The following is a 111,304-nucleotide window of genomic DNA, read 5'->3' as shown; positions in this document are numbered from 1 at the left end:
CGACGGCAGCGACCCGCAGCTGTGGGCCCGTTCGGTCACCGAGTGGGACCGGCGCAACCACCCCTACCCGGCGGCGTACTCCCGGCTGCGCCAGGCCGAGGCGCTGCTGGCCCGGCGCAGCCGGGTGGCGACCGCAGGCAAGCTGCTGCGCGAGGCGTACCAGGTGGCGCAGGGGCTGGGCGCGGTGCCGCTGACCTCGGAGATCAAGACGCTGGCCACCCGGGCCCGGGTGTCGTTGGAGCAGCCGGAGCAGCAGCGCGGCGGGCGGGACGCGGTGCAGGCCGCGCCGGCCGACGACGAGCTGGCGGTGCTCACCGCCCGGGAGCGGGAGGTGCTCGCCGCCGTGGCGGAGGGACTGACCAACAAGGAGATCGGTCAGCGGCTCTTCATCAGCGAGCGGACCATCGGGGTGCACGTGTCGCACATCTTCGACAAGCTCCAGGTCCGCACCCGGGTACAGGCCAGCGCCATCCAGCTACGTAGCCGGCGCGGTTGAGGCCGGGCGCGCCCGTATACGTCGTTCTACTGATCCGGCGCACAGGTGTCGGCTGAAAGGCTGTGCCCTGTCGCCGGTGGTGCCGAGGTGCCGTGGACCTTTGTGGAGGAGAGATGACCGAACCGGTCTGGGGGCCCGTGCATCGGGACATCGTCGATCTGCTCGCCGATCACCCCGCTGACGTGCCGGCGGTGGTCGACCACCTCACCAAGCTGCAGGACCTCCTGGTGCGGCTGCCACCGCTGGAGGAGAGCTGCCCGCTGGCCGACTTCAACAAGCTCTACCTGACCATCACCTCCAGCGTGCTGGACGGGCTCTACGACGACCGCTTCGTCGACCCGGTCTTCCTCTCCCGGCTCGACGTGGAGTTCGCCGCCCGCTACTTCGACGCGATGCGGCTCTGGACCGACTCGAGCCCGGGCACCCCGAAGGCCTGGTCCTGCCTCTTCGAGCGGATGCGCGGCCCGGACGCGCGTCCGCTGCCCTCGGCCGCCGCCGGGGTGAACGCACACATCAACTTCGACCTGCCGTTCGCGTTGGTCACCACGTTCGACCACCTGGAGTCCGAGCCGGTCGACGGCAGCGACCAGCACCGCGACTACCTCGAGATCAACAACATCTTCGCGGACAAGATCCCCGGGCTGCGCCGGGGCTACCTGGAGCGGTGGCAGCTGCTCATCGACATGCTCAACGGCGACATCGACGACTGGTACCAGGGGGAGCTGGTCGAGTACACCCGCGATGTCGCCTGGCGTAACGCGCAGAAGATCTGGCGGTGCCGGCACGACCCGGCCGCCCATGAGTGCGAGCGTACCCGGCTGGACGACAACGCCGCGGCGCTCGGCCGGCTGCTGCTGTCGCCCCTCGGGGCGTTCCTGCAGTAGCCGGGACGGGGGGTCCCCGCGTTCCGTCCGGGGGGCGGAACGCGGGGACGCGTCCATCGCGGGACCCGATCGCCGGTCGACGGTTAGGGCCTCGGCGCAGGTCGGCCGGCTCCGGGGGGTGTCGGCCGACCCGTACCGGGTACGTGCGCGCCATGACCGTCCTGGCCCGGCGGCGGCCCGCCGCCCGTCCTCGTCCCGCCCACCCCGGCCCGGCGCGGCCACGCGGCGCGGCACCCCGGCCCACCTGCCCCGGCGGCGCGAGGTGAACCTCGCCCGGGCGGTACGCCGGTGACCGGCTCCGGCCGGCGCTTCCCGTTCCGCTTCGACCATCGGTTGCGTCCCGCGCTGGCGCTGATCGGCGTCCACCCGGGGACGGCCTGGGTCGAGCTGGACGACGAGTGGCTGCTCGTCCGGTTCGGGCCGTGGCGGCTGCGGACCACCCGGGGCAACGTGGCCGGGGTCGAGCGCGGTGGCCCGTACCGCTGGTGGCGGGTGATCGGGCCGCACCTGTCGCTCGCCGACCGCGGCGCGACCTTCGGGACCAGCACGGCCGGCGGGGTCTGTGTGCGGTTCGGTACTCCGGTGCCCGCGCTGGCGCCCGGGCCGTGGCTGCGCCACCCGGCGGTGACGGTGACCGTCGTCGACCCGGAGGCGCTGGTCCGGGCGCTGACCGGCCCGGTCACGCACTGACCGGTTGTCCCGGCTTCGTCGGTTCCGTCGGGCGGCACCGGGACGACCGCCTACCGTCGGGTCAGGAACGGTGAAGCGGGAACGGGGACATGGCTGACGAGCACGGGGGACAACCGGGTCGTGCGCGCCGGCGGCGGCAGCGCCCGTCCGGGCCGGATCCCGCCCTGCGCGCCGCCCGCGACCCCAGCCACCCCGAACCCACCGGTCGCCGGGTCACCATCCCCGAGCGCGTGCCGAGCCCGGTGACGCCGGCGCCGCCGCCCGGACCGCTGCGCCGGTGGCTCTTCCAGCACCGGGTGTCGGCGGTCGGCCCGGAGGCCGCGGAGGGGCAGACCCCGTCGCACCCCTGGTGGCAGGTGATGTGCCTGACCGGCGTCGACTACTTCTCGACCCTCTCCTACCTGCCCGCCATCGCGGCCGTGGCAGCCGGCGCGCTCTCCCCGGTGGCGACCCTGCTGATCGTCGCGCTGACCCTGGGCGGGATGCTGCCGATGTACCGGCGGGTGGCCCGGGAGAGCCCGCACGGGCAGGGCTCGGTGGCGATGCTGGAACGGCTGCTGCCGTTCTGGCGGGGCAAGCTCTTCGTGCTGATCCTGCTCGGCTTCGTGGCCACCTCGTGGATCATCACGATCACGCTCTCCTCGGCGGACGCCACCGTGCACCTGCTCGAGAACCCGTACCTGCCGGAGGGGTTGAACAACCAGGGCAGCGCGGTCGCGGTCACCGTGGTGTTGCTGCTGATCCTCGGCGGGGTGTTCCTGCTTGGGTTCCGTGAGGCGGTCGCGGTGGCCATCCCGCTGGTCGCCGTCTTCCTGGTGTTGAACGCGGTGATCGTCGCGGTGGCGGTGGGCCGGATCGCGGACGATCCGGCGCTGCTGTCGAACTGGACCGAGGCGCTGACCAGGTTCAGCGGCCCGGTCGACCTCACCGTCACGGCGGTGCTGGCCTTCCCGCTGCTGGTGCTGGGGCTCTCCGGGTTCGAGACCGGGGTGAGCATGATGCCGCTGGTTTCCACGACCGGCCCCGACAAGGCTGCCAGACTCACCGCCCGGATCGGCAACACGCGCAAGCTGCTCACCACCGCCGCGGTGATCATGTCGGTCTACCTGCTGCTGAGCACCTTCGTCACGACCGTGCTCATCCCCGCCGAGGAGTTCCAGCCCGGTGGCGCGGCCAACGGGCGCGCGCTGGCCTTCCTCGCGCACACCGAACTCGGCGAGGGCTTCGGCACCGTCTACGACCTCAGCAGTGTGCTGATCCTCTGGTTCGCCGGCGCCTCCGCGATGGCCGGCCTGATCAACATCGTCCCCCGCTACCTTCCGTCGTACGGCATGGCGCCGGAGTGGGGGCGGGCGGTGCGCCCGGTCGTGCTGGTCTACACCCTGGTCAGCGTCGTGATCACGCTCGCGTTCCGGGCCGACGTCAACGCGCAGGCCGGGGCGTACGCCACCGGGATCCTGGCGATGATGGTCTCCGGCGCGGTCGCGGTGACCATCTCGGCGGCCCGCCACCAGCACCGGGCCGCCGCCACCGGGTTCACCGTGCTCACCCTGGTGCTGCTGTACGCGCTGGGCGACAACATCATCGAGCACCCGGACGGCATCACCATCTCCGGCCTGTTCATCCTCGGCATCATCGTCGTATCGCTGGTTTCCCGGGTCTCCCGGACCACCGAGCTGCGGGCGGAGCGGATCGAGTTCGACGAGCCGGCCCGCCGGTTCATCGCCGAGTCACTGGCGCACGACGGCCGGCTGCACCTGATCGCCAACAAGCGCGACAGCGGGGCGGTCAAGGAGTACACCGTCAAGGAGCGGGCCCAGCGCGGGATGAACCCGGTCCCCGGTGCGGCGGACGTGCTCTTCCTCGAGGTCGACGTGATCGACCCGTCGGGGTTCAGTCAGGTGCTGCGGGTGCACGGGGTGGAGGTCGGCGGTTTCCGGGTGCTGCGCGCCAGCAGCCCGGCGGTCCCGAACGCCATCGCGGCGATCCTGCTGGCGCTGCGCAACGTCACCGGCGTGCGCCCGCACTGTCACTTCGAATGGTCCGAGGGCAGCCCCATCGCGCATCTGCTGCGCTACCTGATCCTCGGGCGGGGCGACACCCCGCCGGTGGTCCGCGAGATCATCCGGCGCAGCGAGCCCGACCCGACCCGCCGCCCCGGCATCCACGTCGGCGGCTGAACGCCGGTCCCGCGCACGCCCGCCGTTTCCGTCCGTGCGGCGGGCCACCTCCGTGGGGCAGGCCCAGTTGAAGATGAATGGCACGACTATTCACGTTCACGGCTTACTGTCCGTATTGCGCCCCTATCGTGACCTTTGGTGGCCGACGACCCGTCGCCCACCCCGCGCCCGGATCGGCGCGGTCCTGGCACACGGGCGTAGGAGAGGCAGGAGACGATGTCGACGTACCGAGGAGGCCGACGGGCGGGACCCAGGCGACGATCCCGGTGGTTCCTGGCTGGTGGACTGTTGGCGGGCAGCCTGGTCGTCGGCGCGGCGGGCGCGACCGGCGTGGCCGCGACTGCCGCCGACCGCCAGTTGCCCTTCCTGGACCTCAGCCGGCCGGCCAGCGTGCAGCAGGGTGACGACGCGGGCCACGAGCAGCGCGACGGCGCCGAGGCGGCGGGCCGCGAGCCGGCCGGTGACGGCGCCGGCCGCCCGGACGGCCGAAACGGGGACGGCCGGGACGGCCGCATGGGGGACGGCCGCATGGGGGACGGCCGGGACGGGGACGGCCGCGACGGGGACGGCCGGCAGCCGAGCGCCGACGGACCGGGGACCGGACGCCACGAGGTGGTCTCGGTGCCCTGCGACTCGGCCAAGCTGGTAGCGGCGCTGGTGCGGGCCAACGCCGAGGGCGGCGCCGCCCTGCGGCTCGCGCCGAAGTGCAGGTACACGCTGACCCAGGCGTTCCACCAGGCCGACGAGTACGACGGCGGGATCCGCGACGCCCGGGAGGCGGCCGACGCCGCCGAGACCCCGGGCGACGCCGAGGCGCCGCCGCACAAGCCGGAGGACGACAAGGCGGGCCTGCCGGTGATCTACCACGCGATCACCATCGACGGCGCGGGTGCCACCATCGCCCGGCACGTGCACGCCGAGGACTTCCGCTTCTTCACCGTCCGCGACGGCGGCGAGCTGACGCTGCGCGACGTCACGCTGCACAACGGGCGCTCGGCCATCGAGGGTGGCGCCATCCACGTCGTGCACGGCGCGACGGCCGTCGTCGAGCACACCACCGTCACCCAGAGCACCTCGCTGTCGAAGGAGGGCGGCGGAGGCGGCATCTTCAACGACGGCAACATGGTGGTCAGCGACAGCACCTTCGTCGGCAACAGTGCGGCCGGCGCCGCGGGCAAGGGCGGGGGCCTGCTCAACGGCGGCGTGCTGACGCTGCGCAACTCGCAGTTCCACCACAACAGCGCCAACGCGTACGGCGGTGGGCTCGGCAACTACCGTGGCGCGGCCGAGGTCGAGACCAGCACCTTCGCGCAGAACAGCGCGACCCAGGGCGGCGGCCTGGCCAGCTTCTCGGCCCGGACCAAGGTCTACGACACGAAGGTGCTCGGCAACACCGCCCAGATCGGCGGCGGGCTCGCCAACTCCGACGCGGTGCTCGTCCTGCGCAAGATGACGATCCGGGACAACACCTCGACGGTCAACGGCGGCGGCATCTCCACCGTGAAGGGTCTGCTCCCGCTCGACGACAGCGTGGTGGCCGGGAACACGACGCACGGCGCCGGCGGCGGCATCTACGCCGACAAGTCCAACCTGCTCGTGCGCGGCAGCGACGTGACCGGCAACGACGCGGCCGGCGCCGCGTCGAAGGGCGGCGGCATCCACGCCACCGCCGGCCAGGTCTCCGTCTACACCAGCAAGATCGTGCACAACAGCTCCACGCTGGCGCCGGGCGGCCTCTTCGCCCAGCACGCCCGCGTCCGGATCGACGACGAGAGCGTCACCGTCGAGAACGAGCCCACCAACTGTGCGGGCAACACACCCCCGATCGCGCACTGCTTCCGCTGACGCGGTACGCGTCCCGGCCGACCCGCCGGCGGTGATCTCCTGAGATCGCCGCCGGCGGGTCGGTCTCGTCGGTCAGCCGAGGGCGCGCAGCCGCCCGGCGAGATCGCTGGCGAAGAAGTCGAGGAAGCCGTCCGGGTCCGGGCCGGCGTTCTGCAGCACGATGTGGTCGAAGCCGGCCGCGACGTAGCTGCGGACCTTCGCCACGTGCGGCTCCGGGTCCGGGCCGACCGAGAAGAGCTGCCGGATGTGCTTCTCCTCCACGTAGGAGCTGGCCGCGTCGAAGTTCACCGGGTTGGGCAGCTCGCTCATCACCTTCCAGCCGGTGACCAGCCAGCGGCTGGTCTGCAGGACCGCCTGGACCGCCTGTCGCTCGTCGGTGGCCCACGCGATCGGCGCCTCGGCGTAGCGTGGACCCTGCCCGCCGGCGGCCCGGTACCGCTCGACGATCGCGGGCTCCGGCTCGGTGGCGAAGAGCCCGTCGCCGAGTTCCGCCGCCAGGGTCGCCGACTCGTGCCCGCTGGCCGCGACCGCGATCACCGGCAGCGTCTCCGGCAGGTCGAAGACCCGGGCGTCCTCCAGTTGCAGGTGCCGGCCCTCGTACGACTGGTAGCCGCCCTGCCAGAGCAGTCTGATGATCTCCAGCCCCTCGCGCAGCCGTTCGTGCCGGCCCCGGACACTGGGAAATCCCTGCCCCACCACGTGCTCGTTGAGGCGTTCGCCCGCGCCGATGCCGAGGGTGAACCGTCCGTCGGAGATCAGGGCCACGGTCGCCGCGGCCTGCGCGATGATCGCCGGGTGGTAGCGGACGGTGGGGCAGGTGACCCCGGTGGCCAGGCCGATCGTGCTGGTCTGCGCCGCGATCGAGCCGAGCAGGCTCCAGGTGAACGCGGAGTGCCCCTGCGTGTCGAGCCAGGGGTGGTAGTGGTCGCTCATCTCCACGAAGTCGAAGCCGACCTGCTCCGCGCGGACGGCCTGCCGGATGATCTCCTTCGGCCCGAAGCCCTCCGTGGCCAGCTTGTAGCCGATCTGCATGCGCTGACTCCCTCTCCCGTACCGACGCCGGCGCAGCAGCCCTTCCCGGCACCCACCCCGACAAACGCCGCTCACCCGACGAGCCCAGCCTCCTAGGACGCCTGCGGGTTGTGATCCGGTCACTGGACAGGCGGCGGCCGCCATCGGGCGGCCCGGGCCGGGCGGTCCGGGACGGGCGGTCCGGCCCGGGCGGTCGATCGGGGACGCGGGTCGGCCCGCGCCCCGGGGGTTGGGCGCGGGCCGACGCGGGATGGTCCTACTTGGAGGGCTGGGGGAGCTCGCAGTCGATCTTCGGGTTGGCCCCGATGTAGTTCAGCGGACCGGCGACGATGGTGACGAGGATGGTGCCGGCCTCCGCGCAGTTGGTGTCGTCGCCGCTGTAGTAGCCGCGCTGACCGGCGGCGATGGCACCGATGATCAGCCAGATCACGACGATGACTCCGAGTATCGAGGTGCCGCGCATGGGTTGCCTCCTGAGGTGTGGTGGGTTCGAGGTGCAGGCGATGTACCCAATCGCGTCGAACGGCTAACGGCGACCACGATCGACCACCCGGGGTCGGCCGTCCGGATGGCCACCTTCGATCCGGTGGTACGGCGAGGATCGTCCGGGCGTACCGGGTCGCGCCCGCCGACTATCGGATCGAGGACCGACCCGGCCACCGGCCGCCGTCGCGGACGTAGAACTGGCCTCACGGCACCCGCCGAGGAGGATTCATGGACGTCCGGACACCGCAGCTCTACATCGACGGTCCCGCGGACCTGGCCGCGGCGGCCCGCGCGCTGGCTGGTGGCGCGGTCGTCGCGGCGGCCTTCGCGAACTTCTACGTCATCGTCACCCGCCCCGACGCGGACACCGTGCGGAAGGTCAACCTGGCCAAGGGCCGGCCGGTGGACCAGGTAGGCAGCATCACCGCCCCGGCGCACCGGATCCCGGACATGTTCGACTGGTCCCGGATCTCCCCCCGACTGCCCGAGCGGCGGGTACGACAGCTGATGGACGCCCTCTACGGCGCCGGTCCCTTCGGCTTCCGGGGCCCGGCCGCCGACCGGCTGCCCGACCACCTCACCCAGCACGACCGGGGCGTCCGCACCACCCAGGTGATCGCCCCCGGAGCGGCCTGCCCGTCGAACGCCTTCTTCGAGCGGGCGGTGGCCGAGACGGGGGTGGACCACCTCTACATCACCTCGGCGAACCGCTCCCGGCACCTGACCGGGGCGGCCGAGGAGCCGGCGCACTGGAAGGTGGGCCCGCTCGCCGCCGATTTCACCCACCTGCCCGACCTGGTCGTGCTCGCCCACCGCGACGAGGCGGCCGCCCGCGCCGCGTACCCGGCCTACCTGCCGACCTCGGTGACGCTGCTCTCGTTCCACCTGCCGGAGGGGGAGTGGGAGGAGCCGCCGGTGCTCATCGTGGACCGGCACGGCTCGCTGCACGTCGACGAGGTACGCCGGGCCGCCGCGCCGCTCGGGCTCCAGGTGCGTCTGGGCGCCGGCGCCGGCGAGCGGCTGCGCGTGCGGGGGTACGCCGGGGCGCTGGTGTGAGCGGTTACCGGATCGGCCTGGTGGTACCCAGCTCGAACACCACCATGGAGACCGAGATCCCGGCGATGCTGCGCCGGCGCGAGGCGGTCGATCCCGGCGTCACCTTCACCACCCACGCCAGCCGGGTGCGGCTGCACCACGTGACGGCGACGGAGCTGGCCCGGATGAACCGGACCAGCGGTCGCTGCGCCGAGGAGCTGGCCGACGCCCGGTGCGACGTGCTCGCGTACGCCTGCCTGGTGGCGGTGATGGCGGACGGCGCCGGGGCGCATGACCGGGCCGAGCGGCGGCTGGCTCGGGCGGCCGGTCGGGCCGGGCACCCGATGCCCGTGGTGACCAGCGCCGGCGCGCTGGTGGCCGGGCTGCGGGCGTTGGGCGCGCGGCGGATCGCCATGATCGCGCCGTACCTGCCGCCGCTGACCGCCACCGTCGTCGGCTACCTCGCCGGGTACGGGATCGAGGTGACCCGGGCGGTGAGCCTCGCCGAGCCGGACAACGTGGCGGTGGGCCGGATCCCGGCGCAGCGGCTGGTGGCCCTGGCCGACGGGCTCGACCTGACCGACGTGGACGCGATCGTGCTCTCCGCCTGCGTCCAGATGCCGTCGCTGGCGGCGGTGCCGCAGGTGGAGGCGCGCCTCGGCCGGCCGGTGCTGACCGCGGCCACTGCCACGGTGCACCAGCTGCTCACCGGCCTCGGGCTCGCGCCGTACGTGCCGGACGCCGGACGGTTGCTGGCCGGCCCGCGCTGACCATGCGGGTCTCCCGCAGGCGCGGTACGCGTGCGCGGGCCGCTCGCGCGTGCGGTCAGTGCGGCGGGGCGGGCGCCTCGGGCGGGCGGCCCCAGCTGCGCCGGGCGTCGGCGACCGCCACTCCGGCCAGCACCAGCATGGCGCCGAGCGCGCTGAACACCGGTCGCAGGAACATCACGCCCGGGGAGATGGTGAGCAGGGCCAGCAGCCCGCCGGGGCGGGAGACCGAGACCCGGCTGAACACCTCGTACTCGAACGCGGCCCGGCCGATCAGAAAGAGCGCCGGGCCGCCGAGGATGACCGCCACCCAGGCCGGTGGCGTACGCCCGGTCGACTCGTGCAGGATCAGGTCGAAGCCGGCGGCCGTGGTGACCACCCCGGCGACCATCACCAGGTGGGTGAAGGGTGCGGTGTTCAGGAACGCGCTCGGCGCCCGGGAGGTGGCGATGGCCTTCGGCAGCAGCTCGCCGGACTTGTGCACGTAGATCCGCCAGAGCAGCAGGGTGGTGGCGAAGGCGATCACGAACGAGGCGATGTTCTCCAGCTCGGAGTGCGCCAGGCTGAACATGGTGCCGATGGTCAGGATGGCGTCGCCCAGGGCGATGATGAAGAACTGCTGGTAGCGCTCGGAGAGGTGTTCGGCGGTGACGTTGCGCTGCGCGGTGGGCACCACGCCGAGCCCGGGCACCGGGTAGGCGAGCCGGAAACCGGTGTAGTCGATGGCGAGCGCGAACGCCCACCAGGCCACCCTGGCATTGTCGGAGACGTAGGCGCCGATGATCCAGGGCACCGCCGAGACGGCGAACCAGATGAAGATCCGGGCGGCCCGGCGTTGGGTCTGCGGCTCGTGTCGCACCGTGGGCATCAGGAAGAGCCCTCGGCCGAGGTGGATCACCACGTAGGTGCCGGCGAAGACCAGGCCGCGCGCGCCGAAGGCCTCCGGGATCGCGGTGGTCATCAGCAGCGCGCCGACCATCACCGCCATGATCAGCAGCTTGATCTCGGTACGTTCCGGGTTGTACATGTCGGTGACCAGGGTGGTGATGGCCCAGGTCCACCAGAGGGCGGCGAGCAGGATGAGCGCCTGCGCGGCCTTGTACCAGTCGAGTCCCTCGACCAGGCCGCGGGAGATGAGCGCGAGCGCGACCACGTAGACCAGGTCGAAGAAGAGTTCGAGCAGGGTCACCCGGCGGGGGGCGTCCGGGTCGCGGATCGGCGCGCGGTGCCGCTGCGGGGCCGGTTCCGGCGTGGCGGTCGGCACGGGCTGCTCCCGGGTACCAGGTCGGCTCGGCGGGCCTTGGGCCTCTTTACCGACCGACGGTAGCGAGAGCGGCAGTGAGCCGTGCCGGATATGCCGGTTTGCCGATGACCCGGCGCGGTGCCGGAGAAATCGGCCGCGCCCGATGGTCCGGGTCGTCGCGCGGGCGTCGACGGCGCGGCCGACTCCGTGCCGCCGTCGCGGGCACGCCGCGGTGGCGGCACGGAGTCGTGTCGGGTCAGGCCTGGTCCGGGCCGCCCGCCGTCGGCAGCGCCGCGACCACCTCGTCCGGGGCGCCGGCGAGCACCTTGGCCTGCTGCGGCCAGGTGGCCAGACCGGGCGCGGCCCGCAGACCGGCACCGCGGATGAGTTCGCGCAGGCCGGCCTCGTCCAGCTCGGCCAGCTGCCGGTAGGTCCGCACCCCGGCTTCCTGCAACGCCGCGGCCATCTTCGGCCCGACGCCCTGGATCCGGCGGAAGTCGTCGACCTCCACGGCGGCCGCCGCGACCGGGCGTACCGGCGGGGTGGCGACCGCCGGCCGCGGTGCCGGTGCGGCCGGCTCCGGGTCGCCGGCGGCCTCGTCCGTGCCGCCGGCGGGCTCCGCCGCGGCCGCGACCGGCTCGTCCCCCGGGCTGGCCGGCACCGGAGTCTCGGCCGCGACGGGCTCCTCGACCGCGCTGACCGGCGCCGGAATGTCGGCCGCGACCGGCTCGTCCGCCGGGCTGGCCGGCGCCGGAGCGTCGGCGGCGACCGGCTCGGCCACCTCGGTGGACGCGGCGACCGGCTCGGCCGGCTGCTCCACGGCGGGCGCGGGCTGCGTCGCGCCGGTGGGCCCGGTCGACGGCTCGTCGGAGGCGGCCGGCGCGTCCGGGGTGGTCCGCTCGGCCACCGGCACGGGTCGCGGCGCGATCACCGGGGTCGGCTCCGGGTCGCCGGTGAGGGCCATGTCGGCCGGGTCGACGTCGGACGCCGGGCCGTCGTGCGCCGGGCTCACCACGGCGGACTCGGTGATCGTGTCCACCGGGGCCGGCGGGTCGGCGACCGCGCTCGGCGCCGGATCGACCGTCGCCGGCGCCTGCCCCGGGTCGCTGACGGCCGCCGGCTCCGGCGACGCCAGCACAGCGGTCCCGGCCACCGGATCACCGTCCGTGATGGACGAACCGCGCGTCCGTGCGTCCTGCCGGCCGCGCAGCAGCCAGCCGGCCGCCAGGCCCAGCAGCAGGGCCAGTACCACTATCAAGAAGTGCCCGAAGGACCACGCCACGGCAGACCTCCCTCTCACCTCGTCGGAAAAGTCATGAGAAAAACCCGCCGCAGCTTCGCATATGCGCGACCGGTTCGACAGGCAGGATCCACCTTGTGCCACCCAGGTGGGACGGGAGGCACCGGCGGTGCGCGACAAGCGACGGAGGGTGGCGATGGCACGCCGGCGAGCGGACACGCCGACGACCCCGGCGCCCGTCGGGCGCCGGGGTCGGACGGCCGGGGTCAGTCCTCCTCGCCCCGGTAGGTGTAGAAGTCGTCGACGAACTTGCGCCGCAGCGGCGGTACCCGGCTGGTGACGCCGAAGTAGCCGCGTGCGCCGAGCAGCGCGAGCCGGCCGACGACCGGCTTGTACATCCGGTCGTCGCCGTTGGTGCCGCTGCGGTTCAGCGAGTCCGCGACCCGGGCGAAGCCGTAGGGCACCATCACCGCCTCGTAGTCCGCGACGGCCTGGAGCAGGGTCTTGTCGCCGGCCGCGGCGAGCCGAACCTGCCGGCAGAGCAGGGCGGCGTCGCGCAGCGCCGTGTTCGCGCCCACCCCGCGACCCGGTGTCATGGTGTGGATGGCGTCGCCGAGCAGGGTGACCGTGCTGCTCTTCCAGGGCGGCACCGGCTCGGAGGTGCTGACCCGGATCGGCAGCGCGCTGGCCGGGTCGCTGCGGGCCAGCAGCTCGCGCAGGTGCGGATGCCAGTTGGTGGTGAGTTCCAGTGCGAGCTGCACCAGCTCCTCGCCCCGGCGCTGCATCACGTCGGGCGGAAACCGGCGGGCGGTGCTCCAGATGATCAGGTTGATGTTGTCGCGGGTCGGGTCGTGGGCGAGCCCGGGCCACCGGTCGAGCAGGGCGGCGTCGGCCTCGCCGACCCCCGGCTTGAGCCGACCGTCACCGTCCCACTTGAACTCCATCACGTGCAGCACGCCCATCATTCCGCCGACGCCGAAGATCAGCGAGATGCCGCGTTGGAGCCGCTCCGGCAGGAGCGCGCGGGTCTGCGCGGTGAGCGGGATCCGGGTGGCGATGTTGATCGTGCCCGCGTCCCGGGTGACCGCGTGCGGCAGGTACTGACGGCGGACCGCCGAGTGCGTGCCGTCGGCGGCGACCAGCAGGTCGCCGGTGGTGCTGCTGCCGTCGGCGAAGTACGCGGTGACCGTGCCGTCGTCGTGCTGCTCGTAACGGGTGAAGGTCTTGCCGAAGTGGACCACGTCCTCCATGCCGGTGAGCAGGACCTGGCGCAGGGTCATCCGGGCCACCGAGCGCTCGGTGTCGACCGGGTGGGTGTCCGGGCGCAGCTCGAACGACGCGGTCTGCCGCATCCGCTGGGTGATGACGTTGAACCAGCGGGGCGAGCGGGCGCAGGTGGCGAGATAGACGTCGAAGAGCTCCGGCGGCAGGCACTCGCGCAGCGCCCGGCTGCCGGTCGGGCCGATGCCGACCCGGTAACCGAGCAACCCGTCGACGCGGGTGTCGTACCGCTCGTAGACGGCGACGCTGATCCCGGCCCGGCGCAGTCCGTGCGCCAGGCACATCCCGCCGGTGCCGGCGCCGATGACGATGACGTGCGGGGGTCTGGCGGACATGGCGTTTCCTCAGCCCGCGGCGCGGGGCGCGGGCAGGGGCAGGGCGTCCCAGCGGTAGAAGCAGCCGGCGATCGCGTCCCGCGGTGAGCGCCAGGTCGGCAGGTAGGGCGAGGTGTGCGCGGAGAGTCGCTCGTTGACCTGCTGGTAGAGCGGATGGTTGCGCGCCTCGGCCAGCGCCTCCGGGTCGATCTCGGCGGTCTCCATCAGATGGATGCACACGTCGTGCAGGCAGTACAGCGACCGGTGGGTCACCCCGGTCAGGCCGGGCAGTTCGGTCGAGTCGGACTCGGCGAAGATCTGGGCCACTCGGCCCTCCGCGCCAGGGACGATCCTGCTGACGATCAGTAGACGGCTCATCGGACCCCTTCCGCCGGTGGTACCTCTGTGGGACCACGGGACTGCTGTGCGGCCCACCGTGCCCGCCCGGCTGTCACCTCCCCGTCACGCGTTGCGTCGCGACGGTGACGCCGGTCGAGCCGGGCCGGTCGGGGCGCGGCCGGGATGCCCGGGGGAGCGGCGTGGGGTGCCGGCGCTGTCGCGGCTGGCCCGCCGGATCGGGGCGAGGGTCTCGTCGAGCAGCGCGCACATCGCCGGGGAGGGCTCCAGCCGCAGCTCGCGCAGGAGCAGGTCGCGGTAGACGTAGAAGGCGTGCACCGCCTCGAAGGCGTTGCCCTCGGCCAGATGGATGCGGACCACCAACCGGTGCGGTGTCTCGCGCAGCGGTTCGGCGGCCATCGCCTCCAGCGCGGCCTCCAGCGCCTCGCCGTGCCGGCCCGCCGCCAGGTGCTGGCCGGCCACCTGTTCCAGCATGTGCAGACGCAGTTGGCGCAGCCGCTCCCGGTCCAGCAGGACCCAGTCGTCGTACCAGCCGGGGAGCAGGTCGTGCCGGCCGGCGGCGAGCGCGCCGGCCGCCGTCCGCGGGTCGTCGCCGTCGCGTACCCGGGCGGCCGTGCCGACCAGTTCGTCCACGTCGAGCCAGACCGCCGGGTCGAGACGGACGGTGTCGGTGCTGACGGCGAGGGGGCAGCACGGGTCCTGCCGCAGCCGCCAGAGGGCGGTACGCAGTGACGACAGCGCCCGCTCCTCCGGCGCCTCGGGCCAGAGCAGCCCGGCCAGTTGGCTGCGGGTGGCACCGGGGCGCAGCCCGATCAGCGCGATCACCCGTTGCAGCCCGCGGGGCACCTCGACGGGGGCCTCGCCGTGCAGCAACTGGAAGCCGCCGAGCAGGCGTAGTGACACCTCGGTGCCGGGTCGGCGCCCGGACGTCGGCATGGACGGATCAGCGGCCACGCAGCACCCCCTGTGGAACGCTTGTCCCGACTGTCTGCTGTGTCCCCGGCGCGGCTGTTCGCGACGTCGGCGTCGCCGTCGCCGCTACGCCGAAGGCGCGGCGCCGCGCCCGGGCCGCCGGGCTGACCGTGATGAAGATTATCAATAACGGTCACTCTGGGTCAACGCAGTTGCGTCCCCGATGACTTCTGCAAGGCAACCGTGAGAACGCCTCTGAACTGCTCATATTTGCCGATGGGACGATCCGCCGGTCAGCTGACGCATAGCCCGCGCACAGCTTGCGTCAACGCAGCGTCACCGATCAGCGTCGTCGGTGGATCGCCCCTGGTGACGCCGCCGTGACGAGCGGCGCGCATCGTGGCGGGCAGTCGTCCGGCTCGTGCGGCACCGTCTCTCGGCGCCGCACGCCGTGGGGGGAGGCCCGTCCATGGACCGATCGCTCATCGTCGCGAAGGTGGTCCCGAGCGCCGAGGCTCGGGTCGCCGAGATCTTCGCCGACTCCGACGCCACCGAGCTGCCGCAGCTGGCCGGGGTCCGGCACCGGTCGCTGTACCGGCTGCACGACCTGTACGTGCACCTGCTGGAGACCGAACTGCCGGGGGAGGGGGCGGTGGAGGCCGCGCGCAGTCACCCGGAGTTCGAGCGGATCAGTGCCCGACTGCGGCCGTACATCTCGCCGTACTCCCCGGACTGGCGTTCGCCGCGCGACGCCATGGCCCGCTGCTTCTACCGCTTCGACGCCTCCGCGCCGGTCGGGCGGCGGTCGTGACCGCCACCGCACCGCGCGAGGAGCAGCTCTGGTCCCGCTGCGCCGGCTGCGCCACCCTGCTGTACCGCAAGCGACTGCGGCGCAACCTGGACGTCTGCCCCGAGTGCGGGGTGCACGCCCGGCTCGGGGCGCCCGACCGGGTACGGCAGCTGGTCGACCCGGGATCGTTCCAACCGCTGCCCGACCGGCTCGCCGACCTGGACCCGATCGACTTCGTCGACGTGCTGCCGTATCCGCACCGGCTCACCGCGGCCCGGGCCGGCACCGGCCTGACCGAGGCGGTGCTCTGCGGCACCGCGGCCATGGGCGGGCACCCGGCGGTCCTCGCGGTGATGGACTTCCGCTTCCTCGGCGGCAGCCTGGGCTGCGCGGTCGGCGAGCTGATCACCCGGGCCGCCGAGCGCGCCCTGGACGACCGGGTGCCGCTGGTCCTGGTCACCGCCTCCGGCGGCGCCCGGATGCAGGAGGGTGCGCTGTCGCTGATGCAGATGGCCACGGTCAGTCAGGCCATCGCCGCGTTGCGCGAGGCGGGACTGCTCACCGTCAGCGTCCTCACCGATCCCACGTACGGCGGGGTCGCCGCCTCGTTCGCCACCAACACCGACGTGGTGGTGGCCGAGAGCGGTGCCCGGATGGGCTTCGCCGGCCCCCGGGTGATCCGGCAGGTCACCGGCCGGGCCCTGCCGGAGGGCTTTCAGACCGCGGACTTCCTGCTCCGGCACGGCCAGGTCGACATGGTGGTGCCCCGGCGCTCCCTGCGCGGGCGGCTGGTCGCCCTGCTGGCGGCGGCCCAGGGCGGGCGGCGACCGGTGGCCCGCCCCGCGGTGCCCCGCCAGCAGCCGGCGCCGCCGGCCGGCGTCGGCACCGTCGCGCAGAACCCGGTCGACGGCCCGACCAGCGAGCCCGGCTCGACCGACGCCGATCCCTGGGCGACGGTACGCCTGGCCCGGCACCCGGGTCGACCGACCACCCTCGACTACCTGGAGCACGCCTTCGACGGCTTCGTCGAGCTGCACGGCGACCGGCTCGGCGGCGACTGCCCGGCCGTGGTCGGCGGCGTGGCTCGCCTCGACGGCCGGTCGGTCATGGTGATCGGCCACCAGAAGGGGCACACCACCGCCGAGCTGGTCGCCCGCAACTTCGGCATGGCCAGCCCGGCCGGGCACCGCAAGGCGCTGCGGTTGGCGCGGCTGGCCGCCCGCCTCGGCCTGCCGGTGATCACCCTGGTGGACACCCCGGGTGCCGACCCCGGCGTCGGCGCCGAGGAGCAGGGGCAGGCGGCGGCCATCGCGGAGAACATCCTCGCCCTCACCGTGCTCCCCACCCCGGTCCTCGCGGTGATCACCGGTGAGGGAGGCAGCGGCGGGGCACTGGCCCTGGCGGTGGCCGACCGGGTGCTGATGCTCGAGCACGCCGTCTACTCGGTGATCAGCCCGGAGGGCTGCGCGGCGATCCTCTGGCCGGACCGCTCAGCGGCCCCCCAGGCGGCCCGCGCGCTGCGGCTGACCGCGCCGGACCTGCACCGCCTCGGTGTGGTGGACGACATCGTGCCGGAGCCGCCGGGTGCCGCCCACGCCGACCCGGAGGCGGTGGCACGGACGCTGCGTGACGCGGTGCTCGGTGCGCTGCTGCCGCTGCTCGACGTGCCAGCGGCGACCCTGGTGCGCCGCCGCCGCCAACGCTTCCGGCGCTTCGGCGCGGCCCGCGCCGGCCTCCGGGCGGGTGCCCGGTGAGCGCCGGCGCGGCCCGGCCCCCGACGGCGCCGGCGGCAATCGAGCGCGCCGGCGACGCGGCCGACGGGACGGACGCGGTGCTGGCCGGACTGCGCCGGCACGCCCAGCACCTGGTGGCCGAGCTGGCCGGCCCGGTCCGGCGGGTGCGGCTGCGCAGCGGCGAGACCGTGCTGGAGGTGGAGTGGCACGGCAGTGCCGCCCCGAGCGGTGCCACCGCCGAGGAACCGCCGCCGGAGTCCCGGCCCGCCCCCGCGGCCGGCGCCGACGGCCCGGAGCCGGAGACTCGCCCGGTGGTCCGGTCACCGATCGTCGGCACGTTCTACCGCGCGCCGGAGCCGGGGGCCGCGCCGTTCGTGGCCGTCGGCGACGTGCTCCGGCCGGGCCAGGTGGTCGGGATCGTCGAGGCGATGAAGCTGATGAACGAGGTCACCACCGACCGGGGCGGCCGGGTGGCCGCGGTGCTGGCCGATGACGGCCAGCCCGTGGAGTACGACCAGCCGCTGGTCGCGCTGGAACCGGCCTGAGGTGGTGCGGGATGTTCGAGAAGGTGTTGATCGCCAACCGGGGTGAGATCGCGCTGCGGGTGCTGCGCGCCTGCCGCGAGCTCGGAGTCCGTACCGCGGTGGTCTACTCCGCGGCGGACGCCGACTCGGCCGCGGTCCGCCTCGCCGACCAGGCCGTCCGGATCGGACCGGCGGCCAGCCGCCGCAGCTACCTCAACGCCGCCGCGATCGTCGAGGCGGCCCGGCAGGTCGGCGCCCAGGCGGTGCACCCGGGCTACGGGTTCCTCTCCGAGGACGCCGACTTCGCCGAGATCTGCGCCGAGAACGGACTGACCTTCATCGGCCCGCCGCCGTCGGTGATGGCCGCGCTGGCCGACAAGTCCTCCGCCCGGGCCCTGATGCGCCGGGCCGGCCTGCCGCTGCCGGCGGGCAGCGTGGAGCCGGTGCCCACGGCGGCCGCGGCGGCCGAGGTGGCCGCGGAGATCGGCTACCCGGTGATCGTGAAGGCGGCGGCCGGGGGCGGTGGCCGGGGCATGACCGTGGTCTGGTCCGCGGCGGAGCTGCCCCGGGCGTACGCGAAGACCCGGGCGGCCGCGCAGGCCGTGTTCGGTGACGACCGGGTCTACGTCGAGCGCTACCTGACCGAGGCCCGGCACGTCGAGGTGCAGGTGCTCTGCGACGGGCACGGCAACGGGGTGCACCTGGGCACCCGGGACTGCTCGGTGCAGCGGCGGCACCAGAAGCTCATCGAGGAGGCGCCCGCCCCGGCGCTACCCGCCGGCGTCCTCGACTCGATCGCCGAGACCGCGCTGCGCGGCGCGCTGGAGGTCGGCTTCACCGGCGCCGGCACGCTGGAGTTCCTGGTCGACGCCGAGGAGCGGTTCCACTTCCTGGAGATCAACTGCCGGATCCAGGTGGAGCACCCGGTCACCGAGATGATCACCGGAATCGACCTGGTGCACGAGCAGCTGCACATCGCCGCCGGGGTGCCGCTGCGCTGGCGGCAGGACGAGATCCGGCTGCACGGGGTAGCGGTGGAGTGCCGGGTCAACGTGGAGGATCCGGAGCGCGGCTTCGCGCCCACCCCGGGTCGGTTGGAGCGGTTCCTGCCGCCCGGTGGCCCGTTCACCCGGGTGGACACGCACGGCCGGCCTGGGTACGTGGTGGGCCCGCACTACGACTCGCTGCTGGCCAAGGTGGCCGTCTGGGCGCCGGACCGCGAGCTGGCGCTGAACCGGCTGGAACGCGCGCTCGACGAGTTCGACGTGGCCGGGCCGGGCGTGCGGACCACCATTCCGTTCGTCCGGCGGGTGCTCGACGACGCCGGGTTCCGCAAGGGCCGCTACACCACCGGGCTGGTCGACCGGCTGCTCGCCGCCGGCGAGCACACCGCGACCACGAGCCGGGCCGGCGCGCCGGCCGCGACCACGAGCGACACCGGCGAGCACACCGCGACGGTCCACCCCACCGTCGCGCCTGCACCACCGCCGGCCCCGCCGGTGACCGCCACCCGTCCGCCGGCCACGGCCGGATCGTCCGCACGAAACAGGAGGACCCGATGACCGTCACCCAAGGCCAACCGCTGACCGCCGAGATCACCGACATCCTGGTGGCGCACTGCGGGTTGGACGCCGAGGCCGCCGCCCGCGCGCCGGCCGCCTCCCTGGAGGAACTCGGCCTGGACTCCCTCGCGCTGCTCGAACTCTCCGCGGTCGTCGCCGACCGGTGGCGGGTGCAGATCCCCGAGCAGGCCGCGCAGCTGAGCATCCCGGCCGTGGCCAACCTGGTCGCCCGGCGCTCGGCGCAACCGGGGCACACCGAGAACAGCATCGTGATCGCCGCGCCGCTGCCGCTGGTCTGGGAGATCACCAACGACGTGCCGAACTGGACCGAGCTGTTCACGGAGTACGCCGTGGTGGAGATCCTGCATCGGGCCGGGAACACGGTGCGCTTCCGGCTCACCATGCACCCGGACGAGAACGGGGTGTCCTGGAGCTGGGTGAGCGAACGCGTCGCCGACCCGATCGCCCGGCAGGTGCACGCACACCGGGTGGAGACCGGGCCGTTCGAGTACATGCGGATCCACTGGCGCTACACCGAGGAGCCCGAGGGCACCCGGATGACCTGGGTGCAGGACTTCGCGATGAAGCCGACCGCGCCGGTGGACAACGTCGGGATGACCGAGCGGATCAACGCCAACAGTGCGGTGCAGCTCGCGGTGATCAAGGAGCGGATCGAACGCCGGGTGCAGACCGGCGAGGCCGTGCCGGTCGGCGGGGCGACGGGAGCCGGCGATGAGTGAGCAGACCCTGCCCCTGATCGCCGCCCGGGACGTGCCGGCGGACCGGCGGCGCGGCGGCGAGCTGCGGGTGCTGCTCGGCCCGCGCACCGTCGGCAGCACCTCCGGTTTCATGGGGGTGGCCGCGTTGCAGCCGGGGGAGCGGATCGCCGAGCACTACCACCCCTACAGCGAGGAGTTCCTCTACGTGGCCCGGGGTGAGATCACCGTGGACCTGGACGACCGGCCGGTGCCGCTGGCCGCCGGGGAGGCGCTCTTCGTGCCGATCAACGTGCGGCACCGGCTGCGCAACACCGGCGACGAGCCGGCCGAGGTGGTCTTCCATCTCGGACCTCTCGCGCCCCGGCCGGACCTGGGCCACGTCGACACCGAGCTGGTCGAGCGGGGCGCGTCGTGACCGGGCGCCGCACGGTGGTGACCGGGATCGGCGTGGTCGCCCCGGGCGGCGCCACCCGGGACCGGTTCTGGAAGTCGATCACCGAGGGGCGGACGGCGACGCGGCGGATCACCTTCTTCGACCCGTCGCCGTTCCGGTCCCGGATCGCCGCGGAGTGCGACTTCGACCCGGTCGCCGCCGGGATCACCGAGGTTGAGCTGCGGCGCTCCGACCGCTACGTGCAGTTCGCGCTGGCCTGCGCCGACGAGGCGATCGCCGACGCCGGCCTGGTGCTCACCGACGCCGAGCGGGACCGCGCCGGGGTGGTGCTCGGCACCGCGGTCGGCGGCACCATGGCGCTGGAGCAGCAGTACGTCGCGGTCAGCGACGCCGGCCGCCGGTGGCTGGTCGACCCGGCCCGCGGCGGGCCCTACCTCTACCAGGCGTTGGTGCCCAGCAGCCTCGCCGCCGACGTGGCCTGCCGGCACGGCCTGCACGGCCCGGCTCAGGTGGTCTCCACCGGCTGCACCTCCGGGATCGACGCGATCGGGTACGCCCACCAGCTGATCGCCGACGGCGAGGCGGACGTGGTGCTCGCCGGCGCGGCGGACTCGCCGATCTCGCCGGTCACCGTCGCCTCGTTCGACGCGATCAAGGCGACCAGCCCGGACAACGACGACCCCGCGCACGCCTCCCGCCCGTTCGACGCCGACCGGCACGGCTTCGTGCTCGCCGAGGGCGCGGCGGTGCTGGTGCTGGAGGAGGCCGAGCGCGCCCGGCGGCGCGGCGCGCACATCTACTGCGAGGTCGCCGGGTACGCCAGCCACAGCAACGGCTACCACATGACCGGGCTGCGACCGGACGGGGTGGAGATGGCACTGGCCATCTCCGCGACGCTGCGGCAGGCCCGGCTCGCCCCGGAACAGGTCTCCTACATCAGCGCGCACGGCTCCGGCACCCGCCAGAACGACCGGCACGAGACCGCCGCGTTCAAACGGGCGCTCGGCGACGCGGCGTACCGGGTGCCGGTCAGCTCGATCAAGTCGATGGTCGGGCACTCGCTCGGCGCGATCGGCTCGATCGAGATGGCCGCCTGCGCGCTGGCCATCGAGTTCGGGGTGGTGCCGCCGACCGCCAACTGGAGCACCCGGGATCCGGAGTGCGACCTGGACTACGTGCCGAACGAGGCGCGGGAGCTGCCGGTCGACGTCGCCCTCTCGGTGGGCAGCGGGTTCGGCGGCTTCCAGTCCGCGATGATCTTCCGCCGGCTGCCCGGGGCGGTGGCCGCGTGACCGCCCGAGCGGTGGTCACCGGGATCGGGGTGGTCGCACCGAGCGGCATCGGCGCGGCGGCGCACTGGCGTACGGTGCTCGCCGGCACCCGGCGCACCGGGCCGATCACGCTGTTCGACCCGGCCGGCTACCCGACCCGGTTCGGCGGCGAGGTGACCGGGTTCGAGGCCACCGGATACGCGGCGAGCCGCCAACTCGTGCAGACCGACCGGTGGACGCACCTCGGGTTCGCCGCCACCCGGCTGGCGCTGGCCGACGCCGGACTGCCCGAGCAGGCCCCCGACCCGTACGGCTACGCGGTCACCCTGGCCAGTTCCTCCGGCGGCAACCTGTTCGGCCAGCGGGAGCTGCAACGGCTCTGGGGTGGCCCGTCGCGCACCGTCGGGGCGTACCAGTCGATCGCCTGGTTCTACGCGGCCAGCGTCGGCCAGCTCTCCATCCACCACCAGTTCAAGGGGCCGTGCGGGGTGCTGGTCAGCGAGGCGGCCGGCGGACTGGACAGCCTGGCGCACGCGGTCCGCTCGGTGCGCCGGGGCACCCCGGTGGTGATCGCCGGGGCGACCGAGTGCCCGCTGAGCCCGTACGCCCTGGCCTGCCAGCTGAGCTCCGGCCTGCTCAGCGACGTCGCGGACCCGGAGCGGGCGTACCGGCCGTTCGACGCCGGGGCGAGCGGCTACCTGCCGGCCGAGGGCGGGGCGGTCTTCGTGGTGGAGGAGCTGGGGCACGCGCTGGCCCGTGGCGCGCGGGTCTACGGCGAGCTGACCGGTTGGGGTGCGACCCACGACGCGGCGCACACCGGCCCGCAGACCGCCGGCGACCCGATCCAGTACGCCCGGGCGATGCGGCTGGCCCTGGACCGGGCCGGCGTCGGCGCGGACACGGTGGACCTGGTGCTGCCCGACGCGCTGGGCGTGCCCCGCTACGACCGTACCGAGGCCACCGCGCTGCGGTCGGTCTTCGGCGACCGGCCGCCCCCGGTGAGCACCGCGAAGCCACTCACCGGCCGCGCCCACCAGGGCGGCGCCGCGCTGGACGTGGCCACCGCGCTGCTCGCCTTCCGGCACGACACGCTGCCCGCCTCGGCGGGCCCGGACGAGGTGGCCGACGGCTGCGAGCTGGACTTCCTGCGCGAGCACCGACGGCCGCGCAGCCGGGTCGCGCTGGTCTGCGCCCGGGGTTTCGACGGCTTCAACAGCGCGCTGGTGCTGCGCGGGGCGGCACCGTCGAGGGAGGACGAAGATGGCTGACGAACAGCGGGCCCGGGTGGTGTTCCTGGTACGGGTGCCGGCGGAGCGCACCGCCGCGTTCCTGGCGGCGTACGAGGCGATCCGGCATCAGGTGGCCGGCGGGGTGCCGGGGCACCTGGTGGACCAGGTGTGCCGCTCGTCGGCCGACCCGGAGCAGTGGTTGATCACCAGCGAGTGGGCGAGGCTGGCCGACTTCGAGGCCTGGGAGCGCAGCCCGGAGCACCGCGAGCTGGTCCGGCCGATGCGGGAGTGCTTCACCGACGCCCGGTCGCTTCGCTTCCACATCCACGCCCAGACCCCGGCGTTGGCCTGACCGGGCGGTCTCGGGGGTGGGCGCGACTCAGCGGCTCAGGGCGACCTCGGCCAGGTAGACGCAGGTGCGTCCCTCGTGTGAGGAGTAGTAGCTGACCCACAGCAGGTCGTCGTGCCAGACCAGACCGGGGTAGCTGGTGTCGCCACCGGACGGCAGGGCGACCAGTTCGGTCAGCTCGCCCCGCTCGGCGTCGACGGCGCAGATCGCGGTGCGTACCGGGTCGTCGAGCAGTCGTACCCCGGCGAGCAGCCGGCCGTCCGGCAGCCGGAGCAGGGCCGGCCCTCCCACCTGGACGCCCAGGTCGGTCCACTCCCAGTCGCGGTACGGGGGGCGGGCCCGGCCGAGCTGGGCGGTGGCGGTCTCCCGGTCCCGGCGCAGCAGGCAGGTGGCGGTGCCGTCCGGGTCGAAGACCAGCCCCGACTCGTTCGGGTAGCCGCCGGCGAACAGGGTCGGCGCCACCGGGTGCAGGTCGAGGCCGTCGCCGCTGCGGTAGAGCCGGACGAAGCGCGGCTCTCGGGTGGCGTAGCCGACGCCGTACATGGCGCCGTCGTGCCAGGCCGCGCGCCACACCCAGACGTCCGGCTCACCGACCGGCGTCGGATCGCCCCAGCCGCGCCCGTCCCGGGAGAGCCAGGCGACGCTCCGGAACTTCTTGGTGGCCTCGCCGGTCGCGGCGGCGGCGAGCAGTTGCAGCCGACCGTCGGGGCGCGACACGAAGCGCGGGTCGCGCAGGTCGGTGTCGTCGCGGCGCAGCACCGCCGCGGAGCTCCAGGACCGGCCGTCCGGGGAGCTGAGCACCCGGATCACCCCGTCGCCGGAGACGTGCGTGCTGCCCTCGCGGAACGCGCAGAACCACCCGCCCTCGTGCCGGACCAGGTCGGTGAAGGCGTTGTGCGGCGCGCTGTCGCCGATCCGGCGCACCGCCGTGACCTGGACGTCGGTGCTGCGGCCGATCGGTGACAAGGTCATGCGCGGCGGCCTCCTGGGGCGTCCGGTCCGGCCGATCACGCTACGGCGCGCGACCGTACGCCCGGGCGGCCCCGCGGCGAACGGCCGGCGAACATCCGGGAACCGCCCGCCGGGAAGGTCACGGCGGGCGACCTCCCGACGCCGGCCGCGCGCCCGTCGGTGCTCCGCTGTGCCTGAGGACGCCGGCGGAGGCCGTCGAGGCGGCGCTGTCGGATTGACGTCCGCCGACGTCCGGCGCGCCGGCCCAGGTCGATCTGGCCCGCCCGCGACGATGCGGAGGACCGGGGACGAGGTCGGGGATGCCGCCGTCCTTGCTGAGCGCGTTCCTGCAGAGCCTGGCCACGAAGCTGGTCGAGGTGGTCTTCGGCAGGATCGTCGAGCGGATCGCCCCCCGGGTGCTGCGGACCGTGCCGCACCAGGCCCCACCGAACTGCCCGCGCTGCGGCGGCTACGGCGTGGCCCGCTGGGCCCCCGCCGGGGTGCGAGCCGTCTTCCTGCTGTCGCTGTTCGCCTTCGCGCTGGGCTTCACGTTCGCCTTCCTCGGCGTGCCCGTCGCCGTGCTCACCGTCGCGGTGTCGGTCGCGCAGGACGGGTTCGTCGGCCTGCTGCGTGGGCTGGTCGGCGTGCTCGGCCTGCTGGTCCCGGCGAGCGTCATGATGGCCGGCGCGGTCGGGCTCGCCTGGTACCACAGCTACCCACCGAAGTGGTGCGCCCGGTGCCAGGCCCGCTGGCCGCGCCAGGACCGCGCCGCCTACCTGCGGGCCGCCGGGGCGCTGCTGTTCCGGTGCGGCTGCGGTCAGCGGCTGCGGGTCCCCGCCACCGCCCGTGGCACGCGGATCCGCTGCCCCCGCTGCCGGGTGGAGGGCGACCTTCCGGCTCCCGACTCCCGAGGTCGATCCGGACGTCCCGGCTGACCGGCGTGCGGTCGGCCGCCGGGCTGCACGCTCGGCCGGGCCCGGTCAGTCCGCCTGCGCCGTGCCCTGCGCCCGGTAGGCGGTGGCGAGTCGTTTCGGGGCGCGGTCGTACCAGGCCTCGACCATCAGCTCGGTCAGCTCGGCCAGCTCGATGCGTTCCAGCCGGACCAGCACCGCGGGATAGCCGTCGAAGTGCGGGGTGGTGAAGTAGACCTCGGGGTCGTCGGCGAGCAGCGCCTCCTTGGCGCCCACGTCGGGCACGCGGGCGCCGAGGATCGGCCCGTCCGGGGCCGCGTCACCGAGGGCGGCCAGGTCGGCCTTGCGCAGCGGGCGCTCCCAGACGAACGGCTTGCCCCGCACCCGCCAGGCCGGCAGCCCGTCGTACGACCCGTGCTCGGTCGTCTCCGGCAGGGTCGCGGCGATTCGTCGCACGTCCTCCCAGCTGGCCATCGCCTCAGGTTACGGCCTCAAGGCGTCAGCGGGACGCCGTCCACTCGGCGAGCACCTGGCCCAGGGCGTGCCGCGCCTCGGCCGTCCGCGCCGGGTCGGCGTTGTCCAGGTTGATCAGCGCCTTCCACAGCGCCCAGCCCCGACCGCGCGCCCAGGTCGCCGCGTCGACGGCGAGCGCGTCCCGGAACGCCGCCCGGCTCTCGTCGTCCAGCAGCGTCCAGGAGATGACCACGTCGCAGGCGGGGTCGCCGACCCCGCAGCAGCCGAAGTCGATCACCGAGGCGAGCCGCCCGTCGCGCACCAGCAGGTTGCCGTACGCGACGTCGCCGTGGAACCAGACCGGCGGCCCGGCCCAGGTCGCGTCGAGGGCGTCGGCCCAGATCGCGTTGACCGTGTCGACCGGGATCCGCCCACCCAGCCGGTCGATCGCCCGCCGGGTGTCCTCGTCGTACGTGCTCAGCGGGGCGCCCCGCCAGGCGCTGTGCGCGCCGGCCACCGGCCCGCCACTGGGCTCGACCCGCTGGAGCGCGGCGAGGAAGCCGGCCAGGGTGGTGGCGAACTCGGTCAGGTCGGCGATCCGGTCCCGCCGGGCGGTGCGCCCGTCGATCCACCGGTAGACCGACCACGGGTAGGGATAGTCCGCAGCCGGCTCGCCCTGAGCCAGCGGGGTGGGCACGTCGAGCGGCAGCCGCGGCCCGAGCACCGGCAGCCACCGCTGCTCCTTGGCCACCTGGAGCGCGTACCCCTCGTCGCTGGGCAGCCGCACGGTCATCGCGTCACCCAGGTGGAAGGTGCGGTTGTCCCAGCCGCCCTCCTCGACCGGGCGCACCGGCAGGTCGGCCCAGCGGGGGAACTGCGCGGCGACGAGCCGGCGTACCAGCGACACGTCGATGCGGTCGCGCAGTGCGACACGAGTGGGCGGTGCCGTCCGGTCCTGGTCCATCCGTCCGAGGCTGGTTGGCCGGCGCCATCCACGCAACCCGTTTCCGCCACCGGGCCGCGGTCCCGACACCGCAACCGCGGACGTTGCCCGTGGTGGGGCGGCGTGGGAAGGATGGCGGGTGTGGACGTCGAGCAGCGGGCTGAGCCGAACGTGACCGACCTGCCGGCCGACGCGCCGCCGGCCTGCCTGGCCGACTACGCCGAGCGGGCCCGGGCGGTGCTCCCGCCGGACGTCTGGGACTACATCGAGGGTGGCAGCGGCGCCGAGATCACCCTGGGCGCCAACCGCGCCGCCCTGGACCGGGTGGCGGTACTGCCCCGGGTGCTGCGCGGGGTGGAGGTTCCGGACCTGACCGCCCGGCTGCTCGGCCACCGGTACGCGATGCCGGTCGGGGTGGCGCCGATGGCCTACCAGCGGCTGGTGCATCCCGACGGGGAGCTGGCGTTGGCCGCCGCAGCTGGCGCGGCGGGCGTGCCGTACCTGGCCAGCACGCTGGGCAGCACCCCGATCGAGGAGGTGGCGGCGACCGGAGCCCCGGTCTGGTTCCAGCTCTACTGGCTGCGCGACAAGGCGCTCGTGCTGGACCTGCTGGCCCGGGTGCGGGACGCCGGCTGCCAGGCGTTGGTGGTGACCGTGGACGTGCCGGTGCTGGGCCGGCGCTTGCGGGACCTGCGCAACGCGTTCCGGCTCCCGGCGCAGGTGGCCGCCGCGAACCTGCCCAACGGGCGGGACGACCTGGCGCACGGCGGCACCCCCGGGGTGTCCCAGCTGCGGGCCCGCTCCGGTGCGGCCTTCGCCCCGGCGCTGGGCTGGGCCGACCTCGCCTGGCTGCGGGAGCGGATCGACCTGCCGCTGGTGGTGAAGGGTGTGCTCGACCCGCGGGACGCGCAGGACGCCGTACGGGTCGGCGCGGACGCGGTGGTGGTCTCCAACCATGGCGGCCGTCAGCTCGACGGCGCGCCGGCCAGCGTCACCATGCTGCCCGAGGTCGTCGACGCGGTCGGAGACCGGTGCGAGGTGCTGCTGGACAGCGGCGTGCGTGGCGGCACCGACGTCCTGCGGGCGCTGGCGCTCGGCGCCGCGGGCGTGCTGGTCGGCCGGCCGCTGCTCTGGGCGCTCGCCGCCGGCGGTCGGCCCGCCGCCGAGACCGCGCTGGACCTGCTCGCCACCGAGCTGCGCGACGCGCTGGCCCTGGCCGGCTGTCCCGATCCCGCGGCCGCCCAACAGTTGCGCACCGTCGCGTCGGGCTGACCGGACCGGTCGCCGCCAGGACGGGTTGACACATCGCGTTCACCGGGTGGCAAAGCGCGACCGCCGCCGTTTCGGCGTCCTGGATGGACGGTCATAATGGGGCCCATGGTTGCCTGGGAGTACGCCTTGCTGGTCCGCCGCTATCAGGGGCAGGGTCGCAATTTCCACGTCTCGTTCGTCTGGTACGCCCCCGACGGGTCCCGTAAGGACATCACCGCGTACGGCGACACCGCGATCGCCCACCTCAACCGGGTCGGCCGGGACGGCTGGGAACTGGTCTCCGCCGCCGAGGACGTCAACAACGTGCAGGGCAGCACCGAGGTGCACCGCTACCACCTGAAGCGCCCGATCGCCTGAGCCGGCCACTCAGCCGCCCGCCTCCGGTGGCCCAGCCGGCACAACCGGTTGCCCCGACGCGCGGACCGGTCGCCCGGGCCGCGACGCGGTAACCCCCCGGCTCACCACCGGTCGGCTGCCGTTCACGCCACCGTATTGCTAGCGTTGCCTCCCGCCGCGCGCGTCCAGTGGCGGCGGGAGGAGGAGCAGCGGTGGGTGAGCCCGCGGCCGGGCGCCGGTACGTGGTCGGGGTGGACTTCGGCACGCTCTCCGGCCGGGCCGTGGTGGTCGACGTGGCCGATGGCGCCGAACTGGGCGCGGCGGTGCACCCCTACCGGCACGGGGTGATCACCGGCCGGCTGCCCGACGGCACGCCGCTGCCCCCGGAGTGGGCCCTGCAGGACCCGGCGGACCATCGCGAGGTGCTGCGGGTGGCCGTTCCCGCGGCGCTGCGGGCCGCCGGCGTACGCCCGCAGGACGCGTTGGGCATCGGCGTCGACGCCACCTCCTGCACCGTGCTGCCCACCCTGGCCGACGGCACCCCGCTCTGTGAGCTGCCCGGGTTGCGCGGGCGGCCGCACGCCTACCCGAAGCTGTGGAAGCATCACGCGGCGCAGCGGCAGGCGGACCGGATCAACGCCCTCGCCGCCGAGCGCGGCGAGAACTGGCTGGCCCGCTACGGCGGGCGGGTCTCCGCCGAGTGGCAGCTGGCCAAGGCGTTGGAGCTGCTGGAGGAGGACCCGGAGCTCTTCGACCGGGCGCAGCGCTGGATCGAGACGACCGACTGGATCGTCTGGCAGCTCTGCGGCCGGGAGACCCGCAACGTCTCCGCCGCCGGCTACAAGGGACTGCGCCAGGACGGCCGGTACCCGTCCGCGGACTTCCTCCGCGCGCTGCACCCACGGCTGGACGGGCTGCTGGACCGGGTCGACGGGCCGCTCGCCCCGCTGGGCGCCCGGGCCGGTGGGCTCACCGCCGAGGCGGCCCGGTGGACCGGCCTGCCGCCGGGCATCCCGGTCGCGGTCGGCGCGATCGACGCGCACGTCACCGCGGCGGCGGCCCGCTCGGTCGCGCCGGGCCGGATGCTCGCGGTGCTCGGCACGTCCACCTGTCTGATCATGAACGCGGAGCGGTACCACGAGGTGCCTGGGGTCTGCGGCGCCGTCGAGGGCGGCGTCACCGCGGGCAGCTGGGGCTACGAGGCCGGGCAGAGCGGGGTGGGGGACATCTTCGCCTGGTACGTGACGCACGCGCTGCCCGCCGGGTACGCCGTCGAGGCGCAGCGCCGTGGCGAGAGCCCGTACCAGTTGCTCGACCGGCTCGCCGCCGACCAGCCGGTGGGCGGGCACGGGTTGCTCGCCCTGGACTGGCAGAGCGGCAACCGCTCGGTGCTGATGGACCACGAGCTGAGCGGGATGCTGCTCGGGCTGACCCTGGCCACCCGCCCGGAGGAGATCTGGCGGGCGCTGCTGGAGGCCACCGCCTTCGGCGCGCGGACCGTGGTCGAGGCGTTCACCGCGGCCGGGGTCGAGGTCGACGAGCTGACCGCCGCCGGTGGCCTCACCGGTAACCGGCTGCTGCTGCGGATCTACGCGGACGTGCTGAACCGCCCGCTGCACGTGCTCGACTCGGCGCACCCGGCGGCGCTCGGCGCGGCGATCCACGCGGCGGCGGCCGCCGGGGCATACCCGGACGTGCCGGCGGCCTCGGCCGCGATGGGCGCCCACCGGCGCGAGACCTGGCACCCCGACCCGGCTCGGGCCGCCGCCTACGACGAGCTGTACGCCGAGTACCGCCGGCTGCACGATCACTTCGGCCGCGGCGGCAGCGACGTCCTGCACCGCCTGCGCGCCCTCCGCAACCGCGCCCTAACCCCCTAACCAGCCCCCGTCCCCCCGTCCCCCCGGGCCCCCCGTGCCCCCCGGCGATCATGCAGTTGTGGTGGGGGACGCACTCCGCGAAGCGGGACCATCCGGGCACCACAACTGCATGATCAACAAGCCGGGGGCGGGGCGGGGGTCAGGTGAGGTCGACGGTGGGGTAGAGGGGGAAGCCGGTCAGCAGCTCGCTGGCCTGGCGGCTGACCTTGTCGGCGATGGCCGGGTCGAGCACGTACTTGGCCTTCGAGGCGGTGCCGTCGGCGTTGGCGCCCGGCTTCGTCTGGCTGAGCACGGTGTGGATCAGCTCGGCGGTCTGGTCCATCTCGGCGGCGCCGAGCCCCCGGGTGGTCAGCGCGGGGGTGCCGATCCGGATGCCGGAGGTGTACCAGGCGCCGTTCGGGTCGTGCGGCACCGAGTTGCGGTTGGTGACGATGCCCGCGTCGAGCAGCGCCTGCTCCGCCTGCCGGCCGGTCAACTCGTACGAGGTGACGTCGATGATCGCCAGGTGGTTGTCGGTGCCGCCGGTGACCAGGTTGGCGCCGCGGCTCAGCAGCCCCTCGGCGAGCGCCTGGGCGTTCGCCACGATCCGCTGGGCGTAGTCGGCGAAGTCCGGGCGGCGGGCCTCGGCGAGCGCGACGGCCTTCGCGGCCATCACGTGCGGCAGCGGGCCGCCGAGCACCATCGGGCAGCCCCGGTCGACCTGGTCGGCCAGCTCCGGCTGGCAGAGCACCATGCCGCCGCGCGGGCCGCGCAGCGACTTGTGGGTGGTGGTGGTGACGATGTGGGCGTGCGGCACCGGGTCGAAGTCGCCGGTGAAGACCTTGCCGGCGACCAGCCCGGCGAAGTGCGCCATGTCTACCATGAAGGTGGCGCCCACCGAGTCGGCGATCTCCCGCAGGATCCGGAAGTTGACCTTCCGCGGGTAGGCCGAGTAGCCACCGACCAGGATCAGCGGCTTGAACTCCCGGGCGATCTCCGCGACCTTGTCGTAGTCGATCAACCCGGTCGCCGGATCGGTGCCGTAGCTGCGCTGGTCGAACATCTTGCCGGAGATGTTCGGGCGGAAACCGTGGGTGAGGTGCCCGCCGGCGTCGAGCGACATGCCGAGCATCCGCTGGTTGCCCAGCTCCCGGCGCAGCGCGAACCAGTCCGCCTCGGTGAGGTCGTTGACCTGGCGGACCTGGGCCTTCTTCAGCGCCGGCGACTCCACCCGGTCGGCCAGCACGGCCCAGAACGCGACCAGGTTGGCGTCGATGCCGGAGTGCGGCTGCACGTACGCGTGCGCGGCGCCGAACAGCTCCCGGGCGTGCTCGGCGGCGAGCGCCTCGACCGTGTCGACGTTCTGGCAGCCGGCGTAGAAGCGGCGGCCCACGGTGCCCTCGGCGTACTTGTCGCTGAACCAGTTGCCCATGGCCAGCAGGGTGGCGGGGGAGGCGTAGTTCTCGCTGGCGATCAGCTTCAGCGACTCGCGCTGGTCACCCAGCTCGGCGGTGATCGCGTCGGCCACCCGGGGCTCGACGGCACGGATCACCTCGAGCGCGCTGCGGAAGGCGGTGGATTCGGCGTTCGGCGACGGCATGCGACCTCCAACTGGCGTACGGAAGGCCCAGGCGCTCGGCATGCGTCCTCATGACGGGGCCGCTCCCCGATGGTTCCCCATCCCCACGCGCCAGTCACGGCCCGCGCCGATCCTACCGGGTCGGCCGGGGCCGGCCAGGCCGACCTCGGCCGCGAGTCGGTCGCGGCCCGGGTGGTTGGGCGCACCGTGGCGGGGCACCCCTATCCGGACGGCCGTGATCGGTGCGGACACGGCCGGTACCCGCGGGAAGGAGCACGACCATGACCACACCGAGCAGCGACCGGCCGCTCGCCGTGGTGACCGGGGCGTCCAGTGGCATCGGGTACGAACTGGCCGTCCAGTTCGCCGAGCACGGTTTCGACCTGGTCATCGCCGCCGAGGACGACGGCATCGAGGCGGCCGCGGCGCGGCTGCGGCGCGACGGCGGCCCTCGGGTCCAGCCGGTCCGCGTCGACCTCGCCCGGCACGAGGGGGTGGAGGAGTTGGCCGCGGCGGTGGCGGCGACCGGCCGCCCGGTGGCCGCGCTGGCGCTCAACGCCGGCCGGGGCGCCGGGGGCGCCTTCGTCGGCGGCACCGACCTGGCCGACGAGTTGAACATCGTCGACCTGAACGTGCGCTCGACGGTGCACCTCGCCAAGCGGATCCTGCCCGGCATGGTGCAGCGGCGGGCCGGGCGGGTGCTGCTCACCTCCTCGATCGCCTCGACGATGCCGGGGCCGTTCCAGGCGGTCTACAACGCGTCGAAGTCGTTCGTGCAGTCCTTTGCCGAGGCCTTGCGCAACGAGCTGAAGGAGACCGGGGTCACGGTGACCTCCCTGATGCCCGGCCCGACCGACACCGAGTTCTTCGACCGGGCCCAGATGCAGGACACCCGGATCGGCTCCGGCCGCAAGGACGATCCGCGGACGGTGGCCGAGCAGGGCTTCACGGCGTTGATGAAGGGCGATCAGACGGTGACCGCCGGCTCGCTGATGAACAAGGTGCAGACCGCGGTCGGCAAGATCGTTCCGGACAAGCTCAAGTCCGAGCAGCACCGGAAGATGGCCGAGCCCGGCTCCGCCGACTGAACCTTCGGCACACGAGAGACGGGCCCGGCGATGCCGGGCCCGTCCACGTCTTCGGGGCTGATCAGGCGGTGACCGCGTCCACCGACTTCTTGATTGCCTTCGGGTCGGTGGGCTTGCGCGGCGCGTCGGCCCGCAGCGCGATCATCCGCTCGCCGATCTCCTGGAGCTGCTTGCGGCCGAGCGCCTCACGCACCTTGGGGAACCACTCCTGCTCCTCCTCCTCGACGTGGTGCAGGACGTTCTCGATCAGCACCGTGGTCTTGGCGTTGAAGTGCTCGTCCTCCGCCGTCATGGCGTGCAGCTCGGCGCAGAGCACGTCCGCCACGTGGTGCTCCTCGTACGACTCGAGGATGTCGTCCTCCAGGTCGGGCAGGAGCTTGCGGACCTCCGGGTACATCACCTCGTTCTCCAGGTAGGTGTGCACCGTGAGCGCCTCCACGATCTGCCCCACCAGCTTGCCCCGCTGGCTTGCCGGGCCCTCCTCGGCATCCTGGAAGGCCTTGAACAGGCGGCGCATCTCCTTGTGGTCCTCTTTCAGCAGGACGATGGCATCAGTGGACACCGGCGGACCTCCTCGAATGTGTCAGGTGATCGTCCGGTACCCCGGGACTGAACTGCGGAAACAACCGTCCCTCGAACGGGGTGGGGCCCGGCGCCTGCGCGCCGGGCCCCACCGTCATCCGTGCGATGTGGTCACTTCACCACGTTGTACGCGCTGACCATGCCCGCGCCGTAGAACGAGTTGCGCTTGCCCCCCGTGCAGGTGGCCGGGAAGCCGGGCCGCGGCTCCCAGACGCCCTGCTCGCACGGCAGCGCCTCCGCCGTCCGCTCGAGGAAGGAGGCCAGCTGCCCCGGCGTCATGCCCGGGTGGGCCGACAGGGCCAGGGCCGCGACGCCGGTGGCGTGCGGGCTGGCCATCGAGGTGCCCTGCTTCCAACCCCAGCCGTTGGTCCGCGTCGCCGTGTTGAAGGTGGTCGACAGGATCTGGTCGGTCGTGGTCGGGCTGACGCCCCCGGTACGGAAGCGGCTGTCACCACCGGGAGCGGTGACGTCCACGACACCGAGGCCGTAGGAGGAGTAGTAGCTCTTCTTCCCGGTCGGTGCGACCGCCGAGACGGTCAGCACACCCGGCGACTCGGCCGGCAGGTCGACGCAGGCGTTGTTGATCTCCCGAACCTCGGGGGTGCCGTTGTTCGGGCTGCCCGCGTCGATGAACTTGTGGGCCAGGTCGACGTTGGAGTTGCCGGCGGACGCGATGTTCAGCACGCCCTTGCTCTGCGAGTACCGGATGGCCCGCTGCACGGCCTGCCACACCGGGCGCTGACGCGCGTCGTTGCGGCAGTTGAACTCCCACGGGTCGATGAAGTAGCTGTTGTTCGTCACCTGCATGCCGTGCTCGGCGGCCCAGACGAAGCCGCAGACCGCCGCCTCCGGGAAGATGTAGCCGCCGTCGTTGACCACCTTGACGGCGGCCACCTTGACGCCCGGGGCGACGCCGGTCACGCCGACGCCGTTGACGGCGGCGGCGATGGTGCCGGCCACGTGGGTGCCGTGGTCGGAGGTGGTCGGGTTCCAGGCCGCCTCGGTGGTGTCGGCGACCCCGCCGACGCAGGACGTGCTCTTGTCCTTGGCGATCTGGCTCGCCAGGTCGGGGTGGGTGCTGGAGATGCCGCTGTCCAGCACGCCCACCACCACGTCGGGGCTGCCGGCGTTGATGGCGTGCGCCTGCGGAACACCGATCATCGGCATGTCCCACTGCTGGCTGAAGAGGGGTTCCCCGGTCGGGTCCGCGGTGACGTTCGTGGCGTCGGCCGCGGCGACCTGCACGGTCTCGCCCTCGTCGAGCGCAGTGCCCAGGCCGGTGGTGGCGGCGACCGACTCGACCCCGGCGCCGGCCACCGCGGTGGTGAAGGCGGGGTTCGTGGAGCGGACGACGAGCACGCCGATCTGGTCGTAGCTCGCCACCACCGTGCCGTCGGCGGCGGCCACCCGAGCCACCGCCCGCTCCGTCCCGGCGCCCTGCGGCGCCAGGACCAGGAAGGTGTTCTCCGCGCCGGCGGCCGACGCCGCCGGCGCCACCCCCGCGGTCACGGCGAGACCGATGCCGAGCGTCAGTGCGGACGCGGCGGCGAGTGTCTTGCGACGGATCAACTTCACACAGACTCCCAGGGGCCGTTCGCCGCCGGTGCCGCGCCCCAGCGGTGCGGCACCGGCGGGAGGCGGACGGGATGCCGCCTCCGGTGAAACAGCGTCGGAGGGTCAGTGTGGCGTTACACACACCTGCGGCCGCAGGACAAATGGCGTCAGACAGTGGCGATGGTGTGCGGGATCTCGTCGAGCAGCTCCCGAGCCAGGAACCCGATCCGGCCATACTGCGGGACGAGACGCTGACCGCTGACCGCGTGGGCGAACGCCGCCCAGCAGGCGGCCTGCGCCGGATCGGCGCCGCGCGAGAGCAGCCCGGCGAGCAACCCGGCACGCACGTCGCCGCTGCCGGAGGTGCCCAGCCCGGCGTCGCCGCTCTCCTCCCGCCAGCTCCGCCCGTCCGGCGTGGCGATGTGCCCGTACAGGGAGACCACCGCGTCGTACCGTGCGGCCAGCTCGGCCGCCTCGGCGTCCAGATCGTCACCCGGCTCCCGGTCGAGCAGGTGCTGGGCCTCGGTGATGTTGGGGGTGAGCACCACCGGCCGGCCGGAGCCGGCCAGCAGCTCCGGTGAGTGGCTCAGCGCCCCCAGGGCGTACGCGTCGAGCACCAGCGGAGTCCGCGGCCCGGCCGCGTCGAGCACGACGTGCAGCAGCTCGCGGGTCTCCTCGATGCCCCGCAGCCCCGGGCCGACAGCAACGACGTCCGCCGCCGCCACCAGCTCGGTGAGCTGGTCGTCCGGCCGTCCGGCCAGCGCGCCGTCGCTGGTCTCGGGCAGTCCCACCACCAGCGCCTCGGGCACCTGGATGCTGAGCGCGGCGGCGGTCGACTCGGCGGCGGCCAGTTGCAGCACGCCGGCGCCGGCCCGCAGCGCGGCGACGCCGGCCAGCAGGACCGCGCCGGGAGTGAACCGGGACCCACCGACCACCAGCACCGTGCCCCGGGCCTCCTTGCCTCCCGACGGTACGGGCAACGCCCAGTCGCGCAGCAGCGCCGGCGTGATCACCAGCGGGTCAGACCGGTTCGGCATGGACCTCGTCCTCCCTGGTCGGCCGGGCGCCCTGGCGTCGCAGGTGGCCGACGTCGTTGAAATCGCGCAATGTCAACCGGCCGGACTCGTCCGCGGACCAGCCGGTGACCGAACAGTTGGCGATCACGTACTGCCGGGTCAGCGCCATCAGCTCCTCCTCGGTCAGCCCCTCCACCAGGTAACGGACCAGGAAGACCAGCGCGTCGTGGCCGAAGAGCAACACCCGCTGGCCCTCGTGGTCGCGGCGCAGGTCACCGAGGAGCGCGCGCAGGCGCAGCGCGACGTCCGTCCAGGACTCCCCGCCGGGCGGCCGGTAGTAGAACTTGCCCAGCCGGTTGCGTCGCTCCGCCTCGTCCGGAAAACGGGCGACCACACCGTGCGGGGTGAGGCCGTCGAGGATGCCCAGCTCCCGGTCGCGCAGCCGCTCGTCCCGGCTGCACGGCACCCCGGTACCGGCCAGCGCCAGCTCGGCGGTGCGCAGCGCCCGCAGGTACGGCGAGACCACCGCCACGTCCGGGCGCCGCTCCGGCGGCAGCCCGGCGAGCCACCGCCCGGTGGCCCGGGCCTGCTCCTCCCCGGTCTCCGAGAGCGGCACGTCGGCGTCCCGGTGGGTCACACCGATCAGTTCCGCGCCGCTGGACTCGGCCCGCGTCGCGGCGACGTTCGCCGTGCTCTCCCCGTGCCGGACGATCCAGAGCGCTGCCAGTTCCGCCATGCGGCACCCGGTACCCGACGGTCGCCCCGCGCTAACCGGCGCGGCGCGGACGGCGGTACGCGGCGAGCGTGAACCCGGGCGGCTCGGGTAAGCGCCGGGTCCACGAGAGCCGACAGGGGAGGTACGCCGTGGCGACCATGACCAAGGAACAGAAGAGCCCGGTAAAGGACAAGAACTACGACCTCATCCGGACGTTGCAGATGTCGTTGGAGCACGTCTACCGGATGGAGACGTACATCGCCGACGCCGAGCAGCGTGGCGACACCGAACTCGTCAACTGGTTCCGGGCGATCCAGGAGAACAACCGCAAGGCCGGTGACCAGGGCAAGCAGATGCTCATGGCCCGCATGCAGCAGGAACAGCGCTGAGGCGCACGGGCGACGGCCGGGCGGGCGGCAGGCTCGCCCCGGCCGGCGTCCCCCGGCCCGGGGTGGTCGCCGGACACACCCCGGCCGTTCCGGTTGACCGCGCCGGAGGTCAGCGGCGGCTACGGTGTGAGGCGTGGCGACGGCGGCCGAGGAGATCCAGGTCGGGGAGCGGGTCGTCCGGGTCTCCAGCCCGGACAAGCCCTACTTTCCCGAGCGCGGGCTGACCAAGCTCGACGTCGTCCGATATTTCCTCGCCGTGGGCGACGGCATCCTGCGCGCGCTGCGCGACCGGCCGACCATGCTGGAGCGCTGGCCGCGCGGGGTGTTCGAGGGCGCGAAGATCGGCACCCGGCAGGACAACCGCGGCGACGCCTTCTACCAGAAGCGGCTACCGGCGGGCGCGCCCGAGTGGGTGCGCACCGCGCACATCACCTTCCCCAGCGGCCGCACCGCCGACGAGGTGGCACCGAGCGAGCTGGCCGTGGTGATCTGGGCGGCCAACCTCGGCACGCTGCGCTTCCACCCGTGGCCGGTCTCCGCGAGCGACGTGGAGCGCCCCGACCAGCTCCGGATCGACCTGGACCCGATGCCGGGCGTCGGCTTCGAGCAGGTGGTGCCGGTGGCCCGGGAGGTGCGCGCGTTCCTCACCGAGCTGGGCCTGACCGGCTACCCGAAGACCACCGGTGGGCGAGGGCTGCACATCTACCTCTCCATCGAGCCGAGGTGGGGCTTCGGCGACTGCCGGCGGGCGGTGCTCGCGCTGGGCCGCGAGATGCAGCGGCGGCTGCCCGAGCTGGTCACCACCACCTGGTGGCGGGAGCAGCGGGACCGGCCCGTCTTCGTGGACTACAACCAGATGTCCCGCGACCACACCATGGCCTCGGCCTACTCCATCCGGCCGACGCCCCGGGCGCTGGTCTCCGCGCCGCTGGACTGGGCCGAGCTGGACGACGCCCGGCCGGAGGACTTCGACGTGGTCTCGCTGCCGGCCCGGTTCGCCGAGCGCGGCGACCCGCACGCCGGCCTGGACGAGCGGCGCTTCTCGCTGGAGCCGTTGCTCGAGCTGGCCGACCGGGAGGGGCTGGAGGCGCCGCCCGAGCGGTGAGCGTCCGGCGGCGTCACGGCCAGGGGCTACGGGCTCCGTCGAACTCCTCGAAGACCAGCCAGGTGCGGGTGGAGAGCACGCCCGGGATGCTCTGGACCCGGCCGAGCACCACGTCGCGCAGCGCCGCGTTGTCCGGCGCCCGGACCAGCGCCAGCACGTCGTGGTCGCCGCCGAGCAGCGCGGCGTGCTCGATGTAGCGCACCTGGGCCAGCTGCGCGGAGACCTCTCGCCAGGTGTTCTGCTCGATCGTCAGCGCGATGTACGCGGAGGTGCCCAGCCCGGCCGGTTCCGGCGCGACCTGGGCCCGGAAGCCGGTGATCACCCCGTCGCGCAGCAGCCGCTCCAACCGGGCGTACGCGTTGGTGCGGGAGATGTGGATGCGCTCGGCCAGGGTGCGCACCGAGGTGCGGCCGTCCCGGACCAGCTCGTCGAGGATTCGCCGGTCCACCTCGTCCAGCACCCGGGCCGATCGTCCCGGCGCTGCCGCCGGCGTCGCCTCCGGCCCGGTCTCCTGGCTCACCGAAGCGCCTCCTGCCTGCCATCCGTCCCGCGTTTGCGGTGGATCTTGAGTCAATCATCCGACAGCAGGAGCATAGGCCCACCACACGTCCAGGAGGTCCCCGCCGTGACGACCACACCCCAGGCGGTCCGCAGGGCATCCCCGCGCACCCGACGGCCGGCCACCCCGGCCGATCCGGCGCGCTCGCTGCTGCCGGCCACGGAACCGGTGCGCCTGCTCGACCCGACCGGCACCCCGCTGCCCGCCCGTACCGACTACCCGCAGCCGCCGGCCGACGTGCTGCGCGAGCTGTACCGCCGGATGGTGGTCGGCCGCCGCTTCGACACCCAGTCGACGGCGCTGACCAAGCAGGGCCGGCTCGCGGTCTACCCGTCGTCCCGAGGGCAGGAGGCCTGCCAGGTCGGTGCGGTGCTCGCCGTGCGCGACAGCGACTGGGTCTTCCCGACCTACCGTGAGTCGATGGCGCTGGTCGCCCGGGGCATCGACCCGGTCGAGGTGCTGACCCTGCTGCGCGGCGACTGGCACTGCGGGTACGACCCGGCGGCCCGGCACACCGCGCCGCAGTGCACGCCGCTGGCCACCCAGTGCGTGCACGCCGCCGGCCTGGCCTACGGCGAGGCCCACCAGGGGCGGGACACCGTCGCGCTGGCCTTCATCGGCGACGGCGCGACCAGCGAGGGTGACTTCCACGAGGGAATCAACTTCGCCGCCGTGTTCAAGGCGCCGGTGGTCTTCTTCGTCCAGAACAACCGGTACGCCATCAGCGTCCCGCTGTCCCGGCAGACCGCCGCGCCGTCGCTGGCGTACAAGGGCGTCGGCTACGGGGTGCCCAGCGAGCAGGTCGACGGAAACGACCCGGTGGCGGTGCTCGCGGTGCTCACCCGCGCGGTCGCGCACGCCCGGGCCGGCAACGGGCCGTTCCTGGTCGAGGCGCACACCTACCGGATGGAACCGCACACCAACGCCGACGACCAGACTCGCTACCGCGACGGCGCCGAGGTCGAGGCCTGGCGCGACCGGGATCCGATCGCGCGGCTGGAGACGTACCTGCGCGATCAGGGGGTGATCGACGACGCCGCCGTCGCCGCGATCGCCGAGGAGGCCGAGGCGTACGCCGCCGACCTGCGGGTCCGGATGAACGCCCAGCCCACCGTCGACCCGCTCAGCCTCTTCGACCACGTCTACGCCGAGCCGACCCCACAGCTGGTCGAGCAGCGCGAGCAGGTCCGCGCCGAGCTGGCCGCGGCCGAGCAGGAGGGGAACGCCTGATGGCCACCACCATGGCGAAGGCGCTCAACGCGGCGCTGGCCGACGCGATGGCCGACGACGAGCGGGTGGTCGTCTTCGGCGAGGACGTCGGGGCGCTCGGCGGCGTCTTCCGGATCACCGACGGGCTCCAGGCCCGGTTCGGCGACAAGCGCTGCTTCGACACCCCCCTCGCGGAGGCGGGCATCGTCGGCTTCGCCGTCGGGCTGGCCATGTCCGGGCTGCGGCCGGTGGTCGAGATGCAGTTCGACGCGTTCGCGTACCCGGCGTTCGAGCAGATCGCCTCGCACGTGGCGAAGCTGCGCAACCGGACCCGCGGCGCGCTCAGCGTGCCGATCGTGATCCGGGTGCCGTACGCCGGTGGCATCGGCGGCGTCGAGCACCACTGCGACTCCAGCGAGGCCTACTACGCGCACACCCCGGGGCTGAAGGTGGTCACCCCGGCCACCGTCGCCGACGCGTACTCGCTGCTGCGCGAGGCGATCGCGGACCCCGACCCGGTGGTCTTCATGGAGCCGAAGAAGCTCTACTTCTCCGGCGCCGACACCGAGCTGCCGGCGCGCACCGAGCCGTTCGGCCGGGCGGTCGTCCGCCGGCCCGGCCGGGACGCCACCCTGGTCGCGTACGGGCCGGCGGTGCCGGTGGCGATGGAGGCCGCCGAGGCCGCCAAGGACGAGGGCTGGGACCTCGAAGTGGTGGACGTGCGCACCATCGTGCCGTTCGACGACGCCACCGTCACCGCCTCGGTGCGCCGCACCGGCCGCTGCGTGGTCATCCAGGAGGCGCCGGGCTTCGCCGGCGTCGGCGCCGAGATCGCCGCGCGGGTGCAGGAGCGCTGCTTCCACGCCCTGCACGCCCCGGTGCTGCGGGTCGCCGGTCTGGACATCCCGTACCCGGCGCCGATGCTGGAGCACACCCACCTGCCCGGCGTGGACCGGGTGCTGGACGCGGTCGCCCGTCTCCAGTGGGACGACCGGCCCGACCCGCGCTGGCTCCCCGCGACCCAGGGCAGCGCGGCATGACCGAGCACGTTTTCCTCCTGCCCGACCTCGGTGAGGGGCTGACCGAGGCGGAGATCGTCGAGTGGCGGGTGGCGGTCGGCGACATCGTGACCGTGGACCAGAGCGTGGTCGAGGTGGAGACCGCCAAGGCCGTCGTCGACGTGCCCTGCCCGTACGCCGGCCGGGTGGTGGCGCTGCACGGCGTGGCCGGTGAGGCCCGCCCGGTCGGCCAGCCGCTGATCACCGTCGCGGCGCTGGACGCCGACGCCGCGCCCGTGGGCGGCGGCGCGCCGGAGCCCGCCGGGCACGCCACCTACCGCGAGGAGGAGCGGGCCGGCTCGGGCAATGTGCTGATCGGGTACGGCACCGGGCACGGCCCGGGACGGCGGCGACGCCGCTCCCGGCTGGCGGTCGCCCCCGACCCGGCCGACGCGCCGGCCCCCGCCGCTCCCGCCGTGGCCGCGGTCGCGCCGGTGGCCGGCACCGCCGTCAACGGCCCGGCGCCGCTGGTCATCTCGCCGATCGTCCGACGACTGGCCCGCGAGCACGGCCTGGACCTGGCCACCCTGACCGGCAGCGGTCCCGGCGGGGTGCTCCGCCGGGCCGACGTGGAGGCCGCCGTCGCCGCCGGCGCCCCGGGCCGGTTGGCCGCGGTGCCGGACCGGCCGGAGCCGGCGGTGTCCGCCCCGACCGGCGCCGATGACCTGGTCATCCCGCTGACCGGCATCCGCAGGGCGATCGCCGACAAGCTCTCCCGCAGCCGGCGGGAGATCCCTGAGGTGACCATCTGGGTCGACGTGGACGCCACCGGTCTGCTGGAGACCCGGGCCGCGATCAACGCGGCCCGGCCGGAGCAGCCGGTGAGCATCCTGGCCCTGCTCGCCCGGATCTGCCTCTCCGGGTTGCGCCGCTATCCCCAGCTCAACGCCCGGGTGGACACCGAGGGGCAGCGGATCATCCAGTCCGCCGGCGTGCACCTGGGCATCGCCGCGCAGACCGACCGCGGCCTGGTCGTGCCGGTGCTGCGCGACGCGCAGCGGCTCACCACCGCCGAGCTCGCCGCCGAGCTGGCCGAGACCACGGCCGCGGCGCGGGCCGGCACCCTCGCGCCGGCGCGGCTCACCGGGGGCACGTTCACCCTGAACAACTACGGCGTGTTCGGCGTCGACGGCTCCACCCCGATCATCAACCACCCGGAGGCGGCGCTGCTCGGGGTGGGGCGGATCGTGGACAAGCCGTGGGTGGTCGACGGGCAGCTCGCGGTCCGCAAGGTCGCCCAGCTCAGCCTCACCTTCGACCACCGGGTCTGCGACGGTGGCGTGGCGGGCGGCTTCCTGCGGCACGTCGCCGACTGCGTCGAGCAGCCGGCACTGCTGATCGCGGCGGTCTGACACCCGCGCACGTCGCAGTCGCAGCCGGGAGGACGAGCCGGTCTGCTACCCCGGAAGAGCGTGATACCTCAGCGGCATCAATATGCCGCTGAGGTATCACGCTCTCAGGTGTCGCGCCCCGTAGGCCGTGCCCCGGTGGCGGACCGGACGTGCCGGGCCGCCACCGGAGACGGGTCAGCTGGCGCTGCCGCCCGTCGGCTCCAGCACCACCGTGGCGCTGGCGGTCTGCGGCGGCACGCCCGGCTCGGTCGGGGCGTCGGTGTACTCCGCCACGAACACGCCGGTCAGGTTGTCGGCGCCGCCGTGGCCGCCGTCGACGAAGGTGGCGATGGTGCCGCTGCACCCGGAGGCCGTCGAGAGCGGGTGCCCGTGCTCGTCGTGGCCGAGGATGTAGGTCACCTTCACCCGTGAGCAGTCCACCGGCAGGTCGTCGGTGACCCGCACCTCGAACGCCACGGTCTGGCCGAACTCGAACGGCTGCCCCTCCACCGGCGTGACGAACTCCACGATCGGCGCCCGCGGCCCGATCAGCAGCGGCAGGGTGGCCGCGGCCGAGCGCCCGGTGCTGTCGGTGACCTTCACGGTCGGGGAGTAAGAACCGTTGGACTGGTAGGTCCAGGTCGGGTTCGCCTCGGTCGAGTCGACCGAGCCGTCGGCGTTGAAGTCCCAGGCGTAGCGCAGTCGGTCACCGTCCGGGTCGACGGTTCCCGCGCTGGAGAAGTGCACGGTCAGCGGCGCCTGCCCGGCGGTCGGGTCGGCGCTGATCTGCGGGATCGGCGTCCGGTTGCCCCGGACGAAGTCGATCCGGGACAGCTGAGCGTCCGGGTTCTCGGCGAAGTAGCCGTCGCCGTACTCGAGCACGTAGAGCGCGCCGTCCGGGCCGAACTCCAGGTCCATCGGGTTGTCCACCACCAGTGACGGCGCCACCGGCCGGATGTCGCGGACCTCGCCGCGGTCGTCGAGGCGGAACTCCTTGATGTAGTCCCGGGTCCACTCGTAGAACAGCGGCACGCCGTCGTAGTAGGCGGGCCACTTGGTCCAGGAGGTGTTGCGCCCGTCGTAGTCGTACGCCGGGCCGCCCATCGGGCCGATGCCGCCCGTGCCGAGCTGCGGGAATTCGCCGGAGGCGGCGGACGGGTACCACACCTGCGGCGCCTCGACCGGCGGCAGCTTGCGCAGGCCGGTGTTGTGCGGCGACTCGTTGACCGGCTGGCGGCAGTTGAAGCGCTTGCCCGACGTGCCGGTGGCGAAGTCGTAGTCGATGTACGGCAGGGTCGGCGTCGCGCAGTACGGCCAGCCGTAGTTGGCGGGCTTGTCGACCACCATCCAGCGGCCGTGCCCCGCCGGCCCGCGGGCCGGGTTCGACGCCCCGGCGTCGGGGGAGTAGTCGGCCAGGTAGACGTCGTCGGTGCGGCGGTCGACGGCGAACCGGAACGGGTTGCGCAGCCCCATCGCGTAGATCTCCGGACGGGTCTTCGCGGTGCCCGGCTTGAACAGGTTGCCCGCCGGCACCGTGTAGCCACCGCCCGGCTTCGCCTTGATCCGCAGCAGCTTGCCCCGCAGGTCGTTGGTGTTGGCCGAGGTGCGCTGCGCGTCGAACGCGGGATTGCGGTTGGCCCGCTCGTCGATCGGCGTGTAGCCGTCGGAGAAGAACGGGTTGGTGTCGTCACCGGTGGAGAGGTAGAGGTTGCCCTTGCTGTCGAACTCGATCTGGCCACCGACATGGCAGCAGATGCCCCGGTCGACCGGCACATCGATGATCTGCTGCTCGGTGGCGAGGTTGAGCTTCATCCCCTCCAGCTTGAACCGGGACAGCCGCAGCGCGCCGCGGAACCGTTCCCAGTCGGCCGCCGTGCCGACCAGCGGCGCGTCACCCTCGTTGACGTCCGGGGTGGCCGGGTCGTCGACCGGCGTGTCCATCGGCGGCGAGTAGTAGAGGTAGACCCACTTGTTGCGGGCGAAGTCGGGGTCGATCGCGATGCCCTGCAGGCCCTCCTCGTCGTGCTCGTAGACCGGCACGTCGGCGGCGAGGGTGTTCAGGCCGGTGCGCGGGTCGTGGATGCGGACCTCGCCGGTGCGCGCGGTGTGCAGCACCCGCAGGTCGGGCAGGACGGCGAGACTCACCGGCTCGCCGGGAAAATCGTTGAGTGTCACCTTCTGGAAGCTGGAGTCCGGTGGCGCGGCGGCCGGCGCCGCCGCGACCGGCGCGGCCGGCGCGACGAGGCCGGCGCCGACCAGCGCCAGCGCGGACAGGAGTGCGGTCCTCTTTCTCAAGGTGTCCCCCGGGGGTTGTGGGTCAGTAGCGGAGCGACGCGAGGTAGTCGAAGCCGACGCGGGCGGTGTCCAGGGCGTCGGCGGGCGTGCGCGGCGGGGTGCCGGCGTCGTCGCGCTCCACGATGTACTCCTCGATGCCGGCCTCCCGCTCGTACGCGAAGATCCGGCCGAAGTCGATCAGGCCGTCGCCGAGGTCGGCGAAGCTGGCGTTGGTGTCCATGTCCTTGACGTGCACCTGGCGGATCCGGCCCCGGTGGGCGCGGATGATGTCGACCGGGTCGGCGGCGCCGCGCCAGGTCCAGAACAGATCGAGCTCGAAGTGGACCAGCCGCGGGTCGGTCTCACCGGTGAGGATGTCGAAGCCGGTCTGCCCGTCGGTCAGCGGCACGAACTCGAGCTGGTGGTTGTGGTAGCCGAAGTCCACCCCGGCCCGCTCGGCCATCCGGCCTGCCCGGTTCAGGTCGCGGGCGAGCGCCCGGTAGACCTGCGGGTCGCGGATCGGCTGCCCGGTCGAGTCCAGACCGAACCAGGGGTGCACGATCTTGCGGCAGCCCACGGTGTTGGCGTCGGCGAGGGCGCGCTCCCAGGTGTCGGCGTCGAAGGGCTGCGGGATACCGGTGTGGCCGGAGGTGGCCCGCAGGCCCGCGTCGTCGAGTGCGGCCCGGAACTGCGCCGCGGTCCGGCCGACGAAGCCGGCGTGCTCGACCCGGCGGTAGCCGATCCGCCGCAGCGCGTCGAGCGTGCCGGGCAGGTCGGCGGCGAGCTGGTCGCGAAGGGTGTAGAGCTGGATGCTGATCCGGTCCACCGGCACCCGCCGTCGGCCGCTGCCGTGGCCGCCGCCGGAGGAGGCGGAAGCAGCCTCGGCGCCGAACAGGCCGGCAGCCCCGACGGCCGCCGCGGAGACGGTCGCGGCCCGGAGCAGCCCGCGTCGGCTGACCGACTCGGGCGCCTCGGGCTGCCCTGTGCTCTGGTCCATGGTGGTGTTCCCTCCCTGCCGGATGTTGCGGTCCGGCGGTTTCCGGGTCGACCGGCTGCCGCGCCCAGGCACGCCGGACCGGCCGGAGTGGGGCTCCGGCGCGGCGGTCATGGTCGGCGTGCGGGTGCGGGACGGGCCCAGGCGGGGCGCGCCACTGGGGGTGGGGCGGACAGCGAATCGACCGATGGGCAACTCTCTATCTGATTCGTCACCGTACCCTTGTGGCCGGTCGATGGCAAAGGTTCGCTGTGGGGAGCAGAACTTTCGCTGCCGCAGACAAAAGTCGGCCCAGGGGTGCTCGCCGCGCTGGTCGGCGCAGGGACGCTCGTTGCCTCATCCGACGGCCGGCGAGGCTCGCGCCGCGTGCTCGGCGCCGGCGTCCGGTGCACTGCGCAGGAGGCCCGGCACACCGGGCGGTACGGGCGAAACCCGTCCGGCAGGGTGCGGGCGGGTGCGGACCGGATGGCGGTGTCGCGCCGGGTCGGGGGCTGGCGCTACCGGTCGCCGAGCCCCAATGTCGGCCGGCCCTCACTTTTGTCGACCATTCGGCGCAGCTCGGCGAAATGGCACCGCTAATTGCTTTGCCCTTTATTCGTGAATTGCGTGGGGATGCGTGCAGGGCTGGAGAGAATGTGGCGGAGGGGAAGCAGGAAACGGGGGGACGCATCATGAAGTTGAGACGGCGTTTGACGCTGTTGGGGGTAACCGTCGCGGCCGCTCCACTGATCCTGGCCGGCTGCACCGCGGACCACGAGGCGGGCCATCGGCCGGGTGGCGGCCGGGCCGCACCGCCGGAACTCACGGTGACTCCCGGGGACCAGGCGAAGGACGTGCCGATCAGCGCCGAGGTCGGCACCCGGGTCGCCGGCGGCCGGGTAACCGCCGTCCGGATCACCGACGACAAGGGCAAGGAGGTCAAGGCGGAGCCCCGCGAGGACGGATCCGGCTGGGTGCCGAGCGCGCCGTTGCAGCCGAAGCGGACCTACACCGCCGAGGTCACCGCGACCGGCGACTCCGGTAAGAGCACCACCCGGAAGACCACCTTCACCACCATGCCGAAATCCACCAAGCCGGCGATCACCAGTACGCTCTATTTCGCCGGCAACCGGACGTACGGCACCGCCATGCCGGTAACGGTGGCGTTCGACCCGCCCATTCCGAAAGAGGCCAGGGCGGATGTGCAGCGTCGGTTGTTCGTGAAGACGAACCCGCCGCAGCCGGGCGTCTGGTCATGGGTCGAGGACGGCAGTCAGGTCTATTACCGGGCACCCGATTTCTGGCGACCGGGGACCACTATCAGTGTCCGCGCCGGTCTGGCCGGGCTGCCGATCGGCAAGGACCGGGTCGGCGACGAGGAGCGGACCGCGACCTCCAAGATCGGCCGTCAGGTGTCCCTGGAGATCGACAACGCCACCAAGCAGATGTCGGTGCTGCGCGACGGCAAGCTGGTCAAGAAGATCCCGGTCAGCATGGGTAAGCCGAGCACGCCGACCTCCAGCGGCAAGATGGTGATCATGGAGAAGCACCAGTTCACGACATTCGACACCCGGGGCTCGGCCGACCCCTACGTGGTCGACGTCGAGGACGCCCAGCGGCTCACCTGGGGCGGCGAGTTCATCCACGCGGCGCCGTGGTCGGTGGGGGACCAGGGCAGTACCAACGTCTCGCACGGCTGCACCAACGTCTCCAACGAGGCGGCGGACTGGTTGATGAACACCACGCAGGTCGGTGACCTCGTCACCATCAAGGGCACCGAGGTGCCGCTCAACGAGGGCAACGGCTGGACCGCGTGGAACGTCAGCTGGGCGGAGTACGTGAAGGGCAGCGCCCTGCCGGTGCCGGCCGGGCTGGGCCCGGCGCCGAGCAGCCCGGCGCACCCGGGCGCGGTCGCCGGCGGCTCGCCGGCCCCGCACCCGTCGGTCAGCGGCGGCTGACCACAGCGGTATCGAACCGGGCCGGCCCGCACCCTGCGGGCCGGCCCGGCGCTCACTACCCGGCCGAGGCGTGGGCGCCGACCGGAGCGTGGGCCGTCAGGCGGGGCGTGGGCCGCCAGGCGGGACGTGGGCCGCCGACTGGAGCGTGGGCCGCCGAGCGGGGCGGGGCCGGCGGACCGGGGGCGGGTCAGGTCAGCGAGACGCGGGCCACTCCCGGCCCGATCAGGCTGCCCAGCCAGAGCTGGTCACCGTGCTGGCGTACGCCGGTGATCATCCAGTAGTCGCCGGCCGGGCCGTGCAGCGTCCGGTGGACCGTGCCGGCGCCGTCGACCAGCGCGACCAGCCCGTAGCGGCGCGGCTGCGGCTGCATCGCGTCCGGCAGCAGCGCGGCGAGCTGCCGCAGCCGGGGGTGCGGCAGCAGCCGCTCGGCGACCGGCACCCGCGGGCTGGGCAGCGCGATCCAGTAGGTGCCGTCGCCCACCGCGGAGAGATTGTCCGGGTAGGCCGGCAGGTCGGCCAGGACCCGTACCGCGCCGCCGGGCAGCTCGACCCGGAGCAGCCGGTGGGTGGTCGTCTCGACCAGGATCAGCGCGGACTCGTCCGGGGTCAGTGCGACGCCGTTGGGGAAGTAGAGCCCCTCCGCGACCACCTCGGTCCGCCCACCAGCGCCCGGCCGGTAGGCGAGCACCCGCCCGTTCGGGCGGTGTTCCAGCAGGTCCCGCTTCCAGTGCGAGACCGGGAACCGGTCGGAGCTGTCGGTGAAGAAGATGGTGCCGTCCCGGGCCACCGCCGCGTTGTTGGCCAGGTGCACCGGCGGCGCCGTCCCGGTCAGCTCGCGCACCGTCCCGTCCGGGGTGACCCGCAGCAGCCCCCGGTACGCGTCGCAGACCACCAGCCCACCGCCGGCCGGGTCGACCTCGATGCCGAGCGGCCGGCCGCCGGTCTCGGCCAGCAGGCGCGGCCGGGCACCCGGGGGAGCGTCGGCGGGCCACCACCAGAGCCGCCCCTCCTCGTCCCCGCTCACCACCCGCCCGGCCGGGTCGACGACCACGTCCTCGGGGCCCACCGCGCCGTCGGGCAGCGGGAGCAGCTCGACCGCGTCCAGCCGCTGGTCGGTCGGGGCCCACGGGCCGGTCAGCGGGGGCGGCACGGTGGCCGGCTCACGGACCGGCCGGATCAGCCGCGGCGGCCGGGGGCGGGGGATGACCATTCGGCCATTCTCCACCGCCGATGCCCGCCGGGCCGCCCGACTGGCCGGGGCCGGCGCGGTGTCGTCACGGGCCAGCCGGCGTCACCCCTCGCCGGCGGCCGGGCCGCGTGCCGGGCGCCCCGCCCCGGACCTGCGCCGCCGGGCGGTGTCGGGGGTCCCTCGGGGTCCGACCCTGGGTGTACCCGGATTCACTCTCGGGAGGGACGGAAATGTCAGAGGTCGGCGCTAGATTCAACGGCATGGGAGAGCGCAGCGACCGGTTCCACGTGCAGGTCAGCGTGGCTGAGCACGGTGTGGACGTGCGGGCGATCGGCGAGGTCGACATCGCCACCGTCGGTGTGCTCCGCTCGGCGCTCTGGTCCGCGCCCGCCCGGCCGGTGCTGCGGCTCGATCTCTCCGGTGTGCGGCTGCTCTCCGCCGCCGGGGTGCGCGCGATCTTCGCCGCGCACCTGCGGATCCGGGCCCAGGGCGGGGAGCTGATGCTGGTCGACCCGGATCCGGTGGTCACCCGGGTGCTGCGGGTCACCGGTCTGCACCGGGTCATCCCGATGGTCGAGTCGGCCGGGCGGCCGACGCCGTCGCAGCCGCTGGTGCTGGCGGCCTGAGCGCGGGGCCCCCGACACCGGTCGGCAGCCCCGCACCTCAGGTCAGCGCACGTCCAGCAGGTCCACCACGAAGATCAGCGTCTCGTTCGGCTGGATGACGCCCGCCGCGCCGCGCTCGCCGTAGCCGAGATGCGGCGGGATGACCAGCCGACGCCGGCCGCCGACCCGCATCCCGACGACGCCCCGGTCCCAGCCGGCGATGACCTGCCCACCACCGAGCGGGAACTCGAACGGCTCGCCCCGGTTCCAGGACGCGTCGAACTCGCGCCCGCTGGAGTGCCCGACGCCCACGTAGTGCACGGTCGCGAGCTGTCCCGGCTGGGCCTCCGGGCCCTCGCCGACGGTGAGGTCCTCGATCGCGAGGTCTGCGGGCGGCGCACCATCGATCGGGGCGACCTCGGGCTTGCCCGAGCCTGCTGCCTGGTTCATCCGGCGTCTCCTGCCGTACTGGGTGATGTGTCCGGTCAGGGACGATCCTGCCGGATAGCGACCGGCCGATGCGCGGCAACCCGGGTCGCGCCCGTCGGTGTCGGACGTACGGCACCGGCGGGCGTCACCTGAGGTGACGCCCGCCGGCGGGGTTGCGGGGTCGGTCAGCGCAGCCAGCGGTACCGCCGCACCACCGGGAGCTTCGCCCAGGCCCGGCCGAGGCCCAGGGTGTCGCCGGCGCCGACCAGGGCGAGGACGGCCAGCACCGCGGCGTAGATCAGGTGGTCGTCCATGAACGGGTTGTTCTCCGGAGGCAGCACGGCGGTCCACATCATCACCAGCAGCAGCCCACCGGCCACCGCGGCGACCCGGAGGCCGATGCCCAGCAGCAGGGCGGTACCGACAGCCGCCAGACCGATCATGAACAGCCAGTCGGCCCAGGCCGCGCCGGCGATGCCGTGGTAGAAGTCCTCGAACGGGCCGGCCACCCCGAAGGCGAGGAAACCCTTGGTGGGGCTGCCCCCGTTGATCCAGGCGGCCTTCTCCTCGGTCGCCAGTCCCAGCCCGAACAGCTTGTCCAGGAAGGCCCAGAGGAACACCCAGCCGAGGGCCAGGCGCAGCCCGGCGAGGAGGTATCGGACGGCCCGTTCCCGGGTCGGCTCGGCCGCCGCAGCGGTGGTCCTGGCGGCGGTCCGCTCAGTCGTCGCGGTCATGGTCTCCACGTCCCTTCTGGTCCCTCGCACCGCGCTTCCCGGTGGCATCTCCAGTGGACGCCCCGCACGGGGTGCGTCGGCAGGGCCGACCGGGCCCTGCCGGACCGGGACCTTGGACCCATTCCCGGCCGGGTCCGACGGACCGGTCAGGCCGGCCGCGTGGCCCTGATCCGCGCCGCGAGCGCGCCATAGCGTCGCAGGTGGACAGCGATGAGGAGGCTGTGATGAGGACCTGGCAGGTGGGCGACGTGATGACCCGGGACGTCGTGACGGCGCAGGAGGGCACCCCGTACCGGGAAGTCGTCGACGTACTGATCCGGCGCGGCATCAGCGGGCTCCCGGTGACCGACGGGTTCCGGCGGGTGCTCGGCGTGGTGTCCGAGGCGGATCTTCTGCACAAGATCGAGCACAGCGGGGAGCCGGAGCAGCGGCGGATCTTCGAGGGCCGGCGGCGGCGCGGCGCGCGCGGCAAGGCTGACGCGCTGCTCGCCCGGGACCTGATGACCGCGCCACCGGTCACCACGTACGCCGAAGCGCCGCTGCCGGCCGCGGCCCGGCTGCTCGACCGGGAGCAGGTGAAGCGCTTGCCGGTCCTCGACGACCTCGGCCGGCTGGTCGGCATCGTGACCCGCGGCGACCTGCTCCGGGTGCACCTGCGCACGGACGCCGAGATCCGCGAGGACGTGGTGCGGGAGGTGCTGCACCGCATCCTCGCCGTCCGGGACGGCCTGGTCACCGTCCAGGTCCGCGCCGGCGAGGTCACCCTGGCCGGTCGCCTGGACCGGCGGTCGGTCGCCGGGCTCGCCGGCCGGCTGGCCGCCCGGGTGAGCGGCGTGGTGCGGGTGTCGAACACGATCGCCTTCGACGTGGACGACACCGCCCTGGTCGAGGAGGGTCGGATCACCCCGGTGGCCTGACTCCGGCCGCCCCCTGCGTGGGGGGGGGGGGGGGCCCCCCCCCCCCCCCCCCCCCCCCCCCCCCCCCCCCCGCCCGACGCACCCCCGCCCGCCGGGCGCGCCCCGCCGTGCCGGTGGCCACCGCCGGTCGCGCCGCGCCTGGCCGTGCCGGTGGCCGTCGACTTCGCCGGAGCGGGCTCGCCGCTCCTGCCGCTCGCCTAGGCTCGGAACCGACCCTGCCTCGGATCCGTCGTCATGCGGCGTGCGTCGGGCGCAGAGCCCCGGTGAAGCGGTCGATGCGGAGGGCGCCGGGTGAGTGACGCGATGTTCTCGGCGCCGCTGTGGGCCTGGGCGGCGGTCACCGTCGTCATCGCCGTCATGCTCGCGGTGGATGTGCTCCTGCACCGCGACAACCACGTCATCGAGCTGCGCGAGGCGCTGGTCTGGAGCGGCGTGTGGATCGGCGCCGGGATCCTCTTCGGCCTGGTCATCTGGCTGTGGCGCGGCGGCGAGCCGGCGGCCGCGTACTTCTCCGGCTACCTGCTCGAGAAGGCGCTGTCGGTGGACAACGTCTTCGTCTTCGCGCTGCTCTTCGGCTACTTCCGGGTACCCGCCGGGCTCCAGCACAAGGTGCTGTTCTGGGGCGTGATCGGGGCGCTGGCGTTCCGGCTGGTCTTCATCTTCGCCGGCGCCCAGTTGCTGGAGCGGCTGTCCTGGGCCGGCGTGGTGCTCGGCGGCTTCCTGATCTGGACCGGCTGGCGGCTGGCCGTACGCGGCGAGCCGGACGTGGATCCGGAACGCAACGTGGTGGTGCGACTCTTCCGCCGGTTGGTGCCGACCGACCCCCGGTACCACGGCGACCGGTTCACCGTCCGCCCGGACGGGCGCCGGGCGGCCACCCTGCTGCTCGTCGCGCTGGTGGCGATCGAGGCCACCGACGTGGTCTTCGCGATCGACTCGGTGGCCGCGATCCTGGCCATCACCACCAACACCTTCCTGGTCTGGACCGCGACCGCCTTCGCCGTGCTGGGGCTGCGCAGTCTCTACTTCTGCCTGGCCGGGCTGCTACGGCACTTCGGTTACCTCCGGTACGGGTTGGCCGCGCTGCTGGCGTTCGCCGGAGTGAAGTTGATCCTGGCCGAGACTCCGGTGGGGAAGCTGCCGCTCTGGCTCACCCTGGCGGTGGTGCTGGTGACCCTGACGGTGTCGATCGGCTGGAGCATCCTGGCCGCCCGGCGGGCGCGAGCCGGGTCGGCGCGCCACCGCCCGGGCGATGGGAAAGACTGACCGTCCCGGTTTCCGTCGAAGTGTGCTCACCGAGCGGGCCGCCCGGGCCCGGTCACCGGCCGGGCCAGCTGCCCGGCGAGCACCGCCGGCGCCGCTGCGAGCGAGGGGCCGTACCAGGTCAGGTGCCGGCCGGAGAGCAGGGCGCAGGGCGTGCCGGCAAAGGCCTCCGGGCCGTCGGCGGCGGTGAACCGGTACGGCTCGTCAGGCAGCACCACCAGGTCCGCGTCCTGCCCGCGCAGCTCAGCCAGGTCCGCCCGGGGATAACGCTCGGGGTGTTCGGCGTAGACGTTCACCACCCCCAGCCGACGCAGCACGTCCCCGGCGAAGTTGTCGGAGCCGAGCACCACCCACGGGCGACGCCAGACCGGCACCACCGCCCGGCGTACCGGGGCCAGCCGGGGCGGGTCGGCCCAGGCCCGGCGCGCGGCCCGCAGCCAGGCCGGCTCCTGCGCCGCGCCGAGCGCGCCGAGCAGGTCGGCCAGCTCGGTGAGCGCCTCCGGAACCGTACGCGGATAGGTCACCCGGACCGGCACCCCGGCGGCGGCCAGCGCGTCGGCGTCCGCGCGGCGGTTCTCCTCGACGTTGAGCAGCACCAGGTCCGGTCGGAGCGCGAGCACCCGCTCCAGGTCGGGGTACTTGCTGCCGCCGACGCGTGCCACGTCCAGGTCGGTGGGGTGGGTGCACCAGTCGGTCGCGCCGACCAGCACGCCCGGCAGCGTCACCGCCACCGCCTCGGTCAGCGACGGCACCAGCGACACCACCCGCATGTCCCACCTCCACGTGTCCCGGCCCCGGCATCCGGGCCGCCTCGATCATGCCCGGCCGTTGTCGATCCGGGCGGTGACGTCGAGGTGGGCGGGGCGGCAGCCGGCGGTGTCGACATAGCGGCGGATCGCGGTGCTCACGTGGTCACGCAGACCGGCGGTTCGGGTGCCGGCCTCGATGTCCACCCGGATCCACAGGTCGGGCCGGGGTGGGTCGCCGGTCAGCACCACCCGGGCCCGGCGGATCCGCGGATCGCCGGCCAGGTCCCGTTCCAGCGCCCGGGCCAGCGCCGGCGCGGCCACCCGGGTCCGCCCGTGTCGGCCGGCGTGATGGACCAGCGTGCGCCGCGCCGGGGCGCGGGCGGCGCGCAGCTCCCGGTGCAGCAGCCGCTGCCCGGCCAGCGCGAGGAGCAGGCCGGTGACCGCCGCCGCCAGGGTGCCCCAGGGCGCCGCGAGCCGCCAGGCCCGGCGCACCCCCGGGCCGAGGAGCATCCCGCCCGGATCGGCGCCGGGCCACCGGCCGAGGTTCACCGCCAGCACCGCGCCCCCGGCCGCGACCAGCAGCAGCGCCACGACAGTCCAGAGCACCCGATGCCCGGCGTTGGTCATGCCGCCCGCCGGTGGCCGAGCAGCCGCACGTCGATCCGGCCGGGCCGGGGCGCGGCCAGCCGGTGCAGCTCCTGGTGCACGGCGAACTCGACCTCGTCGCGCGCCGCCGGATCGCCGGTGGCCGTCACCCGGGGTCGCCACTCGGCGCCCCGCCGGCGGATCCGCACCCGGGCGCGCCGGATGCCGGGCACCGATCTGACGGCGACGGTCAGCCGGCGCTCCACCGAGCGGCGGTGCAGGTGCCAGCCGTCCCCGGCGTCCAGCCGGGTGGGCGACCAGCGCCGCAGTTCGGCGGCGAGGATGGCCAGGCCGAGCAGGATGACCGCCACGGCGAGGCCGCGTACCGCCGGGTCGTCCCACCGGGTGGTGCGCAGCGTCGCGGACCAGCCGGCCGGCTCGACCAGCAGCGCGGGGCGCCCCACTGCGGCCAGCAGCGCCTCCACCGCGGCCAGCGCGCCGCCGACCAGCAGGGCGGCGGCCAGCAGCAGGGTGGCCAACCGGTTGGCGGTACGCACCTCAGCCCCCGGCCGGCCCGCCGGCGTACCGGGGGATCACGTCGGCACCGTGGTGTCCGCGCCCGGCACGACCACGTCGTCCACGGTGACGGTCACCTCCCGTACGGCCAGCCCGGTCGCCGCCTCCACCCCGTCGATCACCGCCGCCCGCACCGCGTCGGCGACCGCCAGCACGCTGCGGCCGTACCAGGCGACCAGTTCGACGTCGACGCTCGTCGAGTGGTCGTCCAGGCGGACCGCCACTCCGTGCGGTCGGGCCGGCACCGGGACCAGCGCGTACACCCCGGGAACCCGCCGGGCGGCGTGGGCGGTGATCCGGGCGACCGCCTCCGGGGTGACCCGGGTACGGCCGCGCCCGGTGTGGTCGGTCATCGCTGCCGCCGTCCGGGCGGTCACCGCCGGCGGGGCGCGCGGGTCCGGTCGCCGAGCCCGGTCACCGCGAGATCCCCGTCCAGCACCCGGACCACGAGCCAGCCGAAGAGGCCGGCCAGCACGGCGACGGCGGCCACCCAGACCCCGGCCGTGGCCCAGACCGCCACCACCAGGAAGCCGGCGAGAAAGCCGAACTGCTGTCGCGACATGGCACCTCCCGGCCGGTCCGCTACCGGCGCGGATGTGGATACACGCTGCCGACCGTGCCGGAACGTGAGCACGGCTGTGATCCGCGTCACATCCTCGTGGTGCTGGCGCCGAACCGAGTTGCCGGGCGGCGGACGGCCCGGCGCGGCCAGGGCCATGATCCACCCCCTAGACTCGCCCCCGGCGACCGATCGGCGGATGGATCAGGCGGATGACGAGCACCGGCAGTGGCGACGGGTCCTTGCTGCGGGCGCTGCCCACGGCGGGCGGACGGGCGGCGGTGCTCACCCGCGCCGGTCACCGGGTCCACGCCGGGCACCGGGTCAGCGAACTGGTGCAGGGACGACCGCCGGGCATCACCGGACACCAGTGGAGCGCGGCCGGTCGGGAGGGGTTCGACTTCGTGGTCTGCGCCGCGGACTCCGGACTTCCCGTGGTCGCGGTGGAGATCGGCCCCGCCGCGCCGGCGGGCTCGGCCGCGCAGCGCGCCGAGCGGATGAAGAACGCGGTCACCGCGGCCGCCGGCCTGCCGGTGCTGCGGATCGAGTCACCGACACTGCGCGCCGCCGATCACGGCCGCCGCCTGGTGGAGTACGTGCTCGACGCTCGCGGCTACGCCGAGGCGACCGGCGGGCCGGCCGCGACCGGAGACCCGGACGAGCCTGCCCCGGTGGGGTTCCGCGAGATCCTCGGCCGGCTCCCCGACGGGCGCACCGGGCACGTGAACGACCTCGGGGCGCTGGCCCGTGCGGCCGCGGTGGAGGCGTACGTGGCCCGCCGGCTGTCCGACCCGATCGTCCGCGGGCTGCACGTGCGCTGGGCCGACGGGCCGGCGGAGGGCTGGAGCTGGGTGGAGGCCCGGCCCGGCGTGTGCCTGGTCGAGCGGGTGTCGGTGTGGGAGCACCGGTTCTCCTGCGGGATCGACCCCGCACGGCTCGCCGAGGATCTGGCCGCCGTCGCCGTGGGGGAGCGGCTGCGCGATCTGGCCACCGACGAGGCGACGCTCACCCCCCGAGAGGCGCTGGACGCCGATATTCGCGGGCTGAGCGCGCGGCGCGACGAACTGGTGGACGGCTTCGCGTTCGACCACCTCTGCGCCGACTGACCCGCCCTTTCCGGCCGTCCGCGAACCGGGCGGCAATTTTCTCCGACCGCGGTTGAACCGTCGGCGCGGCCGTTCCGTACTCCAGCGGGAATGGACAGGACCTCTCCCGTCCGCGGCACCGGACGCGGGAGGCGGTGTGGATAGAGGCATCGTCGGTCATCGACGTGCCACGGTGCGTGACGGTCACTGCGGCCGGGGCGCGCCCCTTCAATTCCGCCGGTCCGCCGAAGGCACGGATCCACTACCGGATCGCGAAGGAGAACAATTCGATGCGCAGGTCCACTCGGGCGCGCCGGTCATCCGGTAACGCGCGGAGCAAGCGTCTGCTGGCCGTGGTCGGCACGCTCGTGGTCTTCGGCGGAATCGTCGCCGTGACCCAGATCTCGTCGGCCGAGGACCGGCGGTCCGGCAACACCCGGCCGGCGGCGGGGGCCTGCGTGCAACCGAGTCCCGGGGCCACCGCTCCGGGCGGGCGCGGCTCCACCAGCCGCACCTGGCAGGACGGCCGCTGGGTACGCAACCACTGGGGCGACGGGCAGCAGTCGGTCGCCGAGTGCGAGCAGGGCACCGGTGGTGGCGCAGGTGCGCCGAGCTCGGCGATCGCCTGCCCGGATGTGGCGGGCGAGCTGCCGGAGGTGCCAAACCGGGCCCGGGCCGAGGTCGACCGCAACCTCGCTCAGTTGCAGGCCCAGATCGCCGAGGCCGACCGCCGGCTCGCGGCCGACGGCAGCCGGGGCGAGGCATTCGTCCGCAGCGCGATCCTGCAGCCGCTGGCCAGCAAGCGCCGGGCCACCCTGGCCCGGATCACCACCGCGATCGACCGTTTCGGCCCCCGCCCCCAGGGGCTGGCGCAGCTCGCCGAGTGCCAGGTCCAGCCTGTGGGGAACGGTGGCGGTGGCACCCCCGGCGGCGGCAGCAGCCCCAGCAGTAGCAGCAGCCCCGGTGGCGGCAACAACGGTGGTGGCAACAACGGTGGTGGCAACGGTGAGCCGGGCGCGGGCCTCGGCGTGCTGGCGAACGACTGCGACGACAGCCAGCTGCAGCCGCACGACGGGTTCCAGAACGGCAACCGGTGCGTCAGCACCGAGTTCGGCGAGGTCGGCGCGGCGGCGAACAACCCGTCGTTGCTGATCACCGACTTCCCGAACGAGGTCGGCCGCAACCAGGCCTTCACGCTGCGGGTGAGCACCCGCAACCTGGTCCGGGACCGCTTCCTCGCCGCCGGTCAGGGTGGCTACTACGTGGAGAGCTCCCTGCTCAACGAGCAGGGCCTGGTGCGCGGCCACTTCCACACCGCCTGCCGGATGCTGGACAGCCTGGACGCTCCGCCGCAGCCGCAGGAGGTGCCCGCCTTCTTCGTGGCCACGGAGGACGGCCGGGGTGGCGCGGAGCCGGACGAGGTGACCATCCAGATCCCCGGCCTGCCGGAGTCCGGTGTCGCGCAGTGCGCGGTCTGGGCCGGTGACGGGTCGCACCGCCTGCCGATGATGGAGCGGGCCAACCAGACGCCGGCCTTCGACGCGGTGCGCATCGAGGTCAACTGAGGGTCGTACCGCAACGGCTGGGCCGCGCCGGGGATCTCTCTCCGGCGCGGCCCGGCCGTCGTTCTGTCCGGCCGGCTACCGGGCGGGCCCGCGAGCATGAGTACGGCCGGCCCTCGGCGCGGCCCGGCCGTCGTCGTGTCCGGTCGGCGACGCGGGCGGCCCCGCGAGCACGAGTACGGCCGGCCCCGGTGGGGCCGGCCGATGTCTGCCGGTGGCGACGGAGTTGCCGGGCCCGGCGTCGGGCCCGAGTCGCCCGGATCAGCGGTTCTTGTAGGCCTCGACGACCTCGACCGGAATCCGGCCCCGCTCGGAAATCTTGTAGCCGTTCGTCACGGCCCATTCCCGGATCGCGCGGTTCTGCTCCCGGTCCATTCCCGCACCGCCGGTCCGGGTCGTCCGCCGCGCGCCCCGGGGGCTCTCCACCGGCCCGCGCCCGATCCGCCGCCCGGCGCTGATGTAAGGGTCGAGCGCCTTACGCAGCACGCCGGCGTTCTCGTCGGAGACGTCGATGGTGTAGCCGACGCCGTCGAGGCTGAACTCGACCGTCCGGTCGGCCTTTCCGCCATCGAGGTCGTCGGTCAGCACCGTGATTACTTTTCTCGCCATCGCCGATTACTCCCTGTCTACGGCCGGGGTGTCGTCAAAGTTTGACCCACCATGCCGGTAAACCGCAAGAATATGGCAGTTTTCATTTCGGCGAGTCGCGCTTTTCCGGCCGGGCTAAAACGTGCCGGATCCAGGAATCGGCCGATGCGTTCATTCACCGAGCAGGCCGGCGTGACCTGCGAGGGCGGCGGCCTCGGCCCGGCTCGAGACCCGCAGTTTTCGCAGTAGCGCGGCGGTCATCCGTTTCACGGTTCGCTCGGAGACGTGCAGTTGGTCGGCAATCTCGAACGTGTTCCGGCCGGCCGCGATCAGGCGGAGCAACTGCCGTTCCTCGCCGTCCAGATCGACCCGGGCCCCCCGGGCCGGCCCGAGCAGCCCGCGCAGCAACTGCGCCGGGAGCACCGCCCAGCCCGCCAGGATGGCCAGCAGCGGCGGCAGCAGTTCCTCCGGCTCACTGCTCTTCGGCAGGAACCCCTCGGCGCCGGCCCGCAGCGCCTCCATTGCCGGCGCCGGGTCGTCTCCGCCGGACATGGCCACCACCCGTACCCGGGGCGTGGTCCGCCGGATGGCGGCCACCGCGCGGATGCCGCCCGGCGGTGGCATGTGCAGGTCCACCAGGGCCAGGTCCGGCATGCAGCGGCTGACCAGGGCGGCGGCCGCGGCGGCATCCCCGGTCGAGCCCACCACTTCGGCCCGCCCGTCGGTGCTCGCCGGGAGCAGCAGCTCGATGCCCCGGACGAAGAGGGGGTGATCGTCCACGACGACGAGCCGGATGGTCGGGGGTCGCATGTCTGCTCCCTTCCCGAGTGGGTACCGATCATGCGGGTATGCACCGGTACGAGGGGAGTCGGGGCGGATGCGTGAACGGCACGGGTTGCAGGGGTTGCTACGCGGTTTCCGGCGGGTCGGCCCGGACCGAGGCGATGGTGGCCTCCGGGCGGGCGGCGACCCGGAACTGCTGCTCCGGGTGCTCTGTCACGAATTCCGCACTCCGGTCAGCACGCTCACCTCGCTGACCCGGGCGCTCGCCGACGACGGTCGGGTGCTCACCGGCGCCGACCGGCTGGCGATCACCCGGCTCGCCCGAGACCAGGCCGTGCACCTGCAGGAGCTGCTGCGCGACGCCACCGCGAGCACGGGCGCGCTGGCCCTGACCGCGCAGCCGGAGCCGGCGGTGCCGCTGGCCGGGATCCTGCGGGAGGTTGCCACCCTGGTGCCGGTCCACCGGCGGCGGGCCCGGGCGACCCGACTGGCCGCCGACTGCCCGGTGCCCGCCCGCCGGACCCGGCAGGTGCTGGTCAACCTGGTGGAGAACGCGCTGCGGCACGGGCCGGCCGACGGCCAGGTCGGGCTCTACGCGGCCGTGCGCCGACCGGGACTGCGCCTGCTGGTGACCGACGAGGGGCGGGTGGACGACGCGCTGCTCGACGCCCTGCGCCAGCCGGTGCCCGCCGCCGGGATGTCCGGCCTGGGGCTCTGGATCGTCCGCCAGCTCGTCACCGCGGACGGTGGCGCGGTGCACGTGCACCGGCTGCGCCCGCGCGGCGTGGCGCTGGAGGTGCTGCTGCCGTACGCCGGGCACGGCTGACCCGGGCGGGTCGCCGGTTGGCCCGCCCGGGCCACCGGGGTGGGAAGTCCCCGGTGCCAGCGGTCGGCGGCGCCGAGGAGGCCGGGTAGATGTTGAGCCACCTGAAGGACCTGCAGTTCGAGGCGAAGCCGGACGGCCCGGACGCCGCGTTCGCCCGCCGTCTGCAGGAGATCCTGGGTGGCAAGTGGGGCGAGATGACCGTCGCGCACCAGTACCTCCACCAGGGGTGGAGCTGCCGGCTGCCGGGCCGGTACCGGGACCTGCTGCTGGGCGTCGGCACCGAGGAACTGGGCCACGTCGAGATGATCGCCACGATGATCACCCGGTTGCTGGAGAACGCCCCGCTGATGCTGGAGCAGGCCGCCGAGGACAACCCGATGGTGACGGCCGGCTACGCGGGCGCCAACCCGGCGCACCTCGTCCACGGCGGCGGTGCCGCGCTCCCGGTGGACAGCGCCGGTGTGCCGTGGACCGGCGCGTACGTCACCGCCAGCGGCAACCTGCTGGCCGACTTCCAGCTCAACGTCACGGCCGAGGCGCAGGGCCGGCTCCAGGTCGCCCGGCTGTTCCAGATGACCGACGACCCCGGGGTCAAGCAGCTGCTCCGCTTCCTGCTGGCCCGCGACACCATGCACCAGAACCTGTGGCTCGCGGCCATCGAGCAGCTCCGGGAGGACGGCCTGGCGCAGATGCCGGTGCCGGAGGCCTTCCCGGACGGCAGCCCGCGGGCGCACGCCCCGGAGCCGCTCCTGCCGCCCGGCGACCCCCGCCTGTACGGCACCCCGGCGCTGGAGGTCGACCCGGTCCAGAGCCCGCTCAGCTGATCCCGTCGCGCCGGGTGGCGCCCGCATCTTCAGGAGGTGTGCCGTGACCGAACTCGTGCTCCGTCCGCTCGCCGACGCGTTCATGCAGGTGGGTGTCTACGTCGCCGTGATGGTGGCGCTCTTCGGCTGGCTGCGCTGGCGCTACGGCGACCGGGTCACCGACGGGCTGACCAGCCGTCCCCGCCTCGGCCCGCTGGTCGGGGCGCTGCTCGGGGTCAGCCCCGGCTGTGGCGGGGCGATCATCCTGATGCCGCTCTACGCACGCGGCAAGGTCTCCTTCGGCACCGTCGTCGCCGCGTTGGCCGCGACCATGGGCGACTCCTCCTGGGTGGTGCTGGCCTGGAACCCGGCCTTCGCGCTCAAGATCCATCTGCTGCTCTTCGCGGTCGGGCTGGTCACCGGGTACGTCGTGGACGCGCTCGGCATCGACCCGGCCAAGACCCCGCGTCGGAACCGGGCCGCCCGCGCCGCCCGCGCTGCCCGCCCGGAGCCGGCCCTGGTCGGGGCGTCCGGCGCCGGCCCTGCTGGCCTGGCGGCCGTGGGCGGGCCCGACCTCACGTCGTCCCGCCGGCTGCTCGGCGGGTTGCTGCCCCGGGTGCCGGCCTCGACTGCGTTCTGGGGGCTCACCACGCCGGCCTTCGCGGTCTCGGTGCCGGTCGTCTTCCAACTGGTCGACCCGACGGTGCTCACCCGCACGTTCGGCGGGATCGACCCGTACCTGGCGCTCGGGGTGCTCGGCACGGCCATCGCGGCGCTGATCTTCGCGACCGGCCGGGGGAGGCTGGCCGACGACACCCTGGAGACCGCGCAGCCCCGGTCGCTGCGGGCCACCCTGCGGCACAGCGCGCACGAGGCGTCGTTCGTCACCGTCTGGGTCGGGGTGGCCTATCTCGGCTGGCAGGTGCTGACCACGACCACCGGCTTCGACGGCTCGCAGCTGGCGGTGACCGGGCTGATCGGGGTGCTGGTCGGCGCCGCGATCGGGCTGATCCCCGGCTGCGCGGTGCAGATCGTCTTCACCGGGCTCTACGTCAGCGGCGGGCTCCCGCTGCCCACCCTCGTGGCCAACGCGATCAGCCAGGACGGCGACGCGCTGATCCCGCTCGCCGCGATGCGCCGGCACTCCGCGGCGCTGGCCACCGTGATCACCACCATTCCGGCCGCGGCCGTCGGCGCCGCGCTGCTGGTCCTGCTGTGAGCAACCGTGAGGGAGGCGCTCATGTCGTCGCATCCGTTGGTCCCGGTCACCCGTACCCGGGTCAAGCTGGTCGTCTTCGCCGCGCTGACCGCCGTCGCGCTGGCCGCCGGGCTGCCCGGCTGGACGGTGGCCGCCCTGGCCCTGACCAGCCTGGCCATCCCGCTCGCGGTCGCGCTGGCCGGTGGTCGCCCGCTGCTGCGTGACCTGCTGTTGCCGCCCCGCCGGGCGGCCCGCGTCAGTGGTCTGGCTCACACCCCGGAAGAAAGGGAACGCTTTGTTACTTGAGCCTGACACGCTCAACTCAACGCGATAGCAGGTGTTCGATGGCAACTCTTCCGGTACTTCCTCTGACCGACGCCGTGCTGCTGCCCGGCATGGTCATCCCGGTGACCCTCGACCCGACCACCCAGGCCGCGGTCGACGCGGCCCGCGCGACCGGCGACCACACGCTGCTGGCCGTGCCCCGCATCGACGGCGAGTACGGCCCGGTCGGCGCGGTGGCCACCATCGAGAAGGTCGGCCGGCTGCCCAGCGGGGAGCCCGCCGCCGTGATCCGCGGCCTGTCCCGCGCCCGCATCGGCTCCGGCGTGCCCGGACCGGGCGCCGCCCTCTGGGTCGAGGCGACCGAACTGCACGAACCCGCCCCCGCCGGCCGGGCCCGGGAACTCGCCCGCGAGTACCGCGCCCTGGTGACCGCCGTGCTCCAGCAGCGCGGCGCCTGGCAGGTCATCGACGCCGTGGAGCGGATGACCGATCTCTCCGAACTCGCCGACTCGGCCGGCTACGCGCCGTGGCTGAGCCTGGACCAGAAGACCGAGCTGCTCGCCGCGCCGGACGTCACCGCCCGGCTGGAGCTGCTGGTCGGCTGGGTGAAGGACCACCTGGCCGAGCAGGAGGTCACCGAGCAGATCAACAGCGACGTCCGCGAGGGGCTGGAGAAGTCCCAGCGGGAGTTCCTGCTGCGCCAGCAGCTCGCCGCGATCCGCAAGGAACTCGGTGAGGACGAGCCGGACGGCTCGGCCGACTACCGCAGCCGGGTGGAAAGCGCCGAGCTGCCGGAAAAGGTCCGCGAGGCGGCGCTGCGGGAGGTCGGCAAGCTCGAGCGGGCCAGCGACGCCTCGCCCGAGGCGGGCTGGATCCGGACCTGGCTGGACACGGTGCTGGAGATGCCGTGGGGCACGCGTACCCAGGACAACACCGACCTGAACGCGGCCCGCGAGGTGCTCGACGCCGACCACGCCGGCCTGGCCGACGTGAAGGACCGCATCCTGGAGTACCTGGCGGTGCGCAACCGCCGCGCCGAGCGCAACCTCGGCGTGGTCGGCGGCCGCGGCTCCGGCGCCGTGCTCGCCCTGGCCGGCCCGCCCGGAGTCGGCAAGACCAGCCTCGGCGAGTCCGTCGCCCGGGCGCTCGGCCGCAACTTCGTCCGGGTCTCCCTGGGCGGGGTCCGGGACGAGGCGGAGATCCGCGGTCACCGGCGCACCTACGTCGGGGCGCTGCCCGGCCGGATCGTCCGCGCGCTGCGCGAGGCCGGTTCGATGAACCCGGTCGTACTCCTCGACGAGGTGGACAAGCTGGCCGCCGGCTACGCCGGCGACCCGGCCGCCGCCCTGCTGGAGGTGCTCGACCCGGCGCAGAACCACACCTTCCGGGACCACTACCTGGAGGTCGACCTCGACCTGTCCGACGTGCTCTTCCTGGCGACCGCGAACGTGGTGGAGTCCATCCCCGGCCCGCTGCTGGACCGGATGGAGCTGGTCACCCTGGACGGCTACACCGAGGACGAGAAGGTGGCCATCGCCCGGGACCACCTGCTGCCCCGGCAGCGGGAGCGGGCCGGTTTGACCGCCGACGAGGTGACGGTGGCCGACGAGGCCCTGGCCCGGATCGCGGGGGAGTACACCCGGGAGGCCGGTGTCCGGCAGCTCGAGCGTGGCCTCGCCAAGATCCTGCGCAAGGTGGCGGTGGCCCTGGCCGACGACCCGACCCCGGTCCAGGTCGACACCGGAAACCTGGCCCGCTACCTGGGGCGGCCGAAGTTCACGCCGGAGTCGGCGGAGCGGACGGCCGTGCCCGGCGTGGCGACCGGCCTGGCGGTGACCGGCGCCGGCGGCGACGTGCTCTTCATCGAGGCCACCAGCATGGAGGGCGAGCCGGGGCTGACCCTGACCGGCCAGCTCGGCGACGTGATGAAGGAGTCCGCGCACATCGCGCTGTCGTACCTGCGGTCCAACGGGCGACGCCTCGGCATCGACCCGAACGCCCTGGCCGCACGCCGGATCCACGTGCACTTCCCGGCAGGCGCGGTGCCCAAGGACGGCCCCAGCGCCGGCATCACCATGGTGACCGCGCTGGCTTCGCTGGTGACCGGCCGGCCGGTCCGGCCCGAGTTCGGAATGACCGGCGAGGTGACCCTCTCCGGGCGGGTGCTGCCCATCGGCGGGGTGAAGCAGAAGCTGCTCGCCGCGCACCGGGCCGGCCTGACCGAGGTGATCATCCCGGCCCGCAACGAGCCGGACCTGGACGACCTGCCCACCGAGGTGCGCGAGGCACTGACCATCCACACCCTCGCCGACGTGTCCGACGTGCTCGCCCTGGCGCTGCGCCCGGCCGAGATCGACACCGAGGCGCGGGACGGTTCGGCGCTCGCCGCCGCCTGACGGCTACCGGATCGGGGAGCCCCCGGTCACCGCACCCGCGGTGGCCGGGGGCTCCCGTCGTGCGCGCCTCGGCGGTCCGGCCGACCGGGGGCAGGCCCGCCGGACCCGCCCCGGTCGGCTCAGCGGCGCTCGCGCCGGTCCCGCCGGTCCGGGCCGCCGGCGAAGCGCCGGTCGTCGTCGTACGGGCGCTCGCCGGGGCGGCCACGCCGGTCGCCACCGTCGGTGTCGCGGTCGCGGCGCACCGTCGCCTTGCGCCCCTTGATGGTGCTGCCGCGCAGCCCGGCGATCACCTCGTCGGCCACCGCGATGGGAACCTCGATCAGCGAAAACCGGTCGGCGATCTCGATCGAGCCGACGTCCCGGCCACTGACCCGGGTCTCACCGGTGATCGCCCCGACCAGGTCCTGCGGGCGTACCCCGGCCCGCCGGCCCAGCCCGACGAAGACCTGGGTGGTGCCCCCGGTGCGGGGCCGGCCAGCGCCGCGCCGCTCCGGCCGGCCGCCCTCCGGGCGCCCCTCACGCGGGCCGCGCACCGGGATCTGCGGGATCTCCTCCTCGTCCTCGTCCGCGCCGGGGGAGGCCGCCTCGTGCGCCAGCTTCACCGCGGCGAGCGCGACCTCCATCAGGTCGAACTCGTCGGTCAGCGACTCCACGATCACCCGGAACGAGTCCAGGTCGTCCTCGAGCAGGCTCTCCCGCAGTGCCGCCTGGGTCAGCTCCAGCCGCCGGGTACGCAGGTCCGCGACGGTGGGGATCTTGTCGATCGCGATCCGCTGCCCGGTCACCCGCTCGATGGTCTTGAGCATCCGGTGCTCGCGCGGCTCGGCGAGGGTGATCGCCACCCCCTCGCGCCCGGCCCGCCCGACCCGACCGATCCGGTGCACGTACGACTCGGGCGCCGACGGCACGTCGTAGTTGACCACGTGGGTGAGCTGCTCGACGTCGAGGCCACGGGCGGCCACGTCGGTGGCGACCAGCAGGTCGGCGGTGCCCGCGCGCAGCCGCCCCATCACCCGGTCGCGCTGCTCCTGGCTCATCCCGCCGTGCAGCGCCTCGGCCCGGTAGCCCCGGCCGTTCATCGTCTCGGTGAGCCGGTCCACCTCCTCCCGGCTGCGGCAGAACACGATCGCCGCGGTGGGCGACTCCACGTCCAGCACCCGGCCCAGCGCGGCCGGCTTGTGCGCCCGGTTGACGATGTACGCGCTCTGCCGTACCCGGGGCGCCTCCCCGGCGACCGGCTGCTCCCGCTCGATCTGGATCCGCACCGGGTCGGTGAGGTGCTGCCGGGCCATCCCGTCGATCCTCGACGGCATGGTGGCCGAGAAGAGCACCGTCTGCCGCTCCTGCGGCGCGTGTTCCAGGATCGCCTCGATGTCCTCGGCGAAGCCCATGTCGAGCATCTCGTCGGCCTCGTCCAGCACCACCGTGGCGAGCCCGCCCAGCCGCAGCGTGCCCCGGGCGATGTGGTCCAGCGCCCGGCCCGGGGTGGCCACCACCACGTCGACCCCGGCGTCGAGGGCGCGCAGCTGCCGGCCGATCGGCTGACCGCCGTAGATCGGCAGCACCCGGGTGCCGAGGTCCTTGCCGTACCGGTGGAACGCCTCGGACACCTGCACGGCGAGTTCCCGGGTCGGCACCAGCACCAGCGCCGCCGGGTCGCCCGCCGACCGGTCCGCCGGCATCCGCTGCAACAGGGGCAGCGCGAAGGCGGCGGTCTTGCCGGTGCCGGTGGCTGCCTGGCCGAGCAGGTCCTGCCCGCCCAGCAGCGGAGGGATGGCCTCCCGCTGGATCGGGGTGGGCTCCTCGTAGCCGAGGGCGGACAGCGCGCCCAGCAGCTCGGCGCGGAGGCCGAGGTCCGCGAAGCCGGTCGCCTCATCGGTGCCGGGGTCGGTCGGGTGGGTGTCTTCGGGTGCCGAACTCATGTGGCAAGCCTTTCATCACCGCCTCCGGCCCGTTGCGCCGACCGGCAACCCACCCGCCGCGGAGGCCGCCGGCCGCCCTGGCCGACGCCCGCCGGAGCCACCCGCCGACTCGCTCCGGCGCCTCTGCCGACCCGCGCCGGGGCACCCGCCGACCCGTACCGGCGGGTGCCCCGGTCCGCCCTGGCCCAGCGTGCCGGCCGGCGGTCCGCGACTCGTGTCCGACCGCTCAGGCGGCCAGGATGGCCAGCACGACCGTGACGCCGAGGATCACGTCGAGTACCGCGCACCACTCGGCGTAGCCGCGCGGCACGACCTCGCCGCGCCGGTGGTGCCAGAGGTCCCAGGCGGCGTGAGCGAGCCAACCGAACGCCACCAGCCAGGCGGCGGTCCGGCCGCCCACCCCGACCGCGACCAGCGCCAGCGCCGACCAGACGACCAGCCCGGCGAGCTGGCGGGCCAGCACCCCCGGCCCGTTCAGCCGGCGCCGGTACGCGCCGATGACCAGGTAGCCGGCGGGCAGCACCAGCATCGTCCACGGGCTGAGCACGCTCGGCGCGGCCAGGCTGTCCACGGTCATCAGCAGGGCGAGCCCGCTCGGCCAGCGACGGGCCAGCGCGGTGACCACCGGGTGCCGGCGGGGCGCCGGCGTGGCGGACGCGTGCCGGTGCCGCAGCGCCACCAGCACCATCGCCGGCACCATCAGCAGGTGCCCGCCGAGCATCAGCGCGTCGCCGGCGAGCAGACCCGCCCAGTACGGCACGAGCAGCAGCAGGAACGGGACGTACATGGCGGCGGCCATCTCGGCGCAGGCGGCCCGGGAGTGTCGTCGGTGCCGCATCCACACGGTCATGCCGACGGTCATGTTGGTCGCCATCACCAGCGCGGCCACGTCGGGCCGGGCGAGGACGGCGGTGAGCCCGAGCGGGGTGCCGGCGATCCGCCACAGCGGATCGAGCAGCAGCATCCCGGCGACCATCGCGACCGCCATCTCGGCGAGGTGTCGCAGCAGGTGACGTACGCCGCCGGGCGGGTGCGGGGCCGACGGGGGAGCGGGGTGTACCCGGTGGTGCGTCCGCGTCTCTGTCATGCCCTCGACCCTCGGCCAACCGGCCGCCCGCCGATAAGGCGTGCCTGTCACCGGTTTTCCGGGCGGATCGCACGGTCCACTCGTGACATTCGTCCGGGTCGGCCGTGCGCCGGCGGCCCTAGGATCGGGGCCGTGGCGCAGCAGGCGGCGGGAACCAGGGCGGACGAGCGGCTGCGCCGCGCCCGGATGGCCACCCTGCTCTCGCTGGCGACCGGGATCTGGGCCAGCCTGCTGCTGCCGCTGGTCGGCATCACCCGGGAGTCCGATCCCACCCGCGCCACCCTCGGCGCGGTGGGCGTCGCCGTCTTCGCCGCCAGCCAGGCCGCCGTGCTGTACGCGGCGGTGACGCCGTGGCTGGCCGACCGGTGGCGCCGGCTGTCCCAGGTGGGCCTCGCCGTGGTGGCGGTGCTGAGCATCCCGCTGGTCGGCCCGGTGGCCGCGGGCGGCTGGCCGACCTGGGCGTGGCTCGGTGCCTCGCTGATCGGTATGGCGCCGCTGGTGGTCCGGCTCCCGGGCGCGCTGGTCGTGGCGACGGTGACCCTCGTGGCCGCGGTCGGGGTGGCCGTCTGGACCGGCGGGTCGGTCTGGCGCTTCCTGGTGGTGGCCGGCGGTGTCGGCACCGGCGTCGCCGCGGTGAACTGGCTCCAGGTCTGGTTCTGGGACCTGCTGGTCGAGGCGCGGGCCGGCCAGGCCGCCCAGGCCCGGCTGGCGGCCGCTGAGGAACGGTTGCGCTTCGCCCGGGACGTGCACGACGTGCTGGGACACAGCCTCACCGTGATCGCGTTGAAGGCGGAGTTGGCCGCCCGCCTGGCCCCGGTCGATGCCGAGCGGGCCGGCCGGGAGGCCGCCGAGGTGCAGCGGCTGGCCGCCGCGGCGTTGAGCGAGGTGCGGGAGACCGTGCACGGCTACCGGGCCGTCGACCTGGGTGACCAGTTGGCCGCCGTGGCGGGGGTGCTGCGCTCCTGCGGCGTCCGGTGCACCGTGCTGCCGCCGCCGGCCGAGCTGCCGGCGGCCGCGGCGAGTGACCTGGCCGCCGTGCTGCGCGAGGCCGGCACGAACGTGCTGCGGCACAGCCGGGCCGGCTGGTGCCGGATCGAGATCGTCCGGGAGGGTGACCTGGCCAGGATGACCGTGACCAACGACGGTGCCGGCGACCACGGGCCCGACGGGCACAGCAACGGCCTGCGTGGCCTGACCGACCGGCTCGGCGCGGCCGGCGGCCGGCTGCGGGTCCGGCGCGCCGAGGACGTGTTCACCCTCGAAGCCACCGTGCCGGTCGCCCCGTGATCCGCCTCCTGCTCGCCGACGACGAGGAACTGGTCCGGGTGGCGGTGGCCGCCCTGCTGGGGCTGGAGCCGGACCTGGAGGTGGTGGCCCAGGCGGCCGACGGACCGTCGGCGGTCACCGCCGCGCTCGCCCACCGGCCGGACGTGGCCGTGGTCGACCTGGAGATGCCCGGCCTGAGCGGCATCGGGGTCGCCGCCGAGCTGACCCGGTCGCTGCCCGGTTGCGCGGTGGTGCTGCTCACCGGGCACGGTCGCCCGGGGCACCTGCGCCAGGCGTTGACGGCGGGCGCCCGCGGGTTCCTGCCCAAGGGTGCACCGGGTGGGGCGCTGGCCGACGTGATCCGCCGGGTGCACGCCGGCGGTCGCTACGTCGACCCGTCGCTGGCCGCCGACGCGCTCACCCTGCCGGCGTGCCCGCTGACTCCCCGGGAGCTGGAGACGTTGCGCCTGGCCGAGTTCGGCGCCCCGGTCGCCGTGATCGCCCGTCGGGTGCACCTCTCCACCGGCACGGTACGCAACCACCTCGCCGCCGCGGTGCAGAAGCTCGGCGCGGCCGACCGGGCCGAGGCGGTGCGCACCGCCCGGGAGAGTGGCTGGCTCTGACCGACGCCGGCCGCAAGTGGCGCTAGCGTGGGCCGGTGCGAACGGTCGAACTGCTCTGCTCGGCGGAGTTGGACGCCGCGGTCCGGGCCGGCTGGCACCGGCTGACCGCGGTGGGCCTGCCCAGCCTGGACCGGAACACCCACCCCACCAACCGTCCGCACCTGACCCTCGCCGCGGTCGACGAGTTCCCACCGGGGGCGGTCGCCCGACTCGCCGCGCTGCTCGACGACGCCCTGCCGCTGCCGGTGCGGCTCGGCGAGGTCGCCGTCCTGGACGGCAGCGCCCCGCTGGTGTGGTTGGTCCGGCCCGACCCGGAGCTGGTGGCGCTGCACCGGGCGGTGTGGGCCGCGCTCGCCGACGCCGACGGGCGTTCCCCGTGGCACGCGCCGGGTCGGTGGCAGCCGCACCTGAGCCTGGCGCTGCGGTTTCGTGACGCGGACGCGGGTCTGGCCCACGCGGTGCTGCGCGCCGAGCCGCGGGCCGGGGCGTTCGTGGCCGCCCGCAGCTACGACAGCGCCACCCGCACGGTCACGCCGCTCGGCAGGGCCGGGCCCCCGACGTGCTGAGCCGGGGGCCCGGCCGCGCCGGGCTCAGCGGTGGAAGCGCAGGTAGTCGAACTCGGCGGTGACCGGCGGCTCGGCGCCGCCGTGCGCGACAAGGCCGATCCGGGGGGTGGTGTCGGCCGGGAAGGTCCACACCCCGCCCCAGGTCCAGTGCACGCCGTCCCGGCTGGAGCCGGCCCGGAACTCGTGCTCGCCGGTCGCCCGGTCGACGTGGTGCGCCAGCCGCAGCCAGGTGGTGGTGGCGGGCGTACCGACGATGGTGCCGCCGTACACCGGCTGGCCGGCGAAGGGCAGCTCGTAGCCGTACTCCACCTGCCGGGTGTTCCAGATGGCCACCTGCGCCAGCCGGGCGAACCGGTCGTCGTCGACGTAGGCGACCAGGCCGGCCTGCTGGTAGTTGCGTACCGACTCCTCGCCGAGGTCGAGGGTCACCTTCGTCTCGGCCACGTAGTCACCGGCCGGCGCGTCGCGCAGCAGCACGCCGGCCGTGTTGCCGGTGCCGGTCAGGTCGGCGGCCTGCACCGGCCAGCGCAGCGCGCCGCCGGTGACGCTCGCCGCCGGGTCCGGGCGGACCCACCGCCAGGCCGGGTCGAGGCCGTCGCTGAACTCGTCGGAGTAGGCCCGGATCAGCGGACCCACCCGGGGCTGCGGCACGGCGGCCGACGCCGGCCGGTGCAGCCGGACCGCGCTGACGTTGTCGAACTCGGCCTCGCCGCCGGTCGCCCGCAGGGTGACCCGGCCGGCCGCCGGGCGGTCCAGCCGCAGCGAGACGACGGCCAGCTGGTCGCCGAGCCGGGCCGGGCTCAGCTCGGCGACGAGCTGCCGGCCGCGTACCTCGACGGCCAGGTTGTGCCGGTCGGCGGGGTTGAACCCGGCGGGCAGCGCGGCGGCGGCCGTACGGTCGCCGTCGCGGGCGACGAGCCGCCCGCCGGCCGCGTCGAGGCGCACCTCGACCCGGTCGGCGAGGCTGACCCCGGCGCTGCGGGCGCCGGTCAGTCGCAGGTCGGCCTCCGCCCGCACGTCCCCGCCCACGGTGGTACGGCTGGTCAGTGCGCCACTGCCGGTGAGCCGGCCGTCGGCGACCCGCCAGTCGCCGGTGATCCGTCGCCAGCCGGCCAGGCCGGCGGTGAAGCGCTCGTCGAGGGCTCCGGTGGTGACCGGCGCCGGCCGGTTGCCGTCGGACGGGCCGGCCCCGGCGTTGACCGTCGGCCAGCCGTCGATCCAGTCGAGCCGGTCCAGCAGCATGGGGCGCTCGTTGATCCCGAACGGCTCGTCCAGGTACGGATCGGCCCGGTCGATGGCGTGGTAGACGATCCAGTCCTGCCCGGACAGGTCGGTGAGGAAGCCGTTGTGCCCGGTGCCGATCCACCGGTTGCCGTTCTGGGTGAGCACCGGCGTGCCGCCGGCGCGGGACGCGGTCAGCGCGATGCCGTCGCGGTCCACGAACGGCCCGCGCGGGTCGCGCGACCGTCCGACCTGGACGGAGTAGCCGGTGGCCGGGCCGGCGCAGCAGTTCGCGGTGGACGCGAAGAGGTAGTACCAGCCGTCGTGGCGCAGCACGTAGCTGCCCTCGAACTTGTTGTCCACGGCGACCAGGGTCGGCGTGCCGACCGCCCGCAGCCCGTCGGGCGTGAGCTCGGTGACCGAGATGCCGCCGTAGTAGCTGCCGTAGTAGAGGTAGCTGGTCCCGTCCACGTCGGTGAACTGGGTCGGGTCGATGGTCCACAGGAAGCCGCCGCCCCCGCCGGGGCGCGGGGCGACGACCGGCTGCGCGGCGAAGGTCCACGGGCCGGTCGGGGTCGGCGCGGTGGCCGCGCCGATGGCGTAGTCGCTGCCCTCCGGTGAGACGGTGGTGTCGGTGACCGTCACGTACATGACGTACCGGTCGCCGATCCGGCGCACGTCCGGGGCCCAGAACGCCGCGCCGGGCGCCGCGTAGGGCGGGCGCTGGTCGGGGCCGAAGGCGTCCCCGACGTACGTCCAGTCGACCAGGTCGGCCGAGCGGGCGGTCGGCACCCGGTGGAACTGCCGCTCGCCCTCGCGCAGCGGGTCGGTGGTGCCGTACGCGTACCAGTAGCCGTCGTCGCCGCGCACGATGACCGGGTCGGCGAAGGTGTCGCCCACCCCGACGGAGATCGGGTTGCGGTAGTGGGTGGATCCGGGTCCGGCGGCGGCCGGGACTGCGGCGGAGGCCGTCAGCAGCAGACCGAGTACGGCGGCGAGCGCGCCGCTTCGGCGTAGGTGTCCCATCAGACCTGCCTCTGGGTGGCGGTGGAGTGGTGTGGCCCTGGCGTCCGTTTCTACATCGATGCATACAACGTTGTAAAGAGCGTCGGCCGGGACCGAACCATCGTCGTGTCAGCATGGGCGGATGCACCCGACGACCACCGACGCCCCGGCGTTGGCCCAGCTCGCCGCCCTGCTGGCCGACACCACCCGGGCCCGGTTCTGCCTCGCGCTGCTCGACGGGCGGGCCTGGACGGCGGGAGAGTTGGCCCGGGCCGCCGGGGTGGCCGCGTCCACCGCGAGCGAGCACTTGGACCAGCTGGTCCGGGGCGGGCTGCTGGTGCAGGAGCGGCAGGGGCGTCACCGCTACCTCCGGCTGGCCGACCCGTCCGTGGCGCAGCTGGTCGAGGACCTGGCCGGCCGGGTCGCCGGCACCCCGGGGCCGGCCCGCTCGCTGCGCGCCGCCCGCGCCAACGCCGCGCTCGCGTACGCCCGGACCTGCTACGACCACCTCGCCGGCCGGCTCGGTGTGCTGGTCCACGACGCGCTGCTGGACCGCGGACTGGTGGACCGGACCGGCGGGCTCGCCCTCACCCGGGCCGGCCTCGACTGGTGCGTCGACCTCGGGCTGCCGGTCCCGGCGCCGCAGACCACCCGCCGGCCGTTGCTGCGCGACTGTCTCGACTGGACCGAGCGCCGCCCACACCTCTCCGGCGCGTTCGGCGCGGCGCTCTGCGGGCGTCTGCTCGATCTCGGTTGGCTGGCCCGCGGCGACGGCCGCGTCGTCCGGCTGACCCCGGACGGCGCCCCGGCGCTGGCCGCCGCGCTCGGCCTCTCCCCGGCGGCCCTGACCCCGCCCGCCCCGGCGGCCACCGGCGGCGGTCGCGCCTGACCCGGCCGGCGTGAACTCGCCGGCCCGGAGTCTCCGCGACAACGGGTCGCCCGTCGGCCCCGGCCCGGCCGCGCTCCGGCCCGTCGCCCGCTGGCCCGTCGCCCGCGGGGTGCGCCCCGGCGGGCGGGCCGCTGCCCGGCGTCACACCGCTGGGCGGGTCGGGGGGTCGGGGCACGCTTCGGCGCGGAGCGAAGGGTCCCGCGAATAGCGTCGGTGCGTGACCGCGACCGTGAGCTGGCCCGCCATCGCCCCCGTCCCCGACACCCCGCCGTGCGCACCACCCGCCCGCCGTCCGGACGGCGGCTGGACGCTGACCCGCTACGCCGACGTGCGCGCCGCCCTCACCGAGGCGTCCTGCCGGGTGCCCGTCGCCGACCCCGGCGCGCCGGGCACGCTGAGCTGGCTGCGCGGCACGGTGAGCCGGTTCAGCCCGCCGGAGCGCCATCCGGCGCGGCGATCGGCCGGGATCGCCGCGCTGGCCGCCGTCGACCCGGGCGAGCTACGGGCCGAGGCCGCCCGGTTGACCGTCGCGGCCCTCGAGGCGGCCGCCGGCCGGCTGGACGTGGCCGGCGCGCTCGCCCGACGGGTACCCGTGCGGGCGCTGGCGTCCCGGCTCGGCCTCGCCGACGCCGACGCCGCCGTGCCGGCGGTGACCGTGGTCGCCGCCGCCTACCAGCCCGGCGCCGACGCGGCGGCGGCCCACCGGGCCGACCGGGCGGTGGCGGACCTGGTGTCCCTGGCCCCGCCCGACCCGCCGGAGGTGCTGGCCAACCGGATCGGCCTGTTGGTCCAGGCGTGCGACGCGAGCGCCGGGTTGATCGGCGCCGGCGCCCGCCACCTGCTGCCCCCGCCCGACCGGGACCGTGCCGCGGTGCCCGGCGACACGACCCGGCTGCTCGCCGAGGTGCTCCGGCTTGACCCGCCGGTGCGGGGCACCCGCCGGGTCACCGCCGCCACCGTGCGGCTCGGCGGCGTCGAGCTGCCGGCGGGCACCGGGCTGCTGCTGCGCTTCGACGCGGCCAACCGGGATCCGGCGGTCTTCGCCGAGCCGGACATGGTCCGTCCCGACCGGGCCGTGCCGGCGCTCACCTTCGGCGCGGGCCACCGCGGCTGCCCCGGCCAGCGGCACGCCCTGGCGCTGGCCATCGGCGTGCTGGACGTGCTGCGCGAGCGGTGCCGCCGCGCACCGACCCCGGTCCGGTACGAGCCGCACCCGCTGCTGCGGGTGCCGGCCCGGCTCGAGGTGGTGGCGAGATGACCGATTCGTTCGCCGCGTTCCGCGCCCTGCACCACGGCGACCGGCCGCTGTTGCTGCCCAACGCCTGGGATCACGCCTCGGCCGCCGCGCTCGCCGCCCGTGGTCATCCGGCGATCGGCACCACCAGCCTCGGCGTGGCCGCCGCGGCCGGCCTGCCCGACGGCGCCGCGGCCACCCGGGCCGAGACGCTGCACCTGGCCCGTCGGCTGCGTGGGCTGCCCGCGCTGCTGACGGTGGACGTCGAGGCGGGGTTCAGCGACGATCCGGCCGAGGTCGCCGCCCTCGCCGCGGAGCTGGCCGCTCTCGGCGTGGTCGGGATCAACATCGAGGACGGCCGGCCCGACGGCTCGCTCGCCCCGCCGGCGCTGACCGCCGCCGCGGTGGCCGCGGTCAAGGACACGACGCCGGAGATCTTCGTCAACGCCCGCACGGACGCGTGGTGGCTGGGCGTCGCGGACCCGTTGGGTCAGGCGCTGGAGCGGGCCCGGCTCTACCGGGCGGCCGGCGCGGACGGCATCTTCGCACCCGGCGTCCCGGACCCCGACACGATCGGGATCCTCGTCGCGGGCCTCGACGCCCCGCTGAACGTGCTCCACCGACCCGGCGGTCCCACCGTCGCCGAGTTGGGCCGGCTCGGCGTGGCCCGGATCAGCACCGGCTCGCTGCTGTTCCGCGCCGCGCTCGGGGCCGCGCTCGCCGCCGCCGACGCCCTGCGCGCCGCCGACCCGGCTCCCGGGCGGGCGTCTCCGGAGCCGCCCTCGTACGTCGAGGTGCAGCGGTTGAGCGCGCCGCCCGGGGCCGGCTGACCGGTTCGTTCCCCCTCGGTTCGCCCTGCCGTGTCCCCGCCGGGCCGGCGGGCGTCTGTCGGGCCGTCGCCATTCGGGGCTGTTAGGAGGATTGTTCGGGCTCATCCCCATCCGGCCGATTACCGTGTGTGCAGGGCGAGCAACCCTGTGTCGTGACCGGAGAGGACCGATCATGCGAGTGCCCAGCCGAAGCCCCGGATCGCAGCCCGGCCCCCGCGTCCCGCCGGCCACGCCCGCTCGCCGACTCCCCACGCCGCCCGGCCGGCCCCGCGCCGACGCGCCGGACCTCGCCGCCTACCGGGCCGCGGTCGCCGACCTGCTGGTCGAGGTCGGTGCGCTGGCCGACGCGCCCAGCACCGCGGCCCGGCAGGTGCTGATCGACGACCGGTTGCGCGAGCCCGCCCTCGCCGCGGTGCTCGACGCGACCCCGCAGGGCTTCCTCGGCGCCCGCGAGACGCTGCTGCTCGAAATGGCCCGCTACCAGCCCAACGAGCGCAGCTCCGCCCGCGACCTCGCCGCCCTGGTACGGATCTACCTGCTCTCCCGCATCGACGTCATGTGGTGGCGGGACGCCCCGTCGTTCCTCACCGACACCCAGGTCGAGGCGAGCGCCGACCTGGTCGACCTGGAGTGGCTGCGCCGCCGCGACCTGCTGAGCTTCCGCTACCGGCAGCAGCCGGCCAGCGTGCTGGGCCGCGGGGTACAAGCGGTCCGGCGCCGGCTGCGCCCCGACGCCAGTCCGCGTACCGCGGGGCTGCTCGCCCGGCGCGCCCGCCGGGAGGTGGTGGCGCTGCTCAACGACCTCGGCCGGGAGTTCGCCCGGGCCACCCCGTCCGGCACGCCGCCACTCTGGGTGACCAGCCTGACCCGCAGCGCCGAGCACCAGTACCGGCTGCGCCGCCTCGGCTACTCCGCCATGCTCCCCAGCGGGCACTGCAGCGGCTACGCCGTAGACGTGGAGATGGCCTGGTTCGACCGCTTCGGCGTCCGCGAGGCCCTGGCCGAGATGCTGCTCGCCCGCCAGGAGGCCGGTGAGATCAACGTCATCGACGAGGGACAGGCCTGGCACCTCTGCCTCGCGCCGGCCGCCCGCCGCCGGCTGCGCCGGGCGTACGAAGCCGAGATGGGGGTGTGAGGCGATGTGCGGTATCGCGCTGAGCATCGGCCCGGAGGCGGACCCGGCGCTGTTCCGCCGGATGCTCGCCGTCCTCGCCCCGCGCGGCGAGGTCACCGAAGCCCGGTACGAGGCCGGCCTGCTCGCCGGCACCCGCCGGCTGCGGGTGGTCGACCGGGACCGGGCGGTGCAGCCGTGGACCTCGACCGACGAACGGTGGCTGCTCTGCTTCAACGGTGAGATCTTCAACCACCGCGAGCTGCGCGTGAAGCTGACCGGACTCGGCCACCGCTTTCGCACCGGCAGCGACACCGAGGTGCTGCTCGCCGCCTTCGAGCGCTGGGGCGAAGACGCGGTCACCCGGCTACGCGGCGAGTACGCGTTCACGGTGGTCGAGCGGGCCACCGGCCGCGCCTACCTGGCCCGCGACCCGCTCGGGGTCAAGCCGCTGTACTGGGCCCGCAAGCCGGGCTGCCTGCACCTCGCCTCGGAGGTCAAGGCGCTGGTCGGGCACGGCGCGCCGATCGGCGAGGTGCCGCCCGGCCACCACGGCTGGGCGGACGCCAACGGCCACGTCCGACTGCGCCCCTATCTGGACCTGCTCACCCTCGGACAGGGGCTGCCCGAGATCGACGACCCGGACGAGGCCGCCCTGCTCGTCCGTGCCGCGCTGCGGGACAGCATCCGGATGCGGGTGGACACCGACCTCACCGTCGGGGTGGTGCTCTCCGGCGGGTTGGACAGCTCGCTGGCCCTGCTGCACGTGCGGGAACTGCACCCGGACTGCGTGGCGGTGACGGTCGGTGTGCCGGACAGTCCGGACGTCGCGTACGCCCGCCGGCTCGCGGCCGACCTCGACGTGCCGCACGAGGTGGTCGAGCTGCGCCCGCGCGACATCCGGCTGGCCGACATCCGGGAGGCGATCCGGATCTCCGAGCTGACCGAGTACGGCGACATCATCAACGCGGTGGTCTCCGTACCGCTGTTCCGGCGGCTGCGGCAGCTCGGCGTGAAGGTGGCGCTCACCGGCGACGGCTCGGACGAGCTGTTCGGCGGGTACCCCATGTACCACGAGGTCGGCCCGGCCGCGTCCCGCCGGCTCTTCCTGCACAAGATCCGCAACCTGGGCCGGACCGAGTTGCAGCGGGTGGACCGGACCAGCATGGACCTCGGGGTCGAGGCCCGGGTTCCGTTTCTCGACCTGAGCGTGGTCGAGCTGGCCATGCGGCTGCCGCTGGCGCTGAAGATGCGCGACGGGCAGGAGAAGTGGATCGTCCGGCGGGCGTTCGCCGACGTCCTGCCCGACTACATCAGCCAGCGGCCGAAGAACCCGATGTCCTACTGCTCCGGGCTGCACGAGCGGGTCCGGCTCTACAAGCCACTCTTCGCCCGGTTGCACCGCTCGTTCGGCTATCACCTGCTGGAGCCGGTCCGGCGCGACTTCGACAACGTGCTGACCCGGTGCGGCAACGACCTGGATCGGGCCATCGCGCACGGGATCGCCCGGCCGGACTACACGGTGCTCGAACACGCCCGGGACCTGGTCGGCGCGGCCAAGTGGAACGCCGCGCCCATGGTCCGCCGGCTGGTCGGCCCCCGGCGTACCCGCGGCGACGAGGCCCCGCTGCCGGGCTGAGCGGCGGCGATCCGAAGTACTGACGGCGCACCGTAACGGCTGCCGCACCGACGGCCTCGCCCGTGAGGTCCACCTCGACTACTGTCCCGATGAGCCGGAGAAGGGCGTCGCCGAACTCCAGCTCGCGGTGCACCGCGGCTGACCGGCCGCCCTTTCGATTTTCTTCGGCTGCCATGTCGAAACCGGCCAGCGCCCGTTCGACCTCCTGGTGACGGCGCCGGCCGGACGGCCGGCCCCAGAGCGAGGAGGACACTGTGAAGGTGATGGTGCTGGTGAAGGCCGCCGCGGCGGACGAGGACCGGCTCGCCCCGAGTCAGGAGCTGCTCGAGGCGATGGGCGAGTACAACGAGCGGCTGGTCAAGGCCGGGATCATGCTGGACGGTGGCGGCCTCCGCCCGACCTCTGAGGCGGTGGAGGTGGTATTCGAGGGCGGCACCACCTCCGTGGTGGACGGGCCGTTCACCGAGGCCAAGGAGATCATCGGCGGGTACTGGGTCTGGCAGGTCGGCTCGGTCGAGGAGGCCGTGGAGTGGGCCCGGCAGTGCCCCGACGACCCGAACAGCGGGATCCGGTCGAGCCTGGAGATCCGCCCGTTCTACGAGGCGGAGGACTTCGGCGAGGAGTACACCCCGCAGCGGCGCGAGCGCGACGAACGACTCGCCGCCGAGATCACGGCGCAGCACGGGCAGAGCTGAGCCCAAGCGACGGGTGGGGAGGCCACGATGGACGCGCGGCGCACGGTCGAGGCGGTCTGGCGGATGCACTCCGCGCGTCTGGTCGCCTCCCTCACCCGGCTCGTGCACGACGTCGGGCTCGCCGAGGACGTCGCCCAGGAGGCGTTCCTGTCCGCGCTGGCGCAGTGGCCGCGCGACGGCGTACCGGACGAGCCGGCAGCGTGGTTGGCGACCGTCGCCCGGCGCCGGGCGATCGACCTGATCCGGCGGGAGCGGCTGCGCGACGACCGGTACGCGCTGCTCGCCGCGGCTCCGCGCGACGAGCCGCACGACGCGGACCCGGGCACGGCGACCGATGACGACCTGCTCGCGCTGGTCTTCGTCGCCTGCCACCCGGTGCTGTCCCAGCAGTCCCGGGCCGCGCTGACGCTGCGCATGGTCGGCGGGCTCACCACCGACGAGATCGCCCGGGCGTTCCTGGTCCCCGACGCCACCATCGGGCAACGGATCTCCCGGGCCAAACGCACCCTCGCCGAGGCCGAGGTGCCGTTCGCGGTGCCCGACGCGGACGCCCTGCCGGCCCGGCTCTCCGCCGTCCTCGAGGTCGTCTACCTGATCTTCAACGAGGGGTACGCGGCGACCTCCGGCGACCGGTGGATCCGCCGCGACCTCGCCGAGCAGGCCGTCCGGCTGGGTCGGATCCTCGCCGGACTGATGCCCCGCGAGCCCGAGGTGCACGGCCTGGTCGCCCTGATGGAGCTCCAGGCCTCCCGCTTCGCGGCCCGGACCGGGCCGGACGGCCAACCGGTCCTGCTGCCGGAGCAGGATCGCACCCGCTGGGACCGGACCCTCGTCGCGCACGGGCTGCGCGCCCTGGCCCGCGCCCGAACGCTGGGCAAACCACTGGGCCCCTACACCGTGCAGGCGGCCATCGCCGCCTGTCACGCCCGCGCCGCCCGGTACGAGGAAACCGACTGGGAGGCGATCCTCGCGCTCTACGAGGCGCTGACCCAGCTCGTCCCGTCACCGGTGACCCACCTCAACCGCGCGGTCGCCGTGCTCCACGTCGACGGACCACGGGTGGCCCTCGACGCCGTGGACGCCCTGCGCGGCGATCCCCGGATGGCCCGCTACCACCTGCTCGGCGCGGTGCGTGCCGACTTCCTGCTGCGCCTCGGCCGGCACGCCGAGGCGGCCGAGGAGCTGGAACGGGCCGCCGGGCTGGCGCCCACCCGGCACGAGCGCATGATGCTGATGACCCGCGCCGCCGCCGCCAACCCGTCCGCCCCGCGGTGACCACCGGCGCCCGCGCCGCACCTCGAACGGCATCGACGGGAACGGCGTGGCCCGGCAACGCGACGTCCGATCGCCGCCAGCAACCCCACCGCGGCCCGGCCAGGCTTGGGGACATGAGAACCGGGACCACCTTCCGCGTCAGCGCGCTGCCGACCGCGCTGATCGACACCATCTGCTCCAGCGGGCGGGATGCCGCCGGGCGGCCCGTCGAGACCGTCGTGGCCGGGGGCGGCGAGCCGCTGCGGTGTTGCCTGCGCGACGCCGAGGCGGGGGAGGCGCTGCTGCTCTTCGGATACGCCCCGCCGGTCGCCGCCGGCCCGTACCGGGAGATCGGGCCGATCTTCGCGCACGTGACCGGCTGCCCGGGGCCGGACCAGGCCGGTGGCTACCCGGCCGCCTGGCGCGGCCGGCCCCAGGTGCTGCGGGCGTACGACCGGCGGGGCCGGATCCACGGCGGCCGGCGGCACGACGGCACCGACCCGGAGTCGGTGATCGCCGAGCTGTTCGCCGACCCGGCGGTGCGGCAGCTGCACAGCCGCAACGTGGTGTACGGCTGCTTCATGTTCGCGGTCGACCGCGCGGAGTGACCCGGCCGGCCGGCGGGCCGCGGCGCTCAGCCGGTGATCAGCAGCGCGCCGACCGCGGCGGCGGTGGCGGTCACCGCGAGCAGGGCACCGGTGAGCAGGAACCGGGTCAGCGGCACGGACACCCCGGCCGTGCGGCAACGCTCGAACCAGAGCAGGGTGGCCAGCGACGCCCACGGTACGGCGAGCGGACCGATGTTGGTGCCGATCAGCAGGGCGAGCAGCCGGGACCCGGCCTCCGGCGGCAGCACCGACTCGCCCGCGAGGTAGGCGGGCAGGTTGTTCACCGCGTTGGCCAGCAGGGCGCCCGTGCCGCCGGCGCGCAGCAGCCCGGCCGAGCCGCCGTCCTCGCCGAGCAGGTCGGCGACCAGATGGTCCAGCCCCCACCGGCCCAGGGTCTGGATCACCAGGAAGAGGCCGGTGACGAAGAGCAGCAGCCGCAACGGCACGAGGTGGGCCCGCAGCGTCCCCGGCGAGCGGACGGCGAAGCCGACCACCACCAGCGCGGCGGCGACGGTCGACACGATGCCGAGCTCCACCTCGGCGAGCACCCCGACGACGAAGAGCAGGCAGCCGGCGAGGGCTGTGCGGTACAGCACCGGGTCGGCCGGGGTGGGTCGGGCCGGCGGGGTGAAGCGGCCGTCCGGCGGGCGGTAGCGCCGCCACCAGCAGCACCAGAGCAGCAGCCCGGTCACCGCCAGGGCGGCCAGCTGCGGCAGCCACATCCGGGCGGCGAAGCCGACCGGATCCAGTCCGATCCGGTCGGCGGCCAGCAGGTTCGTCAGGTTGGACACCGGCAGCAGCAGGCTGGCCGTGTTGGCCAGCCAGACGGTGGTCACGGCGAGCGGGGCGGGCGCGACCCGCAGGTTGCGCGCCAGGGCCAGCATGACCGGGGTGAGCAGCACCGCGGTGGTGTCCAGGTTGAGTACGACGGTGGTCGCCGTCGCGAAGCCCACGCAGAGCAGGAAGAGCCGCGCCCAGCTGCCCCGGGCGGCGATCGCCAGCCGGGTGCCGAGCACGTCGAAGACCCCGGCGACCGCGGTCAGCTCGGCCAGCACCACCACCGTGCCGAGGAAGAGCAGCAGCGGCCCGATCCGGTGCAGGGTGGCGGTGGTCTCCGCCCGGGGAAGCAGCCCGGTCACCGCGCAACCCACCCCGAGCAGGGCGAGCACGACCGCGACCACGTCCAGCGGGTGCGGCCGGCGTCGCCGCCGGACCGGGCCGGTCGGGGCGGGCGGCGCGGGGGCGGCGACGGTCACGGCCGAGGATCCTCGCACAGCCAACCGCAGGTCAGCCCGGGCCCCGGGGCCGACGTGACCTGGCTGACCGCCCCGCCGCCGGTTGCCGGCCGGAGTCGAGCGGTCGCTCGCGGTGGACAACCGGACGGCCGGCGCATAGCGTCCAATGGATATGCGTTGGACTCTGCCGGCCGCCTCCCTGGCCCTGCTGCTCACCCTCACCTCCTGCTCGGCGACCGGGTCGGACATACCCACTCCGCCGGGTGCCACCCCCGCCGGCACGCCCAGCGCGTCCCGGCAGGACGCGGCCCAGGTCGACCAGACCCTGGGCAGCCTGCGCCGGGTCGACGACCTGCCGCTCTACGAGATGACCTACGTGGGGCGCTACGACCCGACGGACGGCACGGACGCCAAGCCGGCGACCCCGTTCGGCTGCTCGCTCTTCGTCGCCGCCGGCGACCGGAGCCGACCGCTCTTCGCCCGCAACTTCGACTGGGACGCCAACCCGGCGATGGTGCTGCGCACCGACCCGCCGGACGGCTACGCCGCCATCTCGCTGGTGGACATGTCCTACCTCGGCGTCGACGCCGACCCGGCCGGCGACCGGCGGCTGCTCAACGCGCCGCTGTTGCCCTTCGACGGGATGAACGAGCGTGGCCTCGCGGTGGGCCTGGCCGCCGACGACGGCGCACGCGCCGCTCGTGACCCGGCCAAGCCCACCGTCGGGTCGGTACGCATCCTGCGCCTGGTGCTCGACCGGGCCGCGACCGTGGACGAGGCGGTCGGCGTCTTCACCGCGCACAACCTGGACTTCGACGGCGGGCCGCCGCTGCACTACCTGCTGGCCGACGCGTCCGGCGCGTCCGCGGTGGTCGAGTTCGTCGACGGTGAGATGCGGGTGGAGCGGGGCCGGGGCGACTGGCAGGCGCTCACCAATGTGCCGGTCGCCGGGATCCCGGAGCAGCAGCGCCGCGAGGACCGCCGCTACGGGCTGATCGCCCAGGCGATGACCGAGTCCGGCGGGGTGGCCGACGCCGCCGCGGCGCACCGGGTGCTCGGCCTCGTCCAGCAGGCGCACACCCGCTGGTCGGTGACGTACGGCCTGCGCACCGGCGAGGTGCGGCTGACCACCGCCACCGGTGGGGCCGAGCGGCGTTACCAGCTGCCCATGGGCTGACCCCCGGACGTGGCCGGGCCCGGCCCCCCGTTCAGGGGGCCGGGCCCGGTTGCTGCTGTTACCGCGATGCCTCGGTGCTCACCAGCTCAGGTAGCTGGGCTGGGTCTGCACGTTCAGCTCCTTGTACCGGACCAGGTTGGCCGTCCAGGTCCGCCAGTCGTTGAGCTCGAGCACGTCGAGACCCTTGACCATGTCGTTGGAGTAGATGTGTCCGTTGTAGTAGTACGCGGACCACGTGCCACCGCCGACGAACTGGTCGTTCGAGAGCGGACCGCGCTCCCAGAACGCGATCTCCTTCGGGTTGGCCGAGTCGGTGAAGTCCCAGACCGAGATGCCGCCCTGGTACCACGCCTGGACCATGATGTCCCGCCCGAGCACCGGGATCAGCGAGCCGTTGTGCGCCACGCAGTTCTCGGTGTCCGCGTTGTTGCGCGGGATCTTGTAGTAGCTCTTGAAGACCATCTTCCGAGCGTCACCACGGCCGGTGATGTCGTAGATGGCGTCCGCGCCCCGGTCCGGCCCGACCTCCTCGTTGCAGGTGGCCGCGCCGCCGCCGCCCAGCTCGTCGGTGAAGATCACCTTCGTGCCACGGTTGTTGAAGGTGGCCGAGTGCCAGAAGGCGAAGTTGACCGTGTCCCGCACCCGGTTGATCACCCGCGGGGCTTCCCGGTTGCGGATGTCGAGCAGGATGCCGTCACCCATGCAGGCGCCGGCGGCCAGGTCCTTCTCCGGGTAGGCGGTGATGTCGTGGCAACCGGTCGTCGCCGAGCCGGTCTCGCTGCCCCCGAAACCACCGTCCGGGAAGAGGTTCGGCGTGGAGACCACCGACGCGTCGGTGGGCTTCTTCAGCGGAACCTTGATGATGGAGATCGAGTCGTGCGGCGGCTGGCAGTCCGGGAACTCGGCCCGCGGGCTGTACGACGAGACGTACAGGTAGATGTTCTTGCGGTCCTTGCCCGGCACCAGGGTGTGGGTGTGCGAGCCGCAGGCGGTCTCCACCGACTTGATGTAGCGCGGGTTGGCCTTGTTCTTGATGTCGAAGACCTTGATGCCCTCCCACGACTGCTTCTCCGTCGCCGGCAGCCCCGTGCTGTTGCACGAGTCGTCGCTGCGCGGCGAGTCGGTGGAGAGGAAGAGCAGGTCACCGTGGATGGAGATGTCGTTCTGCGACCCCGGGCAGAGCACCCGGGACACGACCTGCGGAGCGCTGGGTCGGGAGATGTCGTAGATGACGAACCCGTTGTAGTTGCCGGCGAAGGCGTACTTGCCCTGGAAGGCGATGTCGCTGTTGGTGGCGTCCAGCGGCGCCACCTTCGGCACGTTGGCGATCTGCCGCAGGTTGGGGCTGCTGACGATCTCGTCAACGCCCGGGATGGTGTTGGCGACGTCCACTGTGGCGGACGGTGCCGACTGGGGCGCGACCTGGGCGTTACTGGGTGAGGCCACCAGGACGCTGGCGACGAGGAGGCCGGCCGCGGCGAGGCTCACGATCCGGAGCTGTCGTGGCCGGGGTGGGGAGGTTTTGATCATCGGCGAGGCCCTTCGCAAGGGGATGACGATTGTCGACACCTTACCGGGCAAGCAAGGCCATCGATGTGATCCGGGTCACATCCACCCTGGTTCTTCAATGGATAGCATCGCGGTGACCTCGACCTCAGGGAGTGGCCCCATGACCAGCAGGCGCGCGCGGACCCTGGCGATCGTCACACTGGCGGTCGTCGTTCCACTGGGGATCGTGGCCGTGGTCCGCGCCGGTGGCGACTCCGACGGGGGCGCCGCGCGTCCGGTCTCCGCGCCCGTTGCCACCCCGACCGAGGCCAGCCCGGTCCCGACCGACATCACGGTCATCGTGCCGGGCCGGCCCGGCGAGTCGGGAGCCGCCCGCCCCGCCGAGGAGGTCCGCGGCCCCGCCGCGACGACGCAGAACTCGATGGACGTCTGGTTCGTGCGGATGATGATCCCGCACCACGCGCAGGCGCTGGAGATGGCGAAGCTCGCCCCGGAGCGCGCCGCCGACCCGGACGTGCGCGCCATCGCCGACCGGATCCGGGCCAGCCAGGGCCCGGAGATGGGCATGATGCGCGGCTGGCTGCAGAACCGGGGCCTCGCCGCCGAGGTCGCGGGGCACGATCACGGCACCATGCGGGGCATGCAGTCACCGGAGGCGATGCGGCAGCTCGCGGCGGCCCGCGGCGCGGACTTCGACCAGCTCTTCGTGCGGATGATGACCGAGCACCACCGGGGCGCCATCGAGATGGCGACCAACCTGCTCAAGGTCGGCGCCGACCAGACGCTCAGCGAGTTCGCCAACTCGGTCGCCACCGAGCAGACCGTGGAGATCGACCGGATGCGTGAGCTCCTCGCCTCCTGACCGGCCGGCCAGAACGGCGCCGCCGCCCGCGCAGCCCGGCAAGTACGCTGGGTGACCGTGAACCGTACGTTCCTCGGCCGCCCGCTGCGCAGCGTCGCCTTCGACGCCTTCGTCTCCGGCATCGTCGCGCTCGCCGGCCTGGTCGGCGCGGTCGCCCAGCCGGGCGGCTGGCTGGCCACCCTGGTCGGGATGGCGATGGCGGTCGCCCTGCTGTTCCGCCGGACCCACCCCACCGCCACGGCGGTGGCGGTCGGGGCGCTCGGGCTGTCCCAGGTGATCGCCGGCTGGGGACCGCTCGCCTTCGACGTCGGCGTGCTCATCGCGATCTACAGCGTGGTCAAGTACGCCGACCGGCTCCGCGACGGCGTGCTCGCGGGCATCGCCGCCGCCATCGGGGTGGTGCTCGCCTCGCTGCAGGTCCGCGGGCCCGGCCCGTGGTGGGGCAGCGCGATCTACTTCGGGCTGGTCACCGGCGCGATCTGGCTGGTGGGGCTGAACGTGCGGACCCGGCGGCTCTACGTGCTCAGCCTCGAGGAGCGGGCCGCGACGCTGGAGCGGGAACGTGAGGCCGAGTCGCGCGCCGCGGTCGCCAGCGAACGCACCCGGATCGCCCGGGAGCTGCACGACGTGGTGGCGCACAGCATGGCCGTCATGATCGTCCAGGCCGACGGCGCCCGGTTCATGCTCGACCGGGACCCGGAAACCGCCCGCCAGGCGGTGAAGGTGGTGGCGGACACCGGCCGGCAGGCGCTGGAGGAGATGCGCCGGCTGGTCGGCGTACTGCGGGAGCCGAGCCCGTCGCAGCCGCTGGCCGCGCCCGACGCATCGGCCCGGCCGGACGGCGCCGGGGTGAGCGCCGACCCGGAGCACCGGCGGCTGGCCCTGGCCGAGCTGCCCACCCTGCTCGACCGGTTCCGCGCCGCCGGCCTGCGGATCCGGCACACGGTCACCGGCACGCCGCCGGCGCTGCCGCCCGGCGTGGAGCTGACCGTCTACCGGGTGGCCCAGGAGGCGTTGACCAACGCGCTCAAGCACGGCGGGGTCGGCGCGAGCGTCGAGCTGACGCTCGAACACGCCGCCGACGCCGTGGTGGTCCGGGTGGTCGACGACGGGCGCGGCCGGCCGGTGGTCAACCCGGCGCCGTCCGGCGGGCACGGCCTGGTCGGGATGCGCGAGCGGGTCGGGGTGTACGAGGGCAGCCTCACCGCCGGCGCTCGGCCCGGCGGGGGCTGGCAGGTCGAGGCGCGGCTGCCGCTACCGTCGACCTCCGCTACGACGGAGGTGATCGCGGCATGACGGTTCGGGTGGTGATCGTCGACGACCAGGCGCTGGTCCGCGCCGGGTTCCGGATGGTGCTGGGCTCCCAGCCGGACCTTGAGGTCGTCGGCGAGGCGATCGACGGCGCGGACGCGCTGCGGGTGCTCGCCAAGGTCGAGGCGGACGTGGTGGTGATGGACATCCAGATGCCGACCATGGACGGTGTGGAGGCGACCCGGCGGCTCTGCGCCGACCGGCCCGCCGGCCCGCCCCGGGTGCTGGTGCTCACCACCTTCGACACCGAGGCGGACGCGTTCGCCGCGCTCCAGGCCGGGGCGAGCGGCTTCCTGCTCAAGAACGTGCCCCCGGAGGAGCTGCTCGCCGCGATCCGGGTGGTGGCCCAGGGCGACTCGGTGGTGGCCCCGTCCATCACCCGGCGGCTGCTCGACCGCTTCGCCGGGCAGCTCGGCTCGGGCCCCACCGAGGACCCGCGACTCGACCAGCTCACCGACCGGGAGCGCGAGATCCTGCTGCTGGTGGCGCAGGGGCTCTCCAACGCGGAGATCGCCGCCCGGGTGCACGTCGCCGAGGCGACGGTGAAGACCCACGTCGGTCGGATCCTGGCCAAGCTCCAGCTCCGCGACCGGGTCCAGGCGGTGGTGCTGGCCTACGAGAGCGGCCTGGTCGTCCCCGGCGGCTGACCGCCGGTACGACCTGGGTCGTACGGGTCCGGCCGGTCGGGGGCGACCCGGGGCGTACCGAGGCCGAGCGCGCAGGTGGAGATCGACGGAGCGGTACCGCGCATAGCGTCGGAGAGGTCAGATCGTCCGTCCTCACCGGGAGCACCGCGTGCCCGTTCCACCCTCCACGCCCGCCGCCGGCGGCATGCTGCGGCTCACCCTGCGCTCGCTGCGCGCCGAGGCGCTCCGGCTGCTGCTCTCCACGCTGGCCGTCGTGCTCGGCGTCGCGTTCATCGCCGGCACACTGATCTTCGTCGACGGCATGCGCTCCGGCGCCTACGAGCGGGCCGGCGCCTTCGACCGGCACACCGACCTCGGCGTGTACGCCGAGCGGCAGCCGATCCCCGCGGCCCTGGTCGACCGGGTACGTGCCGTCGACGGCGTGGCCGCCGCCGACGGGGAGCTGACCGGCACCGGCGGGGTGCTCGGCGCGGACGGCCGGCCGGTGCTCGGCTACGGCTTCCTCGCCGCCGTCCCCACCGATCCGGCTCTGCGCTCGTACCAAGTGGTCGCCGGTCGGCTGCCGGACCGCGCCGGGGAGGTGGCGCTCGACGCGCCGACGGTGGCGCAGGAGGGCTTCACCCTCGGCGCGCCGGTACGGGTCGGCGGCACCGGTGCGCCCGCCCGCCCGTACACCCTGGTCGGCACGGTCGACGTGGCCGGCACCGTCCGGGACGTCGGCGGCCCGTTCATCGGGCTGACCGGGCCGGACGCCCTCGCCGTCACCGGGATGGCGGGGTACGGCCGGATCATGGTGGCCGCCGGGCCCGGCGTCGACGAGGCGGCGCTGGCGACCCGGCTCGCCGCGGTGACGGACGCCGGGACGGTGGTGAAGGACCGCCGGCAGATCCTCGACGAGGCGGTCGAGGACGCGGTCCGCGACCTGCGACAGTTCACCATGGTGCTGCTCATCTTCGCCGGGGTGGCCGTCGTGGTGGCCGGGTTCGTCATCGCGAACACCTTCGCGATCGTGCTGGCCCAGCGCACCCGCCAGACCGCGCTGCTACGGCTGGTCGGCGCCACCCGGGGGCAGGTGTTCCGGGCCGCCCTGCTGGAGTCGGCGCTGATCGGGCTGGTCGCCTCGGCGCTGGGCGTGCTGCTCGGCGCGGCCCTGGCCGCCGGGATGGGCGCTCTGCTGCCCCGCCTCGACGTCCCCGTCAGCGGCGGGCTCACCGTCACCGCGTCGACCGTGCTGCTGAGTCTGACCCTGGGCACGGTGCTCACCGTCGCCGCGGCCCTGCTGCCGGCGTGGCGGGGCAGCCGGGTCGCGCCGGTCGCCGCGCTGACCGACGCCGCCGTGCAGCCGGGCCGTCCGGCCGGCCGGCTCCGGCTGGCCGCCGGCGGGCTGGTTCTCGCCGCGGGGATAGCCGCGCTGCTCGGTGCGGCCGCCGCGGCCCAGATCGCGTTGGTGGCGCTCGGCGGGGTGCTCGCCTTTCTCGGCATCGTGCTCTTCGGCCCGGTGCTCGTCCCGGCGATGATCCGCGTCCTCGGCTGGCCGGTCCGACCGCTGGCCGGGGCGACCGCCGGTCTCGCCGTGGCCAACGCGGTGCGCAATCCGCGCCGCGCGGCCGCCACCACCACCGCCCTGGTGATCGGCATCAGTCTGGTGTCCGCGTTCCTGGTCGGCGGGCGCAGCACCAAGGACGGCATCGAGCGCAGCGTGGACGCCCAGATCGGGGTCGACTTCGTGGTCACCGGCATCGGCGGGGACCTGCCCGCGCCGCTCGCCGGCGAGCTGCGGGCCCGACCGGAACTCGGCGTGGTGCACGAGGAGCGCACCGCGGTGACCGACCGCATCGAGGTGCGCGCGGCCCACCCGGTGCTGATCGGCCGGACGCTGACCGCGGTGGCGGCCGGTGACCTCGCCCGGTTCGGCCCGGGCACGGTCCTCGTGCACGAGGAGCTGGCCGCCGCGCGGGGTTGGCGGGTCGGGTCCACCGTCACGCTGCGCGGCCGGCCGTTCCGGGTCGCCGCGGTGGTCGCCGACGACACTCCGGTGGCGGGCGGCACGGTCGCCGAGGGGCACGTGCTCGACGTGGTGGACGACGACTTCAGCGTGCTCTTCCCGCGGGAACGGGGCTACCTGGCCGAGATCGACCCGGCGGCGGGGGTCGGCGCCGCGCAGGCCCGCGCGGCCATCGAGACGGTCCTCGGCCGGTACCCGACGGTGAACCTGATGGACCAGGCCGCGTACAAGAAGATGCTCACCGGCACGGTGGACATGCTGCTCGGCTTCGTCACCGCGCTGCTCGGCCTCGCCGTGGTGATCGCGCTGGTCGGGGTGGCGAACACGCTCAGCCTGTCGGTGGTGGAGCGCACCCGGGAGAACGCCGTGCTGCGCGCCGTCGGGCTCAGCCGGCGCCGGATGCGGGCCATGCTCGCCATCGAGGCGGTGCTCATGGCGTTGGTCGGCGCGCTGCTCGGGATCGGCCTCGGCGCCGGGGTGAGCGCCTCGGCCATGGCGCTGCTGAATCGCATCGGCGGGGACTTCCACGTGGTGCTGCCGGTCGGTCAGCTCGCCCTGATCCTCGCGGTGGCGGTGGTGGCCGCCCTGCTCGCCTCGGTGCTGCCGGCCCGCCGGGCGTTGGCCCGCCCGGTGGTGGCGGCGCTCGCCGACCAGTGACGGCCGGCCGGTGAACGGCCACCGGCCCGGAACCGTCGGCAGGCGCGACGGGACCGGGCCGGGCGGTGCCGGGTCAGAGTCGCTCGACCACCGGGCCGGAGCAGCGGTTGCGGGCGTCGAAGATGTACCGGGCGTGCCGGGTCACCAGCTCGTAGTCGAAGACGTCGTGGTCGGTCACCACGACCACCGCGTCCGCGGCCTGGATCTCCCGTTCGGTCAGGTTCACCACGGCGACGCCGGCGGGCACGTGGTGCGGCTCGGCGTACGGCTCCACCGCGCGTACCTCCGCGCCGAGCCGCTGCAACCGCTGGGCCACGTCGACGGCGGGGGAGTCGCGCATGTCGCCGGTGTTCTTCTTGTACGCGAGCCCGAGCAGCAGCAGCCGGGCGCCGGTGACCGCCCGGCCGGTCCGGTTCAGCCCGGCCATCACCCGCTGCGTGACGTGCTCGGGCATCTCGTGGTTGATGTCGTTGGCCAGCTCGATGAACCGGAACTGCCGGCCCAGCCGCCGCTTGACCTGCCAGGACAGGTAGCACGGGTCGATCGGCAGGCAGTGCCCGCCGACGCCCGGGCCGGGCCGGAACGGCATGAACCCGAACGGCTTGGACTCGGCCGCGTCGATCGCCTGCCAGACGTCGATGTCCAGGTGGTGGGAGAGCATCGTCAGCTCGTTGATCAACGCGATGTTGACCTGGCGGAAGGTGTTCTCGATCAGCTTGGTCAGCTCGGCCACCCGGGTCGAGTCCACCGGCACCGTCCGCTGGACGAGGCGCTGGTAGAACTCGTCGACCCGGGCCAGCGAGGCGGCGTCCACCCCGGAGACCACCTTCGGGGTGTTCTCCAGCCGCCAGCTCGGGTTGCCCGGGTCGATCCGTTCCGGGCTGTAGCCCAGGTGGAAGTCACCGGGGCTGTGCAGCCCGCTGGCCGACTCCAGCAACGGCAGCAGCAGTTCCTCGGTGGTGCCCGGGTAGGTGGTGGACTCCAGGATGACCGCGCAGCCGGGCCGGACGTACGGGCCGATCCCGATGCCGGCCTGCTCGACGAAGCTGAGGTCCGGGGTGCCGTCACGCAGCGGGGTGGGCACGGTGATCACGCAGATGTCGAAGCCCTCGGCGTCGGTGTACTCCGTGCTCGGCAGGTACCGGCCGCTGCTCAGCGCGCGGCCCAGCCGGTCGGTCGGGATGTCCTCCACGAACGACTCGCCCGAGGCGAGCCGCTTGACCCGGTCGGCGTCGACGTCCAGGCCGACCACGTCCAGGCCGGCCTCCACGGCCCGCATGGCCAGTGGCAGTCCGACGTACCCCTGGCCGATGACGACCAACTTCTCAGTGCTCACCCGAGCTCCCGCGGCAGATGGAAACGACCAGGTTGGAGCCTAGGGGGGTCTCTGCGGCCGTACGTCCGTTTTGGGGATATCGGGACTGGTGTGCTCTGTCGGGCATCCGGCAACCGCCGGCCGTCACCTTCCGCAGGTGCGCCGACGCCGTCCCGCCCCGGACCAGGGACTGGTGGACGGTGGCGGCGGCTCAGCCCGCCGGCGGGCCGTTCGGGTCGTTCTGGCTGCTCTCCGTCGCGGTCGGCTCCGGGTTCTCCGTCGTCGGCGGTGCGGAGGTCGTCGGCGTCTCGGTCGGCGGCGGGGCCGTGGTCGTCGGGGCCGGCGACTCCGGGCTGGCCGACTCGCTCGGCTGCGCGCTCGCGCTCGGGCTGGCCGACACCGACTCGCTCGCGCCCGGCGCGGCCGGCCGGTCCGGCCGGGCCGGGTCGGAGGTGATCTCCTCGTTGGCCGCCGGCAGGTCGGCGCGGCCGGTCGGGGCCACCGCCGGCGCGGTGGTGGGAAGCTCGACCGCCGGGGCGTTGGCATACTTGGCCGCGCCGAGCGCCGCTGCCAGGCCGGTCAGTGCCACCAGCACCGCCGCGGCGGCACCGACGAGCGCGCGACGTCCGCGCCGGCGACCCGGCTGCCCGGCGGCGGCGAGCACCGCCTCGGACGAGAGCTCCGCCTGGGTGTCCGGACCGGCTCCGCGCAGCGGGGCCGCCGTCACCATGGCGGTCGGCGGGGCGCCGTCGGTCACCGCGGTACGCGCCGCCTCGGCCATCGCCGCGCCGCTGCTGAAGCGGTCGGCCGGATCCTTGGCCAGCGCCCGTGACACCAGGGCGCGAACCGCCTCGGGGATGTCGTGTTGCAACTCCGGCGGTTCGTCGTCGAGGTGCCGGACGGCGACCTGCAACGGGTTGTCCCCGGTGAACGGCGGCCCGCCGGTCAGGCAGCAGAAGGCGACCGCGCCGAGGGCGTAGATGTCGGTGGCGCCGCTGACCGGCCGGCCCGCGGCCTGCTCGGGCGCCATGTAGAGCGCGGTGCCGGGCACCGCGTTGGTGCTGGTGATGCTGGTCACGTTGGTCGACCGGGCCACCCCGAAGTCGACCAGGACCACCGTGCCGTCCTCCTGGACCAGGAGGTTGCTCGGCTTCACGTCGCGGTGCACGATGCCGCCGCGGTGCGCCGCGTTCAGCGCCTGGGCGGCCTGGGCGACGATCGACATGGTCTCGGCGACGTCGAGCCGGCCGGCGGCCTCGATCCGCTTGGACAGCGGTTCGCCCTGGACGAACTCCATGACCAGGTAGTCGGCCCGGCTGCCGTCGGGCAGGTCGTCCTCGCCGCAGTCGAAGACCTGCACGATGCCCGGGTGTCGCAGCGCGGCCATGATCCGCGCCTCGGCCCGGAACCGGGCGATGAAGTCCGGGTCGGAGACCAGCGCCGGCAGCAGGACCTTGACCGCGACCTGCCGGCCGAGGACCAGGTCCGTGCCCCGCCAGACGTCGCCCATGCCGCCGGTGGCGACGCGTTCGTCCAGGCGGTACCGACCGCTGAGTACGACCTCCGATGACAACACGGGATTACCGTACCCAGAGCGGTCGCGGACCACGCGGCGCGCTGGGCCGCGTCGGTCGATGCCGCCACCACCGCGGCGACCGACCCGCCGCGGTTCCGCCATCCGCGACTGTGACGCTGGGGCAGTGATCCGTGACAGCATGCGACATGCTGCCGCGCAGGACGGCCCTGCGGCTGGACGGAGCAACCGCCGAGGTCACGTAGCGTCCGCGGGGGCGGTCGCGTTACGGCGACACACCGTAGTCCGAGCTTGATAATTGTCACTCTTCCGTGACGTCCTGCTGACTTGTCGGTGCCATGGTCCGCTCCTACCGTTAGCCCGACTCGGGGCCGCTTCACGGCGCCGGTACGGCGCCCCGCCGACCGTCATCCACCGTGGCGAGCGTCCAGACGCGCCGCCCGGGCCACGGCGGTCGCGGGGCGATCAGGCCAGCGGGGGGCTGAGAGAGTGCGGGAACAGGTCCGGTCGACGGACCGGGCGGGCATCGCGTGCGCCAGCACCGGCGTTCGCCGCTCCGGCGTGACCCGGGGACGGCATGACTGCTGAGCTGAACGAGGCGGTCGCGGCGGCCCAGGCCGGGGACGAGGACGCCTTCCGCTTCCTCTACCGAAGCCTCCAGCCGGGCCTGCTGCGATATCTGACCGCCCTGGTCGGCGCGGACGCCGAGGACGTGGCGTCGGAGACCTGGCTGCAGATCTCCCGGGACCTGCCCAGCTTCACCGGCGGCGAGTTCCGCGCCTGGACGGTCACCATCGCCCGCAACCGCGCCATGGACCACCTGAGGCGGCAGCGGCGTCGCCCGTCCCTGCCGGTACCGGTGCAGGCGCTCAGCGAGCTGGCCGGCGACGCCGACACCGCCGAGCGGGCCGGGGAGACCATCGGCACCGAGGCCGCGCTCGCGCTGATCGCCACCCTGCCGCCGCGCGAGGCGGAGGCCGTCCTGCTCCGGGCGGTCATCGGTCTGGACGCCGAGACCGCCGGCCGGGTGCTCGGTCGCCGGGCCGGCGCGGTGCGCACCGCCGCCCACCGAGGCTTGCGCCGGCTCGCCGCGCTGATGGAGCGCCGCGACCTCCGGTCGCCCGCCGCGTCCGAGGGTGCGGCTTCGCCCGACGGCGCGGCACCGCTGGACGGCGCGGCTTCGCCCGACAGCGCGGCACCGCCTGACGGCGTATCGCCGCCCCGGCCCCGGGGCGGCCGGCGCCCGCAGGCGCCGCGCGCCGAACCGGCGGATGGTTGACGTGAGGGGATTCAGGATGAGCAGGCGTCGGCCGGACCGGCCCGTCGACCGCGCCGAGGCGGATCGGCTCCTCGACACGTCCCGAGCCGGCGAGCCCGCCGCCCCGACCGATCCGCTGGCCGCACTGCTGGCCGCCGCGTCCGCTCCGGCGCGCCCGGACGAGCTGGCCGGGGAGGAGGCCGCGATGGCGGCGTTCCGGGCAGCCCGGGCCGCCCCGGCGCCGGTACGCGCCCCGCGCCGCCGCCGGTTCACCGCGCGCGCCCTGGCCTGGTCCGCCGGAGTGCTGGCCACCGCCACCGCCGGCGCGGCGTTCGCCGCGGTCAGCCTGGACGGGCCACCGGATCCGACCCCGCCGCCCGGCCCGGCCACCCCGGCCCCGAGCACCGGCCGGCCGGACGGCTCACCCACCGGTGGCGCGACGCCCACCGGCGACCCAGGAGCCTCCTCGACGCCGGCACCGAGCCCTAGCAGCAGCGGCCCGTCCGCCGCCCCGAAGCGTGACGGGGCGTTGGCCGGGCACTGCCGGGCGTACCTGGCCAAGAACCCGGCCCAGCGGCAGAAGGCCCTGGAGACCCCCGGGTTCGCGCCGCTCGTCGCTGCCGCCGGTGGCGCCGGGCAGGTCGAGGCGTACTGCCAGCGGCTGGTCACGCAGGACGGGCCCGGCCCGGCGACCGGCCCGACCGACGGTTCCGGCGACGGCTCCGCCAAGGAGAACGGATCCGGCACCGGCAACGGATCCGGCACCGGCAACGGATCCGGCACCGGCAACGGATCCGGCACCGGCAACAGGTCCGGCAACGGCAACGGCAACGGCGACGGGGCGGACGCGGAGAACGCGACCGGGACCGCCCGCACCGGCAAGCGGGTGGGCGCGGGCGACGAGCCGGCCGAACCCGTCACTCCCGCCACGGATCGGCCCACCCCGGCGGCCGGCTGAAGATCGCCCAGGCCGGGTCTGGCGTCGGACCGGGACCGGGCCGGCCATTCCCGCCGAGCGTACGAAATTCGTCTGCTAGACAGAGGATGGTGAGGCCCCGGACGCCGGCCGAGAGTGTCGCCGGGTGGCGTTACGGTGGCACGGTGTCCGAGGGCGGGCACGGGAGGGGGCCATCCGATGGTGACGTCACCCGAGCTGGAGCGCGGCGCGATCCTGCACGAATCCGCTGCCGCCGCCCGCCACCTCGCGCGGATCTGTTTCAAGACCGGCCCCCCGACCCGCACCGGCGTCGAACTGGAATGGACCGTGCACGACGCCGCCGATCCCGCCCGCCCGGTCGATCGTGGCCGGCTCCAAGCGGCGCTGGGGCGGCACAGCCCCGCCACCCTCGACCACACGAGTCCCGCCGAGCCACTGGGCAACGGCAGCGCGGTGACCCTCGAGCCGGGCGGGCAGCTCGAGATCTCCACCCCGCCGCGAGCCTCGATCGCCGCGCTCGTGCGCGCCACCGAGGCCGACATCGCCGAGGTCGCCGGCCTGCTGCGGGCGGCGGGACTGCTCCTCGGCCGCGCCGGCATCGACCCGCACCGGCGACCCCGGCCGGTCCTGCACACTCCCCGCTACCGCGCCATGCGCCGCGTCTTCGACCAGCGCGGCTCCGCCGGGCGCACGATGATGTACTCCACCGCCGGGCTGCAGGTCTGCCTCGACGCGGGGCAGCCCGAGCTTCTCCCGCTGCGCTGGGCGGTCGCGCACGCGGTCGGGCCCCCGCTGCTCGCGGCGTTCGCCACCGCCGATCGGCACGCCGGGCGACCCACCGGCTGGGCCTCCGCGCGGATGGCGGCCTGGCTGGCGATCGACCCGGCCCGCACCGGCCCGGTCTGGTCGCCGCGGCGGCCCGACGAGGATCCGACGGCCGCCTGGATCCGCTACGTGCTCGCCGCACCGCTGCTCTGCCTACGCAAGCCGGGGCCGGACTGGACGCCCCCGCCCGGCGTCACGTTCGCCGACTGGTTGGCCGGCGCGCTGCCGAGGCCGCCGACCACCGACGACCTCGACTACCACGTGAGCACGCTCTTTCCGCCGGTACGCCCGCGCGGCTACCTGGAACTGCGCTACCTCGACGCGCAGCCGGGCCGGGGCTGGGTGATCCCGCTGGCGATGCTGGCCGCCCTCTTCGCCGACCCGGGCACCCTGCACGCCGCCCATGTCGTCAGCGCGCCGGTGGCCGACCGCTGGCACGCCGCGGCCCGCCACGGGCTCGCCGACCCGGCGCTCGGGGCCGCCGCCGCGCAACTGTTCGACCTGGCGCTCGCCGCCCTGCCGCGGCTCGACCTGCCACCCGACCTGCACGAGCAGACCGACCGAGGCATGCGGCGGCGGCGCACCGCCGCGGTGAGGGGAGACCGGTGACCGACACGACCGACAGGCTCGGCACGGAGCAGCTACGCGAGCGGATAGCGACCGAGTTGGAACGCACCCGGGCACGGACCGCGCTGCTGACCGACGTCGTCGACGACGGCGACCTGATGCGGCAGCACTCCCCGCTGATGTCCCCGCTGGTCTGGGATCTCGCCCACGTCGGCAACCAGGAGGAGCTATGGCTGGTCCGGGACGTCGGCGGGCGTCCGGCCGTCCGGCACGACATCGACGAGCTCTACGACGCGTTCAAGCAGCCCCGCAAGGACCGCCCGACGCTGCCGCTGCTGCCGCCGGGCGAGGCCCGCGCCTACGTGCGTACCGTCCGCGACAAGGTCCACGACCTGCTCGACGGGATCCGGTTCACCGACCAGCCGCTGGTCGCGGACGGGTTCGCCTTCGGGATGATCGTCCAGCACGAGCAGCAGCACGACGAGACGATGCTCGCCACCCACCAGCTGCGCTCCGGGCCGGCGGTGCTGCACGCCCCACCGCCGCCGCCACCACGGGCCCGGGTCGGCGGGGAGGTGCTGGTCCCGGCCGGTGAGTTCACCATGGGCACCGACACCGACCCGTGGGCGCTGGACAACGAGCGCCCGGCGCACCGGGTCGAGCTGCCCGCGTACGTGATCGACGCGGCGCCGGTGACCAACGGGGAATACCGGCGGTTCATCGCGGCGGGCGGCTACGACGACCCGCGGTGGTGGAGCGCGCCCGGCTGGGCGCACCGGGTGGCGGCGGAACTCACCGCGCCGATGCACTGGCGACGCGACGGCGACGGCTGGGCCTACCGGCGGTTCGGCCGCTGGGCGCCGGTCCGCGACGACGAGCCGGTCGTGCACGTCTGCTGGTACGAGGCGCAGGCCTACGCGACCTGGGCCGGCAAGCGGCTGCCGACCGAGGCGGAGTGGGAGAAGGCGGCCCGGTGGGACCCGGCCACCGGGCGGTCCCGTCGCTATCCGTGGGGCGACGAAGACCCGACGGCCGCGCACGCCAACCTCGGTCAGCGCCACCTGTCACCGGCGCCGGTCGGCGCCTATCCGCAGGGGGCGTCCCCGCTCGGTGTGCACCAGTTGATCGGCGACGTCTGGGAGTGGACCGCCAGCACCTTCCGGGGCCACCCCGGCTTCACCGCCTTCCCCTACCGGGAATACTCCGAGGTCTTCTTCGGCGACGACTACCAGGTGCTGCGCGGTGGATCGTTCGGCACCGACCGGGCCGCCTGTCGGGGGACGTTCCGCAACTGGGACTACCCGATCCGCCGGCAGATCTTCAGCGGGTTCCGCTGCGCCCGCGACGCCCGGCCCGAGGAGTCGCAGCCGTGACCCTCGCCCGCCGCGACCGGCCGGTGGCCGGCGGCGGTGCCGGCTGATGTGTCGTCACCTGGCCTACCTCGGGCCCCCGGTCACCCTGGCGGAGCTGCTGTTCGACCCGCCCTACTCGCTGGTCCGGCAGTCCTGGGCACCGCGCGACATGCGCGGCGGCGGCACCATCAACGCCGACGGCTTCGGGGTCGGCTGGTACCCGGGCGACGGTGAGCCGGTGCGCTACCGGCGTGCCCAGCCGATCTGGAGCGACCCGACGGTCGCCCAGTTGGCCGGGGTCACCTCGGCTGGCGCGGTTCTCGCCGCCGTCCGGTCCGCGACCGTGGGCATGGCGGTGCTCGACAACGCGGCCGCTCCGTTCGCCGAGGGGCGCTGGCTGTTCAGCCACAACGGCCTGATCCGCGGCTGGCCCGACGCGGTGCTGACGCTCGCCGCCGACCTGCCGGTGCGGGATCTGCTGACCCTGGACGCGGCCACCGACTCGGCGTTGCTCTGGGCGCTGACCCGCCACCAGCTGCGGGCCGGCGTCGACCCGGCCGACGCGGTGGCCTCGACGGTGACCGCGGTGGCCGCGGCGGCACCGGGGTCCCGGCTCAACGTGCTGCTCACCGACGGCCGCACCGCGGTCGCCAGCGTGTTCGGGCACGCGCTGTCGGTGCGGGAGACCCCGGACTCGGTGCTGCTGGCCTCCGAACCGCACGACGACGACCCCGGCTGGCGGGCGGTGCCGGACGGGCAGCTGGTGACCGCCGTCGCCGGCCGGGTGCGGCTGCGTCCGCTCGGGCGGCAGTGAGCACGGCGGGGCGATGCCGAACAAGGTCCATCTCACGTGAAGGGAAGTGCCTGAATGAGCGCCGAGCCACTGGAGATCCACATCGAGGAGCAGGACCTGGCCCGCGGACTGCGCGACGACGTCCGCGTCGGGCTGACGGCGCAGCCGAAGTGGTTGCCTCCCAAGTGGTTCTACGACGCCCGGGGCAGTGAACTCTTCGAGGAGATCACCCGGTTGCCCGAGTACTACCCGACCCGGGCGGAGCGTGCCGTGCTGGCCGCCCGGGCGCCGGCCGTGGCCGAGCTGACCGGGGCGAAGACCCTGGTCGAGCTGGGCTCGGGCTCCTCCGACAAGACCCGGCTGCTGCTGGACGCCTTCACCCGGCGCGGCGGGCTGGGCACCTTCGTCCCGCTGGACGTCTCGGCCAGTGCCCTGCGCGGCTCCACCGCGCAGATCGCCGCCGACTACCCGGGGCTACGGGTACGCGGCATCGTGGGCGACTTCACCCGCCACCTCGACCGGCTGCCCACCGGCGGGCGGCGGCTGGTGCTCTTCCTCGGCGGCACGATCGGCAACCTGCTCCCCGCCGAGCGGGCCGAATTCCTGGCCGGCACCCGGGCCGCGCTGGAGTCCGGGGACTGGCTGCTGATCGGCACGGACCTGGTCAAGGACCCGTCGGTAATCGTGCCCGCCTACGACGACGCGGCCGGGGTGACCGCCGAGTTCAACCGCAACGTGCTCCGGGTGGTCAACCGTGAGCTGGGGGCGGACTTCGACCCGGCGGCGTTCACCCACGTGGCGCGCTGGGACGCGGAGCACGAGTGGATCGAGATGCGGCTGCGCGCCGACCGGCCGATGTCCGTGCGGGTGGCCGATCTCGACCTGGACGTGACGTTCGCCGCGGGGGAGGAGCTGCGCACCGAGATCTCCGCGAAGTTCCGCCCGGCGGGCGTCGCGGTCGAGCTGGCCGCTGCCGGCTTCGCCGTCGAGGCGTTCTGGACCGACGCCGACGGGCTCTTCGGCGTCACGCTGGCCCGCGCCACGTGACGCCCGCGCCGGTCGCCGGGTGAGTCTGCGCACCCGGCCCGGCCGCGCCCGTCCGTGATCGGATAGGCTCAGCCACGCGAAGGGGAGTAGCCCCCAATGTCGTGGTCGACATACTGGCGTGTTCCGCGCCCGGCCACGCGGCCCCGGTAAACGGGGCGGGCGAGACCTTCGACTCAGGCTGTTGCAGCCGGGTCGAGGGCGCCCCCACACCTCCTCCCGGCCTGATCGGGAAGGGTGTCATGGAAGGATTCCTCGCCGCGCTGGTGATCAGCTTCGGCGTCATCTTCGTCGCCGAGCTGGGTGACAAGAGTCAGCTGATGGCGCTGACCTTCGCCACGCGGTTCAAGCCGTTGCCGGTCCTGATCGGCATCACCGTCGCCACCGCCGTGGTGCACCTGGCGTCGGTGGCCATCGGTGTCGGCCTCGGCGCGGTGCTGCCGACCGAATGGATCTCCCTGGTCGCCGGGCTGGCCTTCCTCGGCTTCGCCGCCTGGACGCTGCGCGGAGACACCCTCACCGAGGAGGAGCGGCGCAAGGCGGAGAAGACCAGCAAGTCGGCGATCGTCGCCGTCTCGGTGGCGTTCTTCCTCGCCGAGCTGGGTGACAAGACGATGCTCGCCACCATCACGCTGGCCACCCAGTACGGCTGGTTCGGCACCTGGCTCGGCTCGACCGTGGGCATGGTGGCCGCGGACGCGCTGGCGATCCTGGTCGGCCGGATGCTCGGGCGCCGGCTGCCGGAGAAGGTCATCAAGTACGGCGCGGCGGTGCTCTTCGCCATCTCCGGGCTCTGGCTGATCCTGGAGGCCGTCGTCGAGTTGACCTGAGGATCGACTACCACCGCGCCCACCGGGTAACGGCCCGGGATGGGCGTCGAGGAGATCCTTCGCCAGGGTGACCAGGTGCTGGTCGTCGTGGTGGAGGTGGCCGGCGCGCTGATCATCTTTCTCGGCGCGGTCTGGGCGGCGGTGCGCTTCGTGGTCGAGGGGCTGCGACACCGCACCGCCGCCGTCTTCACCCCGATCCGGCTCACCCTCGGCCGGTTCCTCACCCTGGGCCTGGAGTTCCAACTCGCGGCGGACATCCTGCGCACCGCGGTGTCCCCGACGTTCGACCAGATCGGCCAGCTGGCCGCGATCGCCACCATCCGGACCGCACTGAACTACTTCCTGGGCCGCGAGATCCGGCAGGAGCAACGGCAGGTCAGTGAGCCGGAGCGGTCGGGATGATTGCAGTCCTGATCACCACGGTCACCGCGCTGGCGCTGGTCACCGGCGTGGCCGTGCTGCTCGCCACCCGTCGGGCGCGCACCGCCGTACGGGTGCTGCTGGATCTGCTGACCGCCGCCGGTCTGCTCCGGCTCGCGGCCGCCCGGGGCTGGCCGGATCTCGGCGCGGCGGCGGCGATCGTGGTGCTGCGCCAGCTGCTCTGGGCGTCGCTGGCCGCCTGGCGCCCGTGGCCGCGGCGACAATCTCGGCCGCGCTGCGGGCAAGACGATCACCACCTACCGTTGGCGGTAGGTGGTGAAGCGGGAGAAACCGGGAGGATGACCAGATGAGCAGGCATGACGAGCCGAACGAGTACGGCTTCGCCGGCGGCGCCACCGCGCCGGAGCCGCCGCCCGGCGGGCGGGTCGACGAGCAGGACCGGGCCGAGGAGGTGGCGGTGCCGGGCGACGACCTCATGGAGCCGGCCAGCGAGGCGGTCGTCGAGGAGACCGGCGAGGAGCCCCCGGAGGACCGCCGGGACTGACCGTCGACGCTGGTCCCTTCCCGGGGCCGGGCCGGTCACGTCGGCCGCTGGTAGACGTCCGGCACACCGTCGCCGTCGGCGTCGGCGCGCTCCTTCTCGGCGAGCCGGCGGTAGACCGCGTTGCGCCGGGTCAGCACGACGGCGGCCAGCGCGGCGGAGATCAGCGAGCCGGCGAGCACGGCCACCTTCACCCGTTCGTCGGCCGCGGTGCCCGCGCCGAAGGCCAGCTCGCCGATCAGCAGTGAGACGGTGAACCCGATACCGGCCAGCAGGGCCAGGCCGAGCAGGTCCGACCAGGTGATGTCCTCGTCCAGCTCGGCCCGGGTGAACCGGGCCAGCAGGAACGTCGAGGAGAAGATCCCCACGCTCTTGCCGAGCACCAGCCCGGCGACCACGCCGATCACCACCGGGTCGGTCAGCACCGCGCCGAGGTCCGCCTCGCGCAGCGCCACGCCGGCGGCGAAGAACGCGAAGATCGGCACCGCCACGCCGGCCGAGACTGGTCGCCACCGGTGTTCCAGCCGCTCGGCCAACCCGGCGCCGCCGCGCCGACCGCGCAGCACCGGCACGGCGAAACCGAGCAGCACCCCGGCCACGGTGGCGTGCACGCCAGAGGCGTGCACCAGCGCCCAGGTGGCGGCGGCGAGCGGCAGCAGCGCCCACCACCAGGTGCGGCGCCGCTGCACCAGCAGCGCGAAGAGCCCGAGCGGCACGATCGCCGCGAGCAGCGGCAGCAGGTCGAGGTGCGCGGTGTAGAAGACCGCGATGATGGTGATCGCGAACAGGTCGTCGACCACCGCGAGGGTGAGCAGGAAGGCCCGCAGCCCCTGCGGCAGGTGGGAGCTGATCAGCGCGAGCACGGCCAGGGCGAACGCGATGTCGGTCGCGGTGGGGATCGCCCACCCCCGCAGTCCGTCGCCGCCGGTGCTCGCGGTGACCGCGACGAAGATGAGCGCCGGTACCAGCATGCCGCCGAGCGCCGCCACCACGGGTAGCGCCGCGCGGCGCGGATCCCGCAGTTCACCGGCGACGAATTCCCGCTTGAGCTCCAAGCCGACCACGAAGAAGAAGATGGCCAGCAGCCCGTCGCCGGCCCAGCTCGCCAGATCCAGGTCGAGATGCCAGCGGGCGCCCCCCGGCCACGGCACGAATTCGCGCAGCCCGGCGTAGGACTCCGTCCATGGTGAGTTCGCCCAGATCAGCGCGACCACCGCGCCGAGCAGAAGCAGGGCCCCACCGGCCGTCTCGGTGCGCAGCATGTCGGCCACGAACCGGGCCTCCGGCCAGGACGTACGCGAGAAGAAGCGGCCGCCGGAGCGGGACGGGTCGGTGCGGGGGGTGCGGTCGGTCATGCGGGGGGTCCACCTCGGGAGTCTCGGGACGGCACGGATCGATCGCCGACCAGACTTCCCGGCACACCGTCACCGACCCTATCTGCCCGGGGTTGGTCGGGCGACCGCGCGGCCGAGCGGGCGAGGGAGTGGACCGGTCGTACTTTTCCCGCCGGTACGCCGATGCCGAATGGCTCTTTGCCGGGTTGGTATTTCGGGCACACCTCTCGTCCCCAAAAACGCATAACTCCGGACATAAGTCGCATGAGCCGCTTTAATAGTTTCACGAGTTAAAGACGACCTTGGGGGTTTTCGTGAAGTTCTTTGGCGTTACCGGCCTGGCACGGAGGCGCGCCTGATGGACCTGCTTCGCCAACTTCGCCACGTACGCCGGCACTGGTGGGTCGTGCTGGTCACCGTCATGGTGGCTCTGGGTGTCAGCGCGTTCCTCACCGTCCGGGCTCAACCCCGGTACGTCGCCTCGGTGACCTTCTTCGTCACCACGCCGAACCAGGGTGTCTCGGACGCCTATCAGGGCGGCCTCTTCCTCCAGCAGCGCGTCAAGTCGTACGCCGACCTGCTCGCCAGCGACCGGCTCGCGCAGAGTGTGGTGGCCGAAAACCCGGTCGGCCTGACCGCCGACGAGGTGCAGCGCCGGATCAGCACCTCGACCGAGGCGGGCACCGTCCTGCTGCGCGCGTCGGTGACCGACACGGACCAGACCCGGGCGCTGAAGGTCACCGAGACCCTTTCGGCCAAGTTCGTCGAACTCGTACAGCGGGTCGAGACCCCGCCGGAGGGCAAGGCGCCGATCAAGATCGAGGTGGTCAGCGGGCCCCGGGTCAGTTCCAGTCCGGTCTCGCCCCAGCCGGTGCGCAACCTGACGCTCGGCGGACTGATCGGTCTGCTCCTCGGCGTCGCGCTGGCGATCCTGCGCGGCGTGGCCGACGTGCGGCTGCGCGACGCGGCGGGCCTGCAGCGGGCCACTGGTAGCCCACTGCTCGGCGAGATCCCGTTCGAGGGCAGCGCCCGCTCGGCGCCGCTGATCGTCGGCGACGCGGCCACCTCCTCGCGCGCCGAGGCGGTCCGCAAGCTGCGCACCAACCTGCGCTTCGTCGACGTGCACGAGCCGGCCCGGGTCATCGCGGTCACCAGCGCCCTGCAGGGGGAGGGCAAGACCACGCTCTCCTGCAACCTGGCCATCGCGCTCGCCGAGGCGGGCTGGCGGGTGCTGCTGGTCGACGCCGACCTGCGCCGTCCCAAGGTCGACGACTATCTGGGCATCGACGCCGGCGTCGGTCTCACCGACGTGCTGGTGGGCGACGTCCAGGTCGGTGACGTGGTGCAGCGCTGGGGGGACAAGTCCCTGCTCGTGCTGCCCAGCGGCTCGGCCCCGCCGAACCCGAGCGAGCTGCTCGGCTCCAAGGCGATGGCGGACCTGCTGCTGGCCCTGCGCGAGTCCGCGGACATCGTCATCATCGACACCGCGCCGCTGCTCGCGGTGACCGACGGCGTGGTGGTGGCGGTCCAGGCCGACGGCGCGCTGCTGGTCAGCCAGCAGGGGCGGACCTCGCGGACCCAGGTGTCCGCCGCCGCCCGCGCGCTGCACTCGGTCTCGGTGCGGCTGCTCGGCTGTGTGCTGAACATGGCCAAGATGCCCAAGGCCGAGGCGTACCAGTACGAGGCCTACCGGGTGGTCGCGGCGGCGGAGACGCCCTCGGTGCCGACCGACCGGGCCGCCACCCCCCGGCACGCCGAGGGCACCGGGGTGAACGGCGTCAGCGACCGTACGCAGGAACTCACCCGGCTGCCCCGATGAGCGCCGCGAGGGGTCGCATCGACCGTTCGATCTCCTCGGCGCAGCTTCGGAAGTCGGCGGCCGTGCCGCCGATCGGGTCCCGCAGGTCGTCCATGCCGGGGGCGGCGGGTTGCAGCCGCCCCCGGGCCCGGGCGGCGGCCTCGACCGCGGCCCGCAGCGGGTCGCCGGCGATTTCCTCCGGCGGCTCCGCCGCGGCCGCCAGCCGGCCGAACTGGCGCAGGGTGAAGGTCCGGTGCAACGCGGCCGGCGCCAGCGAGGTGCACACCGACCGCTGGCGCCGGGTCGCGGTCAGCACCAGCGTGGCGCCGGCCAGCAGATCGGCCGCGAGCCGGCGGCTGCGGAAGTCCGTCGGGTCCGCACCGGTCTCCGCCGCGACATCCGCGGCGTACGGGTGCATCGGCAGCCCTTCGAGCGCGTCGGTGCCCGCGCTGGCCACCGTCACCGGCCTTCCCGCCAGCAGCCGCCGGGCCAGGAACTCGGCCATCGGCGAGCGGCACAGGTTGGCGTGGCAGACGAACAGCACCCGGTCGGTCATCGGGACCCCTCTCGTCGGTGCCGTCGCGGGCAGGCTCGCCGCGACGGCGGAGCGCCGGCGGTCGCGGCCGGACGCGGAGGGGTTGCCCGCATCGTACGCGGGCCCGGTCTCCGAACGCCGCGCTGCCGCGCCGGTGCCGGCGATCCACCCGGCGGTGACCGGATGAGGATCGGGATCCTGTCGTACCACTTTCCGCCGGAGCCGGCCTTCATTCCGGGCAGCCTCGCCGAGGAGCTGGCCGCGCGCGGGCACGAGGTCCGGGTGCTCACCGGCTTCCCGGACTACCCGGGCGGGCAGGTCTACCCGGGTTGGCGGCAGCGGTGGCGGCACGAGACGCGCAGCGAGCGGCTGACCGTCCGGCGGGTACCCCGGTACTCCGGCGGCGACGGGTCCACCGGCACGCGGATGGCCAGCTACCTCTCGTTCGCGGGCAGTGCCACACTGGTCGCCCGGCGGTTCCTCGCCGGCATCGACGCGCTCTACGTCTTCCAGCTGCCGGCCACCAGCTTCGCCGCCGCCGGCGTACTGCGGCTGCTCGGGCGGGTGCCCACCGTCCTGCACGTGCAGGACGTCTGGCCGGAGGAGGCCACCGGCGGCGACGCGCGGTGGGCCGCCCGGATCGGTGCCGCGACGGCGCGGACCTACCGGGCCGCGGACCGGATAGCCGTCGTCGCGCCGTCGATGCGGGAGCTGGTGGTGACCGGGGGCGCCGACCCGGCCCGGGTGTCGGTGGTGCTCAACTGGACCGACGAGCGGATCTTCCAACCGGCGCGACCGAGTTCGGCGGCGCGTCAGCTGGTCCGCCGGGACGGTCGCTGCGTGGTGATGCACGCCGGGACGATCGGTGCCCGCCAGGGGCTGGAGACTGCGGTACGGGCGGCGGCTGCCCTCGACCGCACGCTGGACCTGGTCCTGGTGGGCTCGGGCGCGGACGAGCGGCGGGTGCGGGGGCTCGCCGCCGATCTGCGCGCCGACAACGTCCGGTTCGTCGAGCGGCGCTCGCCGGTGGACATGCCGGACCTCTACGCCGCCGCCGACTACCAGCTGGTGATGCAGCGCGACCTGCCCGAGTTGAACGGGACCGTACCCGGCAAGTTGCAGGCGGCGCTCTCCTGCGCGGCACCGGTGGTCGCCTCCGCCGGCGGTGACACCGCCGAGCTGGTGGAGCGGGCCCGGGCCGGGCTCTCCTGCCCACCCGAGGACTGGGCCAGCCTCGCCGACCGCTTCTGGCTCGCCGCCACCATTCCGCCGCCGGCCCGGACCGACATGGGCCGTCGCGGGCGGGAGGCGTACCTGCGCGAGATGTCGCTGCCGGCGGGCGTGGACCGCATCGAGCGGATGCTCCGCGACGCCGCGGCGACCGGCGTTTCCGCCCGCTGAGCGGCGCGAACAAACCTCTCGTAATGAGTGAGAACCGCCATAACGTCACGTTATCGGGCGCGAGGCTGTTAAGAACATCGAAGGTATGGGGCTTCTGTCCGGTTCCAGGAACGGGGAGTGTGGAGTGACGGAGAGCGTACGATCCCATCGTCGGCGGAGCCGGTCCCGCCGTCGCAGGCGTGCCCGCCTGCGACGCGTCCTGCTCGCGGGCCTGGTGGTCGGCTCCCTGCTGCTGGTGACCGGCGGTTGGGTGGGGTTCCGTGGCTGGCAGGCCCGGGCCCACCTGTTGAACGCCGCCGGCCTGGCCCGGGAACTCAGTGCGCAGGTGGTGGGTGGGGACACCGAACGGGCCCAGCGCACCCTCGCGGCGTTGCAGGACCAGGCCGGTGCGGCACGCGGTGCCACCGATGATCCCGGGTGGTGGATCGGCCGTCGTGCGCCGCTGGCGGGGGACAACCTCGGGGCGGTGCGGCAGATCGCGGTGGCCGTCGACGACCTGGCGCGCCAGGCCTTTCCGACGCTGCTCCGAGCCGACCTGACCAGCCTGGTGCCGACCGAGGGGCGGCTCGACGTGGGCCGGCTCCGCAGCGTCTCCGCCGAGTTGTCCACCGCGAACGAGGCGGTCCAGCAGACCCGGCGCGACCTGGCGGCGGTCTCCGGCGACGGCCTGGTCAGCCAGGTCCGCCAGGCCCTCACCGACCTGCGCGGGGAGATCGATCGGCTGGCCGGGCTGACCTCGGCGGCCGACCAGGGCGCGCGACTGCTGCCGGCGCTGCTCGGCGCCAACGGGGCACGCCGATACCTGCTGGTCTCGCAGAACCTGGCGGAGCTGCGCGCCACCGGCGGCATGTTCGGCGCGTACGCGGTGATCGAGGCCGAGGGCGGCCGGGTGCGGATGGGGCGCCAGGACAGCAGCGCCTCGCTCGGCCAGTTCACCCCGCCGCTGCCGCTGACCAAGGAGGTGCGCCGGCTGTGGACCGACCTGCCGGGCATCTACCCGGCCGATGTCAACCTCACCCCGCACTTCCCGACGGCGGCTGCCCTCTACCGGGAGATGTTCCGCCGCAAGACCGGGACGAAGGTCGACGGCGTGCTGGCCGTCGACCCGGTGGTGCTCTCCTATCTGCTCAAGGCCACCGGTCCGGTGCTGGTGCCCGGCGCGGTGCCGCTGGCCAGCGACACCGCGGTGCGGACCCTGCTCAACGAGACCTACCAACGGCTCGGCAACAAGCAGCAGGACGAGTACTTCGCCGCCTCGGCGGCCGCGGTCTTCGACACCTTCTTTAAGAAGAATGTCAACCCGAGGGTGTTGTTGTCCGGATTCGACCGTGCTATCACGGAACGCCGGATATTGTTCTGGAGTGCCCACCCGGAGGAACAGCGGACAGTCGGCGACAGTCGGATGGCCGGGACGCTTCCGGAACAGGACACCGTGCCGACGGTCGGCGTGTTCCTCAACGACGGCAGCGGCGCGAAGCTCGGCTACTACCTGCGTCCGGCGGCGACGCTGGCGGTCGGCGAATGCCGGTCCGACGGTCGCCGTGAACTCCGGCTGCGGGTCACCCTGCGCTCGACGGCGCCGAAGTCCGGTCTCAGCAAATCGGTCCTCGGCCTCGGCCTGGCGGGTGACCCGTACACCGTCCGCACGCTGGTGTCGGTCTTCAGTCCGGCGGGTGGGGCGGTGGTCGACGCCCGACTCGACGGGGCCGAGGCGGCAATGGGCAGCGGCACCGAACGGGGCCGCCAGGTCGCCACGGCGAACGTGGAGGTCGGCCCCGGCGCCAGCCGGGACCTGGAGGTAACCGTCCTGACCGGAAAGAAGACCGGCACAGGAAAGGCCGAGCTGTGGCTAACCCCCACGGCCACCCCATGGACCACCCAAGTAGATACCGCACCAAGCTGTGACCAGTAGGAGGGAACCAATCATGCGGCTATCCCGCATCATCATGGCGCTCACGGTCGGTCTGGCCGTGGTGGCCGTGCCGACCGCAGCGGGGGCGGCCCAGCCGCAGCCGGCGCCAACAGTCACGGACACGCCACAACCACCGCCGTACGTCCCGCAGCCCGCGTCGCTCACCGTGAACCGGCCGACCATCAACCTCGGCGAGACCGTGGTCCTCACGGGCCGCAACTTCGGCCCGAACGAGACGGTCGACATCGTGGTCTCGGTGACCCCGCTGGCGGCTCCGGCGGCGAACCAGCCGCGCCGCAGTGACGGCAGCACCGTCGCGATGGCGCCGGTGGCCTACCAGGCGAGCGCGCCGCTGAGCTTCACGGCGTACACCAACTCGCAGGGCCGGTTCACCAAGCACTACAAGCCGCACGTGACCGGTCTGCTGACCTTCACCGCGACCGGCCGGGAGTCCGACCGGACGGCCAGCACCGAACTGCGTGTGCTGGACAAGAAGCAGCCTCCGCTGCCCGTCACGGGCGACAGCCTGGGCACGCCGATGAAGATCGGCGGCGGGATGGTCGGCGCGGGCGCTGTGCTGCTGCTCCTGACGCTGGCCTGGCGCAGCCGTGGCCGGTTCGGAATGGGTTCCGCGCGCTGACGCGGCACCGTTCCGGGTAGGGCCCGGAGAACCATTGCTGGCGCCCGTCGGAGTTTCCTCCGACGGGCGCCAGCCTCTTGGCGTCACCCGCCGCCGGCGAACGTCCATCGCGCTCGCCCGGCGGCACGGTCCACGCTCGAGCGTCAGCAGGCGGGATAGAGCCGGCGGGTGCCGACGCCCGCCGCGTACGCGGCCCGGTCGCTGAACCGGCAGCCGTAGTCCGCGGCGGCGACCGCCGCGCGATCGGTCACCGTGTCGCCGGCCGGCCGCTTGCCGGCGCGGACCCAGGAGACCAGATCGTCCCAGGCGGCGCCGGCCTCGGCCGGGGTGAACTCGCAGTGCTGCGTCGACCGGATCGCCCGCTGCACGAGCAGCCGGCTCCGGCCGTGCCGCGCCACGTCCGCGGCGTACGTCTGCTCCATCGAGAACGGTACGAACAGGTCGCCGAGGCCGTGCAGGCTGAGCACCGGCGCGGTCGGCCGGCCCGCGATCCGCGGCACCTCGGTGAGCGTCGGCAGCAGCCGCTGGCGCAGGTTCTCGGGCGCGACCCGTCGCACGGTGGCGTTCACGTCCACCGGACTGTTCGGCGCGTAACGGGTGAACAGGTTGGTGGAGAGCTGGCCCGGACGTTCGGCGGGGGAGTCGCCGCCGCTGGTGACGCTGATCGAGAAAAGGAAGTCCTTCCAGACCGCGAAGGCCGCCGTCGCGCCCGGACGCGGACCGCCGGAGCGGTTGACGGTGATGTCCCGCAGCTGCTTTCCCAGCTCGTTGGTGGTGTCCGGGCCGGTCGGGGTGAGCCCGGCCAGGCCCAGGGCCGCCTGGATCCGCGGCACCGCATTGGTCAGGTAGTCCGCCGGCGTCGGATAGGCGGGCACCCCGGCGAGCGCCTGGGCGACCAGGTTGTAGTCGAGGAAGAAGTCCAGCAACGTCTGGTCGCCCAGCACGCCGCACATCGGCAACGCCCCGTCGTAGTAGCCGGGGTACTGCTCCAGCGAGCGGGCGGTGACGTACCCGCCCATCGACACCCCGGTCAGGTACGTCCGGTGGGGACGCTTGACCACCCGGGCGAAGTGGTCGGCCAGGTCCTTCGTGCTCAGCACGCCAGAGCGGATGTTGAACCCGTTGCGGTCGTACGACGACGACGCCCACGCGTACCCCTGCTCCAGCAGGCGTTGCCGCAGGCCGAAGCCGGGCGTCTCGGTGGTGAGGACGTTCTCCTGGCCCCGGTAGCCGTGCGCCCACATCACCAGGTCGCCGTTCCACCGGGCCGGGACCTCGATGATGTAGCCGGCGTGGCGGTGCACCCCCTGACGTACCACGGTGGGCTTGCCACCCACCACCAGCGGCGCCAGGGGTGGATTCTCGATGGTGTAGCCGGGCAGCGGCTGCGTGTCGCCGGAGCCGCGGTCGGCGGCGGTGGCCGGCGCGGCGCCGGCCAGCCCGACCGCGAGGGCCAGGCTCGCGGCGGCGGCGATCAGACGGCGGAGGCTGTGGGCGGACGAGGACAGCATCGTGCTCCCCCTCGGACGGGTGTCGCCCACCGGGGCGACCAGGCGGGACGGATGCCTACCGGCCGGTAGCGCCCTGAACCTAGGACCGGCGTCGAGCACTGTCAATGGCTGTGCTGACCTCCCGGTCAGTCCATCGGCCGACCTTCCGTCCACCGGCCGAGCCGTCCCCGAGTGCGGGTCACCGGCGTCGTCCGGTTCACTGGGCGGCGTGAACGACTCCTCTTCGCTGTCACCGGGCGATCCGGCTTCCGGCCTCGATTCGGTCTGGGTCGCGGCGCGTACCTCCCGTGCCTGGCTGGACGCGGCCAACGGGACCGGGCAGCAGGAACTCACCTGCCGCATCCTCAAGCTCACCGAGGAGGCGGGGGAGGTCGCGGGCGCCTGGATCGGACTGCTGGGGCAGAACCCGCGCAAGGGCGTGACACATACCCGGGAGGATGTGGCCGCCGAACTGGCCGACGTCGCCTTCACCGCCCTCGTCGCCATCGAGAGCCTCGGCCTGGACGCGCGGACCGTCCTGGACCGATGTGCCACCAAGGTCCTCGGCCGGATCGCGGACACTCCCGATCCGACCTGATCCGAGCGACCCGCTTTCTCCCGCCCTGGCCACGGAGCCCTCGCATGCGCCAACTGATCTCGCGCCGGCTTGATCCACTCGGTTCCGCCACCATGGCGTCGTCGGGCGCTTGATCCACACCGTTTCGCCACCATGGCGTCGTCGGGGCGCTTGATCCACACCGTTTCGCCGACATGGCGGTGTCCCTCCCGGGCGGTTTCAAGCGGCTGTTGCAACGAGGTGCTTGTTGAGTACCTCGGCAGGATTCTGCCAGTCGAGGGTTTGGCGGGGTCGTCCGTTGAGTTCC

106 protein-coding genes and 1 riboswitch (1 of these 107 cut by a window edge) are annotated in these 111,304 nt (G+C 74.1%); of the genes, 68 read left to right on the top strand and 38 right to left on the bottom strand.

Features of this window, described 5'->3' with window-relative positions:
• The 5 genes from ACIBBA_RS21390 to ACIBBA_RS21370 form a co-directional block, all read left to right on the top strand.
• On the top strand, nt 1–496 hold the 3' end of the coding sequence (locus ACIBBA_RS21390) for an AAA family ATPase (protein WP_396699613.1). It extends 2,408 nt beyond the left edge of the window; the window shows 496 of its 2,904 coding nt (coding positions 2,409–2,904); its start codon lies off the left edge, out of view; its stop codon occupies nt 494–496.
• Between the two features lie 113 nt (nt 497–609).
• Nucleotides 610–1,380: a DUF5995 family protein gene (locus tag ACIBBA_RS21385; protein ID WP_396699611.1), complete on the top strand. Its 771-nt coding sequence runs from the start codon at nt 610–612 to the stop codon at nt 1,378–1,380.
• 288 nt (nt 1,381–1,668) lie between these two features.
• Complete coding sequence (locus ACIBBA_RS21380; protein ID WP_396699609.1) at nt 1,669–2,070, top strand: hypothetical protein; 402 nt, start codon at nt 1,669–1,671, stop codon at nt 2,068–2,070.
• 89 nt (nt 2,071–2,159) lie between these two features.
• Nucleotides 2,160–4,250, top strand: coding sequence for an amino acid transporter (locus ACIBBA_RS21375; protein ID WP_396699607.1), 2,091 nt, complete (start codon nt 2,160–2,162; stop codon nt 4,248–4,250).
• Between the two features lie 216 nt (nt 4,251–4,466).
• Nucleotides 4,467–6,095: a hypothetical protein gene (locus ACIBBA_RS21370; protein ID WP_396699605.1), complete on the top strand. Its 1,629-nt coding sequence runs from the start codon at nt 4,467–4,469 to the stop codon at nt 6,093–6,095.
• Nucleotides 6,096–6,167: 72 nt separating this feature from the next.
• Here ACIBBA_RS21370 and ACIBBA_RS21365 read toward each other — a convergent pair whose 3' ends face one another.
• Together ACIBBA_RS21365 and ACIBBA_RS21360 are read right to left on the bottom strand one after the other, a co-directional pair.
• Nucleotides 6,168–7,127, bottom strand: coding sequence for a TIGR03557 family F420-dependent LLM class oxidoreductase (locus ACIBBA_RS21365; protein ID WP_396699603.1), 960 nt, complete (start codon nt 7,125–7,127; stop codon nt 6,168–6,170).
• A gap of 256 nt (nt 7,128–7,383) precedes the next feature.
• On the bottom strand, nt 7,384–7,590 hold the full coding sequence (locus ACIBBA_RS21360) for a hypothetical protein (protein WP_350876335.1): 207 nt from the start codon (nt 7,588–7,590) through the stop codon (nt 7,384–7,386).
• A 251-nt stretch (nt 7,591–7,841) separates the two neighbouring features.
• Here ACIBBA_RS21360 and ACIBBA_RS21355 point away from each other — a divergent pair, with 251 nt between their 5' ends.
• Complete coding sequence (locus ACIBBA_RS21355; protein ID WP_396699601.1) at nt 7,842–8,669, top strand: hypothetical protein; 828 nt, start codon at nt 7,842–7,844, stop codon at nt 8,667–8,669.
• Nucleotides 8,666–9,418, top strand: a complete 753-nt coding sequence (locus ACIBBA_RS21350) for an Asp/Glu racemase (RefSeq protein ID WP_396699599.1) — start codon at nt 8,666–8,668, stop codon at nt 9,416–9,418. The genes ACIBBA_RS21355 and ACIBBA_RS21350 overlap by 4 nt, the downstream gene beginning before the upstream one ends.
• 55 nt (nt 9,419–9,473) lie before the next feature.
• Here the strand turns inward: ACIBBA_RS21350 and ACIBBA_RS21345 are convergent, their stop codons facing one another.
• From ACIBBA_RS21345 to ACIBBA_RS21325, 5 genes are all read right to left on the bottom strand, one after another.
• Nucleotides 9,474–10,679 carry a low temperature requirement protein A gene (locus ACIBBA_RS21345; RefSeq protein WP_396699597.1) on the bottom strand — a complete coding sequence of 402 codons (1,206 nt, stop codon included), beginning with the start codon at nt 10,677–10,679 and terminating at the stop codon, nt 9,474–9,476.
• Nucleotides 10,680–10,914: 235 nt separating this feature from the next.
• Entirely contained in the window at nt 10,915–11,940 is a 1,026-nt protein-coding gene (locus ACIBBA_RS21340; RefSeq protein WP_396699595.1) for a hypothetical protein, read from the bottom strand.
• Between the two features lie 224 nt (nt 11,941–12,164).
• Complete coding sequence (locus ACIBBA_RS21335; RefSeq protein WP_396699593.1) at nt 12,165–13,514, bottom strand: FAD-dependent oxidoreductase; 1,350 nt, start codon at nt 13,512–13,514, stop codon at nt 12,165–12,167.
• A 9-nt stretch (nt 13,515–13,523) separates the two neighbouring features.
• Nucleotides 13,524–13,871, bottom strand: coding sequence for a TcmI family type II polyketide cyclase (locus tag ACIBBA_RS21330; protein ID WP_357059098.1), 348 nt, complete (start codon nt 13,869–13,871; stop codon nt 13,524–13,526).
• An 84-nt stretch (nt 13,872–13,955) separates the two neighbouring features.
• Entirely contained in the window at nt 13,956–14,804 is an 849-nt protein-coding gene (locus ACIBBA_RS21325) for a BTAD domain-containing putative transcriptional regulator (RefSeq protein WP_396699591.1), read from the bottom strand.
• A 427-nt stretch (nt 14,805–15,231) separates the two neighbouring features.
• Here ACIBBA_RS21325 and ACIBBA_RS21320 point away from each other — a divergent pair, with 427 nt between their 5' ends.
• The 9 genes from ACIBBA_RS21320 to ACIBBA_RS21280 are packed head-to-tail and all read left to right on the top strand — an operon-like array spanning nt 15,232 to nt 23,336.
• The gene (locus tag ACIBBA_RS21320; RefSeq protein ID WP_357059092.1) at nt 15,232–15,573 is read left to right on the top strand and encodes a TcmI family type II polyketide cyclase; all 342 of its coding nucleotides are present in this window, start codon (nt 15,232–15,234) and stop codon (nt 15,571–15,573) included.
• Nucleotides 15,570–17,306, top strand: a complete 1,737-nt coding sequence (locus tag ACIBBA_RS21315; protein ID WP_396699589.1) for an acetyl-CoA carboxylase carboxyltransferase subunit alpha — start codon at nt 15,570–15,572, stop codon at nt 17,304–17,306. Before ACIBBA_RS21320 ends, ACIBBA_RS21315 begins: the two co-directional genes overlap by 4 nt.
• Nucleotides 17,303–17,830 (top strand): acetyl-CoA carboxylase biotin carboxyl carrier protein, encoded by a 528-nt coding sequence (gene accB, locus ACIBBA_RS21310; protein WP_396699587.1) that lies wholly within the window; start codon nt 17,303–17,305, stop codon nt 17,828–17,830. Before ACIBBA_RS21315 ends, accB begins: the two co-directional genes overlap by 4 nt.
• A gap of 11 nt (nt 17,831–17,841) precedes the next feature.
• Complete coding sequence (locus tag ACIBBA_RS21305; RefSeq protein ID WP_396699585.1) at nt 17,842–19,371, top strand: acetyl/propionyl/methylcrotonyl-CoA carboxylase subunit alpha; 1,530 nt, start codon at nt 17,842–17,844, stop codon at nt 19,369–19,371.
• Entirely contained in the window at nt 19,368–20,111 is a 744-nt protein-coding gene (locus tag ACIBBA_RS21300; RefSeq protein WP_396699583.1) for an SRPBCC family protein, read from the top strand. The genes ACIBBA_RS21305 and ACIBBA_RS21300 overlap by 4 nt, the downstream gene beginning before the upstream one ends.
• Entirely contained in the window at nt 20,104–20,505 is a 402-nt protein-coding gene (locus ACIBBA_RS21295) for a cupin domain-containing protein (protein WP_350876311.1), read from the top strand. Before ACIBBA_RS21300 ends, ACIBBA_RS21295 begins: the two co-directional genes overlap by 8 nt.
• Nucleotides 20,502–21,776: a beta-ketoacyl-[acyl-carrier-protein] synthase family protein gene (locus ACIBBA_RS21290; RefSeq protein WP_396699581.1), complete on the top strand. Its 1,275-nt coding sequence runs from the start codon at nt 20,502–20,504 to the stop codon at nt 21,774–21,776. The genes ACIBBA_RS21295 and ACIBBA_RS21290 overlap by 4 nt, the downstream gene beginning before the upstream one ends.
• Nucleotides 21,773–23,023 (top strand): beta-ketoacyl synthase N-terminal-like domain-containing protein, encoded by a 1,251-nt coding sequence (locus ACIBBA_RS21285; protein WP_396699579.1) that lies wholly within the window; start codon nt 21,773–21,775, stop codon nt 23,021–23,023. The genes ACIBBA_RS21290 and ACIBBA_RS21285 overlap by 4 nt, the downstream gene beginning before the upstream one ends.
• Complete coding sequence (locus ACIBBA_RS21280) at nt 23,016–23,336, top strand: antibiotic biosynthesis monooxygenase family protein (protein WP_357059065.1); 321 nt, start codon at nt 23,016–23,018, stop codon at nt 23,334–23,336. Before ACIBBA_RS21285 ends, ACIBBA_RS21280 begins: the two co-directional genes overlap by 8 nt.
• 27 nt (nt 23,337–23,363) lie before the next feature.
• Here ACIBBA_RS21280 and ACIBBA_RS21275 read toward each other — a convergent pair whose 3' ends face one another.
• Nucleotides 23,364–24,305, bottom strand: coding sequence for a sialidase family protein (locus tag ACIBBA_RS21275; RefSeq protein WP_396699576.1), 942 nt, complete (start codon nt 24,303–24,305; stop codon nt 23,364–23,366).
• Nucleotides 24,306–24,604: 299 nt separating this feature from the next.
• Between ACIBBA_RS21275 and ACIBBA_RS21270 the strand changes: the two genes are divergently transcribed.
• Nucleotides 24,605–25,219, top strand: a complete 615-nt coding sequence (locus tag ACIBBA_RS21270) for a hypothetical protein (protein ID WP_396699574.1) — start codon at nt 24,605–24,607, stop codon at nt 25,217–25,219.
• 45 nt (nt 25,220–25,264) lie between these two features.
• Here ACIBBA_RS21270 and ACIBBA_RS21265 read toward each other — a convergent pair whose 3' ends face one another.
• Both ACIBBA_RS21265 and ACIBBA_RS21260 read right to left on the bottom strand, forming a co-directional pair.
• Complete coding sequence (locus tag ACIBBA_RS21265) at nt 25,265–25,669, bottom strand: MmcQ/YjbR family DNA-binding protein (protein WP_396699572.1); 405 nt, start codon at nt 25,667–25,669, stop codon at nt 25,265–25,267.
• Between the two features lie 25 nt (nt 25,670–25,694).
• Nucleotides 25,695–26,612 carry an aminoglycoside phosphotransferase family protein gene (locus tag ACIBBA_RS21260; RefSeq protein ID WP_396699570.1) on the bottom strand — a complete coding sequence of 306 codons (918 nt, stop codon included), beginning with the start codon at nt 26,610–26,612 and terminating at the stop codon, nt 25,695–25,697.
• Nucleotides 26,613–26,762: 150 nt separating this feature from the next.
• Between ACIBBA_RS21260 and ACIBBA_RS21255 the strand changes: the two genes are divergently transcribed.
• The 3 genes from ACIBBA_RS21255 (at nt 26,763) to ACIBBA_RS21245 (ending at nt 30,079) form a co-directional block, all read left to right on the top strand.
• Nucleotides 26,763–27,863, top strand: a complete 1,101-nt coding sequence (locus tag ACIBBA_RS21255; RefSeq protein WP_396699716.1) for an alpha-hydroxy acid oxidase — start codon at nt 26,763–26,765, stop codon at nt 27,861–27,863.
• Between the two features lie 96 nt (nt 27,864–27,959).
• Nucleotides 27,960–28,220, top strand: a complete 261-nt coding sequence (locus ACIBBA_RS21250; RefSeq protein ID WP_350876297.1) for a hypothetical protein — start codon at nt 27,960–27,962, stop codon at nt 28,218–28,220.
• A gap of 191 nt (nt 28,221–28,411) precedes the next feature.
• Nucleotides 28,412–30,079: a ribulokinase gene (locus tag ACIBBA_RS21245; protein WP_396699568.1), complete on the top strand. Its 1,668-nt coding sequence runs from the start codon at nt 28,412–28,414 to the stop codon at nt 30,077–30,079.
• A gap of 139 nt (nt 30,080–30,218) precedes the next feature.
• Here ACIBBA_RS21245 and ACIBBA_RS21240 read toward each other — a convergent pair whose 3' ends face one another.
• Complete coding sequence (locus tag ACIBBA_RS21240; RefSeq protein ID WP_396699566.1) at nt 30,219–31,658, bottom strand: glycine hydroxymethyltransferase; 1,440 nt, start codon at nt 31,656–31,658, stop codon at nt 30,219–30,221.
• 18 nt (nt 31,659–31,676) lie between these two features.
• A riboswitch (ZMP/ZTP riboswitch) is annotated at nt 31,677–31,766 on the bottom strand.
• Between the two features lie 152 nt (nt 31,767–31,918).
• Between ACIBBA_RS21240 and ACIBBA_RS21235 the strand changes: the two genes are divergently transcribed.
• Nucleotides 31,919–32,725: an SDR family NAD(P)-dependent oxidoreductase gene (locus ACIBBA_RS21235; protein WP_396699564.1), complete on the top strand. Its 807-nt coding sequence runs from the start codon at nt 31,919–31,921 to the stop codon at nt 32,723–32,725.
• A gap of 61 nt (nt 32,726–32,786) precedes the next feature.
• Here the strand turns inward: ACIBBA_RS21235 and ACIBBA_RS21230 are convergent, their stop codons facing one another.
• The 4 genes from ACIBBA_RS21230 to ACIBBA_RS21215 all read right to left on the bottom strand — a co-directional run bounded on the left by ACIBBA_RS21230 (nt 32,787) and on the right by ACIBBA_RS21215 (nt 36,613).
• Nucleotides 32,787–33,287 carry a hemerythrin domain-containing protein gene (locus ACIBBA_RS21230; RefSeq protein ID WP_350876289.1) on the bottom strand — a complete coding sequence of 167 codons (501 nt, stop codon included), beginning with the start codon at nt 33,285–33,287 and terminating at the stop codon, nt 32,787–32,789.
• A gap of 131 nt (nt 33,288–33,418) precedes the next feature.
• Nucleotides 33,419–34,882 carry a S8 family peptidase gene (locus ACIBBA_RS21225; RefSeq protein WP_396699562.1) on the bottom strand — a complete coding sequence of 488 codons (1,464 nt, stop codon included), beginning with the start codon at nt 34,880–34,882 and terminating at the stop codon, nt 33,419–33,421.
• A gap of 146 nt (nt 34,883–35,028) precedes the next feature.
• A complete protein-coding gene (locus ACIBBA_RS21220; protein WP_396699560.1) occupies nt 35,029–35,898 on the bottom strand; it encodes an NAD(P)H-hydrate dehydratase in 870 nt (289 codons plus the stop codon).
• Complete coding sequence (locus ACIBBA_RS21215; protein ID WP_396699558.1) at nt 35,882–36,613, bottom strand: histidine phosphatase family protein; 732 nt, start codon at nt 36,611–36,613, stop codon at nt 35,882–35,884. The genes ACIBBA_RS21220 and ACIBBA_RS21215 overlap by 17 nt, the downstream gene beginning before the upstream one ends.
• Before the next feature lie 137 nt (nt 36,614–36,750).
• On the opposite strand from ACIBBA_RS21215, the gene ACIBBA_RS21210 reads away from it, so the two are divergent.
• Nucleotides 36,751–36,981 (top strand): hypothetical protein, encoded by a 231-nt coding sequence (locus tag ACIBBA_RS21210; protein WP_357059339.1) that lies wholly within the window; start codon nt 36,751–36,753, stop codon nt 36,979–36,981.
• A gap of 133 nt (nt 36,982–37,114) precedes the next feature.
• Nucleotides 37,115–38,086 carry a DNA polymerase domain-containing protein gene (locus ACIBBA_RS21205; RefSeq protein ID WP_396699556.1) on the top strand — a complete coding sequence of 324 codons (972 nt, stop codon included), beginning with the start codon at nt 37,115–37,117 and terminating at the stop codon, nt 38,084–38,086.
• A 13-nt stretch (nt 38,087–38,099) separates the two neighbouring features.
• On the opposite strand, the gene ACIBBA_RS21200 is transcribed toward ACIBBA_RS21205, so the two are convergent.
• Nucleotides 38,100–38,606 (bottom strand): Lrp/AsnC family transcriptional regulator, encoded by a 507-nt coding sequence (locus ACIBBA_RS21200; protein ID WP_396699554.1) that lies wholly within the window; start codon nt 38,604–38,606, stop codon nt 38,100–38,102.
• Nucleotides 38,607–38,678: 72 nt separating this feature from the next.
• On the opposite strand from ACIBBA_RS21200, the gene pdhA reads away from it, so the two are divergent.
• Genes pdhA through ACIBBA_RS21185 form a run of 3 tightly spaced genes read left to right on the top strand, consistent with a single transcriptional unit; the run spans nt 38,679 to nt 42,264 of the window.
• Complete coding sequence (gene pdhA / locus ACIBBA_RS21195; RefSeq protein WP_396699714.1) at nt 38,679–39,875, top strand: pyruvate dehydrogenase (acetyl-transferring) E1 component subunit alpha; 1,197 nt, start codon at nt 38,679–38,681, stop codon at nt 39,873–39,875.
• Nucleotides 39,872–40,894 carry an alpha-ketoacid dehydrogenase subunit beta gene (locus tag ACIBBA_RS21190; RefSeq protein ID WP_396699712.1) on the top strand — a complete coding sequence of 341 codons (1,023 nt, stop codon included), beginning with the start codon at nt 39,872–39,874 and terminating at the stop codon, nt 40,892–40,894. Before pdhA ends, ACIBBA_RS21190 begins: the two co-directional genes overlap by 4 nt.
• Nucleotides 40,891–42,264, top strand: coding sequence for a dihydrolipoamide acetyltransferase family protein (locus ACIBBA_RS21185; protein ID WP_396699552.1), 1,374 nt, complete (start codon nt 40,891–40,893; stop codon nt 42,262–42,264). Before ACIBBA_RS21190 ends, ACIBBA_RS21185 begins: the two co-directional genes overlap by 4 nt.
• A 174-nt stretch (nt 42,265–42,438) precedes the next feature.
• On the opposite strand, the gene ACIBBA_RS21180 is transcribed toward ACIBBA_RS21185, so the two are convergent.
• Nucleotides 42,439–44,538: a PQQ-dependent sugar dehydrogenase gene (locus ACIBBA_RS21180; protein ID WP_396699550.1), complete on the bottom strand. Its 2,100-nt coding sequence runs from the start codon at nt 44,536–44,538 to the stop codon at nt 42,439–42,441.
• A gap of 22 nt (nt 44,539–44,560) precedes the next feature.
• Nucleotides 44,561–45,514, bottom strand: coding sequence for a sugar phosphate isomerase/epimerase family protein (locus tag ACIBBA_RS21175; protein ID WP_396699548.1), 954 nt, complete (start codon nt 45,512–45,514; stop codon nt 44,561–44,563).
• 668 nt (nt 45,515–46,182) lie between these two features.
• On the opposite strand from ACIBBA_RS21175, the gene ACIBBA_RS21170 reads away from it, so the two are divergent.
• Nucleotides 46,183–47,448: an Ig-like domain-containing protein gene (locus ACIBBA_RS21170; RefSeq protein ID WP_396699545.1), complete on the top strand. Its 1,266-nt coding sequence runs from the start codon at nt 46,183–46,185 to the stop codon at nt 47,446–47,448.
• A 187-nt stretch (nt 47,449–47,635) separates the two neighbouring features.
• On the opposite strand, the gene ACIBBA_RS21165 is transcribed toward ACIBBA_RS21170, so the two are convergent.
• The gene (locus tag ACIBBA_RS21165) at nt 47,636–48,658 is read right to left on the bottom strand and encodes an SMP-30/gluconolactonase/LRE family protein (RefSeq protein ID WP_396699543.1); all 1,023 of its coding nucleotides are present in this window, start codon (nt 48,656–48,658) and stop codon (nt 47,636–47,638) included.
• Nucleotides 48,659–48,897: 239 nt separating this feature from the next.
• Here ACIBBA_RS21165 and ACIBBA_RS21160 point away from each other — a divergent pair, with 239 nt between their 5' ends.
• A complete protein-coding gene (locus tag ACIBBA_RS21160; protein WP_396699541.1) occupies nt 48,898–49,263 on the top strand; it encodes an STAS domain-containing protein in 366 nt (121 codons plus the stop codon).
• A 42-nt stretch (nt 49,264–49,305) separates the two neighbouring features.
• On the opposite strand, the gene ACIBBA_RS21155 is transcribed toward ACIBBA_RS21160, so the two are convergent.
• Together ACIBBA_RS21155 and ACIBBA_RS21150 are read right to left on the bottom strand one after the other, a co-directional pair.
• Nucleotides 49,306–49,692, bottom strand: coding sequence for an FKBP-type peptidyl-prolyl cis-trans isomerase (locus ACIBBA_RS21155; RefSeq protein WP_396699539.1), 387 nt, complete (start codon nt 49,690–49,692; stop codon nt 49,306–49,308).
• 164 nt (nt 49,693–49,856) lie between these two features.
• Entirely contained in the window at nt 49,857–50,414 is a 558-nt protein-coding gene (locus ACIBBA_RS21150) for a hypothetical protein (protein WP_396699537.1), read from the bottom strand.
• Between the two features lie 215 nt (nt 50,415–50,629).
• Here ACIBBA_RS21150 and ACIBBA_RS21145 point away from each other — a divergent pair, with 215 nt between their 5' ends.
• Together ACIBBA_RS21145 and ACIBBA_RS21140 are read left to right on the top strand one after the other, a co-directional pair.
• Nucleotides 50,630–51,322 carry a CBS domain-containing protein gene (locus ACIBBA_RS21145; protein WP_396699535.1) on the top strand — a complete coding sequence of 231 codons (693 nt, stop codon included), beginning with the start codon at nt 50,630–50,632 and terminating at the stop codon, nt 51,320–51,322.
• A 303-nt stretch (nt 51,323–51,625) separates the two neighbouring features.
• On the top strand, nt 51,626–52,588 hold the full coding sequence (locus ACIBBA_RS21140; protein WP_396699710.1) for a TerC family protein: 963 nt from the start codon (nt 51,626–51,628) through the stop codon (nt 52,586–52,588).
• 26 nt (nt 52,589–52,614) lie between these two features.
• On the opposite strand, the gene ACIBBA_RS21135 is transcribed toward ACIBBA_RS21140, so the two are convergent.
• Genes ACIBBA_RS21135 through ACIBBA_RS21115 form a run of 5 tightly spaced genes read right to left on the bottom strand, consistent with a single transcriptional unit; the run spans nt 52,615 to nt 55,057 of the window.
• Nucleotides 52,615–53,355, bottom strand: coding sequence for a helical backbone metal receptor (locus ACIBBA_RS21135; protein ID WP_396699533.1), 741 nt, complete (start codon nt 53,353–53,355; stop codon nt 52,615–52,617).
• A gap of 45 nt (nt 53,356–53,400) precedes the next feature.
• Nucleotides 53,401–53,961 (bottom strand): hypothetical protein, encoded by a 561-nt coding sequence (locus ACIBBA_RS21130; RefSeq protein WP_396699531.1) that lies wholly within the window; start codon nt 53,959–53,961, stop codon nt 53,401–53,403.
• Nucleotides 53,958–54,476, bottom strand: coding sequence for a DUF6286 domain-containing protein (locus ACIBBA_RS21125; RefSeq protein ID WP_396699529.1), 519 nt, complete (start codon nt 54,474–54,476; stop codon nt 53,958–53,960). The genes ACIBBA_RS21130 and ACIBBA_RS21125 overlap by 4 nt, the downstream gene beginning before the upstream one ends.
• Before the next feature lie 36 nt (nt 54,477–54,512).
• Entirely contained in the window at nt 54,513–54,848 is a 336-nt protein-coding gene (locus ACIBBA_RS21120; protein ID WP_396699527.1) for an Asp23/Gls24 family envelope stress response protein, read from the bottom strand.
• A gap of 20 nt (nt 54,849–54,868) precedes the next feature.
• A complete protein-coding gene (locus ACIBBA_RS21115; RefSeq protein ID WP_350876249.1) occupies nt 54,869–55,057 on the bottom strand; it encodes a hypothetical protein in 189 nt (62 codons plus the stop codon).
• Between the two features lie 209 nt (nt 55,058–55,266).
• Between ACIBBA_RS21115 and ACIBBA_RS21110 the strand changes: the two genes are divergently transcribed.
• Nucleotides 55,267–56,160 carry a DUF2726 domain-containing protein gene (locus ACIBBA_RS21110; RefSeq protein ID WP_396699525.1) on the top strand — a complete coding sequence of 298 codons (894 nt, stop codon included), beginning with the start codon at nt 55,267–55,269 and terminating at the stop codon, nt 56,158–56,160.
• 269 nt (nt 56,161–56,429) lie between these two features.
• Complete coding sequence (locus ACIBBA_RS21105) at nt 56,430–57,704, top strand: hypothetical protein (RefSeq protein ID WP_396699523.1); 1,275 nt, start codon at nt 56,430–56,432, stop codon at nt 57,702–57,704.
• Between the two features lie 258 nt (nt 57,705–57,962).
• Here ACIBBA_RS21105 and ACIBBA_RS21100 read toward each other — a convergent pair whose 3' ends face one another.
• Together ACIBBA_RS21100 and ACIBBA_RS21095 are read right to left on the bottom strand one after the other, a co-directional pair.
• Nucleotides 57,963–58,310, bottom strand: a complete 348-nt coding sequence (locus ACIBBA_RS21100; RefSeq protein ID WP_350876244.1) for an Lsr2 family protein — start codon at nt 58,308–58,310, stop codon at nt 57,963–57,965.
• A gap of 150 nt (nt 58,311–58,460) precedes the next feature.
• Nucleotides 58,461–59,099: a response regulator gene (locus tag ACIBBA_RS21095; protein ID WP_396699521.1), complete on the bottom strand. Its 639-nt coding sequence runs from the start codon at nt 59,097–59,099 to the stop codon at nt 58,461–58,463.
• A gap of 67 nt (nt 59,100–59,166) precedes the next feature.
• Between ACIBBA_RS21095 and ACIBBA_RS21090 the strand changes: the two genes are divergently transcribed.
• The 5 genes from ACIBBA_RS21090 (at nt 59,167) to lon (ending at nt 64,580) form a co-directional block, all read left to right on the top strand.
• Nucleotides 59,167–59,898: a HAMP domain-containing sensor histidine kinase gene (locus ACIBBA_RS21090; RefSeq protein ID WP_350876240.1), complete on the top strand. Its 732-nt coding sequence runs from the start codon at nt 59,167–59,169 to the stop codon at nt 59,896–59,898.
• Between the two features lie 89 nt (nt 59,899–59,987).
• Nucleotides 59,988–60,722, top strand: a complete 735-nt coding sequence (locus ACIBBA_RS21085) for a manganese catalase family protein (protein ID WP_396699519.1) — start codon at nt 59,988–59,990, stop codon at nt 60,720–60,722.
• 43 nt (nt 60,723–60,765) lie between these two features.
• Nucleotides 60,766–61,920 carry a putative manganese transporter gene (locus ACIBBA_RS21080; protein ID WP_396699517.1) on the top strand — a complete coding sequence of 385 codons (1,155 nt, stop codon included), beginning with the start codon at nt 60,766–60,768 and terminating at the stop codon, nt 61,918–61,920.
• Between the two features lie 21 nt (nt 61,921–61,941).
• On the top strand, nt 61,942–62,205 hold the full coding sequence (locus ACIBBA_RS21075; protein ID WP_396699515.1) for a hypothetical protein: 264 nt from the start codon (nt 61,942–61,944) through the stop codon (nt 62,203–62,205).
• A gap of 38 nt (nt 62,206–62,243) precedes the next feature.
• Entirely contained in the window at nt 62,244–64,580 is a 2,337-nt protein-coding gene (lon, locus tag ACIBBA_RS21070; RefSeq protein WP_396699513.1) for an endopeptidase La, read from the top strand.
• A 119-nt stretch (nt 64,581–64,699) separates the two neighbouring features.
• Here lon and ACIBBA_RS21065 read toward each other — a convergent pair whose 3' ends face one another.
• Entirely contained in the window at nt 64,700–66,502 is a 1,803-nt protein-coding gene (locus ACIBBA_RS21065; protein ID WP_396699511.1) for a DEAD/DEAH box helicase, read from the bottom strand.
• Between the two features lie 226 nt (nt 66,503–66,728).
• Entirely contained in the window at nt 66,729–67,589 is an 861-nt protein-coding gene (locus tag ACIBBA_RS21060; RefSeq protein ID WP_396699509.1) for a hypothetical protein, read from the bottom strand.
• Between the two features lie 132 nt (nt 67,590–67,721).
• On the opposite strand from ACIBBA_RS21060, the gene ACIBBA_RS21055 reads away from it, so the two are divergent.
• Genes ACIBBA_RS21055 through ACIBBA_RS21045 form a run of 3 tightly spaced genes read left to right on the top strand, consistent with a single transcriptional unit; the run spans nt 67,722 to nt 70,044 of the window.
• On the top strand, nt 67,722–68,876 hold the full coding sequence (locus ACIBBA_RS21055; protein WP_396699507.1) for a sensor histidine kinase: 1,155 nt from the start codon (nt 67,722–67,724) through the stop codon (nt 68,874–68,876).
• Nucleotides 68,873–69,478, top strand: coding sequence for a response regulator transcription factor (locus ACIBBA_RS21050; protein WP_350876225.1), 606 nt, complete (start codon nt 68,873–68,875; stop codon nt 69,476–69,478). The genes ACIBBA_RS21055 and ACIBBA_RS21050 overlap by 4 nt, the downstream gene beginning before the upstream one ends.
• A 35-nt stretch (nt 69,479–69,513) precedes the next feature.
• The gene (locus ACIBBA_RS21045; protein WP_396699505.1) at nt 69,514–70,044 is read left to right on the top strand and encodes a 2'-5' RNA ligase family protein; all 531 of its coding nucleotides are present in this window, start codon (nt 69,514–69,516) and stop codon (nt 70,042–70,044) included.
• 24 nt (nt 70,045–70,068) lie between these two features.
• On the opposite strand, the gene ACIBBA_RS21040 is transcribed toward ACIBBA_RS21045, so the two are convergent.
• Nucleotides 70,069–72,291: a family 43 glycosylhydrolase gene (locus ACIBBA_RS21040; RefSeq protein ID WP_396699503.1), complete on the bottom strand. Its 2,223-nt coding sequence runs from the start codon at nt 72,289–72,291 to the stop codon at nt 70,069–70,071.
• Between the two features lie 121 nt (nt 72,292–72,412).
• On the opposite strand from ACIBBA_RS21040, the gene ACIBBA_RS21035 reads away from it, so the two are divergent.
• From ACIBBA_RS21035 to ACIBBA_RS21000, 8 genes are all read left to right on the top strand, one after another.
• The gene (locus ACIBBA_RS21035) at nt 72,413–73,159 is read left to right on the top strand and encodes an ArsR/SmtB family transcription factor (RefSeq protein ID WP_396699501.1); all 747 of its coding nucleotides are present in this window, start codon (nt 72,413–72,415) and stop codon (nt 73,157–73,159) included.
• Nucleotides 73,160–73,376: 217 nt separating this feature from the next.
• Nucleotides 73,377–74,417, top strand: a complete 1,041-nt coding sequence (locus ACIBBA_RS21030; RefSeq protein WP_396699499.1) for a cytochrome P450 — start codon at nt 73,377–73,379, stop codon at nt 74,415–74,417.
• Entirely contained in the window at nt 74,414–75,223 is an 810-nt protein-coding gene (locus ACIBBA_RS21025; RefSeq protein ID WP_396699497.1) for an isocitrate lyase/phosphoenolpyruvate mutase family protein, read from the top strand. Before ACIBBA_RS21030 ends, ACIBBA_RS21025 begins: the two co-directional genes overlap by 4 nt.
• A 172-nt stretch (nt 75,224–75,395) precedes the next feature.
• The gene (locus tag ACIBBA_RS21020; RefSeq protein WP_396699495.1) at nt 75,396–76,358 is read left to right on the top strand and encodes a DUF5715 family protein; all 963 of its coding nucleotides are present in this window, start codon (nt 75,396–75,398) and stop codon (nt 76,356–76,358) included.
• A 4-nt stretch (nt 76,359–76,362) separates the two neighbouring features.
• The gene (locus ACIBBA_RS21015) at nt 76,363–77,973 is read left to right on the top strand and encodes an asparagine synthetase B family protein (protein WP_396699493.1); all 1,611 of its coding nucleotides are present in this window, start codon (nt 76,363–76,365) and stop codon (nt 77,971–77,973) included.
• A 263-nt stretch (nt 77,974–78,236) separates the two neighbouring features.
• Nucleotides 78,237–78,668: a YciI family protein gene (locus ACIBBA_RS21010; RefSeq protein ID WP_396699708.1), complete on the top strand. Its 432-nt coding sequence runs from the start codon at nt 78,237–78,239 to the stop codon at nt 78,666–78,668.
• Nucleotides 78,669–78,695: 27 nt separating this feature from the next.
• The gene (locus ACIBBA_RS21005; protein ID WP_396699492.1) at nt 78,696–79,943 is read left to right on the top strand and encodes an RNA polymerase sigma factor; all 1,248 of its coding nucleotides are present in this window, start codon (nt 78,696–78,698) and stop codon (nt 79,941–79,943) included.
• A gap of 113 nt (nt 79,944–80,056) precedes the next feature.
• Nucleotides 80,057–80,530, top strand: a complete 474-nt coding sequence (locus tag ACIBBA_RS21000) for a DUF1203 domain-containing protein (protein WP_396699490.1) — start codon at nt 80,057–80,059, stop codon at nt 80,528–80,530.
• A gap of 26 nt (nt 80,531–80,556) precedes the next feature.
• Here the strand turns inward: ACIBBA_RS21000 and ACIBBA_RS20995 are convergent, their stop codons facing one another.
• Nucleotides 80,557–81,786 carry an SLC13 family permease gene (locus ACIBBA_RS20995; protein WP_396699488.1) on the bottom strand — a complete coding sequence of 410 codons (1,230 nt, stop codon included), beginning with the start codon at nt 81,784–81,786 and terminating at the stop codon, nt 80,557–80,559.
• A 151-nt stretch (nt 81,787–81,937) separates the two neighbouring features.
• Between ACIBBA_RS20995 and ACIBBA_RS20990 the strand changes: the two genes are divergently transcribed.
• Nucleotides 81,938–82,942 carry a linear amide C-N hydrolase gene (locus ACIBBA_RS20990; RefSeq protein WP_396699486.1) on the top strand — a complete coding sequence of 335 codons (1,005 nt, stop codon included), beginning with the start codon at nt 81,938–81,940 and terminating at the stop codon, nt 82,940–82,942.
• Between the two features lie 78 nt (nt 82,943–83,020).
• Here the strand turns inward: ACIBBA_RS20990 and ACIBBA_RS20985 are convergent, their stop codons facing one another.
• Entirely contained in the window at nt 83,021–84,472 is a 1,452-nt protein-coding gene (locus tag ACIBBA_RS20985) for an LVIVD repeat-containing protein (protein ID WP_396699484.1), read from the bottom strand.
• Between the two features lie 139 nt (nt 84,473–84,611).
• Between ACIBBA_RS20985 and ACIBBA_RS20980 the strand changes: the two genes are divergently transcribed.
• From ACIBBA_RS20980 to ACIBBA_RS20965, 4 genes are all read left to right on the top strand, one after another.
• Complete coding sequence (locus ACIBBA_RS20980) at nt 84,612–85,313, top strand: DUF305 domain-containing protein (protein ID WP_396699480.1); 702 nt, start codon at nt 84,612–84,614, stop codon at nt 85,311–85,313.
• 51 nt (nt 85,314–85,364) lie between these two features.
• Nucleotides 85,365–86,609, top strand: coding sequence for a sensor histidine kinase (locus ACIBBA_RS20975; protein WP_396699478.1), 1,245 nt, complete (start codon nt 85,365–85,367; stop codon nt 86,607–86,609).
• On the top strand, nt 86,606–87,271 hold the full coding sequence (locus ACIBBA_RS20970; protein ID WP_350876195.1) for a response regulator transcription factor: 666 nt from the start codon (nt 86,606–86,608) through the stop codon (nt 87,269–87,271). Before ACIBBA_RS20975 ends, ACIBBA_RS20970 begins: the two co-directional genes overlap by 4 nt.
• Nucleotides 87,272–87,455: 184 nt before the next feature.
• Nucleotides 87,456–89,933: an ABC transporter permease gene (locus ACIBBA_RS20965; RefSeq protein ID WP_396699706.1), complete on the top strand. Its 2,478-nt coding sequence runs from the start codon at nt 87,456–87,458 to the stop codon at nt 89,931–89,933.
• Nucleotides 89,934–90,006: 73 nt separating this feature from the next.
• On the opposite strand, the gene ACIBBA_RS20960 is transcribed toward ACIBBA_RS20965, so the two are convergent.
• On the bottom strand, nt 90,007–91,269 hold the full coding sequence (locus ACIBBA_RS20960) for a nucleotide sugar dehydrogenase (protein ID WP_396699475.1): 1,263 nt from the start codon (nt 91,267–91,269) through the stop codon (nt 90,007–90,009).
• A gap of 190 nt (nt 91,270–91,459) precedes the next feature.
• A complete protein-coding gene (locus tag ACIBBA_RS20955) occupies nt 91,460–92,824 on the bottom strand; it encodes a serine/threonine-protein kinase (protein WP_396699474.1) in 1,365 nt (454 codons plus the stop codon).
• A gap of 535 nt (nt 92,825–93,359) precedes the next feature.
• Between ACIBBA_RS20955 and ACIBBA_RS20950 the strand changes: the two genes are divergently transcribed.
• The 10 genes from ACIBBA_RS20950 to ACIBBA_RS20905 all read left to right on the top strand — a co-directional run bounded on the left by ACIBBA_RS20950 (nt 93,360) and on the right by ACIBBA_RS20905 (nt 101,313).
• Nucleotides 93,360–94,061: an RNA polymerase sigma factor gene (locus ACIBBA_RS20950; protein ID WP_396699472.1), complete on the top strand. Its 702-nt coding sequence runs from the start codon at nt 93,360–93,362 to the stop codon at nt 94,059–94,061.
• Between the two features lie 16 nt (nt 94,062–94,077).
• Nucleotides 94,078–94,998: a hypothetical protein gene (locus ACIBBA_RS20945; protein WP_396699470.1), complete on the top strand. Its 921-nt coding sequence runs from the start codon at nt 94,078–94,080 to the stop codon at nt 94,996–94,998.
• Between the two features lie 177 nt (nt 94,999–95,175).
• Nucleotides 95,176–96,411 (top strand): ergothioneine biosynthesis glutamate--cysteine ligase EgtA, encoded by a 1,236-nt coding sequence (gene egtA, locus ACIBBA_RS20940; protein WP_396699468.1) that lies wholly within the window; start codon nt 95,176–95,178, stop codon nt 96,409–96,411.
• Nucleotides 96,408–97,742 carry an ergothioneine biosynthesis protein EgtB gene (gene egtB, locus ACIBBA_RS20935; protein WP_396699466.1) on the top strand — a complete coding sequence of 445 codons (1,335 nt, stop codon included), beginning with the start codon at nt 96,408–96,410 and terminating at the stop codon, nt 97,740–97,742. The genes egtA and egtB overlap by 4 nt, the downstream gene beginning before the upstream one ends.
• Nucleotides 97,743–97,788: 46 nt before the next feature.
• Nucleotides 97,789–98,535, top strand: coding sequence for an ergothioneine biosynthesis protein EgtC (gene egtC / locus ACIBBA_RS20930; RefSeq protein WP_396699464.1), 747 nt, complete (start codon nt 97,789–97,791; stop codon nt 98,533–98,535).
• A 54-nt stretch (nt 98,536–98,589) separates the two neighbouring features.
• Nucleotides 98,590–99,561, top strand: coding sequence for an L-histidine N(alpha)-methyltransferase (egtD, locus tag ACIBBA_RS20925; RefSeq protein WP_396699462.1), 972 nt, complete (start codon nt 98,590–98,592; stop codon nt 99,559–99,561).
• Nucleotides 99,562–99,800: 239 nt separating this feature from the next.
• Nucleotides 99,801–100,388 (top strand): TMEM165/GDT1 family protein, encoded by a 588-nt coding sequence (locus ACIBBA_RS20920; protein ID WP_396699460.1) that lies wholly within the window; start codon nt 99,801–99,803, stop codon nt 100,386–100,388.
• A 39-nt stretch (nt 100,389–100,427) separates the two neighbouring features.
• A complete protein-coding gene (locus ACIBBA_RS20915) occupies nt 100,428–100,790 on the top strand; it encodes a DUF1622 domain-containing protein (RefSeq protein WP_350876175.1) in 363 nt (120 codons plus the stop codon).
• Entirely contained in the window at nt 100,787–101,119 is a 333-nt protein-coding gene (locus ACIBBA_RS20910; RefSeq protein WP_396699458.1) for a hypothetical protein, read from the top strand. The genes ACIBBA_RS20915 and ACIBBA_RS20910 overlap by 4 nt, the downstream gene beginning before the upstream one ends.
• Complete coding sequence (locus ACIBBA_RS20905) at nt 101,116–101,313, top strand: hypothetical protein (RefSeq protein ID WP_396699456.1); 198 nt, start codon at nt 101,116–101,118, stop codon at nt 101,311–101,313. The genes ACIBBA_RS20910 and ACIBBA_RS20905 overlap by 4 nt, the downstream gene beginning before the upstream one ends.
• A 35-nt stretch (nt 101,314–101,348) precedes the next feature.
• Here the strand turns inward: ACIBBA_RS20905 and nhaA are convergent, their stop codons facing one another.
• A complete protein-coding gene (gene nhaA / locus ACIBBA_RS20900) occupies nt 101,349–102,665 on the bottom strand; it encodes a Na+/H+ antiporter NhaA (RefSeq protein WP_396699454.1) in 1,317 nt (438 codons plus the stop codon).
• A gap of 337 nt (nt 102,666–103,002) precedes the next feature.
• Between nhaA and ACIBBA_RS20895 the strand changes: the two genes are divergently transcribed.
• Entirely contained in the window at nt 103,003–104,463 is a 1,461-nt protein-coding gene (locus ACIBBA_RS20895; RefSeq protein ID WP_396699452.1) for a polysaccharide biosynthesis tyrosine autokinase, read from the top strand.
• On the opposite strand, the gene ACIBBA_RS20890 is transcribed toward ACIBBA_RS20895, so the two are convergent.
• Nucleotides 104,444–104,998 (bottom strand): low molecular weight phosphatase family protein, encoded by a 555-nt coding sequence (locus ACIBBA_RS20890; protein WP_350876165.1) that lies wholly within the window; start codon nt 104,996–104,998, stop codon nt 104,444–104,446. The genes ACIBBA_RS20895 and ACIBBA_RS20890 overlap by 20 nt on opposite strands.
• A 162-nt stretch (nt 104,999–105,160) precedes the next feature.
• Here ACIBBA_RS20890 and ACIBBA_RS20885 point away from each other — a divergent pair, with 162 nt between their 5' ends.
• The 3 genes from ACIBBA_RS20885 to ACIBBA_RS20875 all read left to right on the top strand — a co-directional run bounded on the left by ACIBBA_RS20885 (nt 105,161) and on the right by ACIBBA_RS20875 (nt 108,930).
• Nucleotides 105,161–106,378, top strand: coding sequence for a glycosyltransferase family 4 protein (locus tag ACIBBA_RS20885; RefSeq protein WP_396699450.1), 1,218 nt, complete (start codon nt 105,161–105,163; stop codon nt 106,376–106,378).
• A gap of 124 nt (nt 106,379–106,502) precedes the next feature.
• Nucleotides 106,503–108,290, top strand: coding sequence for a DUF4012 domain-containing protein (locus ACIBBA_RS20880; RefSeq protein ID WP_396699448.1), 1,788 nt, complete (start codon nt 106,503–106,505; stop codon nt 108,288–108,290).
• 13 nt (nt 108,291–108,303) lie between these two features.
• A complete protein-coding gene (locus tag ACIBBA_RS20875; RefSeq protein ID WP_396699446.1) occupies nt 108,304–108,930 on the top strand; it encodes a hypothetical protein in 627 nt (208 codons plus the stop codon).
• A gap of 143 nt (nt 108,931–109,073) precedes the next feature.
• On the opposite strand, the gene ACIBBA_RS20870 is transcribed toward ACIBBA_RS20875, so the two are convergent.
• Nucleotides 109,074–110,441, bottom strand: a complete 1,368-nt coding sequence (locus ACIBBA_RS20870) for a DUF6351 family protein (RefSeq protein ID WP_396699444.1) — start codon at nt 110,439–110,441, stop codon at nt 109,074–109,076.
• Between the two features lie 208 nt (nt 110,442–110,649).
• Here ACIBBA_RS20870 and ACIBBA_RS20865 point away from each other — a divergent pair, with 208 nt between their 5' ends.
• Nucleotides 110,650–111,018 (top strand): MazG-like family protein, encoded by a 369-nt coding sequence (locus ACIBBA_RS20865; protein ID WP_396699442.1) that lies wholly within the window; start codon nt 110,650–110,652, stop codon nt 111,016–111,018.
• Nucleotides 111,019–111,304 lie beyond the last annotated feature (286 nt).

The sequence above is a fragment of the Micromonospora sp. NPDC051006 genome (genome assembly GCF_044456245.1).
GTDB lineage: Bacteria > Actinomycetota > Actinomycetes > Mycobacteriales > Micromonosporaceae > Micromonospora.
This window is presented reverse-complemented; position numbering and strand designations above follow the sequence as displayed.

What these genes read in the sequence shown, in the direction of transcription:
- ACIBBA_RS20980 (WP_396699480.1), top strand. Translation starts at nt 84,612, where the DNA reads ATGACCAGCAGGCGCGCGCGGACCCTGGCGATCGTCACACTGGCGGTC.
- ACIBBA_RS21010 (WP_396699708.1), top strand. Translation starts at nt 78,237, where the DNA reads ATGGTGCTGGTGAAGGCCGCCGCGGCGGACGAGGACCGGCTCGCCCCG.
- ACIBBA_RS21085 (WP_396699519.1), top strand. Translation starts at nt 59,988, where the DNA reads ATGTTGAGCCACCTGAAGGACCTGCAGTTCGAGGCGAAGCCGGACGGC.
- ACIBBA_RS21275 (WP_396699576.1), bottom strand. Translation starts at nt 24,305, where the DNA reads ATGACCTTGTCACCGATCGGCCGCAGCACCGACGTCCAGGTCACGGCG.
- ACIBBA_RS21110 (WP_396699525.1), top strand. Translation starts at nt 55,267, where the DNA reads ATGACGAGCACCGGCAGTGGCGACGGGTCCTTGCTGCGGGCGCTGCCC.
- ACIBBA_RS21130 (WP_396699531.1), bottom strand. Translation starts at nt 53,961, where the DNA reads ATGACCAACGCCGGGCATCGGGTGCTCTGGACTGTCGTGGCGCTGCTG.
- ACIBBA_RS20905 (WP_396699456.1), top strand. Translation starts at nt 101,116, where the DNA reads ATGAGCAGGCATGACGAGCCGAACGAGTACGGCTTCGCCGGCGGCGCC.
- ACIBBA_RS21355 (WP_396699601.1), top strand. Translation starts at nt 7,842, where the DNA reads ATGGACGTCCGGACACCGCAGCTCTACATCGACGGTCCCGCGGACCTG.
- ACIBBA_RS21155 (WP_396699539.1), bottom strand. Translation starts at nt 49,692, where the DNA reads ATGAACCAGGCAGCAGGCTCGGGCAAGCCCGAGGTCGCCCCGATCGAT.
- ACIBBA_RS21095 (WP_396699521.1), bottom strand. Translation starts at nt 59,099, where the DNA reads ATGCGACCCCCGACCATCCGGCTCGTCGTCGTGGACGATCACCCCCTC.
- ACIBBA_RS20875 (WP_396699446.1), top strand. Translation starts at nt 108,304, where the DNA reads ATGCGGCTATCCCGCATCATCATGGCGCTCACGGTCGGTCTGGCCGTG.
- ACIBBA_RS20985 (WP_396699484.1), bottom strand. Translation starts at nt 84,472, where the DNA reads ATGATCAAAACCTCCCCACCCCGGCCACGACAGCTCCGGATCGTGAGC.
- ACIBBA_RS21035 (WP_396699501.1), top strand. Translation starts at nt 72,413, where the DNA reads ATGCACCCGACGACCACCGACGCCCCGGCGTTGGCCCAGCTCGCCGCC.
- ACIBBA_RS20990 (WP_396699486.1), top strand. Translation starts at nt 81,938, where the DNA reads ATGCGTTGGACTCTGCCGGCCGCCTCCCTGGCCCTGCTGCTCACCCTC.
- ACIBBA_RS21120 (WP_396699527.1), bottom strand. Translation starts at nt 54,848, where the DNA reads ATGACCGACCACACCGGGCGCGGCCGTACCCGGGTCACCCCGGAGGCG.
- lon (WP_396699513.1), top strand. Translation starts at nt 62,244, where the DNA reads ATGGCAACTCTTCCGGTACTTCCTCTGACCGACGCCGTGCTGCTGCCC.
- ACIBBA_RS21370 (WP_396699605.1), top strand. Translation starts at nt 4,467, where the DNA reads ATGTCGACGTACCGAGGAGGCCGACGGGCGGGACCCAGGCGACGATCC.
- ACIBBA_RS21375 (WP_396699607.1), top strand. Translation starts at nt 2,160, where the DNA reads ATGGCTGACGAGCACGGGGGACAACCGGGTCGTGCGCGCCGGCGGCGG.
- ACIBBA_RS21170 (WP_396699545.1), top strand. Translation starts at nt 46,183, where the DNA reads ATGAAGTTGAGACGGCGTTTGACGCTGTTGGGGGTAACCGTCGCGGCC.
- ACIBBA_RS21100 (WP_350876244.1), bottom strand. Translation starts at nt 58,310, where the DNA reads ATGGCGAGAAAAGTAATCACGGTGCTGACCGACGACCTCGATGGCGGA.
- ACIBBA_RS21065 (WP_396699511.1), bottom strand. Translation starts at nt 66,502, where the DNA reads ATGAGTTCGGCACCCGAAGACACCCACCCGACCGACCCCGGCACCGAT.
- ACIBBA_RS20890 (WP_350876165.1), bottom strand. Translation starts at nt 104,998, where the DNA reads ATGACCGACCGGGTGCTGTTCGTCTGCCACGCCAACCTGTGCCGCTCG.
- ACIBBA_RS20895 (WP_396699452.1), top strand. Translation starts at nt 103,003, where the DNA reads ATGGACCTGCTTCGCCAACTTCGCCACGTACGCCGGCACTGGTGGGTC.
- ACIBBA_RS21090 (WP_350876240.1), top strand. Translation starts at nt 59,167, where the DNA reads ATGCGTGAACGGCACGGGTTGCAGGGGTTGCTACGCGGTTTCCGGCGG.
- ACIBBA_RS21025 (WP_396699497.1), top strand. Translation starts at nt 74,414, where the DNA reads ATGACCGATTCGTTCGCCGCGTTCCGCGCCCTGCACCACGGCGACCGG.
- ACIBBA_RS21105 (WP_396699523.1), top strand. Translation starts at nt 56,430, where the DNA reads ATGCGCAGGTCCACTCGGGCGCGCCGGTCATCCGGTAACGCGCGGAGC.
- nhaA (WP_396699454.1), bottom strand. Translation starts at nt 102,665, where the DNA reads ATGACCGACCGCACCCCCCGCACCGACCCGTCCCGCTCCGGCGGCCGC.
- ACIBBA_RS21280 (WP_357059065.1), top strand. Translation starts at nt 23,016, where the DNA reads ATGGCTGACGAACAGCGGGCCCGGGTGGTGTTCCTGGTACGGGTGCCG.
- ACIBBA_RS21210 (WP_357059339.1), top strand. Translation starts at nt 36,751, where the DNA reads ATGACCAAGGAACAGAAGAGCCCGGTAAAGGACAAGAACTACGACCTC.
- ACIBBA_RS21135 (WP_396699533.1), bottom strand. Translation starts at nt 53,355, where the DNA reads ATGCGGGTGGTGTCGCTGGTGCCGTCGCTGACCGAGGCGGTGGCGGTG.
- ACIBBA_RS21235 (WP_396699564.1), top strand. Translation starts at nt 31,919, where the DNA reads ATGACCACACCGAGCAGCGACCGGCCGCTCGCCGTGGTGACCGGGGCG.
- ACIBBA_RS21145 (WP_396699535.1), top strand. Translation starts at nt 50,630, where the DNA reads ATGAGGACCTGGCAGGTGGGCGACGTGATGACCCGGGACGTCGTGACG.
- ACIBBA_RS21185 (WP_396699552.1), top strand. Translation starts at nt 40,891, where the DNA reads ATGACCGAGCACGTTTTCCTCCTGCCCGACCTCGGTGAGGGGCTGACC.
- ACIBBA_RS21270 (WP_396699574.1), top strand. Translation starts at nt 24,605, where the DNA reads ATGCCGCCGTCCTTGCTGAGCGCGTTCCTGCAGAGCCTGGCCACGAAG.
- ACIBBA_RS20885 (WP_396699450.1), top strand. Translation starts at nt 105,161, where the DNA reads ATGAGGATCGGGATCCTGTCGTACCACTTTCCGCCGGAGCCGGCCTTC.
- ACIBBA_RS20945 (WP_396699470.1), top strand. Translation starts at nt 94,078, where the DNA reads ATGAGCAGGCGTCGGCCGGACCGGCCCGTCGACCGCGCCGAGGCGGAT.
- ACIBBA_RS21305 (WP_396699585.1), top strand. Translation starts at nt 17,842, where the DNA reads ATGTTCGAGAAGGTGTTGATCGCCAACCGGGGTGAGATCGCGCTGCGG.
- ACIBBA_RS20870 (WP_396699444.1), bottom strand. Translation starts at nt 110,441, where the DNA reads ATGCTGTCCTCGTCCGCCCACAGCCTCCGCCGTCTGATCGCCGCCGCC.
- ACIBBA_RS21160 (WP_396699541.1), top strand. Translation starts at nt 48,898, where the DNA reads ATGGGAGAGCGCAGCGACCGGTTCCACGTGCAGGTCAGCGTGGCTGAG.
- ACIBBA_RS21020 (WP_396699495.1), top strand. Translation starts at nt 75,396, where the DNA reads ATGCGAGTGCCCAGCCGAAGCCCCGGATCGCAGCCCGGCCCCCGCGTC.
- ACIBBA_RS21005 (WP_396699492.1), top strand. Translation starts at nt 78,696, where the DNA reads ATGGACGCGCGGCGCACGGTCGAGGCGGTCTGGCGGATGCACTCCGCG.
- ACIBBA_RS21165 (WP_396699543.1), bottom strand. Translation starts at nt 48,658, where the DNA reads ATGGTCATCCCCCGCCCCCGGCCGCCGCGGCTGATCCGGCCGGTCCGT.
- ACIBBA_RS21365 (WP_396699603.1), bottom strand. Translation starts at nt 7,127, where the DNA reads ATGCAGATCGGCTACAAGCTGGCCACGGAGGGCTTCGGGCCGAAGGAG.
- ACIBBA_RS21075 (WP_396699515.1), top strand. Translation starts at nt 61,942, where the DNA reads ATGTCGTCGCATCCGTTGGTCCCGGTCACCCGTACCCGGGTCAAGCTG.
- ACIBBA_RS21250 (WP_350876297.1), top strand. Translation starts at nt 27,960, where the DNA reads ATGGGGCCCATGGTTGCCTGGGAGTACGCCTTGCTGGTCCGCCGCTAT.
- ACIBBA_RS21000 (WP_396699490.1), top strand. Translation starts at nt 80,057, where the DNA reads ATGAGAACCGGGACCACCTTCCGCGTCAGCGCGCTGCCGACCGCGCTG.
- ACIBBA_RS20965 (WP_396699706.1), top strand. Translation starts at nt 87,456, where the DNA reads ATGCTGCGGCTCACCCTGCGCTCGCTGCGCGCCGAGGCGCTCCGGCTG.
- ACIBBA_RS21335 (WP_396699593.1), bottom strand. Translation starts at nt 13,514, where the DNA reads ATGTCCGCCAGACCCCCGCACGTCATCGTCATCGGCGCCGGCACCGGC.
- egtC (WP_396699464.1), top strand. Translation starts at nt 97,789, where the DNA reads ATGTGTCGTCACCTGGCCTACCTCGGGCCCCCGGTCACCCTGGCGGAG.
- ACIBBA_RS20950 (WP_396699472.1), top strand. Translation starts at nt 93,360, where the DNA reads ATGACTGCTGAGCTGAACGAGGCGGTCGCGGCGGCCCAGGCCGGGGAC.
- ACIBBA_RS21360 (WP_350876335.1), bottom strand. Translation starts at nt 7,590, where the DNA reads ATGCGCGGCACCTCGATACTCGGAGTCATCGTCGTGATCTGGCTGATC.
- ACIBBA_RS21320 (WP_357059092.1), top strand. Translation starts at nt 15,232, where the DNA reads ATGGACCGATCGCTCATCGTCGCGAAGGTGGTCCCGAGCGCCGAGGCT.
- ACIBBA_RS21295 (WP_350876311.1), top strand. Translation starts at nt 20,104, where the DNA reads ATGAGTGAGCAGACCCTGCCCCTGATCGCCGCCCGGGACGTGCCGGCG.
- ACIBBA_RS20970 (WP_350876195.1), top strand. Translation starts at nt 86,606, where the DNA reads ATGACGGTTCGGGTGGTGATCGTCGACGACCAGGCGCTGGTCCGCGCC.
- ACIBBA_RS21175 (WP_396699548.1), bottom strand. Translation starts at nt 45,514, where the DNA reads ATGGACCAGAGCACAGGGCAGCCCGAGGCGCCCGAGTCGGTCAGCCGA.
- ACIBBA_RS21215 (WP_396699558.1), bottom strand. Translation starts at nt 36,613, where the DNA reads ATGGCGGAACTGGCAGCGCTCTGGATCGTCCGGCACGGGGAGAGCACG.
- ACIBBA_RS21265 (WP_396699572.1), bottom strand. Translation starts at nt 25,669, where the DNA reads ATGGCCAGCTGGGAGGACGTGCGACGAATCGCCGCGACCCTGCCGGAG.
- ACIBBA_RS20920 (WP_396699460.1), top strand. Translation starts at nt 99,801, where the DNA reads ATGGAAGGATTCCTCGCCGCGCTGGTGATCAGCTTCGGCGTCATCTTC.
- ACIBBA_RS21115 (WP_350876249.1), bottom strand. Translation starts at nt 55,057, where the DNA reads ATGTCGCGACAGCAGTTCGGCTTTCTCGCCGGCTTCCTGGTGGTGGCG.
- ACIBBA_RS21330 (WP_357059098.1), bottom strand. Translation starts at nt 13,871, where the DNA reads ATGAGCCGTCTACTGATCGTCAGCAGGATCGTCCCTGGCGCGGAGGGC.
- ACIBBA_RS21260 (WP_396699570.1), bottom strand. Translation starts at nt 26,612, where the DNA reads ATGGACCAGGACCGGACGGCACCGCCCACTCGTGTCGCACTGCGCGAC.
- ACIBBA_RS21040 (WP_396699503.1), bottom strand. Translation starts at nt 72,291, where the DNA reads ATGGGACACCTACGCCGAAGCGGCGCGCTCGCCGCCGTACTCGGTCTG.
- ACIBBA_RS21220 (WP_396699560.1), bottom strand. Translation starts at nt 35,898, where the DNA reads ATGCCGAACCGGTCTGACCCGCTGGTGATCACGCCGGCGCTGCTGCGC.
- egtA (WP_396699468.1), top strand. Translation starts at nt 95,176, where the DNA reads ATGGTGACGTCACCCGAGCTGGAGCGCGGCGCGATCCTGCACGAATCC.
- ACIBBA_RS20915 (WP_350876175.1), top strand. Translation starts at nt 100,428, where the DNA reads ATGGGCGTCGAGGAGATCCTTCGCCAGGGTGACCAGGTGCTGGTCGTC.
- egtD (WP_396699462.1), top strand. Translation starts at nt 98,590, where the DNA reads ATGAGCGCCGAGCCACTGGAGATCCACATCGAGGAGCAGGACCTGGCC.
- ACIBBA_RS21015 (WP_396699493.1), top strand. Translation starts at nt 76,363, where the DNA reads ATGTGCGGTATCGCGCTGAGCATCGGCCCGGAGGCGGACCCGGCGCTG.
- ACIBBA_RS21240 (WP_396699566.1), bottom strand. Translation starts at nt 31,658, where the DNA reads ATGCCGTCGCCGAACGCCGAATCCACCGCCTTCCGCAGCGCGCTCGAG.
- ACIBBA_RS21385 (WP_396699611.1), top strand. Translation starts at nt 610, where the DNA reads ATGACCGAACCGGTCTGGGGGCCCGTGCATCGGGACATCGTCGATCTG.
- ACIBBA_RS20910 (WP_396699458.1), top strand. Translation starts at nt 100,787, where the DNA reads ATGATTGCAGTCCTGATCACCACGGTCACCGCGCTGGCGCTGGTCACC.
- ACIBBA_RS21060 (WP_396699509.1), bottom strand. Translation starts at nt 67,589, where the DNA reads ATGACAGAGACGCGGACGCACCACCGGGTACACCCCGCTCCCCCGTCG.
- ACIBBA_RS21300 (WP_396699583.1), top strand. Translation starts at nt 19,368, where the DNA reads ATGACCGTCACCCAAGGCCAACCGCTGACCGCCGAGATCACCGACATC.
- ACIBBA_RS21140 (WP_396699710.1), top strand. Translation starts at nt 51,626, where the DNA reads ATGTTCTCGGCGCCGCTGTGGGCCTGGGCGGCGGTCACCGTCGTCATC.